The following is a 113,189-nucleotide window of genomic DNA, read 5'->3' on the forward strand; positions in this document are numbered from 1 at the left end:
GTTCGTACACAAGGCAGGCATGGCACTCGTCGCCGCCGCTGGGAAAGTGCGTATCGAGGCGCAGACCGATGGTGTCGACGTGACCGCTAAAAAGGCAATCCAGATCACGAGCACGACCGACAGTATCCATCTGCATGCGGCAGAGGAAATCGTGCTGCACGCAGGCGGTACGGAGGTTCGCATCAGCGATCAAGGTTATGTGGTACGAACCGCCGGCGAGCACACGATCCACGCGGGCAGTCATCAGACCGACGCGGCGCAGGTGCGGCCGATGCGCCTGCCGGTCACGCCCGAATACCCGGGGCAGTATGCCGCGCACTTCGTGCTGCTGGAGCACGACAGCGGGTTTGCCCTGCCGAACCAGCCGTACCGGATCACGCTCGATAACGGTCGCGTGATCGAGGGGGTGAGTAACGAGCTGGGCGAAACAGAAGTGATCACGAGCCATGACATCGCGTTCGGCACAGTGGAGTTGCTGGCGGCGAGCGATCCAGACAAGGTGATTGCGGTGAACCGGGCAGCCGTCGTGCGCGGCAACACGACGCCTTACACCGCCCAGGCGCCCAACGCCGACAAGCGCACCACAACGATCAAGGGCAAGAAGGTCAGCACCCCGGAACAGGGGGCTACGTCCGAGAGTCAGCCGGCCGCGTTCGCGACCTGCGACCCGCTCAACTTCGGGTTGCGCTTCCATCACTTCATCGACGGGGCTAGACAGGGTGATACGCCTCCGGACATGCCGGTGCGCAGGGATGTCGAGTATCCGGTGACGAAGACCTATACGGCGGCGGTCAAGAAGGCACTCACTGGGATTGAGTGGGGCAAGTTCAATACGTTGAGCGGCGAGATATCGGACGAGGCAAAGGAAAGTATCGCGCTTGCGGTTGGCAATGTATTGAATACCGCCCTTGCGGCGGGGCCGTTTGGATTGCCAGGAGGGTCTTCAGGTGACCGGATGAGGTCAAATGGGGCGACTCCCGAGATCGATATTGTTAATGCGAGTGAAGGTCAGTTTAGATACAACATGCGCCCGGATGTAAGTGCATCGTTCTCCACATTAAAGTGGACGATGGTTATTCAAGAAATGGAAATCTTGAAGATCATTGCATCGTCGAATAATGCGACTGCCTTGGATGGCGCCCTGAAGGCATTCGCAGACTTGCTTTATCACGAGGCGCGACACTGCCAGCAGGCATTCTGGATGATGGCTTTAATCCATCAGCATAGTGAAGATTACGTTGTGTTCCAGGAAATTCAGACTATTTACAAACAATACATCCACGAAGATATTTTTACCGTTTCTAAAAAAGCTCAAATTCCTAACGATGCACGGGTTGCCACGGGACTTCATCGCATGTTGATTTTCCACTATTACTGGATGATTTCGTATCTGCAAAATCAGACGGGCGGAGCCTATGTGAAGCCAGACGTGCCGATTGCACAGGCCGAGGTGTGCAAGCTGTTGAGAGTGTCGCCAGAAACGGCGGCCAAGATGGTGAGTTTCGAAGAAGGTTACCGGAGCCAGTTACATGAAGAAGATGCTTATGCGTGTGCGGATGTGGTGCAAGCCTATTGGGACCGTCCTGATCGTGCTTTCGTGCGTAACCCCGGTACATGCACAGGAGGATACGATGATTCACTTCAAGTCATTGGGGGAGGGATTTGAAATGCAGACGACCGACGAAGAGCAGCGCGTCATGCTGCGCGCCATCCTTAAAACAGCAATGGCGATCCTACGCGATGATGCGCCATACGATCCTGAATACATTGTCTTTGGAACAAATTACACAACGTGGACGCACCCTCCCGCAAAAGGGTTTCTTTATAAATACAAAAATCGTGCACTGCGGGGTACGAAGATTGAGTTTTCCACTGGCGACGATCCGGAGGACTACAGCGATACTCGCGATAAGGTGAAAATTGTTCCGGCTGGGGTAAGAATTGTCCTTGACGCAAGGGTTGCTAGCTTGCCGGACACGGAAATCAAATCGCTTCTCCAGTTAGAGGACTATTGGGTTGACGGGGAAGGAAATCGTGAATACGGTAACGAGATAATGGTGCGCGATCCGAAGATGCCGAATTTGCAATCTTTTCGCTACCGATCAAAAGATATTTCGGGAAGCAAGTTTCCCGTGAACATCAATCTATTTTACGCGAATCCACTGGACAGTTCATTTCCGCCCATGCTCGATGAAGTTAGAATAAGCCGAGCATACAAAATCTTGACGCCGGAGGAGCGCGAACAGCACCGCTTGAAAGAGCAACAAGCGAAGCGCCACAAATATGGGTTGATGAATCTGTGTACGGGCATGCTGTGCCCAGAAACAGGGATATGGCAGGGATACACCAAGACTTCCAGTTCGGATATTCATCTGATCTGGAAGGGACAAAAATTTCCCGATGTCCGCAAGCTCACCCCTTGGGAGCAATCGGAACAGAACCAGTACACGAACCTGTTTGAGCCGGGCCAGTGGATGTGGGTAGAGGAGTACGTGGAGCCGGAGTGGATGAAGGAAGGCTGACCTAGAAATTGGGGCATGGGCACGGGGCTTCCGAGAAAAATCTCGCGTTGCCGGACACCCCCGCCCGCCCTCCTTTTCTTTGCGAATATCGACTTTTCGGCTGAAAATTTCGGGTGGATTGCCCGGCTACCGGAGGGACATCGATATGCAAAAAGGTAAAATCCGACACCGACCCGACCGGCTCGCCGATGCACGTGTAGGTAGCACGTGGCGACGAAGCCAAGAAGGCAATCCAAATTACGAGCACGGCCGACAGTATCCACCTGCACGCGGCAGAGGCGGCGGGTCAATGAGCATGTCGCGGGTCAGTGGACGTGGTTGCGAGAACCACACGACCATCCTGTATGGTGGATGCAAGACGACCCGGAATCTGATGAGGTGTGAGCCGCAGATATGGCAGGGATACACCGCACCTTCTGATTCGGATCTGAAATTGGTCAGGGCAGTCATGAGCGGGCTGCTGATTGATTGCACCCCTACAACTCCAAGCGGGCGGACTGACCTCAAACCCACGCGCCAATTGCACTAGCCGAAGTGACCAAGTTGTTGAAGTCTCGCTCGAAGTCACCCCCCTTCGTTCATCGGCCAGGAACACGCCGAACAAGCCGATCCACCAAACGGCGAAGCAACGCAGGCTGACCAAACGCGGCCGCCCGTCGGGCAGCCGCGTCAACCTCAACCGCACACTGAATACGTCAGTGCGACCGGCCCGTTTCCGTCCCCGGCGCGAACTCGATACCCCGCAGCACTTCCGCGAACTTCGCCGTCCGCAGCACGGCAAACTTCTCGGCCGCGGCCGTCGTCGCGCTCGTGTTGCGCAGCACGTCGCGCACCGCGACCAGCCGGTTCGGATCCGCGCCGACATCGCCGTTGCCGCTGACCGTCGACGTGATCGCCCAGATCGTCACCGTGCCGTCGCGCTCGACGCGGCCCGTCAGGTTGCGCAGGCCGGCCGTCGCCGGCGCCCACGGCAAGCCCGTCGCCGAATTGTTGCCCAGCGGATAGCCGGCGACCGAATACGGCTTGCCGAGGTCGAGCCCGTTCTGCAGCGTGTACGCGAGCTTCCACTGCTTCGCGTTCGCGTCGTACACCCACTTCTGCAGGCCGGCGCCCGTCTGCGCGGCCGCATGCGTGTACAGGTCCGGGCCGCCCGTGTAGCCGTCGCCTTCGTCCGCGACATACAGCGTGTTCGCATCGGCGAACCACATCCCGAACGGGTAGGACAGCGTCGTCGCGGTCTTGTTCGGCGTGGTCGGGAAGCCGGCCAGCACGCACATGTTGTTCGGCAGGCCGGTCGTCTGCAGCGTCGCCGCGTTATACGCGAGCGGCGCCGTCGGCAGCACGGCCTTCGGCGACGGCACGCCGACGCCCGACGGGCATGCGGCACCGGTCGTATCGACGAAGTACACGGTATTCACGCCGTTGCCGCCGCTGCCCTTCGTGTAGTACACGACGTTGTCGTGCACCGCGATGCCGCGGAAGTTGTCGTCCTTGCCGATCTTGTCGGCCTTCGCGCCGAGTTCCGTGACCGAGAAGCTCGCGAGCGGCGTCGGCGTGCCCGGGTCCTGCTGCGCTTCGTGATGCTTCGCGCCGTCGATGAGTTGCGCGCCCGCGCCGAGGATCACGTTGTCCGGCTGCGGGTTCGCGCCGTTGCCGGCGTTGCCCGACGTGTAGTAGATCTCGCGGCCGTCGCGGTTGTTCAGGATCGCGGCGCGGCCGTTGTTGCCGCTGTATGCATTCGTCTCGGTGAAACGGAAATGCCCGTGACGATCGACGCGCGCGATCGCACGGTAGAAATTCTGCCCGTCCGGGTTGGTCGTATCGATCGCGAGCGGCGTGTTCGAGTTCGACACGTCGATCATGTTGACGGGCGCGACATAACCCATGAACGTCAGGTAGTTGCCGTCGGTGGACAGGTGCAGGCCGAGTTCGGACTTCGAGCCGAAGCTCGTCACGAGCTGGTCGTGCGCGAAGCCCTTCTGCAGGCTGTTCGGCACTTCGAGCGTGCTGACGACGCCACCCGCCGGCGTGATCTGGTCGAGGAAGATGCGCGACGTGATGCCGAAGCTGCCGTCGTAGCGGTCGTTGTTCCACACGGTCGGGTAGGTGCCGTCGCTCGGCGCGCCCGAAGCCGCGCCGCAACCGCCGGTGGTCTTCGCGCAGTTCGGCGGCAGGATCGCGCCGGGCTGAACGTTACCCGACACGTTGTCGTACACGCTGCGGCTGAGCACCAGGAAGCCCGGCACGAAACCCGGCTCAAAACGGCTTTCGCCGCTGTCATTCCGGGCGGCCTGCGCGCCGAGGCTAGCGGCAATCAGCGTGAGTGCGACGACGGGAACGGTTCGATCGCGCAGCGCGCGGCGGCGCTTCGCGGACAAGGCGGATTTCAGCATGGACAAGGCTCCGTACGACATCGAGTGGGGATGTTGTTGTGGACAGACTGACGACGTGAAGCCCCGCCACCTTAGCCATGCGTGATGACGAATTGATTGCACGCGATGCCGCCGAAACCCGCATGCGAGTGCGGGCCGCCCAGCGCGGCTTGCTGTTATTTATTTGTAATGCGAAAGAAATGAATCAGACAGCCGGTTACGCGGACTACCCCGCATGAGGCTGCACCAGCTTGCCGTCGCCGTATTCGCGGAGCACCTGCGAAATCACGACGCGATAGCCGTCCAGCCAGCGCGCCTGCTTCGCCTTCGCTTCGAGATGTGCCGGATGCCGCATCAACTGCTGCAGCGCCGCCTCCGATTCCCAGTAGTAGACGTTCTGGATCAGCCCCTCGTCGGCGTTCTCCCACGTCTCCTCGCCGAGATAGCCGGGCGTCGCGCGCGCCATGTCGGCGATCTGCCGGTCGAGCCGGTGGAATTCGTCGTCGTATTGCCCGGCACGGAAAATGAAGGTCGACGCGTACATGCACGCTCCATCGAAGGCGGTTGAAAGAGCGCCAAGTGTAAGGCACGCGCGGCGTGCCGCGATCGTTATGCGGCGAGCGAATCTGCGTCGGGCCGATCGTCGAGCCACGCGTCGATGCGCGGCGCATCTTCACGCGTTCCGGCCGCGGGCGCCGGCATTGCCGCAAGCGCCTGCCGCGCACGTTCGAGCGCCTGCGCGAAGCCGCGCAACTCGCGCGTCGCGGGACGGTCGTCGACTCGCCGGCGTGCGAGCGCCGCGTCGATATTCGCGCCGATCAACGCAAGCTGGGCGTCGATGAAGTCGATGCACAGCGCATGGCAATGCGCGGAAACCGGTGCGACGGCCAGCACGACAGGCACGATCGACACGGTCAGGTAGCCGCCCGGCGCGAGCCGCGACAACGCGTGACGCAGTTCCTGCCGGCCATGGTTCAACGATGCGAACACGGCATCGCGCCATACCGCACGCTCGAACGCGAGCGCGTCACGATGCGCATCGAGCGCCGCGCGGTCGGCAACCTGCCCGGCCGTCACCAGCGGGATCGGGAATGACGATTCAACGGAAGATCGTGCGGCCCCCGCTTCGACAATGCAGTTCGCGCCAAGCCATGCCGCATCGTCGCGCCGTGCAGCGAGCACGCGGGACTGCAACCTGTCCGGCAGCATCGGATCGAGAGGCACCGCGCGACAGATCGACGGCTTCTCCACATGCACGTTGCAGCGGCCGTCGTCGGCCAGCGCCGCGCAACGGCCGAGCGACGGATAGTCGTAGCCCTGCAGTGTCAGCGCAATCCATTCGCCACCCGCGCCGCCGGTGCGATGGAACAACCGCGCGGCCAGCGCATCGGAAGCCGCTACGTCGTCCGCATCGAGCTCATGCTCGCGCCCGCCCGCACGCCATCTCTCGCCGATCCGCCGCTTCGGCACGCGACGGATCGTCAGCGCGCCGACGAAGCGATGCCGATGCCGGAACAGTTCGCGCAACGACAGCGTCGGCGCGCTGTTGCAGCAGCGGCCGCATGCGTTGCACGCAAGCAGGACCGTGTCTACCACGGCCGCCGCACCGAATCCTGGTAGCGCGTGAGGATGAAGCGTGCGACGTCGTCCGAGTGATACGCGGCGACGAGCTGCGCGACCCACGGCTTCGCGCGATCGGCGTCGCGCACCGTGAGCACGTTCGCATACGGCGAGCGCGCGTCCTCGAGGCTGATGCTGTCGCGCGCGGGCTGCAGCCCGGCGCGGGCGGCATCGTCGCTGTCGATCGCGACGAACGCGGCCGTATCGAGCGCCGCGTAAAGACGGTCACGGCGCAGCGCGACGAACTTCAGCCCGAGCCGGTTGCCGGTCACGTCGCGCAGCGTCGCATGCAGGCCGGCCTTCTCGCGCAGCGTCACCAGCGTGTCGTTCTGCAAGAGCACGAGCGCGCGCGCCATTCCGCGCGGATCGGCGGGAATCGCGACCGTCGCGCCGGGCTGCAGTTCGTTCAGGTTCTTCAGCTTGCGCGAATAGAGCGCCATCGGCAGCGTGACGGTCGGCGCGACTTCGGCCAGCGCGTAGCGTTTCCGCGCGCGCGTCGCGGCAAGCTGTTGCGCATCCTCGAAGCTGGCCGCATCGATCCGGCCGTCGGCAAGTGCCGTGTCGATGCGCGACGCATCGTCGAATTCGACGACGTCGACCCCCAACCCGCGCGATGCGGCGACCCGCTTCACTTCGTCCAGGATCTGCGCATGCACGCCGCGCGTCACGCCGACGCGCACGGCCGGTGCTGCGGTTTCGGCAGCAACCGCCGATCCCTGATGCGCGACACCGCACGCGGCCAGCAGCCACACGGACACGCATCGCACGAGGCCCTTCCTCATGACGCATCCCTCAGAATCGTGCGAAACCCGATGTGCGACGCACCGAGATCGGCCTCCTGCTGTTCCCGCGACGACGCGCGATAGCGCACGCAGTAATCGCGCGAGCACAGGAACGAGCCGCCCTTGATGACCATCGGCGTATCGTGCCGGCGCGTCGGCGGCGCGACGGCCGCCGTGTCGCCGTTCGTGTGCGACTGATGCGGGCCCGTGTACGCGTCCTTCGTCCACTCCCATGCGTTGCCGATCATGTCGTAGAGGCGGAAGCCGTTCGCCGCATAGCAGCCGACGGGTGCGAGCCCCGCATGACCGTCCTCGGCCGTGTCGAGCACCGGAAACGCGCCCTGCCAGTAGTTCGCGGCCGGCTTGCCCTGCGCGTCGCGCGGCGCCGCATCGAGCGATGCGTCGTCGCGGCCGGCCTTGCCCGCGTATTCCCATTCGGCCTCGGTCGGCAGGTCGCGGCCAAGCCAATGCGCATACGCGAGCGCATCGCGCTGCGTGACGAGCGTCACCGGCAGGTTGCCGAGCCCGTCGACGCCGCTGCCGGGCCCGCGCGGATGGCGCCACGACGCCCCCTTCACCCATGACCACCACGCGAGGTCGCGCGCATTCATCTCGTCGCGCGTCGGCACACGGAACACTGCCGCGCCGCCCTGCCGCTCGGCCTCGGTCACGTAGCCGGTCGCCTGCACGAACGCGGCGAACTGCGCGATCGTCACGTCGGTCTGGTCGATCCAGAACCCGCCGACGCGCGTGCGGCCGTCGCCGACCGGTCGCTCGTCCGCATAGCCGCGCGTGCTGCCCAACACGAACGCGCCGCCGTGCAGGTGCACCATCCCGGCCTGCGGATCGTCGCGCCACTTGGCCGGCAACCCCGAATAACGCTCGCACTGCCGCTCCGAGCCGAGCGGCGCGAGCGCGCGGCCGCGATTCGCGTCGTCGAATGCGCCGCCCGCCGGCACGACAGGATTCGCATAGCCGGCCGCGAACGCGGCGGCGAACAGCGTGGCGGCGAGCGCCGCACCGATCGTCCAGAACCGGAACCGCATCGTGTCGTCCCCGGTATCAGTAGTAGCCGCGCGGCCGCAGCGGCTCGACGCCGCCGACGTTGCTCATGTAGGTCTTCCACTGGTCGACGAGCGTGCCGATCACCGACGGGTTCTGCGCGGACACGTCGGTCGTCTCGCCGCGATCCGACGCAAGGTCGTACAGCTGCCAGTGCCCGTCGAGCGGCCCGAGCGGCGGCTCGGTCCACAGCGCCTTCCAGCGGCCGTCGGCGCTGCGCAGGTACGCGCGGCCATACGCTTCGTCGCCGAACGGCGCCGTATGCACTTCGCCTGTCGCCGAACCCGTGAGCACCGGCAGCAGCGACTGGCCCGTGACCGGATACACGTAGCGGTTGTTGTAGATCACCTTGCCCTTGTTCTGATCGACGCCCGTCAGCGTGTTGACGAGCGGCGGCGCCGGCTGCGACGGCGGCGTGACGCCCGCGACCGCGAGGAACGTCGCCGTGTTGTCGGTCACGTGCGTGAACGCGCGCAGCGCCGGCAACGGCTGCGACTGGCCGGCCAAGTGCACGATCGTCGGCGTCGACACGCCGCCTTCGGCCGAATAGCCCTTCGTGAGCCGGAACGGCGACGCACTCACTTCGGCCCAGCGCAGCCCGTACTGCAGGCGCTGCGCGTTCTGCTTGCCGTTGTCGGTGCCGAGCGTCGAGTAGACCGGCTCCTGCCCGTTCGCGGTGTCGGTCGCCGTCGGGTCCGCGCCGCCGTCGATCGGCCAGCCTTCCGCGCCGTTGTCCGACTGGAACATGATGAACGTATTGTCGTATTCGCCGATGTCCTTCAGGTGCTGGATCAGCAGGCCGATGTTGTAGTCGAGGTTCTCGACCATCCCCGCGTAGATCTCCATGTAGCGCGCCTGCGCCTTTCGTTCGGCCGGCGACAGGCTCGACCACAGCTTGTCGACCTTGCCGGAGCCGTAGTCGCTGTAGCCGTCCGTGGCCGAATGCACCGCGCTGATGTATTTCGCGTTGGCCGCGCCGTTGTTCGCGGTCGCGGGCGACGCCGCCGTCGTTTCGGGCAGGCCGTCGAACGGCTTGAAGTCGGCGGGAATCAGTCCGAGCGCCTTCTGTCGCGCGATCCGCGCGTTGCGGATCGCGTCGTAGCCGGCGTCATACACGCCCGCGTACTTGTGCAGCCAGGGCTCAGGCACCTGCAGCGGCCAGTGCGGCGACGTGTACGCCGCGTACGCAAAGAACGGCTTGCCGTCGCGCTGGTTCGAATCGATGTACGAGATCAGCTTCTGCGTATAGAAATCGGTCGAATAGAACACGGCCGGGCTGCCGCCCGCACCGCCCGGCTGTCCGGGCTGGCCTGGCTGCACGTAGCGGCCGTCCTCCGTGTAGTTCGACGAGCCGGCCGGCTCGTGCGCGAAGTGGTTCGTCGCCGCGCCGCCGAGCAGCACGTAGCTGCGCTCGAAGCCCCACTGGTCGGGCGTCTGTCCGCTGCCCGTCGCGCTGCCGACGATCCCCGAGCCGATGTGCCACTTGCCCGCGATATACGTGTGATAACCGGCGTCCTTCAGCAGTTGCGCGAACGACAGCGCGCGATCGTTCAGGTAGCCTTCGTAGCCTGGCAGCCCGCGCCGCTCGTCGGTCGGCACGCCCATCGTGCCTTCGCCGACGAGATGGTGATCGGTGCCGGACACCAGCATCGCGCGCGTGATCGCGCAGACGGTGCCCGTGTGATGGTTCGACAGGATGCGGCCCGATGCGACGAGCGCGTCGAGGTTCGGCGTGTTGATCTCGCCGCCGAATGCATGGATGTCGGAATAGCCGAGATCGTCGGCCATGATGTACAGGATGTTCGGGCGCTTGGCGGCCTGCGCCGGGGTGCCTGGCGGCGTTGCGCCGGCCTGCGAAGGCGGCGGATCGCTGTCGACGCCGCCGCACGACGCGAGCGCCAGCGCGCCGGCGATCGCGGCGCAGACGACACGGAAACGGAAAGCATGCAACGGCGCAGCGGACTTTTTCATTGTTGTCGAACGCTCGATCTACGGGATCGGCGATCTTAGCGTCGCCCGCGCGGCGCCCAAAGTCGGATTCGTCACATGCTAACGGGGTGCGGGAATATGTAGCGCGGGCCGTCTGGCGCGGCCCGCGCCGCCGTGCGTCAGCTCCGCCCGCCGAGACTGCCGCCGCCGTCCACGGCCAGCACCTGCCCCGTGACGAAGCCGGCTTCGTCGGACAGGAAGAACGCGATCGCAGCCGCGACGTCGCCGGGCGTGCCGAGCCGGCGCGCGGGTATCGTCGCGAGCACCTTGCGTTCGGCTTCGCTGCCGACGGGCCGCGTCTGGCGAAACAGTTCGGTCTCGATCGGGCCCGGCGCAACCGCGTTGACGGTCACGCCATGTTCGGCCAGTTCGAGCGCCCACGTGCGCGTGCAGCCGACGAGCGCGCTCTTCGCGGCGGAATACGCGGTGCGATCGAGGCTGCCGAAAATCGCGCGGCTGCAGATGTTGACGATGCGCCCGTGACCGCGCGCCTTCATCGCGCCTGCAAAGTGCTGCGTGACCTGGATCGCGGCCCGCACGTTGAGATCGAACACGGCCTGCAGCGACTGGAAATCGATCTGCCCGAGCGGTTGCGGCAACGCGATGCCCGCGTTGTTGACGATGCCGTCGATGTCGTGCCGCTCACCGATGCGTGCAAGGGTCGCCGCAGTCTGTTCGATGTCGGCGAGATCGCACGCGAGCAATTCGCCGGGGAAGTCGATGCCCTGAGCATGCCGCGCGAGGCCGACGACGCGATGGCCGCGTTGTGCGAGCGTGGTGCTGATCGCGAGGCCGATGCCGCGCGACGCGCCGGTGACGAGATAAGTGCGAGATGACATAGCGTGCCCTTGACGAGGAGTCCGGAAACGGCGCGACGCGCCTGTTGCCGCCCGGCGCACGCGTGCTCCGCCCGATTGTGCCGCAGCGTCGATAAACGCGTACGGTCGTCACCTGCTGTCGATCGCCAACACGCGCGTCGGTCAGTTGGTCAGCCGGCCCGCCCCGTCGTCGCCGGCATCGCGCGCCGGGACGCGATCCGCAACGCCAGCACGCCGCGTGCCAGGAACGCGACCGTGACCAGCAGCAGCGCGAGATCGTACGAATGCGTGACATCCTTGATCCGCCCCATCACCGGCGGCAGCGCGATCGACGCGGTCGCCATGAGGCCCGACACATACTCGGTCGTTACGGCCCAGAACACCGGCGTCGCGGCCCAGTTGAAGCCGACCGCGAGCGCGACGGCGCCGGCCGACATGCCGAGCTTCAGGCTCAGGTACGTGAACGCGAAATAGCCGGCCTGCAGCAACAGGCCGACCACGACGAGATCGCGCGATGCGCGCCGCGATGCCGATGACAATCATGATCACGACCTGCAGCTTCCTGTTCACGACGGCGTGCTTTCACCTGTTCGTTATGCGAATGATCACACGCTGCGCCAACCGTTCATGCGTCGTGGCTACGAAGCCCGATCAATGCGCGCCGGCACGTGCTCTCCGTCCGCGTCATCGGACGCCAGCATGCGCGGAATCTCGTCGACCAGCGCATCGACGACGACGCGCACCTTCGACGGCACATGGCGCGACGCCAGCCGCACCGCGTACACCTCGGCGCCCGACACGCTGTCGCTGTCCATCACGAGCGCGAGGCGGCCATCGCGCACGTAAGGCGCCATCAGCCAGCACGGCAGCCACGCGAGGCCCGCGCCGGCGGCAGCCGCGTCGGCGATCGCCTGCAGGTCGTCGAACCGCAGGCGGCCGGCCGTGCGATGGTCGTGCACCGCGCCGTCCGCGCCGATGATCCGCCACGGCGTCGGCTGTCCGCCGCGCGAATACGCGATGCCGACGTGCGACCCGAGTGCGTCGAGCCCCGACGGCCGGCCATGACGGTCGAGATACGCGGGCGATGCGCAGATGCCCATGCGCTGCACACCCAGCTTCCGGCCGACGAGCGCGCTCGTATCGGCCAGCTCGCCGATGCGCACCGCGATGTCGAAGCCGTCGTTCACCAGGTCGGCCACGCGATCGCTGAACGACATGTCGATTTCAAGCCGCGGATAACGCTCGACGAGGCGCCGCACGACGGGCGCCACGCACTGCCGCCCGAACAGCACGGGCACGCTGATCCGCACGCGCCCGGCCGGCTCGCGGCGGCCCGCGTCGAGCGCGGCCTCCGTGTCGCCGAGTTCGGCCAGCAGCCGCCGGCACTGCTCGTAATAGACGAACCCTTCGTCGGTCAGGCCGAGCTGGCGCGTCGTGCGCTGCAGCAGGCGCGCGCCGAGACGGTGTTCGAGCCGCGCGACGATCTTCGCGACGGCCGAGCGCGTCATGCCGAGACGCAGCGCCGCCGCCGCGAAGCTGCCCGCTTCCACCACGTCGACAAATTCGGCGACGCCTCTCAACCGCTCGTCCATGCAATTCCGCTCCAGTGGGATGACAGGTTTGTGTCCGTACCGGCGACAATCATTGGCCGAATTGTCGCCAATGCGTCCCATCGCGCAACACTATGATAGCCCTACCTATCTCGAAAAGGAGTCGACATGCATGCATGGCAAGTCAAACCGGGCGACGGCGTGGCCGGACTCCGGCGCACCGACGCGGCGCACCGCCCGGTCGGGCCGACCGACGTCGTCGTGAAGATCCACTCGGCCGCGCTCAACTATCGCGACCTGATGTTCGCGCGCGGCGACTATCTCGGCATCGGCACCGACGCGCTGATCCCCGTCGCCGACGGCGCCGGCGAAGTCGTCGAAACCGGCCGTGACGTCACGCGGTTCAAGCCGGGCGACCGCGTGATCAATACGTATTTCCCGCACTGGATCGACGGGCCGCCGACGCCGCAGAAGGTCTCGGGTTCACCCGGCGCGCAATTCGACGGCGTGCTGGCCGAACGCTTCGTCTCCGACGAAGCCGCGCTGGTCGCGATTCCCGCGCATCTCGACTACGACGAAGCGGCGACGCTGTCGTGCGCGGGCATCACCGCATGGAACGCGCTGTTCGTCGACGGCGGACTCGGGCCGGGCGCGACCGTCGTTCTGCTCGGCACGGGCGGCGTCTCGATCATCGCGCTGCAGCTCGCGCATGCAGCCGGGCTACGCACGATCGTCACGTCGTCGAGCGATGCGAAGCTCGAACGCGCCCGCGCACTCGGTGCGGACGCAACGATCAACTATCGTGCGACGCCGGAATGGCAGCATGAGGTGCTGCGGCTCACCGGCGGTGCAGGCGCGGATCTGGTCGTCGAAGTGGGCGGCCGCGATACGCTGCCGCGCTCGGTCGACGCGACGAAGATGGGCGGCATCGTATCGATCATCGGCGGCCTCAGCAGCTTTGGCGGCCCGGAACTCGGGTTGCTGTCGCTGATCGGCGGCATCCGGCAACTGCACGGCCTCATGGTCGGCAGCCGCACGATGCTCGACGACCTCGTGCGGCTCGTCGACGCGAAACGGATCAAGCCGGTGGTCGATCGCGTGTTCGGCTTCGACGAGGCGCCGCAGGCGTATGCGTACCTGCAGTCGGGGCAGCATTTCGGCAAGGTCGTGATCCGCGTCGCGCAGTAAATGGATCGAGGCGGCGGGCTACCGGCGGCGGACGCCGGACGGCCCCGCACCACGCCCGCCGCCTCGCCGCCGCTTCCCGCATGGCCTCGTCAGAACTTGTGACGAATCCCCGCGTGCACCATCAGCTGCTTCGACGTCGACGACAGGTCCGCCGCGCCGGGAACATAGGCCTGGTCGAGCGACGAGCCTGTCGCATCGCCCGCGATCCGCTGGTACGCACCCATCACGTACACGTCCGTGCGCTTCGACAGGTTGTAGTCGGCCATCAGCCCGATCGAATGGATCTTCGGCTTCGCGGCGCCCGTCGTCGCGTCGTAGCGCACCGTCGTGTACACGTACTGCGCGCCGACGAACAACGCGGGCGTGAACTGGTATTTGCCGTTCACCTCGAAGTTCTGGTACTTGATCGACGTCACCGTGCCGCCCGCGAGCGGGCCCGTCACCGGCTGAATCGTTTCATCGCCGAACAGGTAGCCGACGTTCGCGGTCGGCCGCGTGACGTTGCTGTTCGTGTACGCGAATCCGACCGTCGCGGGCCCCGCCGTGTAGTTGATGCCCGCACCGAAGATCCGCAGCCGCGCCGACGCGAAGTTGGCATCGGCGCCGACCGACCCGGAGCCTGCGATCGCACCGCCCGACGTCGCGCCCGGGTTGTCCGCGTTCAGGAAGGCCGCGCCGACGAGCAAACCGCCCTGCTCGTACTGCGCGCCGACGCTCCATTGCCGGTTGTTCGCGAAGCCCGTGTCGTTGCTGAAGCTGTACGTGCCGCCGAACGAGAAACCGGAGAAATCCGGGCTCGCGTACTTGACCGTATTGTTCACGCGGAACGTGTTGCCGGTGTTGTCGTTGTCGAGCGGATGCGAGAACGGATAGACGCCCCAGCTGCCGTTCGCGGTCGTCGGCGCGAGATAGTCGACCACCGCGTCGTATTGCCGGCCGAGCGTCAGCGTGCCGAAACGCGTGCTGCCGAGCCCGACATACGCCTGCCGCCCGAACATGCGGCCGCCCTGCGCGAGCGTGCCGCTGTTCACGTTGAAGCCGTTCTCGATCTGGAACAGCGCGCTGTAGCCGCCGCCGAGATCCTCGGTGCCCTTCAGCCCCCAGCGGCTGCCCTGCGCGAAGCCGCTCGCCATCTGCCACGCGCTGTGACCGCCGACGTTGTTCGTGTAGTCGATGCCCGCATCGACGAGGCCGTAAAGCGTGACGCTGCCTTGCGCAAACGCGGGCGCTGCGCACAGCGCCGGAATCGCGACGAAAAACAATCTCCAGTTCATTATTTTGTGATCCTTATCGATATGATTACGCGTGCGCGGCGTGCGGTTCATCGACCGCCGGTCACGCAAGCGTGATTCCTCTTCCGTTTTTTTGGTGCGCGGCTCGCCGCGCACCGCTCCCTCGTGCCGGACGCGTCGATTTACTTCGCGCCGTAGATGTCGAAGTCGAAGTACTTCCGGTTGATCCGCTGGTACGTGCCGTTCGCGAGAATCGCCGCGAGCGCGCGGTTGAACGCGTCACGCAAGTCGTCGTCCTGCTTGCGCAGCCCGAGGCCATCGCCCTGCCCGAAATATTTCACGTCGTCGATCGCGCCGCCGACGAACGCGAAATCCTTGCCCTGCGGCTTCTTCAGGAAGCCGTCGCTGGCCGCGATCGATGCCTGGAACGCCGCATCGAGCCGGCCCGTCACGAGGTCGGCATACACCTGATCCTGGTTCTGGTACGACACGATCTGCACGCCGGCCGGCTGCCAGTTCGCGATCGCGTAGTCGGCCTGCGCGGAACCCTGCTCGACGCCCACGCGCTTGCCCTTCAGCGCCCCGGCCGTCGGCAGCAGCGGCGAACCCTTGCGCGCGACGAGGCGTGCCGGCGCGTTCGAGATCCGGTTCGTGAACGCGATCTGCTGCTGCCGCTTCGGCGTGATCGTCATCGACGACGCGATCACGTCGAACTTGCGCGCGAGCAGCCCCGGAATCATCCCGTCGAAACTCGACTCGACCCACACGCAGCGCGCATGCAGCTCCGCGCACAACGCGTTCGTGATGTCGATCCCGAAGCCCGTCAGCGTGCCGTCGGGCAGCTTGTATTCGAGCGGCGGGTAAGTCGGATCGACCGCCAGGCGAATTTCCTTGCCGGTCCAGTCGCCGGCATGCGCCGCCCCCGCCGCCAGCGCCACCGCGAGCGCCGCCATCCGTTTCCACTGCTTCATTGCCAGTCTCCTTCGTGTGTGAATCGTAAAGCGAAAGCGTGCGGACGCGTCACGCGAGGTAGCGCTCCGCCAGTGCAATCCAGTAACCCGCGCCCGTCGCGAGGCACGCGTCGTTGAAGTCGTAACCCGGGTTGTGCAGCCCGCATCCGCCCACGCCGTCGCCATTGCCGATCGACAGGTAGCTGCCGGGGCACGCTTCGAGCATGAACGCGAAATCCTCGCTCGCCGCGATCGGCCGCAGATGCGGAATCAGCGCAGCGTCGCCGCCCCATTCGCGCGCTACGTCCCGTGCAAACGCGGTTTCCGCCGCGTGATTGACCAGCACCGGGTAGTCGTGCCGGTAGTCGATCTCGGCCGTCGCGCCATAGCTCGCCGCCTGCCCGTGCACGATCTCGCGGATGCGCCGCTCGAGCAGCGCGCGTACGTCCGGCGACAGCGCGCGCACGCTGAGTTCGAGGTCCGCATGTGGCGGGATCACGTTCGACGCCGTGCCCGCATGGATCGAGCCGGCCGTGACGATCGCCAGCTCCTGCGGATTGACGTTACGCGACACGACGCTCTGCAGCGCCATCACGATCGATGCGCACACGACCACCGGATCGATCGTCGTATGCGGCGCCGCGCCATGCCCGCCGCGCCCGGCGATGCGTACGCGCACCTCGTCGGCCGACGCCATCGCCGGGCCGTCGCAGAAGCCGAGCACGCCGGCCGGCAGGCCCGGCACGTTGTGCATCGCGAACACGGCGTCGCACGGAAACCGCGTGAACAGCCCGTCGTCGATCATCCGCTTCGCGCCGCCGAGCCCTTCCTCGGCCGGCTGGAAGATCAGGTTCAGCGTGCCGGTGAAGCGCGCGCGCTCGGCCAGGCAGCGCGCGGCCGCGAGCAACATCGCCGTATGGCCGTCGTGACCGCACGCATGCATCACGCCGTCGCACCGGCTCGCGTGCGGCAACCCGGTCGTCTCGCGGATCGGCAGCGCGTCCATGTCCGCGCGCAGCCCGAGCCGTTTCCCGGCGCCGCGCACGAGCGTGCCGACCACGCCCGTGCCGCCGAGCCCGCGCGTTACCCGATAACCCCATGTTGTCAGGAAATCGGCGACGAGATCGCTGGTCGCGTGCTCCTCGAACCCCAGCTCCGGATGCGCGTGCAGCCGGTGGCGCAGCGCGATCATCTCCGTCTCGATGGCAGCCATTTCAGGCGGAATGCGTTTTCGTTCCAACCCCGATACTCCTCGATGCAGTGCGGTTGCCGATCGCCGGATTGGCTGATCGTGACCGGATCGTATGCAGCGAAAATCCCGGCGACCAGCCGCGGTTTCGTTATGATGACAACCTTTCGTTGTCGGGTATCCCACCATGAGCACGATCAAGCTGCATCAGTTGCAGGCGCTCGTCGCGAGCGCGGAGGCCGGGAGCATTCGCGGCGCGGCGCGCTCGCTCGGGCTGTCGCAGGCGGCCATCACGCGCGCGCTGCGCGAACTCGAGGCAAGCGAGCGCCTGCCGCTGCTCGTCCGTGCGCCGGAAGGCATCGGCTTCACCGAATACGGAAAGACACTGCTCACGCACGCGAAGCTCGTGCTGAAGCAGCTCGAACACGCGCAGAGCGATCTCGAACGCATGCGCGGCCGCGTCGAGGGCCGGCTGAGCATCGGCGTGACGCCATGGCTCACGATGACCTTCCTCGCGGAAACGGTGCTGCGTTTTCGCGAGCGGATGCCCGACGTGCGGCTCGAACTCTTCGAAGCGCTGATGGCCGTCGCGCAGCCGCTGTTGCGCGACGGCAGCATGGATTTCGCGCTCGGGCACGTGCAGCCGGGCAGCGCGCAGGAATTCGCGTTCGAGCCGATGCTGCGTTACGACACGTCGGTGATGGTGCGCGCGGGCCATCCGCGCGAACGGGCACGGTCGATCCACGACCTGCTCGACGACGACTGGGTGCTGAATTCCACGGCCGACGGTCAGGCCGCGCTCGTCGACTACCTGTTCACGCGCCACGGCGCACGGATCGACGAGCGGCGCATCGTGCGCGCGCAGTCGGTATCGATGCTGCAGACGATGCTCGAACAGGCCGACATGTGCACGTGGTGCCCGACGATCCTCGCCGCCGTGCCGCCGTACGGCGAGCGGATGCGCGCGCTGCAGTTGAAGGAGACCTTCGAGCCGCGCGAACTCGGGATCGTCACGCGGCGCAGCAGCACGCTGAGCGACGCGGCGCGCTGCTTCATCGACTGCCTGCTGCAGGTGATCCGGCGGCATGCGCGATCGGCGCGCAAGGAGGATCTCGCGCTGTTCGGGACGCTGTCGCTGCTGATCTGACGGCTGCCCCGCCCGCCTTTCGTCCATAGCGCATCCGCGCAAATGCTTTTCCGAATCCGTTATTGGATCGCGCCGTCGAGCGTTTTTATACTCGTCAGCACGCTCTGTTAAAGAGTGCCAGCCAATTCCGGCAGAACAGCACAGGACGAACAAATGAGCCTACGCCCCCTGCACGATCGCGTGATCGTGAAGCGACTCGACCAGGAAACCACTACCGCGTCGGGCATCGTGATCCCCGACAGCGCCGCCGAAAAGCCCGACCAGGGCGAAGTGATCGCGGTCGGCCCCGGCCGCAAGGACCCGGACGGCCAGCGCATCGTGCTCGACCTGCAGGTCGGCGAGCGCGTGCTGTTCGGCAAGTACGCGGGCCAGGCCGTCAAGGTGGACGGCAACGAGTTTCTCGTGCTGCGCGAGGAAGACATCGTCGCGGTCGTCAATCAATAACGGAGCGCAATCATGGCAGCCAAGGAAATCATTTTCAGCGACGTCGCCCGGGCGAAGCTGACCGAAGGCGTGAACATCCTCGCGAACGCGGTGAAGGTCACGCTCGGGCCGAAAGGCCGCAACGTCGTGCTCGAGCGCAGCTTCGGCGCGCCCGTCGTCACGAAGGACGGCGTATCGGTCGCGAAGGAAATCGAACTCGCGGACAAGCTGCAGAACATCGGCGCGCAGCTCGTGAAGGAAGTCGCGTCGCGCACCAGCGACGCAGCCGGCGACGGCACGACGACGGCCACCGTGCTCGCGCAGGCGATCGTGCGCGAAGGCCAGAAATACGTCGCGGCCGGGCTCAACCCGCTCGACCTGAAGCGCGGCATCGACAAGGCCGTCGCGTCGGCCGTCGACGAGCTGAAGAAGATCAGCAGGCCGACCACCACGAGCAAGGAAATCGCGCAGGTCGCGACGATCTCCGCGAACGGCGAGGAATCGATCGGCCAGCGCATCGCGGAAGCGATCGACCGCGTCGGCAAGGAAGGCGTGATCACCGTCGAGGACGGCAAGTCGCTCGCCGACGAGCTCGACGTCGTCGAAGGGCTGCAGTTCGATCGCGGCTACCTGTCGCCGTACTTCATCAACAATCCCGACAAGCAGGTCGCCGAGATCGAAAGCCCGTACATCCTGCTGCACGACAAGAAGATCTCGAACATCCGCGAGCTGCTGCCGGTGCTCGAACAGGTCGCGAAGTCGGGCCGGCCGCTTCTGATCATCGCGGAAGATGTCGAAGGAGAAGCGCTCGCGACGCTCGTCGTGAACAACATCCGCGGGATCCTGAAGACGGTCGCGGTCAAGGCGCCGGGCTTCGGCGATCGCCGCAAGGCGCTGCTCGAGGACATCGCGATCCTCACCGGCGGCCAGGTGATCGCCGAGGAAACGGGCCTGACGCTCGAGAAGGCGACGCTCGCCGAGCTCGGCCAGGCGAAGCGCATCGAGGTCGGCAAGGAGAACACAACCGTGATCGACGGCGCGGGCGATGCGAAGAACATCGAAGCGCGCGTGAAGCAGATCCGCGTGCAGATCGACGAAGCGACGTCGGACTACGACCGCGAAAAACTGCAGGAACGCGTCGCGAAGCTCGCGGGCGGCGTTGCGGTGATCAAGGTCGGCGGCGCAACCGAGATCGAGGTGAAGGAGAAGAAGGATCGCGTCGACGACGCGCTGCACGCGACGCGCGCGGCCGTCGAGGAAGGCATCGTGCCGGGTGGCGGGGTCGCGCTGATCCGCGTGCGGCAGGCGATCCGCGAACTGAAGGGCGTGAACGCCGACCAGGACGCGGGCATCAAGATCGTGCTGCGCGCGCTCGAGGAACCGCTGCGCCAGATCGTCGCGAACGCCGGCGAGGAAGCGAGCGTCGTCGTCGCGAAGGTCGCCGAAGGCTCGGGCAACTTCGGGTACAACGCGCAGACGGGCGAGTACGGCGACCTCGTCGAATCGGGCGTGCTCGATCCGACCAAGGTCACGCGCACCGCGCTGCAGAACGCGGCGTCGGTCGCCGGGCTGCTGCTGACGACCGATGCGACCGTGTTCGAAGCGCCGAAGGATGCGGCGCCGGCCGCAGCGCCGGGCGGCCCGGGTGCGGGCGGGCCGGGGTTCGATTTCTGACGATCGCCGCGCGTGCCGGTTCGCCGGCATGCGCGCGGCCTGGTGGAATCACGCAACGCGTGGCGACGAAAGTCGTCACGCGTTTTTCGTTCCGGATCGACGAAACAGCGCGGCGCACCGGCCCGCCGCCGTGCTCCGGTAAGATGAAGGCCCGTTCCGCCACGCTGCCACCCACGCCATGTCGACCACCGTCAACACCTTGCTGCCGCTCGCCGGCGTCCTGCTGCTGAGCGTCGCCAGCCCGGGCCCGAACTTCGTGATCGTCACGTCGACCGCCGTCGTGTCGCGCCGTGCCGGCGTGATGACGGGGCTCGGCCTCGCCGCCGCGTCCGGCACCTGGGCGGCAATCGCGATCGCCGGGCTGAGCCTGCTCGTCACGCACGTCGCGTGGGTACACACCGCGCTGAGGCTCGCGGGCGCCGCGTACCTGATCTGGCTCGGCCTGAAAATGATCGTGACCGCGCGCAAGCCGCTGCCCGTTTCCGCGCCGGCCGCTGCGTCCGACTGGAACGCGGCAAGGAAGGGCTACGTCGTCAGCATGACGAACCCGAAATCCGTCGCGTTCTACGGCAGTATCTTCGCGCTGATGGTGCCGGCCCATGTGCCGGCGTGGCTCGATCTCGCGGTCGTCGCGCTGTCGGTCGCGATCTCGGCCGCGTGGTATTGCACGATGGCGCTGCTCGCGTCGCATCCGTCGGTGCGCCGGCTGCTGGTTCGGCGCAAGGCCGTGCTCGATACGGCGGCCGGCCTGCTGCTGATGGGTGTCGGCGGGCGGATGCTCGCCGGGCGCTGATCCGTCGGTTCGCGCGGCTCCCGCAACCTTTACGACCTTTTTACTTGCGGCCGCGCGTGCGCTCACTAGAATAGGTTCGCCATCCACCACCGCACACGCGACATGCGCATCCGAAGTCCTCGCCCCCCGAGTTGCTTTTCTGCCTGACAGGCAGGACGCCCGCGCCCCTCTTTCCCGAGCCGCCGTCCTGCCGACAGGCGGACGGCGCGCGCCGTAGTCATTTCCTCGCACGCTTGAACACGACGTCGATGCGGTCATCACGCATCGTGCGCTCAAGCGTAGGCGCGGCAAATCCCGTGCAACGACGCGCCATCGATCCGCCGTACCGGCAATGACCGATCGCATGCCTGCATCCGGCATGCCGACCGGATTGCATTAATTCGCATACCTTAGTTCATACACCGAAGTTTCCGATACTGGAGCCCGGCCATGTTCGAGATCGACAAGCAGTACACCCGCGAATTCATCCACACCGCCTGCGGCGGGAGCAAACAGGCGTTCCTGCCGGCGAAGAACGGCAAGATCGTCGCCGCCTGCCTGCGTATGGACCTCAACCCGCACGCGCCCGACGTGATCCTCTGCGACGGCAGCGCTTCCGCGCGCTCGGCCGGCAGGACGCTCGCCGCGCAACGCGAAGCGATTCCGGTGTTCATCAAGGTGGCAACGGACGCATACCGCTTCGTCGGCCGGTACGTCGTCGGTGAATCGCTTACGGCGCCGCTCGACTGCGCGCCTTACGCACGCAACAGCGGCTTCACGTCCGCGCAGATCTCGCGCGTGCTCAAGCTCAAGCGGAGCTGACGCGCTTGCACGGCACGTCGCACACCCCGTCTCGATCGTCTTTCATACAAGGAGCAATCATGCTTGGCCTGACGTTCTGGAAACACGTGATCGGCGCGCGGACCGATGCAATCCGCGAGGACCGGACGACCGCGCACGGCCGGCACCGCCGGGTGTCGAGAACGCTCGTGCTGACCGGCGCCGCGGCGGCGTTCGCGGCGATCGCGTTCGGCGCGCCGGTCGTCGGCATTTCGGTCTTTCTGCTGACGACGCTGCCGTTCGTGCTGTCCGGCACGTGAAGAGGTTCGCACCGCACCGCAACCGATACGAAATTTTAATGCCCGGCCCCCGCGTATCTGACACCGTCTTTACGCGGTTTTGCCTAGGATTTCCCTGTCATCCCGACACGGAGAGATCCGCATGCAAACGCAGCAGGCCGCCGTCGGCGGCCAACCCGACTTTCCCCACCAACGCGGCGGCACGCCGTTCGCGCCCCGGCTGGCCGACGCCTGTCCGCCGGACAACATCCTGCTCGACGTGCCGGTCGAAAGCGCGATCCAGTTGTTCGATCTCGCCGCGCGGTATATCGCGCGCAGCAGCGGGGTTTCCGTCGAACGGATCAGGACCGAACTGATGAAGCGCGAACAGCTCGGCTCGACCGGCCTCGGCCAGGGCGTCGCGATTCCGCATGCGCTTGTCGACGGGCTCGGCCCGGCCGTCGCGCTGTTCGTCCGCGCGCTGTATCCGTTCGCGTTCAACGCGCCGGACCGCAAGCCGGTGCGCGAATTCATCGTGCTGGTCCTGCCGCAAGAGGACAACCGCGCACACCTCGAACTGCTCGCCGACGCGGCGCGGTGTTTCAGCGAACGCACGTTCCGGCAGGCGTCGCGCGACGCGCTGACGCCCGGCGAGATTCACCGGCTCATGCAACGCACGCCCTGATGCCGCACCGTGCGGCACCAGGCACTCCCTTCATCCCTTCGGATTCCCATGTTCCCAGACCCTGATAGTTCCACGCTCACGTCACGGCGCGTGACCGGCCTGGCTCGCTCGTTGCCGTTCATGCAGGCCCTGCACGGGCAGACCGTCGTCATCGTCGATGGCGGCGCCGCGAGCGACACGCGCACTCGCCAGGCCTTCGCGCAGGATGTCGCGCTGCTCGCGCTCACCGGCATTCGTCCGGTCGTCGTCCAGAGCGTACCGACCACGCCCGGTACGCAATCGGTCCACACCGTGCACGCAGCAATGGCCGGCATCAATCACGAACTGGTGCGCCTGATCGGCAGCCACGGCGCCAAGGCGATCGGCATCGACGGTCATGACGGCGGCCTGCTGGTCGCCAGCGCGGAATCCGACCGCGCGAACACGAGCGCGATCGCGCGGTTCGACGGCGCCGCATTGAATGCGTTTCTCGAAAACGGACTGGTGCCCGTCGTGATGCCGGTCGCACCGGACGACGCAGGCCATGACCGCCTGCTGCAGCCGGAACGGCTCGGCAGCCTCCTCGCGCAGCGCACCAGCGCCGTCACGCTGGCGATGATGGTCGACAGCGCATTGCTGCATGAACTCGGCGAGCTCGCCGGGCTGTACGGCATCACCGAACTCGAGCAATGGCTCGCCGAGCATCCGGCCGCCGATGCCGCGCGCTGCGTGCGGGAAGCGCTCGACGCGCTCGCGCACGGCGTGCAGAACGTGCATCTCGCCGATATCGGCCAACCCGAATCGCTGATCGACGAACTGCTGACGGAGGAAGGGTCGGGCGTGGTGTTCTGCCGTCGCGGCAATGCCGACCTGCTGTCGGAAACACGCCGCTACTTCGCCGATTTCGCGTGCGTGCTGCGCGACGGCTTCAGCGTCGAGCAAAAGCCGGTCGTGCGTTTCTGACCGGATGACGGAAAATCGCTTGCAGCGGGCCTGCCACGGCCGCCGCAAGCGAACGACGTCAGCGCCGCGACGCGAGACGCCGCACGACACGGACGAGCGCATCGACCTCGTCACATGTGTTGTAGAACGCGAGCGACGGCCGCACCGTCGCCTCGAGCCCGAAACGCCGCAGGATCGGCTGCGCGCAGTGATGCCCCGAGCGCACCGCGATGCCCTCTTCGTTCAGCGCCTGCCCCACTTCCTCGGTCTCATAGCCCTTCAGCACGAACGACAGCACGCTGGCCTTGTCGCGCGCGGTGCCGACGAGCCGCACGCCCGGCACCGGCGCGAGCACGCTCGTCGCATACGTGAGCAGGTCGTGCTCGTAGCGCGCGATGTTCTCGATGCCGACGCGGCTCACGTAGTCGAGCGCAGCGCCTAGCCCCACCGCATCCGCGATGTTGCCGGTGCCGGCCTCGAAGCGGTTCGGCGGCGGCTGGAACACCGTGCGCTCGAACGTCACGTCTGCGATCATGTTGCCGCCGCCCTGCCACGGCGGCATGTCGTCGAGGATCGCGCGCTTGCCGTACACGACGCCGATCCCCGTCGGCCCGTAGATCTTGTGCCCGGAGAACACGAAGAAATCCGCATCGAGCGCCTGCACGTCGACGCGCATGTGCGAGATCGACTGCGCGCCGTCGACGAGCGCCTTCGCGCCCGCGCGATGCGCGAGCTCGACGATCTCCTTCACCGGCACGACCGTGCCGAGCGCGTTCGACACCTGCGTGACGGACACGATCTTCGTGCGGTCGTTGAGCAGCTTCCGGTATTCGTCGAGCAGCACCTGCCCCGAATCGTCGACCGGAATCACGCGCAGCTTCGCCCCCTTCTGCGCGGCAAGCTGCTGCCACGGCACGATGTTCGCGTGATGCTCGAGATGCGACACGACGATCTCGTCGCCTTCGCCGACGTTCTGCACGCCCCACGTCTTCGCGATCAGGTTGATCGCCTCGGTCGTGCCGCGCACGAATACGATCTCGTCGGGCGACGCGGCGCCGATGAAGCGCTGCACCGTTTCCCGCGCATGCTCGTATGCATCCGTCGCGCGGCCGGCCAGTGCGTGCGCGGCCCGGTGGATATTCGAGTTCTCGTGCGCATAGAAATACGCGAGGCGGTCGATCACGGCCTGCGGCTTGTGCGTCGTCGCCGCGTTGTCGAACCAGACCAGCTGCTTGCCGTTCACGCGCTCCCGCAGGATCGGGAAATCGCGGCGGATCGCGTTCACATCGAACGGCGGGTGCGCACTGCGATACGGCTGGTCTTGCGGCTCGGCTGCGTGCGCATCGTCGATGAAATAGCGCGGCACGTCGGCTCCCGATTCGCGCGACACCGGCACGTCGCGATGCAAGGCGAGCAACTCGCGCAGCGCGTCGTCGCCCGGCAGCCCGAACGCTTCCGGCGACGCAAGGCCGTTCGACGGCACGACGATGTCCTGCGGCGTCGCCTGCCAACGCTGCAGCGACCCGTCGGTGAAGTAATACGGCGACGCCTTCGCCGCGCCTTCCGGTGCCGCCGCATTCACCTGCGGCACGCCGAGCGCCGCGCCGCCGATCCGCGGTTCGAGCGCGGGCGCGATCGACACGGCGTTGTCGGGCAGCCCGTTCTGCGCGGCCGCATGCGGCGCGAGCGCGGGTGCGCGGTTGCCGAGCGACAGCACGTGCGTCGGCGCGGCCGGCGCGAGGTTCGTGCCGGCCGCCTTCCCTTGCGGGAGCGCGAGACCGGGCACGCCGGTACCGGCACCGCCCGGGCCCGCAAGCGGCGAGCCGCCCGGCACCGGGTTGCCGATCGATGCGAGGATCGGCGCGGCAGCCGGCAGTGCCGACGGCACACCGCCGGCCGCGCCGCTGCCCGCCGACAGCCCGGGCGCGGTGGCCTGCCCGGGCGGCGTCGAGAAGAACTCGGACGCGAGCCGTGCGAGCGTCGCGGGGTCGGGCAAGCCTGCCGGCAGCGGCGCGTGCGGCAGCGCGTGTGCGTCGCCGCCGGCTGCGCCGGGATTAACGGTAGGTGTCGGGATAGTCATGGAACTTGGCGATTTCGACGTCATCGAGGACAGCCAGCGCATCCGGCGAATGGACCGCGAGCGAGCAATACAGCGAGATCAGGTACGACGCGATCGCCTGGTTGTTGATCCCCATGAAGCGCACCGACAGGCCCGGCCCCTGCTCGCCCGCGACGCCCGGCTGATACAGGCCGACGACGCCCTGCCGCTTGTCGCCGACGCGCAGCAGCAGGATCTTGGTCTTGCCGTCCGCGACCGGCACCTTGTCCGACGGGATCAGCGGAATGCCGCGCCACGTGAGGAACTGCGAGCCGAACAGGCTGACCGTCGGCGGCGGCACGCCGCGCCGCGTGCATTCGCGGCCGAACGCGGCGATCGCGAGCGGGTGCGTGAGGAAGAACGCGGGTTCCTTCCACACCTTGGTCAGCAGCTCGTCGAGATCGTCCGGCGTCGGTGCGCCCGTCAGCGGGAAGATCCGCTGTTCGTCGGTCACGTTCGCCAGCAGCCCGTAGTCGGGGTTGTTGATCAGCTGGCTTTCCTGCAGTTCCTTGATCGTCTCGATCGTCAGGCGCAGCTGTTCCTTGATCTGGTCGTGAGGACTGCTGTAAAGATCGGAGATGCGCGTATGCACGTCGAGCACCGTGCTCACCGCGTTCAGGAAGTATTCGCGCGGCTGTTCCTCGTACGGCACGAAGGTCTGCGGCAGCACGCTCTCGTCCTCGAGCTGCGTGCATGCGGCGCGCACCGCTTCCGGGTTCTTCACCTGGTTCAGGCGATAGATGCCGGCCTCGACCGGCACCCATTGCAGCAGATGGGTCAGCCAGCGCGGCGTGATCGTGGAAAGCTGGGGGACGGTCTTGGTAGCGTTCGCTAGTTGGCGGGCGGCGTGATCGCTCAGCGCGGCCGTGCCGCTTGCAACGGTCGACATGTGTGGCTCCGGGTTCTTAAGAAGAAAAACGGGATTGCTTATGACGCTCGGTGATTATCGGAAGCACCCACCTGCCGGCTCAACATGCTATAGCCGTCATGCCATGCAACCGAAGGGGAAAGAATGCGAGGCGGCCTCAGGTGGCGTACACACCCGGCAGCAACATCGAGATCGACACGTCGAACGCGCGCGCGATCTTGTCGGCCGTGACGATCGACGCGATCGCCTCGCCGCGCTCGATCTCGCCGACATACGAGCGGTTCAGCCCCGCATGCTCGGCAAGCTGCTCCTGCGACCACGTGCGCGCTTCGCGCAGCTTGCGCACGTTGGCGCCGAAGTGATGGATGAGGTCGCTCATCGCGCCTCCTAGGCGACCGGCGCCGCCGCGCGCGGCGCGGCGTTCGCTTCGCTGCGCAGCACGGCCTGCGTGACGTTCGCGCCGGCCGGCACGTCCTGCGTGAGCCACACGTTGCCGCCGATCACCGCGCCGTGCCCGATCGTCACGCGGCCGAGGATCGTTGCGCCCGCATAGATCACCACATCGTCCTCGACGACCGGATGGCGCGCGAGCCCTTTCTCCAGGTGGCCGGCCGCATCGCGCGGGAAGCGCTTCGCGCCGAGCGTGACGGCCTGGTACACGCGCACGCGCTCGCCGATGATCGCCGTCTCGCCGATCACGACACCCGTGCCGTGATCGATGAAGAAACCCGCGCCGATGCGCGCGCCCGGATGAATGTCGATGCCCGTCTCCGCATGCGCCTGCTCGGCGATGATCCGCGCGAGCAGCGGCAGGCCGAGCCCGTACAGTTCGTGCGCGAGCCGGTGGTGGATCATCGCGAGGATGCCCGGGTAGCACAGCAGCACTTCGTCGACGCTGCCGGCCGCCGGATCGCCGTGAAAGGCGGCCAGCACGTCGCTGTCGAGCAGCCGGCGAATCTCCGGCAATCGCGCGGCGAACGCCTGCACGGCCGTCGACGCGACTGCGTCGACGGTCTCGATCGGCCCGTCGGGGTGACGCTGGCGCGCGGTGTAGCGCAACTCGAGCATCACCTGCGCGAGCAGCGCATTCAGCGCCGCGTCGAGCGCATGGGCCACGTGGAAGTTCTCGCTCTCCTGCCGCAAATCGGGTGGCCCGAGCCTCATCGGGAACAGCACGCCCTTCAGCGCGCCGACGATCTGCGCGAGCGCCTCGCGCGCCGGCAGGTCGCGCCCGCCCGGTTCGAGCGAGCGACGCTGCTTCTCGCGCCATGCGCGGCGCACGGTCTGCAGCGATTGAACGATGTCGTCGATATCGAATGCGGCCATGATGCTTTCTCCCCGTATCGGCCGTGTATCAGTCCTGCGCCCACGGCAGGCCGCGAAGGCGCCAACCGTTGCGACTGCCGCGATGCTGCCGTTCGTCGAGGTCGCCCTCGAAGCCTTCGAGCACGTTGAATACCTGCGTGAAACCGCCCTTCGCCGCGGCTTCGGCCGCCAGCGCCGACCGGTTGCCGCTGCGGCACAACAGCAACACGACGGCCTCCTTGCCGGTCTTCGCTTCCAGTTCGCGCACGAAGCGCGGGTTGCGCGTCAGGCTCGTGCCGGTCGCCCACGGCACATGCAGCGACTCCGGCACGTGGCCGACGAATTTCCGTTCCTCGGCGGTGCGTACGTCCACCAGCAACGCATCGCCGGCCGAGAACAGCGCCCACGCAGCTTCCGGCGCGACGCCGCCCGCGTAGGGCTTGCCGGCCGCCGCGGCTGCCGCGCGCGCGTCTTCGAGCGCCTGCTGCGCAGCGGTTCGTTCTTCCAGTCCAACCGTCATGACACTTCCTTGTTTTCGCAGATTCGTATGAACAAAAACACCGGGAATGCGGCCGTTGCAGCTTGCGTGCTGTCTATAGCCGTCAGCGCCACTATGCGAGTGCAGCCGGGCCAGCAGAACCAATAAAAATTCATTTCCTAATCAGCGGCGCGGGGAATGCAATAGCAGACGCGCGCTATCGATGCGCGGTCGTTGGCGGGCAGGAAATACGGGACGATGACCGTTCGATGTCATGCATCGAAGGGTTCGTTCTGGAAGGAAAGGCGGGAGACGATCAACGCGGCGTACCGCGCGTTGTCATGGAATCCGAAATGGAATGGATGGCGCGATGCATCGGCGCTGCCCTGCGGCAACGCCGATGCATGCGCCCGTCAGCACATCAAGCCACCGGATCGACCGGCGCCACCGGCACGCCGCGCGCTTCGATATCGCGCCCCGCGCGCAAACACAGATCCTCGCGGTGATGCGCGGCCACTACCTGCACGCCCACCGGCACGCCGTTCACGAGCGAAGTCGTCACGGCCAGCCCCGGCAGCCCCATCGCGGGCAGCGCGCGCAACGTGAGCTGCGCTTCCCACACGCGCTCGAAGCCGCCCGGCTCCTGCCGGTCGAGATCGTCGGGAAACGGCAATTCCGACGACACGGGCAGCAGCAAGACCGGATATTCGTCGAGAAACAGCCGCCACTGTCGCGTCAGCGTCGTGCGCCGGACAAGCGCGCGGCTGATCACGTCAGCCGGCAGATCGCGCACCTTGCCGCGCACGGCGGCGATCACCGCAGCCGCACCCGGATCGCCATCGCTGGCCACCGCATTCGCCAATGCATCGAAACCGTCGCCCAGCCAAAGCTGTTCCTGCAGCAGCGCGGCTTCGCGCATCGGCGGCGTATCGTCGATCTCGTCGACGGTCCAGCCCGCATCGACGAGCCGGCGTGCGGCATCGCGCAACGCGGCCTCGACTTCGGGCACGACCTGCAATCCGCCCGGACGCACGCACAGCGCCACGCGCTTCAGCACGTCGCGCCCGTCGAACGGCACTGCAACGTGCCACGGATCGCGCGGGTCAGGCGCGGCGAACGCACGCAGCGCGAGCGAAAGATCGTCGATCGTGCGTGCGATCGGCCCCGCCGTCGACATCAGTTGCGCGCCGATCGCACGCTCGGGCGACGATGCGTTGAACGCCGGCACACGCCCAAGCGACGGCCGAATCCCATGCACGCCGCACGCGTAGGCCGGGTAACGCACCGAGCCGCCGATGTCGGTGCCGACCGCGAGCGGGCCGATCCCGGCGGCCACGGCAGCCGCCGCGCCGCCGCTCGATCCGCCCGGCGTCAGCGACCGATTACGCGGATTGTACGTATGGCCGTGCACGAGATTCGACGTGAACCAGCGCAGCGCGAACGTCGGCGAATTGGTGCGACCAAGCAGGATTCCGCCGGCTTTTCGGATGTTGCCGACCACCGGGCTGTCGGCGCTCGCGATCAGGTTCTCCTGCAGGCGCGTACCGTTGGTCGTCGCAAAGCCGGCCTGATCGACGTTGATCTTCACGGTCACCGGCACGCCCGCGAGCGGGCCCGGATCGTCGCCGCGCGCGATCGCGCGGTCGACTTCGTCGGCCTGCCGCCGCACGTCGTCGGGGCGGTGTTCGATCACCGCGTTGATCGCCGGATTCACCGCGTCGAGACGATCGAGCACGGCGTCAGCCACTTCGCGCGCCGACACTTCACGTTGACGCACGCGCTTCGCGAGTTCGGTTGCCGACAGTTGCCAGAGTTCCGTCATGACTTCTCCTTGTGGAAGGACATCACAATCACTCACGGCGCCGCGCGTCATCGGCGACGCGAAGACGCGGCGCCGCGTTCGCTCACTGCGTATCCTGCTTCGCGCGCTCCGCGGCCGCGATGATCGCGTCGGCCACGGCCTTCGGCTGGCTCAGCATCGAGACGTGGCTGCCGTTCACGCGCGTGACCGTCGCGCCGATCCGCTTCGCCATCGCTTCCTGCAGCTTCGGATCGATCATCCGGTCCTGCGTCGCGACGACGAACGTCGACGGCTTCGCATGCCAGGCGGCCTGCGTGACCTTCTCCGAGATGCAACCGCTATACCACGGCCCCTGGGTCGCGGCAACGATGCGCTGCTGCGCGGGCGGCAGGTCCGGCGCGAAATCCTGCGCGATCGCCTTGTCCGACAGCCGTGCGAAACCGCCCGCGTCCTTGCGCAGCTCGCCGGCCCATGACGGTGCCGGCAGCCCCTGCGTGACATCGGCGATCGACTGGCCGTTGTCGGGCGCGAACGCCGCGACGTACACGAGCGACTTCACCTTGTCGTCGTTGCCCGCATCGCTGATCACGACGCCGGCCCACGAATGGCCCACCAGCACGACGGGCCCCTTCTGCTCGTCGATCGTGCGCTTCGTCGCGGCCGCATCGTCGGCGAGCGAGCTCAGCGGATTCTGTACCGACACCACGTGCAGCCCGCGCGCCTCGAGCAGCGGAATCACGCGGTTCCAGCTCGACCCGTCGGCGAACGCGCCGTGCACGAGCACGACATTCGTGCCCTTCAGGTCGTCCTTCGGCGCGGCCTGCGCCGCGACCGCGCCGAACAGCCCGCCGATCACCGCGGCGGATACCAGAACCCGTTTCATCAAACCGGCCATCGTCATGCTCCTTACTCTGTCGTGTTGTTCAAATAAAGTGCTGTAGTGGCAGCCGCGCCCGCATGCGGCAGGCGCGGCACCGGATCACGAATGGGCGTACAGGTCATCGGCGGCGTTCCGTGCGACACGCGACTGCGCCGCATCGCGATGGCCGGCAGGCGCCGACGCGTCGGCCACGTTGTCGCCTTGCGACTTCGACGGGCCGTTCTGGTCGGAACGCGCGACCTGCTGCGCGGCGACGGCGTTCTCTGCGGCAGCGATATCGTCCGGGTAATTGGCTTCGCTGCTGGCCGGGCTGTAGCCGGCCTTCTCGAGCCGGACGAGGTCGGCACGCACGTCGGCACGCGTGAGGCCGTGGCCGGTATCGGCGAACGACAATGCGGGGATCGAAGCGAGGACGGCAACGGCGAGGATTCGAGCGGCTTTCATGAGTGTTCTCCTTGAAGGAAGTGGGTCTGTCGATCATTCGGTATCCGATCCAGATGTCTGGCATCGAACGTTTCCTGCATGTCGACAGTAGAACCCGCTCACGTATCCGGCATGTTTCCGGAACCGGTGCTTTCTGCATGCCAGTTTTTCCGGAACCGCCGCAGATACAGTGCGATACAAACCCGCGTGCCGATGCGTTAGCCGCCGCAAAAAACACTACAAAAAAGGCGTGCCTCGCACGGCACGCCTTTCGTTTCACCCATCACGCGATGTCACATCACGTCACGGCGCCAACCGCGTGAACACAAAGTCGTGGTTCTTCACCCGCGCCTGGTGACACGCAAAGCAGGTCTGATGCTGGCCGATATCGGCCGGCACGCCGTTGATGAAGCGCCCGAAGCCCCAGCCGCCCGTCGACGCATAGCGACGCGAATCCTTCACCATCACCTGCACGGTGGTCGCCTGGCCCGGCACGGTCGCCGACGGGAACTCGTCCGACTGCTTGCGCTTGTACGCGAGCTTCACGAGGATCGTGCCGTCCGGAAACGGCAGCGTCGACTTTTCGAGCGCACGCATCGCGACGGGATTGCCGAGCACCACGCGCAATTCGTCGAGCGGCGCCGCTTCCTCGGCCGGCGCGACCATTTCCCATTTCCGGTAGCCGGGCGGGATCGTCACGCCGTAGATCGGCGACGCGGCCGGCTTCGGCTGCTCCGCGAACGCGGCCGGGCCGCTGGCCGACAGCGCGCCGGCCAGCAACACGCCCGCGACGAGCGCACGGCGCGCGCCGTGACGCACAACACCGATATCCGCCCGCATCACAGATGCTCCACTTGCAGGATCGCATCTGCGAACGCCTGCGGCGCTTCCTGCGGCAGGTTGTGGCCGATGCCGCCGGTGATCGTCCGGTGCTGGTACTTGCCGGTAAACTTCTTCGCGTACGCGGCCGGTGCCGGATGCGGCGCGCCGTTCGCATCGCCTTCCATCGTGATCGTCGGGACGGTGATGGCCGGGCCGGCCGCGAGCCGCCGCTCGATGTCGTCGTATTTCGCTTCGCCCTTCGCGAGACCGAGGCGCCAGCGATAGTTGTGGATCACGACGGCCACGTGGTCGGGATTCTGGAACGCCGCGGCGCTGCGCGTATAGGTCTCGTCGGAGAACTGCCACTTCGGCGACGCGAGCTGCCAGATCAGCTTGTTGAACGCATCGCGGTTCTCCGCGTAGCCGAGCGCGCCGCGCTCGGTCGAGAAGTAGAACTGATACCACCACTGGAGTTCGGCCTGCGGCGGCAGCGGCTTGCTATTCGCCTGCTGGCTGCCGATCAGGTAGCCGCTCACCGACACCAGCGCCTTCACGCGCTGCGGCCACAGCGCCGCGATGACGTCGGCCGTGCGTGCGCCCCAGTCGTAGCCGCCGAACACCGCACTGTCGATCTTCAGCGCATCCATCAGCGCGACGATGTCGACAGCCGTCACCGCCTGCTGGCCGTTGCGCAGCGTGTCGGCCGAGCGGAACGTCGTCGAGCCGTAGCCGCGCAGGTACGGCACGATCACGCGATAACCGGCCGCCGTGAGCAGCGGCGCGACGTCCGCGTAGCTGTAGATGTCGTACGGCCAGCCGTGCAGCAGGAACACGACGGGGCCGTTCTTCGGCCCGAGGTCGGCATACCCGACGTTGAGCACGCCCGCGTCGATCTGGTGGATCGTGCCCAGCGACGCGACGCCGGCCGCGCGCGTCGCAGTCGATGTATCGGGCGCCGGCTGCGCTTGCGCCAGGGTGCTGAACCCGAGGTCGGCAAGACTCAGGCTCGCCAGCGTCGTGCCCAGGATCAGGCGGCGGCGGGTGTTCACGGTATCAGGCATGACTCGTTCTCCATTGTCGATCGCTAAGGAAGGGCCCGCGGCACGTGCGGCCATTCGGGTGTCGCCGTTCGCAGCGGCAGCGCATGGCACTGCGCCGCCGTGTGAATCGCTTCACCGGTTTTATATCCGAACCATCCGGAGGCTTTGTATCTCAACGTATCGGTGTGCGAACACGACACACAGCGATTCAAAAATCAGGCGGGAAACGATGCTTTCGAGCAGCCGCGCGGCACACGCACCCCGCGCGCCGGTGCATCAGAACAGCGTGACGATCGCGCGCACGCCGAGCACTGCGACGTAGCAGCCCGCGAGCTGCACGCCCGGCGCGATGTTTGCACCGCGGGCCGATCGTCCGTCCAGGTATTGCCGGTTCAATGTCGCGTATCCGGCGGACCAGCGGTTCGCGCAGGCGTTGAGCGCGGTCACGTCGAAACGAACACGCGCCGCGCACCACGCCGGCCCGTGTTCCCCGTCATTCCCCGCTTACGCGCGACGCAACGGCCGGAACCCGGCACGCACTTCACGAGCAAACAGTTCCGGCACTTCCCATGCCGCGAAATGGCCGCCCTTGTCGACTTCGTTGAAGTAGATCAGGTTGTGATAACTGCGCTCGGCCCAGCTGCGCGGCGCCTGGTAGATCTCGCCCGGAAACACCGTGATCGCGGCCGGCAACGAGATATCCACCGCGTTGAAGTTGTTCGAGTGATCTTCCCAGTAGATCTGCGCGGACGACGTCGCGGTGTTCGTCAGCCAGTACAGCGAGATGTCGTCGAGAATCTCGTCGCGCGGAATCGAGCGTTCGGGCACGCCGCCGCTATACGTCCACTGCGAGATCTTGTCGTACATCCATGCGGCCTGCCCGGACGGCGAATCGGCGAGCGCATAGCCGACCGTCTGCGGACGCGTGACCATCATCGCCGAGTAGCCGCAGTTGTCGCGATAGAACGTCGCGAGCTTCTCGTATGCGGCCTTCTCCTTCGGCGACAGCGAAGCCGGCGCGGGCGCATCGATCTGGAGCAGCGTCGCGATATCCGGCGGCACCGTCGCCGGCATGTTCACGTGAATCCCGGCCAGACCCTGCACGCGCTGAATCGCCATCCGGTGCGAGATCACCGAGCCGCAGTCGCCGCCTTGGGACACGAAGCGCGTGTAGCCGAGCCGCGCCATCAGCTCGCCCCATGCGCGTGCGATGTGGTCGGAACCCCAGCCGGTCTTCGTCGGCCGGCCCGAGAAACCGAAGCCCGGCAACGACGGCACGACGACATGGAACGCATCGTCCGCGCTCGCGCCGTGCGCGGTCGGGTCGGTCAGCGGGCCGATCGCCTTCAGCAGCTCGAAGATCGAACCGGGCCAGCCGTGCGTCATGATCATCGGCATCGCGTTCGCGTGCCGCGAGCGCACGTGGATGAAGTGAATGTCGAGCCCGTCGATTTCGGTGATGAACATCGGGAAACCGTTCAGGCGCGCCTCGCCCTTGCGCCAGTCGTAGTCGGTGCCCCAGTAGCCCAGCAGCGCCTGCATGCGCGCGAGCCGCACGCCCTGCGATTCGTCGGCGACGGTCTCGCGGCCCGGCCAGCGCGTGGCCGCGATGCGGCGGCGCAGGTCGGCGACGGCTTCATCGGGAATATGCGCGGTGAACGGGCGTATGCCGCTGGCACCGGTCGCGGCATGCAGCGCGGTGGGCAGCATCGCCGAGACCCCGGCGGCCACGGAAGTGGCCAGCAGGTGGCGACGCATCGGGGAAAACGGTGTGGAAGACATCGTTCGGCATCTCCTTTCGTGAAGTGGAAAGTGAACATGCCGCGCGCGGGACCGCGCCGTGGCTTTCAATCGGGCGCGCCCGGGTCACGCGGCGTCGCCCATTTGAAAGGTCTGATGTATCCGGAATTTGTCTGATTTGTACGCGTTTGTAGCCGATGGACGGCGAGCACGGTGCAACGACACCAGCATCGGCCGCTCGAGTGCATCCGCCGCGAAACTAGATCTCGGGACCGAAAAGGTCTTCGAATCCGTTCCGGCACAGCCTGAGCATAGCTGCGGGTTCGATGTGTCGATCGGATCGCGGAATATCCGCTGCTGGCGCCACGGTATGTCGCCTGAGAGCGGATCCATTTCGGCCTCACGGGGCCAAGCGATATCACATGGCCGGAATAATTAACACGGGCGGGTGATATCACCCGCCCGTGGTACGGCCATCACGGCATCGCTACAAGCGGCGGTTGATCAGCCTGCCGGGAAGCCAGGGCCGTGGGCGCGCACGGTTACGACACGAAACCCGGAAGACGAGATTCGAAAAGATCGACGCAGACTTCGGGACAAGCATCTGGCGAAGAAGGAAACCACGCGCCTGCGGTGGTGCGCGAACGGACATTCCACCGCTAGGCGGCCCGCGCCGCCGCCCGCCGGTATGACGCTCAGAGCGCCTTGACGATCGCGCCGTCGACGCGAATGTTCTGCCCGGTGATATAGCCCGCGCCGTCCGACAGCAGGAACGCGACCGTTTTCGCGATCTCGCCGGTCTTGCCGAAGCGGCCGGCCGGAATGCGCGCGACGATCTCCGGCGTTTCCGGCCAGCTGTCGATGAAGCCCGGCAGCACCGCGTTCATCCGGATGTTCTCGGTCGCATAGCGTTCCGCGTACAGGCGCGTCCACGCGCTCAGCGCCGCACGCAGCGCCGACGACACGGGCATCGGCTGCTCGGGCGCGTCCGCCGCGAAGCTCGAGATGTTGACCACCGCGCCGCCGCCCTGCTGCTGGAAAATCGGCGTCACGCGCCGCATCACGCGCACCACGTTCAGCAGGATCAGGTCGAGCCCCGCGTGCCAGTTGTCGTCGGTGATCGCCAGCAGCTCGCCCTTCGGCGGATGCCCGGTGTTGTTCACGACCGCGTCGATCCGGCCGTAGCGCGCGACCGTTTCCTGCACGAGCCGGTCGATATCGGCTTCTTCCGTCACCGAGCCCTGGATGCCGAACCCGCCGAGCTCCTCGCCGAGCGCCACCGCGCTGCCCGACGGCGACATCAGCGCGACGCGATAGCCCGTCGTCGCCAGTTCGCGCGCGATCGCCGCGCCCATGCCCTTGCCCGCCGCCGTGATCAACGCCACTTTTTCTACAGTCACGATCTGCTCCTCGTTCGAATCCTGCCGCCGCGCAGCCGCCATTCGGCGCGCCATGGTGGTAATGTAGGCGCATCAATCCCGACTGTCGAACCAGTATTTCTGCCTTCAGCCGATAGTTTTTCTACAGCCAGACGATGCCGCCTCGCCCTTCCCGCCTGCCGCCGCTGAATGCGCTTCGTGCGTTCGAAGTGTCCGCGCGGCACCTCAATTTCCGCGCCGCGGCCGACGAGATCGGCGTCACGCAGGGCGCCGTCGCGCAGCAGGTGCGCCATCTCGAGGACGTGCTCGGGCTGAAGCTGTTCGAGCGCCTGCCGCGCGGTCTCGCGCTGACGCACGACGGCGCCGCGTATTTCTCCGACGTGCAGCGCGCGCTGCACGCGATCGCCGATGCGACCGACAAGCTCGTGAAGCGGCGCGCCGCGCTGACGATCAGCACGACGCCATCGTTCGCGTCGAAGTGGCTGATCCCGCGGCTCGCGCAGTTCACCGACGCGCATCCCGACTACGACGTGCGCGTGATCGCCGACCCGCAGCTCGCGACGTTCCGCCACGACGGCGTCGATCTCGCGATCCGCTACGGCAAGCCGCCGTTCGGCAAGCATCTCGCCGCACATGCGCTGTTCCCGCTCGACGTGTGCGCCGTGTGCAGCCCCGCCGTGCTGGCCGCGCCCGCGTCGCCGCGCGCGCTCGCCGGCCAGGTGCTGCTGCACGATGCGCACGACCTGTGGCCCGAGTTCCTCGCCGCGATGCCCGAGCCCGTCGACATCGATCCGCACAAGGGGCTGCGCTTCAACCAGACGTCGCTCGCGATCGATGCGGCCGTCGCCGGCCAGGGTATCGCGCTCGCGACCGATCCGCTCGTCGAGCGCGACATCGCGGCCGGCCGGCTGTGCAAGCCGTTCGATTTTGCGTTTCCGCTGTCGGTGGGGTTCTATCTCGTGTATCCGGCCGAGCGGCGCGACGACGATGCGATCGCCGTGATGCGCGACTGGATGATCGGGCAGGCGGTGGCGGACAGGCGGGCTTGAGCCGCCTTCGTCGGCGTCAGGGCGCGACCCAGCGAGCTGCGTAGCCGCTTTCGTGCAGCTCGAACACCGCTCGGCGATGGCCGGCACGTGCCAGTTCGAGCCAGTCGATGCGCGTCACGGTCACGTGCAACAGGCAGAAGTTTTCGTAGCCGTCTCCGGCAGGCTGTGCCCCTTGGCTCGCCGCGACATGCGCGTCTTCAGGCGATTCGACCGGCGTGCCGGGCGGCAACGGCGCGCGATACAGCAGCAGCGTATGCGGACGGCTCGATTGCCAGATCGCGCGCCGTTGCGCTTCGTCGTCGCAGATCGCTGCAACGCCTTCCGCGCGAATCTGCACGAGCGCATCGAGATCGTTCGCGACGAGCGCGATGCGCGGATCGCGGCGCAGCTCCGCAACCTTCTCCGAACGCGCATCGGTATGAAATGACAGCACGCGATCGGCGCGGCTCACCTGACGCAAAACGATCGTACGCACCTTCGGCGCGCCGTCGACGCCGAGCGTCGCGGCCTGCAGCATCGTGAACGGCGAGCGCTGCGCGCCGACGCCGGATTCCAGGCAGGACCAGAGGCGGTCGTACGTTTCCGTGAGCGAGTCGGAGGATGAGTCGGACATGAGGCGGCGGCGATCGCATGTGTTTCGATCGCGCCAGCTTAACCGTTTGCTCCGGCCGCGGCTCGCGTGTGACGCGGCGGCCGCCTTCGCGCCGTTCAGTTGTAGCCGAGCACGACCGATGCGGCATCGCCGGTATCGGTCGTCGGCTCCGCGCCGAACCGGCCGAGCACATCGGCGACATACTGCGGCCCCGCGTTGATCTGCGACGAGCGATGTGCGGCCGGCCGGTTATCGCCGGCGCCTGGCGCGGCGCCCATCGATGCAGTGTCGTTGACGGTGATATTCATGTTCGAGTCTCCTCACGCGGCCAGCGCCGCACCATACGCGCGCACGAGGCGCGCGACGCCTTCCCGGATCGCGTCGACGTCCGGCGCGGCGAACGACAGGCGCAGCGAGGCTGCGTCGACGTTGTCCGCGAAGAACGCCTTGCCGGGCACGAACACGATCTTGTTCGCGATCGCCTGTTGCAGCAGCACGTCCGACGATACCGCGCCGATCCGCGCCCATACGAACATCCCGCCTTCAGGACGATGGAATGCGATCGCATCGCCGAAGCCGTCGCGCAGCGCGTCGCACATCGCGTCGCATTTGCGCTGGTACGCGGCCGTGATGCGCGGCAGATGGCTTTCCAGCGCGCCGTCGGCCAGGTATTCGGCGGCGGCCGCCTGCGTCCACGGCGTGCTGCACAGATCGACCGTCTGTTTCGCGATCACGCAGCGCCGCGCGATCTCGGCCGGCGCGATCGTCCAGCCCACGCGCAGCCCAGGAGCTACGATCTTCGACAGGCTCGCGAAATGCACGATCCAGTCACGCGCGCCATCCACTTCATCGGCCAGCGCGAGCATCGACGGCACGGCTTCGCCCGCGAAACGCAGGTCGCCGTACGGATCGTCCTCGACGATCAGGAAACGGTATTGCACGGCGAGACGCAGCAGCGTCAGCCGGCGCTCGCGCGTGAGCGTCGCGCCCGTCGGGTTCGCGAAGGTCGGGACCGTGTAGAGGAGCTTCGGCTGGGCGATCGCGCCGGACGCGAGTTGTGCGCCGAGACGATCGACGTCGAGGCCCTCGCCGTCGACGGGGATCGTCACGATGCGCGCCTGCTGCAGGCGCATCGCCTGCAGCGTCGCCGGATAGGCCGGCTGTTCGGTCAGCACGACGTCGCCGGGCGACACCATCACGCGCAGCAGCAGGTCGAGACCCTGCTGCGAACCGGTCGTCACGAGCAGTTCGGCCGGCGTGCACGCGACGCCGCGACGCGCCATCAGCGCGATCAGTTGCTGCTTCAGTTCGGCGAGGCCGTCGGTCGGGCCGTATTGCAGGCAGCGCACGGGCTGCGCGTACGCGCGTCCGGCAGCAGCGTTCAGGCCGTCGACGTCGAACAGGTCGCTGGCCGGATAGCCGCCCGCGAAGGAAATCATGCCCGGTTCGGACAGGTACTTGAACAGTTCGCGGATCGGCGAGCCGGCGGGATTCTGGAATGAGGGAGTGAACGCGTACATGTCGTCGTGAGCTGGATGGCGCGGACGGCCGGGATAGCCGCCAGGTGCCTGCCACCGGGGCGCTTCTGGCGCCACGGCGGCGAATTCGAGCCACGATTGTCGATAGTCATTAAGGCCGGGGCAAACGATATCTATGCACTAGGTCTTGCGGTTTGGTCATCAAATGGGGGGTGGAATGACGCATGCGCCGGCGTTTCGACGCCGGGCTCCGGACACGTGCCGTCGACGAATATCCAATCGGCCCGATTGTTTCGCCATGCGCCCACCCTGGCGCAGGAGCGGCTTCAGTGCCCCGTCCCCGCGGGTTCGACCGGATGCGGCCTGGTTGCCCAGGTTGCGAGCGCGCGCGTGAGGTCGTCCGACACATAGTGCGGACCATCGAACAGATAGACCGGATAGCCGCGATACGCCAATAGCTGCTTGCCCAATTCCTCGGCACCGGCTGAACGGAATCCCCCATGCTCGGCGGGCCGGAAGGCCTCGGCGATGACCCGCACGCGCCGTTTGCCCAGGCGTGACGCCAGCTCGTCGAGGTAGGTGCGCGCGACGTAGGGCTCGCGGGCATAGACGCCGCAGCCGTCCTGGAAGAACACCCCGACGTCCGAAGGCAGCCACGCTGCGAGCCAGTCCGCCAGCGCCTTTCCGCCGATATTGGTCTGGTCGTACACGCTCACCCAAAGCGGACGAGGCAGCCGCTGCAGGATCTCGGCGAGCTTGGGCGCATCCTGCCAGGTCGGATCGATTTCGACCGGGAAGTAGTAGCCGGTGACATGCAGCGGGAAAGGTGCGCGCGCCACTTCCAAAGACTGGTCGGCGAGCGTCGACAAATGGGTGCGCGCACGTTTTTCGTCCTGGTAGCCGGCCAGGCCCAGGATGACGTTTCTGGCCCACGGCTCACGCCCGATGCGTTCCCAGTCGGGAAGACGCGCCGCGGGTCGGATGCCGGTGTGGGCAACGTACGCGGTATCGTCGACGACGGTCCACTGGATCAACAGATCGCGTACGCCGAGCATCTGCCAGTTTCCGACGGGATGGGTCGTCGTGTTGTCCACCTGCCAGACGATGCCGTCAGCGTGAACGTCGTGCGCTGTCCAGCTGCATGCGGCCATGACGAGCGATGCTCCGATTGCCGTGAGCGTCGTCGCCCGCGACGAACGCGACGCATGAGCAGGCCGGCGCGGCCGGCCTGCCAGTCGAAACCGGCCCATACGCTGTCGAATCCTGCGCAAGGCCGGCATGGCGTACGTGATCATCGCTGCCTCCCCGGAAGCATTCTTGCGCGTCATCGTAGCCGATCAAACGCAAACGTGCGACCCGCGTTGCCAAGGCGGGTCGCACGGGCTGCCATCACGTTCGCATCACTTGGCCGTCGTGCCGTCCACCCACGTATAGCCGAGATTCGTGATGCCGGTCACGAGACTCTGGAAGTCCTGATAGGCCGGCAAGCCGAGATCGGGTTCAAGCCAGTACGGATGGAAGAAGAAGGACGCGAAACCGTCCCGCACCGCCAGACCATATTGCGCATTGGTGACGAGTTGCTGCCACGTGTACGAGATACACGAGAATTTGTCGATATTGCAGATGTTGTACTGCATACTGCCCAGGTTCTCCGGGATGATCCGCTCCCCGTAGTAATCGGAGTTGATGATGTACGGGAAGAACTGCCCGGCCGAAAAGTCCTGGTTGGCTGCTCCCGTCCCGAGTTGCGGCTTGGTCGCCGTGTAGTAGACGGCCCGCTGGAACGTCGTCGGAAACGTGAGGGCCGTGGCCGCCGCTGCCGCCGGCGACACCTGGTACTGCGGCGCGGCCCAGCCGACAACCCTGTAGCCGTTGGTCGTGAACTCGAGCAGGCCATCGGCCATTCTGCCTTCCGCCCATTGAACGGAGTCCTCATCGACCGGGCGATTCTGCACCGCAAACCAGAACTCGTAGTCGCTGCCGGTGACCGCGTTCAGCAGATTCGGCGTCGAATCGTACTGGTGCGTATAGCCGTGCATCACGATCGAGCCGCCGTGCGCTACCGCGTAGCTCAGCGCACTCTTGAGGCCTGTTGCCTGCGCCAGATGGATCGTCTCCGGCACGCCGCCGTTGTAATAGCCGTTCGGATCCGTATACAACGGAATGGTCGCCATCGTGAACGGGATCCTCTTCGAATACAGGTAATTCGTCAGCAGTTGCATCGAACTCTTCGTCGTATACGCGTCGAGGTCCTCCAGACGGACGAGCGCACGGTGATTCACCGGTGCATTGGTCTGCAGGATGTCGTGCAGGATGTCGCATATCACCAGGTAGCGATCCGTCGGGCCGATGTAGGAAAACGGCATATCCGCGAAGTACCAGAAGTTGCCCGAGCGCACGACGTAGGGCGTGGTTGCGCCGCTCTTGCTGTTCTTGATCGTGACGAGCGCCTGTGCCTTGGTGGCATCGACGACCTGGGTCAGCCCGACATCCGGGTCCGCGCTGATGGCGCCGGTTGACGCGTTATAGGCGTAGTACTTGACCATCGACAGGTTCTTGTACGTGACCGTATCGTAGAAGCCGGGATTCGGATTGCTTGCCGAAGGCGTCGCATTCATCCCGGCAAGGCCCTGAAAGCTGAACCCGAAGGTCTGGTTGAAGGTGTAGGCCGTGTTCCATGCCAGCTGCCACAAGTTGTACTTGAACCAGACCACCGTCTTCTTCGTGGTCATCACGTCACTCATGAACGCCGTCGGAATCGGGTTGTTGTAGTAGTCGCCGATATAGAACGTGACGTCGTGGTTCCCGACCATGCCGGACGTGTAGTTCTGTATCGGAACCAGATCGATCGTCGCATTGAAATGGCCAAGCAGGTTCCTCAACATGATGCTGTACATCAGGCCGAGCTTCGAATACGGGTCGTTGGCCGGATTGTCGTACAGCACGAGCGTATGGGCGGTGGTGGCCTGCGCGCGCGCGGTACCCGGCAAGGTCATTTGCGCGAGTCCGGCAAGCAGGGCGATGACGAGCAAGATCTTTTTCATGGCCGTTTCTCCCTAGTCACGTTCCACATTGCCGTTGACTTTCTTGACGGTCTTCTTGCTGAACTTCGGTCGTCCCGTTTCCTTGTATGCGTTGCCCCAATCCTCGTCGGACATGCCTGCTTTCACGTTGACCTGAGCGGAGCCGTTCGGTAATGGAGGCGGCTTGATCTTCATGACAGATGAATTGCTTGCCTCCTGCGCATGCGCATCCTGAACGCCGACGGCGAAAACGAGCGTAGAGATTAATGTGATGAGTGATCCGGCGGTGCTCAACCCGTTCCTGAAAGATCGATCGCGATGAGAATGCATGATTTTCATCCTTTGATATACAAAATAAGTTCATCTCGTTAACGAAACGAGCAAGGCGAATCGCCCTTCATAATCAGGTCGCTATGTCGTGATTTTTTAATGCGCGCTTGAAAACCAGACAAAAATCCGGGAGGGGATGGCTTTAATTTCAAGCTAGAACCGTACCATCGGTCTGGAATGGGCACGGACCAAGGCAGCGAAATTGACGTGCTCCGAAAGGCGAAGAGGTTTCGATAAAACGTTTCAGGCGCGCAACGTGACCGGCATCGCGAGTTCAATCGGATAAACGACCAAATCCTGTTCGTACGATTCAGGGAAAACCAATTCTTCCCCGAATTCCACAGATAGCCGCACGCAATGGCTTCGTGCGATTCACGCGTGCAACGGCAACGGAAGAGCCGGATTTTTCGGGTTCGGCGCAAGTCTGTCCTGCCCGTGACCGCCGGAATCGCGTGACGATTTCCCGACGGCGACGGCCGGGGTCCGACGGAGGACCTGAAAATGACTTCTCATCAGACCGGTCGGCCGCGTGTTTCAGCACTGAAACATTTGGCCCGGATTCGATGGGTCGATCCTGCGCGGCACACGCGGACGCCCGGAAGCTCAAGGGTGGCGCCGCGATGGCGCACGACTTGCTTGATGAGCAGTGGATCGAGAAGACGGTGCGCTGGGAGCACCGCGAGGCGCTGGATCGGGAACGCCTGCAAACGTTGAGGAATGTAGAGACGAAAACAAGCAGGCGGGGGAAACCGGCTTTCAAAAGTCATCCACTGAACACGTTGCATTCTTGATGATGTTGCGTGGTCGCATCGAAAAAGCGCGAGGCCTGGCAGCGTCTTGTGCGAGCGACGAAAGTCTGTACGGCGCAAGCCGCAAAGTGGAAGTGACGGGGTCGACGAAGACGGGGAACGTTTCGTCTTACGTTGGTACGGCGGAAATAATCAAATACAAGATAACAGCGCGGGATGAATGATGGATAATATGATATGGAGTGCGTATTTATATGCACTCGACATCGTCACCATTGTGACCGCAATCGTCATCCTCGTCAGCACACTGGACGACCTTACGCTTGACGCCTGTTACTGGTTGTTCGAAATCGGGCGCATTCTGCGTCGCGAAAAATCGCCGACGATCGATATCGGCATGCTGCGCGCCCAGGAAGAGCGGCATCTGGCGCTCATGGTGCCGGCCTGGAAAGAGTATGACGTGATCGCCAAGATGATCGAAAACACGTTGGCGACCATCGAGTACGAGCGATATGTCATCTTCGTCGGCACCTATCACAACGACGCCGAAACCACGGCCGAGGTCGAACGGATGGTCCGCCGCTATCCGGGCAGGGTGACGCGCGCAACGGTCATGAACGACGGGCCGACCTGCAAGGCAGACTGCCTGAACTGGATCATCGAAGCCATCCTGCACTACGAAGGGGTCCATCATATTCAGTTCGCGGGCGTCGTCATGCACGACTGCGAAGATGTCATTCATCCGGTCGAACTCAAGTACCTCAACCATGCGGTTGCGGATAGCGACCTGATCCAGCTTCCTGTGCTGTCGTTGCCCCGGAAATGGAACGAGTTCGTCGCCGGATGCTATCTGGACGACTTCAGCGAAACCCACCAGAAGGACGTGCCGGTGCGGGCCCGCCTGACCGGCATCGTCCCGGGCGCAGGCGTTGCGTCGTGCTATAGCCGGCGCTCGATCGAAGCGGCGATGAAGGAGCGCGACGGTTGTCCGTTCAACACCAGCTCGCTGACCGAGGACTACGACTTCAGCTTCCGGCTGAGGGACCTGGGCATGAAGGAAACCTTTGCCCGCTTTCCGCTTTCGGATATCGCGCGTGATGCAGGGGCCGGGCGCTCAAAGGGCGGCGGCGTCAATCGAAACCTGTTGGCCACGCGCGAGTATTTTCCAAAAACATTTCGCACCGCTTACCGGCAGCGTGCACGCTGGATCCTCGGCATTGCGTTTCAGGGCTGGGAGCAACTCGGCTGGAAGGGCAGCCCCCTCACCCGCTACATGTTCTTCCACGATCGCAAGGGCATCGTGACATCGCTGTTTTCGGTGATTGCCTATGGCGTGCTGGTCAACTTCCTGTTGCTGGCCGCGCTTCAGAAAGCCGGTCATGTCATCCCAGTCAGCGCCCCTCTCGTCACGATCAGCACATGGATCACTCCGCTGCTATGGGTGAACACGGTCATGCTGTTTGCCCGCGCCGGGCAGCGCTACCACTTTGTCAGCAAGCTGAACGGCCCGGTCCAGGGGCTGCTCTCGATTCCGAGGATGTTCGTCAACAACCTGATCAATTTCTATGCGGTTTGCCGCGCGTGGCGCATCTATCTCGGCCACCTGGCAAGCGGCAAGCCTATCGCATGGGACAAGACCAGTCATACCTACCTGTCGAACGAAGCGCTCGGGAAGGTGCGCCTCAAGATCGGCGAGATCCTGGTCGGCTGGGGCGTGGTCACGCTGGAGCAACTGCATGCAAGCCTGGAGAAACAGCTGACATGCGGCAAGCGGCTGGGCGAACTGTTGATCGAAGGCAGTGTGGTCTCCACCGAGTCGCTGGCGGATGCGATCGCGGAGCAAGCCGATCTCCCCCGGGTGAGCCTGGGCAATGTGGCGGTGGGCCACTTCGCGGACTCGCTCGCATTCGAGCTGCAGTACGCGTATCGGGCTGTCCCGTTTTCAACCGCGGACGACGGAACGTTGAACGTTGCGGTCGGGCGGCCGCTTACGCAGGACGAACAGGACGTCGTGCGGCGCGGCGCCAGAGCGAAGGTGGCCTATTTCATTGCCTGCGATGCGGAGATTACCGCCGAACTCGCGCGGCACTCGCGCTTCGTCGAACTCGCACGCGTACGCGACGGCGATCAGGCGACGCCGCAGGCATCTCCAATGCAAAAACCATCGGGAGAACAGGCATGAAACGCGCGAGACTCCCGATCGCGGCCAGCCTCAAGCGCTGCGCCCGGCTGAGCGCATTGGCGATCGCCGTGTCGCTCGCCTGGCAGGCGCCGGCATCCGCCGCCCAGCCACTGACGCCCAAAGCCTATCGGCTCGCCGATGGCGCCTACAAGGCGATCAATGCCGGCGACCTGCCCCGCGCGGAAGACTACGCGTCGCGCGCCCTCAAGGTTCAGCCTGGCAGCGAACAGCTCGGCCTGCTGTTCGTGGATGTACTCAGGCGGGAAGGAAAAGTCGACGAAGCGGACGCGATGGTGGAATCGCTGCGCGTTCGTTTTCCGAAAAGCGCCGCGGTACTGGCGCAGCATGGCTACCTGGCGCAGCGGCAGATGCATTACGACGTCGCGTGCAGCGATTTCTCGGCCGCCGTCGCGATCGGGAAATGGAGCAAGGAACAGCAGCGCAACCTGCGTCTCGCGTGGTCGGACAGTGCGCTCGCGGCCAATCGTCCGCATGAAGCCGGCATTGCACTGGCGCCGCTGGCCGATGAAAAATCAGCCTTGATTCAGTTGCGTATCGCGCAATTGAGCTTGCAGGCAGGCGACCGAGAAAGCGCGATCCGCATGGCGGACCTGGCCGCCGGCGACGCGTCGACCGATGCCGAGCGGAACATGGCCGCGTCGATCGCGGCGCAGGCGCGGCAAACCGATCAGTCCCCTCAGGCGCCGGTGGACGATACCGCGCAACAGAAGTTGCAGCAGGCCTACGACCTCCTGCGCGAACACAAGGATCGCGAGGCGCTCGACGCATTTCAGGAGGGTTTCGACGGTGGCGCCGGCAACGCGATGAACTACGCGGACGCGGGCTATGCCGCCAAGCGCATCGGCTTGAACGAGCAGTCCGTCCAGTTGTTCGAACACAGTCTCGACGCCGATCAAAACGAACACGCATTCGATGCGCAACACAAGTTCGGCTATCGGCGGGAAGTCGAGCAGCTTCAGCGCACCTGGGGTTTCGTGCTGAGCGCGCCCTACCAGTCGGCCGCGTTCGGCCCGCAAGGCACCATCAGCGTGTTGCAGCCGGGTATCGAGGCGTATTGGCAGCCGCCGAAGATCGGCTATCGGAACGGACGCATCCTGCAGTTTTTCGTGCGCGGATACGGCACGGCCTACGACGGCGAGGGCAACGTGACCGGCATGCCGACCGTACAGGGTTCGGTGGGCGCACGCTACAAGCCGCTGCCCGATCAGAACGTCGTGTTGACCGCCGAGCGGCTTTTCCACGTCGGCAGCCTGTCGATGACGGACTGGCTGATGCGTCTCGGCTATTCATCGGAAGCCGGCACCGACCTGAGGGTCACCGAGCCGAGCTGGCGCAGCTGGCAGGCTTATGTCGAAGGTGCGTACTTCATCAAGGCTGGCCGGTACATCATTTATTCGGAGTTGCGTTACGGGCACACGTGGCGTTTGCCGATGCTCAGCGACCGGCTGACCGTCTACCCGCACGTCGCGGTGGCCGGCGATCACGACAATCGTCAGCAGGACAAGACGGCAATCGGCGCGGGGCCCGGCATCCAGTTGCGGTACTGGTTTCGCGAAGGGCCGTATAGCGCACCGGCGAGCTATCTGGATGTCACGGTGCAATATCGATTCCCGTTGACGTCAGCGGCACGCGCACGTGGTCTCGTGGTACGCGCGACATTGTGGTTCTGAGCAACTGCGCTGACGCTTGGGTTACACACGGATGGGGCGATCAGTTCGGCGACTTGAGCGTGATGATCGTTTGACGCAGCAACTGGAAGTACGAGCTCGTCGAGTACGGGAGCATTTGCTCGGCATAGTTCCACCAGAAGAACCCGCCGATGAAACGCGGATCGGCCATGCTGTTGACCATCGGGTAATAGGTTTTGATCAGGTTCTGCTGCACCGAAGCCGGCGCGGCGGTGTCCGACGTGCCGATTTCCCCGAAGCCGACCTTCGCGTTCGGGAAGATGCTTTCCAGCGCCGCAAAATCGTTTTTCCACGACGGACTCAGCCCCGGGCAATCCTGATACGGGTAGTAGCTGAACAGTGCATAGTCGGCCTGCTGGCGAACCGTCGACGACAGGAAAGCCGTCGGCCACGTCTTCCAGTAATCCTGGGGCTTCTCCCAGCAGTTGTTGCCCTTGCTGTCGTCGTTGTAGTACAGCGTGATGGCCGTCTTGCCGCCGTTCGATTTGACGATCGTGTTGGCCGCGGCGACCATCTGGCCGATCTGCTGCTCTTCCGAATTGACCACGGTGTTCGTACCGCTCGGGTCGTTACGCAGCCATTCGCCGTTGATTTCGTTGGCGATCTCCCACACGTCGACCGTGTTCTTCAACTGCGACACCAGCTCCTGCGTCCTCGCTTTATACGTGGCGAGATCCGTCGGGAAATAGTAAGAATCGTAGACTTCGCCCATCACATACGCGACCGCGTGCAGGCGCAGCAAAGGGGCATAGTAGTCGGCGGCAGACGTACCCGGATCGAACACGACACGCACGGTGGGCTTGTACGGCAGGTTCTGCAGCGACGCGACGATCGCATCGAGCTTCGTCAGGTCGTCGAGCGTCACGCCGTAGACCGGATTCTTCAGAGGTTCGACCTGGGCTTCAGCGGACCGGGATAAAGGCATCAGCCCGGCATAAGCGACGCATGCGGCAATGGCCGTGCGCGAGAGGTTTTTTGTCAGTCTATTCAAAACACTTTCCGTCTTAAAGTAAGAAGAAGCGAGATTTTAGACGAAAATAAAAGATAATTATCGGACGATACCGGAAGTAGCGGACCCCGAAAACATCATGCGGCCGACACCGATGGCGGGCGCCCGGGCATCGCACCAGCGACGTTGTTATGCGATGCTGATCAAATGCGCGATGCGATCCGGTCGAGCGGCGCAACGATGCGACCGCCGTGATGCGCGACCGGATGATCGGGCATGCGCCATCGCGTGGGAATCAAATCGCGGCGATTGTTTCGTCACGTGCGTTGCGCCCTCACGGCCCTTGCGGTCGTGACCGTTGTTAAAGTGACTGCCGGCGTGCATCGCAATATTCGAAGCGATGGCCGGGTCTTCCCTCCGACGGATACACGCTGAATCGTCGATAAATCGGGTATTCCCAAATCCGCACAAATCGGTAATCTACGAGGCTTCAGTGAACGAAAAAGCCTCGCTGCCTGCTGAATGCAACCATTCGGATCGCTCCATGACTGAGCCTCGCCTGACATTCCTTGACCAGAATGAATGGGAAAACTGGTTGACTCAAAACGGCAGTACCTCGACCGGGATATGGCTGCGCCTTGCCAAAAAGGGCGCCGGGCAGCCGACCTTCACTTACGAACAGGCGCTGGAAAGTGCCCTTTGTCATGGCTGGATCGACGGCCAAAAACAGACTGAAAGCGAAGAATACTGGTTGCAACGCTTCACTCGACGTTCCGCAAAAAGCATCTGGTCCAGGCTCAACAAAGAGCGGGCCGAAGCGCTGATCGCCGCAGGCAGAATGCTTCCTTCGGGTATGCGGGAAATCGAGAAAGCCAAAGAGGATGGCCGCTGGGAGGCCGCCTATACGTCCGCCAGCAACTCGATCGTGCCGGACGACCTGCAGGCCGCACTGGATGCGAATCCCAAGGCCAGCGCATTCTTCGCGACGCTGAGCGGCCGAAACCGCTACGCCATCCTGTTTCGGATACAGAACGCCAAAATGCCCGCAACGCGGGTGCGCAAGATCGAGGAGTTCATCGGCATGCTGAATCGCGGCGAAACCATTCATCCCTAGACCAGGAAGCTCGACAGCCGGCGACCGACTGAATCAAACACGGGCATCCTCTGCGCAATACCGGTAAGCAGCACCTACGCCGGTTCGTCAATTGCAGTACTTCGGGTCAGCGTCTCCCAGGCATCAAAATCCCTGACCATAGCGGCAAGCTGTTTGCGCGCGAGGTCAAGTGCGTCGGCCCCAGCAGCAGGTGGAACGGCGGGTGCTTCGCCTTCAGCGCCTCGATGATCGCAAGCGCGCCTTTCGTCGGATCGTTCTGCTGCTTCCCGTCCGAGGCGAGCAGCGCATCGCGTTGCTTGCCCAGGGTGGAAGCGAACTGGGGAAGACCCAAGCGGATCAGCAGGCCAGAGGTGTTGCATTGACCGGTTGAATCCCCCCCACAAGTTCCAATCAATCAGGCAGACGCATTGCGATTGGCCTCAATCACCGTCAACGCCGCCATGTTCACGATCCGCCGCACCGTCGAACTCGACGTGAGGATGTTCACCGGCGCGTTGACACCCAGCAGGAACGGCCCGACCGCCACATTGCTGCCCGCCTCGGTCTTGAGCAGGTTGTACGCGATGTTCCCCGCGTCCACGTTCGGGCAGACGAGCAGATTGGCCGCCCCCTTGAGCGGCGACATCGGCAGAAGACGCAACCGCAAGCCTTCGTCGAGCGCACAGTCGCCGTGCATCTCGCCGTCCGCCTGGATGTCGGGGGCCTGCTCCCGGACGATCTCCAGCGCCCGGCGCATCTTCACGCCCGAAGCGGCGCTGCCCGAACCGAAGTTCGACCGCGACAGCAACGCAGCCTTCGGCGTGAGGTTCAGCCACTCCATCTGCCGGGCCGCGGCAATCGTGAATTCCGCGATCTGCTCCGCATCGGGATCGTCATTGATGTGCGTATCCACCAACGCCACCGTCCGTTGATCGAGCAACAGAATGTTCATCGCCGCGTAGGTCGAAGCCCCCGGCTTCTTGCCGATCACTTCGTCGACGAACCGCAGGTGGTTGTGATACTCGCCCACCGTCCCGCAAATCATCCCGTCCGCATCGCCGAGCCGCACCATCATCGCGCCGATCAGGGTCAGGCGGCGGCGCATTTCAACGCGCGCCATTTCCTTCGAAATACCGTCCCGGCACCGCAGTTCCCAATACGTCGTCCAGTATTGCGGGAAGCGCTCGTCGTATTCCGGATTGGTCACTTCGACATCCTGACCGAGTCGCAGGCGCAAGCCGAACCGCTCGATGCGCGCCAGCAGCACCTCCGGGCGCCCGACCAGGATCGGACGCGCGAGCTTCTCGTCGACGATCACCTGCACCGCGCGGAGTACGCGCTCGTCCTCGCCTTCGGTGAAGACGATACGTGCCTTGCCGCCGTCACGCACCAGCTGGCGCGCCGTCGCGAACAACGGCTTCATGAACGCGCCGGAGTGATAGACGAATTGCTGCAGTTGCTCGACATACGCGTCGAGATCCGTCAGCGGGCGCGTCGCCACGCCGCCTTCCATCGCCGCCTTGGCCACGGCCGGTGCGATACGCACGATCAGGCGCGGATCGAACGGCTTCGGGATCAGGTATTGCGCGCCGAACGCCACGTCGTATGCGCCATAGGCCGCCGCGACGACTTCGTTCTGCTCTTCCTCGGCCAGCCCCGCGATCGCGTGAACCGCGGCGATCTCCATTTCGCGGGTGATCGTCGTCGCGCCCACGTCCAGCGCGCCGCGGAAAATGTACGGGAAGCAGAGGACGTTGTTGACCTGGTTCGGGTAGTCCGAGCGGCCCGTCGCGATGACGACGTCGTCGCGCGTCGCATGCGCCAGCTCCGGAAAGATTTCCGGCGTCGGATTCGCCAGCGCGAGAATCAGCGGACGCGGCGCCATCTCCTTCAGCATCTCCGCGCTCAGGATGCCGCCGACCGACAGGCCCAGGAACACATCCGCGCCGCCGATCACCTCCGACAGCCTGCGCGCATCGGTTTCCTGCGCAAAGCGCGACTTGGCCGGGTCCATCAGCACGGTACGGCCGCGATAGACGACGCCTTCGATATCGGTCACCCAGATGTTTTCAACCGGCAGCCCGAGGTCGACCAGCAAGTCCAGGCAGGCCAGCGCGGCCGCCCCGGCCCCCGACGTCACGACCTTCACCTCCGAGATCGACTTCCCGACGACCTTCAGCCCGTTGATGAACGCAGCGGAGACGGTAATGGCGGTGCCGTGCTGGTCGTCGTGGAAGACGGGAATCTTCATGCGTTCGCGCAGCTTCTGCTCGACCGTGAAGCATTCCGGCGCCTTGATGTCCTCGAGGTTGATGCCGCCGAACGTGGGTTCGAGGCCGGCGATGATGTCGACCAGCTTGTCCGGGTCGGTCTCGTTGATCTCGATGTCGAACACGTCGATCCCCGCGAACTTCTTGAACAGGACGGCCTTGCCTTCCATGACCGGCTTGGATGCGAGCGGGCCGATGTTGCCCAGACCGAGCACCGCGGTGCCGTTCGTGATCACGCCCACCAGGTTGCCGCGGCTCGTGAAGCGATGCGCCTGCAGCGGATCGGCTGCGATCGACTCGCACACGCTCGCCACGCCGGGCGTATAGGCCAGTGCCAGATCGCGCTGGGTCACGAGCGGCTTGCTCGCGACGACCGAGATCTTTCCGGGGGTCGGAAACTCGTGATAGTCGAACGCTGCCTGCTGCTGTGTCTCTGTCTGCTTCATGTTTTGGGTCCCGGCGTGGGCGCCAGGCCAGTCCCGGCGCGATCCATGAAGAGGATTCTAGGGATCCGCCATAACGTGATGATTCTGTTTTAATATCGGCCCATCACTTTTTCATGATGAATACATGACCAGTCAATGAATTTCGACGCAAACGACGTGGTCAGGCGGCTGGGCGCGCGTCTGAAGATCCGGCATCTCGTGCTGTTGCTGCAGATCCAGCAGCACGGGTCGCTGACGCGCGTCGCCGAGCACATGGCCAGCAGCCAGCCGGCCGTGACGAACGCGCTGTCCGAGCTGGAGAGCATGTTCGGCACGCCGCTCTTCGAGCGCTCGTCGCGCGGCATGCGGCCCACCGCGCTCGGCGCGGTCGTGCTCGAGCGGGCGAAGGCGATGATCAAGGATCTCGACCACCTCGCCCGCGAGATGGAGGCCGTCGCCGCCGGGCATGCGGCCCACCTGCACATCGGCGTGATTCCGTTCATCTCCGGCCAGATGCTGTCGGCGGCGCTCAAGCGGCTGCAATCGCGCATGGAGCGGCGCCTGACCGTGACGATCCACGAAGGCACCAGCGATCAGCTCCTGCTGCAACTCAAGGATCACAGCGTCGACATCGTGATCGGGCGCGCGTCGTCGGCGATCGATCTGGGCCAGGTTTCCTTCGAGGTGCTGTATCAGCAGCAGCCGCGCATGATCGCGAGCCGGCGTCTTGCCGCGAAGCTGGCCCGCACGCCGCTGGACTGGCACAAGCTGCACGCGCTCGACTGGATTCTCGGCGCGCCGCATACGCCGATGCGGGAACAGGTGACCGACCTGTTCCTGTCGGCGGGCATCCCGTCACCCGTTCCGATCATCGAAAGCTACTCGTCGAAGCTGATCGGCGAAATGATTGCGTCGAGCGACGAGGCCGTATCGATCGTGCCGGCCGATATCGCGGAGGAGCTGGTGCGGATTGCCGGCGTGGCGATCGTGCCTTACTCGCTGGTCTGGACGCTCCCGCCGATCGCGCTGTTTACCCGCGCCGCCAATTCGCGCTCGCCGGCGCGGGACCTGCTCGTCGACGCGCTCCGCGAGGTGTGCAAGGAGACGTACGGGGAAGCGCAGCGATAAGGCTTCGGGCGCCGGTCTTGAACGGGCGTTCGCGCCCGCCGAGAACAATCGATCGTCCCGACCGATACCCTGTTGCCCCTGCGTACAGCCTATTTGCCGGCAGTGAGGCGTCGCAGTATTTCCCCGCGCTCGGCGCTCAGCACATGATCCGAACCCTCACCCCTGTCGTAGCGCCGGGTGGTCCGGTAGGAAAACCGCTTCTCGTACTGGCTGGTGGCGGGATCGAACACCCACGCGTCGACATCGAAAAAGTGCGCTTCGAAATGACTCTCGCCCTTGCCCCAGACATAATCCGCCCGAACGAACAGCGGATAGGGCGATACTTCCGGCACCTTCCACATCGCGCGGTCGGCCATCTCCGTTGCGGTGACTTTCGGCATCAGGTTCTCGATCTTGCCGTTCGCGCCATAACGCAATACCGCCACGCGCTCCAGCATCCCGCTGCCACCGCCCGAGAACATCCCCGAGAAGAAAACCCAGGAGCCGCCCGACGCAATCGGCAGCCGTTCGGATCGTGGATTCAGTCCGAACTGGTACAGCGCCTTCGAGGAATCGGGAAGCGGCGCGGGCGGCATCTCGAAGCACGGTGCATGGTCGGGAAGCACGCAGAGTTTCACGCCGGATAGCGGGAGCCCGTCGGCATCGTGCTTGCCCTCCGCCTGCATGAAACGCGGGAAAGCAGATTCGCCGGATGCCGCCTGAACACCGGTGAGCCCGACGACGGAAATGCCCAGGATGACTCCGAGCGTCTTATAGAACCCGCGCATGCACCTGCCCCCTCTCTCATCCTTTGAATTCCGCAGATTGTCGATGATCTGGCCGGCTTCTGCCGACGATCATGATTGATGCGTTTCGCAGGCGCTCATCGCTTGTTTTCCCGTTGGTTGAATACGCGGCGCGTCACCCCTGCGCCCGCTGACAAACCACCTCGATATTGTGCCCGTCCGGCCCGATGACAAACGCCGCGTAGTAGTTCGCGTGATAACGCGGCCGCAGCCCCGGCGCGCCGTTGTCTTTCCCGCCCGCGTCCAGCGCCGCGCGATAGAACGCATCGACTTGCTGCCGGCTCTCCGCCGTGAATGCGATGTGAAGATGCGCCGGCTTCTCCGCAGTCTGGAACAGACACAACGAAGGCTCGCCGGGCCGGCAAAGCTCGACCCCGTACGACGGCTCGCCCTCCCCCACAACCACTACGCCAAGGGGTTCAAGTGCGTTGAGGAAAAACGCTTTGCTGGCTGCATAGTCGCTGACGCCGAATTTGACGTGGTCAAACATGAGTCCCCCTCGGATGGATGGGTCTGCCGACACCCTGATGTGATGTGGAAATCACCGCGATGTTGCCACATGCAGCCATCGACGGCACACCCGTTCGCTCACCGAAAAAATTGGCCCGCGCCGGAAAGCGCGAGCCAAGCCGAGAACACACAACACCTTGGGGGGATCAAGGCGAGGCCAGTCTAGCCCGAGTCATCGAAAAGAAGATTTCAGGCCAAATTACAGCGATTACTCGATATGACAAAGCACCGACCGCCGTCGTTTGCGCCGGGTAGTGACGCAGCGCTCGCCTGCTTCGCTTTGGGCCAACGGATGGACATCGTCGCGCATTCCGTTTTCGCCTGACCGGGCCGGGTCAACGCGTACCGGACAGATGCTGCGTGAACCATTTCGCCGCCGCCTGGCTGGTTGCGTCGAAGTGTTCGACATACGGCGTGAAATGCCCGCCCTTGATCTGGAGCAACCGCTTCGGTTCCAGCGCGTTTTCCCATGCCTTGAGGCAAAGGTCGGTCGGCGTCAGTACATCCTGGTCGGCGACGATCATCAGCAGCGGGGTCGGCGAGATGCGCTCGACATACTGGCCCGGCTCGTTCTCGCGCGACATCTCGGCACTGCGCAACGTCACTTCATTTCTCCAGCTCGGCGCAAACTGCGCCGCCGATTCGGTGAAGAACCGGTACGCATCCGCGCCGGCCATCGCACAGGCGGCCATGGGATCGGCACTGACTGCCGGCAACATGGCCGGCGTGCCGCCCGCGAATCGCTGCCGGCGGTCTTCATCGAAGCGCGCCAGCATCGCGGGCACCAGATCGGAACGCGTGCGGCGCAAGCCCGACTGATACCCGCTGATCGTCGGCACCTGCGACACCACGCATTTGACGCGCCGGTCGATGGCGGCGACTTCGAGCACATGGCCGCCGCTGTAGCTGGTTCCCCAGATACCGATGCGCTCGGCGTCGACATCCGGGCGTGTCAGCAGATAGCTGATCGCATCGCGATAGCCGCGCTTCTGTTGCACGGGGTCGATCTCCTGACGCGGATGCCCGTCGCTTGCGCCGAAGTTCCGGTGATCGTAGAGCAGCACCGCAAAGCCGCTGTCGGCGAACACCTCCGCATAGCGGTCCAGGTACTGTTCCTTCACTGCCGAGTAACCGTGCGCCATCACGATGGCAGGATACGTTTCGCTATCGGCGATGCGTTGCGCCGGCTCGTAAAACCAGCCTCGCAGCGTGGCGGATTCGGACGGAAATTCGATGTCGTATCGCGTCATGTCGGCTTGCCTCATTCGGTCGGTGGTATCGATGACCGACACGATAAGCGCACATGCCGCGCCCCGCGTGCTCTGGAAAGACGTTTGCTACGCGGAATCGGACAGTTTCGCGTAAGCGCTCGGCGTCATGCCGGTGAACCGGCGAAACACGGTCGAGAATGCGCTCGTCGTTTCGTAGCCCAGTTCGGCCGCGACAGCGATCACGGAGCGCCCCGATGCGAGCAACGGGCGCGCGGCCGAAATCCGGGCCTGCTGTCGCCACTGGCTGAACGACAATCCGGTTTCGGCATTGAACAGCCGCGCCAACGTCCTGCTAGACGCACCGACTTCATCGGCCCATGCCGTCAGCGCTCGTTGATCGGCCGGATTCGACAGAATCGCATCGCAGACCCGCGCAAGGCGCCGATCCTGGCCGGACGGAAGCGGCAATGGCTGCTCGGGAGACCACTCGATTTCAGCCAGCATGAGCTGGATGACGAGATCGTCGCGTCCGGCGGGACGGGCATTGATCGGGAGAGACGCCGCGCGCACGATCAGTTCACGCAGCAGCGGCGAAACGTCTACCAGCCTCGGCTGATTCGGGTATGCCGACGGGTACGCGCGCGGGTCGACGTACGCGGTCCGCATTTCGAGCTGCCCGTGTGCACGCATCGCATGCGGAAGGTCGGGAGGGACCCAGAGTGCGCGATGAGGCGGGATCATCCAGAGCGACTGGCGTGCGATGACTTCGGCGATGCCCGTCGTGGTGTAGACGAGTTGCGCGCGCGGATGCCGATGTTCTGCGACGACGAAGCCGTCGGGAAACGCTTTCGGCATGACTGCCGCGATACCCGGCGCGTTCTGGTAGTCGCGCGGGTCGGTGCTCTTCGGGACAGGTGCGATGCCGGCACGCTTCGGGTTGGCTGTCGCGTTGTGCTCGATCGCGCCACCGTGGCCGCGCCCTTCGACCTTCATCGCTCGTCCTCTCATTTGTGCGGGATGTGGCCAGGTCATGCGATCCCGGCGAACCGGACGGATGATACGGGAATGGCTGCTTCGGGGAATTCCGGTCGGCAGAAATGAGTCGATAACGGAAGCTGGTCGCGAATACCACGGCGCAAACACGATGCCCTGCGACGAAGTTCCGATATCGGTCATCTACAGTCGTGGGCAATCGCTGTCAAGCAGCCATTCGAACGTCGGCTGTACCTTGCCAAGGGACACACGCGTGCCAATCATATCCGTCGCGGCACGCCACGCCACGCCACGCCACGCCACGCCACGCACCGTACGCGAAGGCGCGCGAATGTGGGCCTGTCCGATCGTCTTGGGACACGCGCACCGAGCATCGATCGACGCCGTGACGCTTAACCCGGAGCGCGGCTCAGTCGTCGCTCGCCGCTGCCGATAAACTGCCCGTGGCTGCATTAGCGGGGCGACAACTAAATTGACGCGTGCCGAATCATGCGCCTGGCCAACTGTGCGTTACGCCACGAGCAGACAAACGGCAGCGTGTACCTTAGACTCTTGCCGCAATGACCATCAAGTGGCCGGAGGCTTCGTCAACGAGAGCATCCAGGAAATGCATCCGGCTCAGGGACGACATCGCCTTTGTCCATCTGATCAGCATCCGAGCGAGCCTCGAAAGGTTGGGCAACTGCACGGAAGCGTTGCTGCGGCAAAGCCGCTCGGCCGTCGCGGTGAAGCCTGTGAACGATAGAAGTATCTGAGGATGCTGTATGGCGACCAAGCTGTCATTTGAAGTTCTCGAAGTTCTGGATGCAATTGACCGGACCGGTACATTCGCCGAGGCGGCCGAGTTGTTGCATAGAGTTCCGTCGACGCTCACCTACCTTGTGCAAAAGCTGGAAAGCGACATGGATGTCGAGCTGTTCGATCGCAGCGGCAGACGGGCGAGACTCACGGAAGCAGGTCGTGCTGTTGTGGAAGATGGGCGTCGACTTTTAAACGCGGCTCGACACCTGGAGGTCAAAGCAAAAGGTATTCGAGACAGTTGGGAATCGGAGCTTCGACTATGCGTCGATGCAATCTTGCCATTCCAGTCCTTGTGGCCGTATGTCCATGCCTTCTACGACCTGGAGATGAAGACCCAGCTAAGTCTTTCCACCGAGGTGCTCGGGGGCGTGTGGGATGCCCTGATTACGCGACGTGCCGATCTTGCGATAGGGGCGTTCGGCGAGCCGCCGCACGCCGCCAATATTGCGGCCCGGCCAATCGGAACCCTCCGGCACGTTTTTGTCGTGGCACCGGACCATCCACTCGCCCGAATGCCCGAGCCGTTGGAGAGCGAAACGATCGCAAGATATCGAGGTGTTGTCATCAGTGACACTTCTCGCGAACTGCAACCGCAATCTGTGGCCACCCGTGACGGACAGCCGCGGATCATCGTGCCGACGCTCGCGGCTAAACTGCAAGCACTGTGCGAAGGTATCGCTGTCGGGATGCTCCCCGATCTCGTAGCGAAAGAACCGATACACGAAGGCAGGCTGGTCGCGCGTCGCATTGTGGGTGTGCGCGAATTCACGAATGGCTACCTCGCTTGGCGCGAGGACAAGGTAGGGAACGCTTTGAACTGGTGGATTGCGCAGCTAGACAGCGCCGATCTGCTTGAACGGCTCCTGACGCCGCGTCAAGAGAGTAAAGGCCAGCCCGGGGCGGCCGCTTGCGCAGTCCGTTACCAAAGCGCGGAGTAGCGGCCCATCAGTGCTGCTGTCTGAGGACCTTCGCCGGTGCATGCAGTTGGACATTCGAAGGTCCGCTTGGCACTGAACCTTGCCGTTGAGTTGCCGAGGCATCCAACGGCTGCAGCGGGTCGACTGCCGCCGACTGCATCATGCAAAGGTCGGCCAATTTGAGACATCCGGCGGGCGCGCACCAATCGTTGACAATCACAAGCTCGATACATCGCGCATCGGCTCTTGACCGCCGTTCGTTCGCTCGTGCTACGATCGGCGGTGCCTGACTGACCAAACGCAAGCAGGCGTTGATCAACTCGTAGTTGACTGCAAAAAAGCCCCTCGAACAATGTACGCAGCTGCCTGGCCTCCCTCGAAAACGTACTGAACGCCTACGTCGATGCAGTGATTGCATCCGCCTTGGCATTCGTCCCGGACCTGTTGTGAATAGCAGTCCGGCGATGTCGCTCGAATCGACTGATCGCATCCAGATTCGTGCGCGTGCATTTTCAAGAGACCACAACATGCGTATTTTCAATACGATGGCGGCTCGCGCCATCCCGCTCGTTCCCCGTTCGCTGATCCGCAAGATCTCTCGCCGCTATATTGCCGGCGAAACGCTCAGCGATGCCTGTACGCGCATTCAAGCGCTCCACGCAGCAGGCTTTCGAACAACCGTCGATGTGCTGGGCGAGACTGCATCGTCAACCGGTCAGGCGGAATCGATGACTCGCGATTATCTCGATCTCGTCCAGACGCTCGGTGCGAAAAATGAACCCGCCGAACTCTCGATCAAATTGACCGCACTAGGGCTGCATCTTGACGAAGACGCATGCATCGCGCGAATCTCAACGATTCTGCGAGCGGCAGCAGCCCGCGGAATCAGCTCGTGCATCGACATGGAAGATGTCAGTTGCACCCAGAAAACTCTCGACGCGTTCCGGAAGCTCGAAGCCGACGGGTATGCAGTCGGAATCGCGCTGCAAGCGTATTTGACGCGCACGAACAATGACATCGTTCCACTACAGGCTCGCAAGAGCCGCATGCGTATTTGCAAGGGAATTTATGCAGAGGGAAGCGAGCATCTCGTCGACGGTGCATCAACGGATCGTGCGGCGATCAATGCGCACTTCGTCCGACATGTTTCGAGCGCAATACTGGCCGGATCATTCGTGGGTATTGCAACCCACGATGCACAATTGATCGACACGCTGACCAATTGGCTGCAACGCGAGCGGATTGACATGTCACGGTTCGAGTTCCAGATGCTGCTGGGAGTGTGCGAACCAGTACGTGACGCCCTGCTTGCGCAAGGATTCAACGTGCGCGTCTATGTGCCATATGGGCATGACTGGTACGGCTACAGCACTCGGAGAATCAAGGAGAATCCTCGAATCGCCGGATATATCCTGGCGGCGATGATACGTAACGATCGAGCACGCTAGCAAAGCACGATCGGCGGAGCGGGACCAACCAGATCGCTGGTCCCGCTTTTATGTTTATCGTGGACGACAGCGAAGCGATTCGCCCACACCGCGTGTCCGTCAAGCGCAACGGGCGATCTCAAGCAAACCGAATCTCGCCATGTCTCGCACCGATTTGAACCTCGGTCTGCAACATCAAGCAAAAGTCACCGCTCAACGAACGAGCGGTGGCCGCAGGGACAAAAAGTAGCGTGCGCACCTTGTCGGCAGCGATTCCGGTGCGCACATTCTCCGCTAAATCGGCCTAAAGAATCCGATCCAGCGCGTCCGAAAACCGCGCAACCGCACCATCGACATCGTGCAGCTTGTCCAGGCCGAACAACCCGAGGCGGAACGTCTTGAAGTCTTCCGGCTCATCGCATTGCAGCGGAACACCGGCCGCGATCTGCAAGCCGACATCGGCGAACTTCTTCCCGGACCGCATACCGTCATCGTCCGTATAACTGACCACGACACCCGGCGCCTCGAACCCTTCAGCCGCCACGTTCCTGAAACCCTTCTCCGCCAGCAGCGCACGAATACGCGTGCCGAGTTCAAGCTGCTCCGCTTTCACCTTGTCGAAGCCGTATGCCTCGGTTTCCTTCATCACGTCGCGCAGCGTCGTAAGACTGTCCGTGGGCATCGTCGCGTGGTACGCGAACCCGCCGCCCTCGTAGGCTTCCATGATCTGCAGCCACTTGCGCAGATCGCACGCGAAGCTGGTGCTGGTCGTCGAATCGATGCGCTCGCGCGCGAGCGTGCTGAGCATCACCATCGCGCAGCACGGCGACGCGCTCCAGCCTTTTTGCGGCGCGCTGATCAGGATATCGACGCCGCTCGCCTGCATGTCGACCCAGACCGTGCCGGACGCGATGCAATCCAGCACGAACATGCCGCCGACCGCACGCACGGCGTCGGCCACCGCGCGCAAGTAGGCATCGGGCAGCATCATCCCGGACGCGGTTTCGACATGCGGCGCAAAGACCAGATCGGGCTTGTTTGCCTTGATCGCGGCGACCACTTCCTCGATCGGGGCCGGCGCATAGGCAGCCTGCCTTCCCGCTTCGACCGGACGCGCCTTCAGCACCGTCGTTTCGAACGGAATGCTGCCCATGTCGAAAATCTGCGACCAGCGGAAACTGAACCAGCCATTGCGGATGACGAGGCACTTCTTGTTCGTCGCGAACTGCCGCGCCACGGCTTCCATGCCGAACGTCCCGCTGCCCGGGACGATCACGGCCGACTTCGCGTTGTAGACTTTTTTCAGCGTGGCGGAAATGTCGCGCATGACGCCCTGAAAGCGCTGCGACATATGGTTGACCGAGCGATCGGTGTACACCACCGAATATTCGAGGAGCCCCTCGCGGTCAACATCGGGAAGTAAACCTGGCATGCTCGCCTCCGGTGAAAGATGAACGATGGAATCAGGGCGCGCAGCGCCTGCGACTCGATACTGCTCTGCACCAATGCAATGACGTCATTTCCTCGACGAAAGCAGATTCTAACGAACGCCGCCCGCCGCTTGGGGCATATTTTGTCTGCGATCCGGCGCGGTGTTCGTCAATGCCGGTCCGTGCCGCGCACGTAGCCCTGTTCCGTGTAAGGGTTAACGGCGCTTGCGGCGAGCGCCGCCTAACATGGCGCCTGACCCATCACGACGGAGCCATTGATGATCCCCTCTCCCGCATCGTCACTGCTGTCGCCCACCGATCCGGCGCTCGCCGAGCGCATCGATGCAGTACTGTCCCGCCAGCTCGACACGCAGCGCCTCGTCGGCGCAGTCGTCCTCGTGGCACGCAACGGCGAACTCGTCTATCGCCGCGCGGCCGGGTTCGCGGACCGCGAATCGCGCACGCCGATGCGCGAGGACACGCTGTTCCGGCTCGCATCGGTGACGAAGCCGATCGTCTCTGCCGCGGCGATGGTGCTCGTCGCACAACACAAGCTGTCGCTCGACGACGACGTCACGCGCTGGCTGCCCGAGTTCCGTCCGGCGCTGCCTGACGGCCGCGTGCCGACGATCTCGGTGCAGCAGTTGCTCACGCATACCGCCGGCCTCGATTATCGCTTCAACGAAGTCGACGCGCAGGGTCCCTACGCACGTGCAGGCGTCTCCGACGGGCTGGATGGCGCGTCGATCACGCTCGGCGAAAACCTGCGCAGGATCGCGAGCGTGCCGTTGCTGTTTGCGCCCGGCACCCACTGGAACTATTCGCTGTCGATCGATGTCGTCGGCGCGCTGATCGAAGCCGTCTGCGGGGTGCCGCTCGCCGACGCGATCGATGCGCTCGTGCTTCGTCCGCTCGGCGCTCGGGACACGGCCTTCGTCGCGCGCGATCCCGCCCGGCTCGCTACGCCCTATGTCAACGACACGCCGCAGCCGCATCGGCTCGCCGAGAACGAGACCGTGCCCATCGTCGAAGGATTCGTCGGCGTGACGTACTCGCCGTCGCGCGCGCTCGATGCGCATGCGTTCGCGTCGGGCGGTGCCGGGATGGTCGGTACCGCCGGAGACGTGCTGACGGTGCTGGACACGCTGCGTGCAGGCGGCGGCACCATCCTGCCGGCCGACCTGGTCGACGAGATGGGCCGCGTACAGACCGGCGATCTCGAATTGCCGGACCGGCCCGGCGCGGGATTCGGAATCGGTTTTTCGGTGTTGCGCGACCCGCGCGCGGCTGCGTCGCCGGAGTCCGTCGGCACGTGGCGCTGGGGTGGCGTGTATGGTCATTCGTGGTTCGTCGATCGCGCACGCGGGCTCACTGTCGTGTCGCTGTCGAACACGCTCTACGAAGGGATGAACGGCCAATACACGATCGATCTGCGCGACGCCGTCTACGGCGCCGGGTAACACGCCCGACAAAATAGGGGCCCACGCCGGAAGGCATGGGTCCAATCGAGACAACACAACCGCCAGGGGACAAAGCGAAACCCGTCTGGCCCGAGTCACCGGAAATAATCTTTCATCGCGGACGACAGCGACTCATTCGCATGACGAATCACTGGCCGATGCCGTTCGATCCTGTGGCGACGCCTCGTTTGCGGCCATTCGGAGAAGCTCGAAGGGACGAGCGGCCGCTACGGTGACGATTTCGCGCTGGTTGCATTCGGCAAGACGAACTCGACACGCCGGTTCAGTTTTCGTCCGTCCGGATTGTCCGCACCGTTTTTCAGCGTGTTGAGCGCGACCGGCCGGCTGCCGCCGAAGCCCTTGACCGACAGCCGCGATTTTTCCGCGCCGTGCGCGATGAGCCAGTCGGCCACGGCATTTGCCCGTCGAAACGACAGGTCCCGGTTATAGGAGGCGGAACCTTTGGAATCGGTGTGTCCTTCGATAACGACAGTGCCGACGCGAATGGACGTGATGAGCCGCAGAATGTCCTGGAGTGTCGGCTCGGCGGACGGCTGGATGCTCGCCTTGTCGAAATCGAACAAGACATCGCCCATCATCGACACCCTGACGGCCGTTTTGTCTTGCCGCACGGACAGACCACTGTGCTGTGCGGCAAGCCCGGCAACCCGGGCGGACAGATCCAGGCTGGCGCTGTTCGTATCGGACGACAGCCCTTTCAGGTCCAGAATCGTCGGCTTGAGATCGCGGATGTCGCGATTGTAGGGCGGCTCCTGCGCGAGAACCCCACTCGCAGTCGTCATCGACATCAGTACCGCGAGAGTAGATTTGATCGCTCGATTCATCGCTATCGATCGGTGATCTTGATGCCGTCGAGGGTCTCGACATTGGGGATCGTCAGCGACACCTTGGTGATGTTCTTCGGCGGTGCGGGAAATTTTCCATACCAGGTGCCGGCAACGGGAGAATCCTTCGATATGCTGAGGATGACGCGAGGATTGGTCAGCGGCTGATTATGGCTATCCGTCAGCAACAGGTGTTTCTTGTTGCCGGCAAGGACATAGAAACTGTTTTCGTAATCGCTTTTGCTAATCGAGCCATAGAGCGCTTCTGTCTTGTGATCGACGAGGGGCTTGAACCGCACCTTGATGGTCAAAATATCGCCGTCCCGAACCGCCTCGATCACCTGAGCCTCGGCCGCGCCGCTCGACGTGACACCGGCAGCCAGTGGCGTGACGGTCGTGCCCGCCGTCTGAGCCTGGGCCGACGCGATGCCAGCCAACCCCATGGTCGCCAGCAGTGCACCCACCACGGTGCAGACGCTCACTGCGGTTCTAATCGGAGTCACGATAGCCATCCTCTTTTGATCAAGGTTATTGGTAACGCGCATTAATTACCGAATAAATTCTTGTACGGCGCCTATTCGGAAACATTTGCCCGCATTTCGCAATTCAGCATTTAGTAAGGAAAATATCAGACTATTGGAAGGGAAGGCAACCCGTGAAATTCATACCTGCTTCGGATGCAGCGCACAACAATGACGGGCATGCGCATTCCACCTTCATCCATTGCGTTGATACCTCGATGCCAATTTTTATTAATTTGCATTGCGAATCAGTTTCGGGTGGCCAGGCGGAAGGCCTGCTCAGGCTCGGTAAACGACATGCCGCGAACAACAAAAAAAGGCCCGACAGCGTCGGGCCAATGGGTTTGAGACACAAGGAGAATCCCGCCCACTCCATACCGGGCGGTTACGCCGCGCTACACGACGTTCTTTTCGACGATCGGCCGGTTTTCCAGCACACGCTCCCAGCCGAGCGACGACAGGTCGAGCGTTTCATAACGCCCGCCCAGAATGAGTTCACCGACCCCGCGCCCGGTCGCCGGCCCTTGCTGCAGCCCGTGGCCGCTATAGCCGTTCGCGAACACGACGTTATCGAGTTCCGGGTGATAGCCGATGATCGCGTTGTGGTCGAACACGTTGTACTCGTAGTACCCCGACCAGCAATTCTCGACGCGCAGCGCCTCGAACTCCGGCACGCGATTCGCGAGCGTCGGCCAGATCACGTCGTCGAACAGGTCGTGGTCGACTTCGTCGAGCGGCAGGTCGTCCGGGTCGCGATCCGGGCTCGGCGACGTGCCGCAGATATACGTGCGCCCTTCCGGCCGGAAATACACGCCGGTCGGGTCGATCAGCAGCGGGCAATCGGTGAGCTTCGCCGGCGACGACACGTTGAAGATGCTGCGGCGCCGCGCATACACGGGGATGTCGATGCCCATCATCGACGACAGCGTGCGCGTCCATGCCCCGGCTGCGTTGACGAGCGTGTCGCACGCGTAACGTTCGCCGTCGCCGGTCACGACATGCGTAATCTTGCGGCCGTCGCGCACGACCTCCTTCACATCGGCCGGCACATAGCGCGCCCCGAGCGCCTGCGCTTTCTTGCGCAGCGCCTGCACGAGCCCGTAGCCGTCGAACCAGCCTTCGCCGCTCACGCCATACGCACCCGACACGAGATCGTCGACGTTCAGCCACGGAAACTTCGCGCGCAGCGCATCGCGATCCATCAGCCGGATATCGGCGCCGAGGCGGGTCTGCAGCGCATGATTCTCGCGCAGCGTCGCGTCGCCGGCCGGCGTCGCGAGGAACAGGTAGCCGCCTTCGTGCAGATCGATCGACGGCCGGTTGCCGTCCACTTCGAGCCGTTCGCCGATCGAGCGCAGGAAGTCGATGCCGAACAGCGACATCTCGATCGACAGCGGCGTCGAGAACTGCTGGCGAATCGACGCGGCCGACAGCGCCGACGACGATCGCGCATAGGTGGGGTCGCGTTCGATGACGGTCACGGCGACCGTGGGATCGGTGGCGCGCAGGAAATAGGCGATCGAGCTGCCGATCACACCACCGCCGACGATGACGACTTGAGAACTCACGACTGACTCCAGTTGCACGTAAAAGGCGCGGCCAGCCGGCCGCGCCCGATGGTTGTTCGTGCCGCGTCGCGCGCGGCGCCGCGCGGGCAGGCTTGTGCGGCTATTGCTCCGGCGTGCGCCGCGATCGCAACCGATCGCTCACGGTATTTCAGCACGTCCGGCATCGCCGCGAAAGCCCGCGCGATTGTTGCGTTCAGTCCGCCGATTTCGTCGTGACGGGCTGCCATGCGACGTTCTTCACTTCATACAGCGTCGAACTCGGGTTCTTCAGGTCGCCCGTGTTCGTGAACGCGATCGTGCCCGTGATGCCGTCGTAGCGCGTACCCTTCAGCGCGCCGTTGAAATCGGCCGGCTTCGTCGAGTTCGACTTCTGCATCGCGTTGATCGCGATCCACGTCGCGTCGTACGCGAACGGCGCATACGCGAGCATGTCGACGCCGTACTTCTGCTTGAATTTCGTTTCGAACTGCTTGCCTTTCGCGAGACGCGACAGCGGCTGCCCGTACTCCCACACGGATGCGCCTTCCGCCGCATTGCCGGCCAGCTTGATGAAGTTCGCGTTCATCACGCCGCCGCCCGCGAGGAACTGCGCGCGGATGCCAAGCTGGCGCATGCGCTTGACCAGCATCGCGGCCTGCGCGTCGAGGCCGCCGAAGAACACGAGGTCGGCGTTGGTGCTCTTGATCTTCGTGAGCTGCGCGCTGAAATCGACCGCCTTGTCGTTCGTGAATTCGCGCGCGACGATCGTGCCACCGTTCGCCTTCACGGCCTTCTCGAATTCGTCGGCCTCGCCCTGGCCGAACGCGGTGCGGTCGTCGATGATCGCGATGCGCTTCGCCTTGGTCACGCTCGCCGCATAGGCGCCCGCGTTGCCGGCGTTCTGCGTGTCGGTCGCGATCACGCGGTACACGGTGTCGAGCCCGGCGCGCGTGATGTCGGGATTGGTTGCCGACGGCGTGATCATCGGGATGCCGGCTTTTGCGTAGATCTTCGAGGCGGGCAGCGTGGTGCCTGAATTGAAATGGCCGATCACGACGGCCACCTGCACGTCGGTGAGCTGCTGCGCGGCCTGCACGCCGGTGCGCGGATCGCTCTGGTCGTCCTGCGACGCGACGACGAATTTCACGGGCTTGCCGCCCACCGTCGTATGCGCGGCATTCGCTTCGTCGACGGCCATGCGCACGCCGTTCTCGATGTCCTTGCCGTACGCGGCGCCGCCGCCCGTGAGCGGGCCGGCCACGCCGACCTTGACGACCGTTTCCTGCGCATGGGCCGCGCCCGTCTGGAGCGCGAGGATCGCGGCGGTCAGTGCGATGCCGGAAAGCGAACGAATGCGGAACGTCATGACTGCCCTTCTTCTGTGGGTCGGGATGCAACGCGCGACTGCCGCGCGTCGGCGGCCTCTCGCATGCCGGTGATTCCGTCCGCCGCGGGGGCGCCATTCAATGCGCCCGACCCGCCGGCCGGTCACCGCGGTTCCGTCTCCGTGGAACCTTTCATCGCGAAAGAGGTGAATGGATTGTGGGTAGCCAATACCCGTGCAGCAAACGAAATATCGGAACTATGTTGTGAGGATTTGTCATCAAGTTCCGCGTTGGCGGCCGGCCCACGGCCCGCGCAGCGGTGAGCCGTGGGTGGAAAACGTCGGTGGGGATATGCGCCGGCATCCGTAGATAAAGGCCGGCCGTGGTGATGCCGATGGCGCATCATCGCGGCGCCTGCCGCGCCGCGCTATCGGTCAGTGCCGATCGGTGCCCGTATGCTTGCGCACCGCATCGGCCGCCTCGCCGGCCTTTTCCTGGATCTTGCCGGCCTGCTGCTCGGCGAGGCCTTCCGCTTCCGTCTTGCGGTCGCCCGTCACCTTGCCGAGCGCTTCCTTGACCGAACCCTTCACCTGTTTCAGCTTGCCTTCGATGCGATTCCTGTCCATGGTCGTCTCCTGCGATGGGTGGGGAGAGCCGGCGATGTAGCGGCCTGCGCCGCACCGCCGAGTGGACAGGATCGCAGGCGGACGCCGCGCGCGGCAGATGCGGATGCACCAGCGCGCATGGTGCATTCGTACCGGCGGCGTCAGTCCTTGCCCTTCGCTCCCCCCTTCTCGCCGCGCGTGCCGTTCGCTTCCGCCGCGCCGACGATCCCGCGCTCGCGCGCCCACACGATCGCCTCGCCGCGGCTGTGCACGTCGAGCTTTGCGTAGATCGTCGCGACGTGATTGCGCACGGTGTTCGGCGCGAGCCCGAGGCGGCCGGCGATCTCCTTGTCGGCAAGACCGCGACACAGCAGGTCGAACACATCGCGCTCGCGCGTGGTCAGGTCCGCCAGTTGCGCGCCCGCGTCCGGCGCATTCGCGCGCCGCACGTTCGCGAGCTTCTCGATCAGCGTGCGGCTGAACCACGACGCGTCCTGCATCGCGGTCTCGATCGCGTAGACGAGCTCCATCTCGGTGCGCTTGCGATCGCTGATGTCGAGCAGCGCGACGAGCACGCAGTCCCGCCCGTGAATCGCGACCGGTTCGGCCGACACGACGCAATCGCGCACGTCGCCGTCGCGCGTACGGATCTGCACGTCCGCGTCGCGCACGCTGCCGTCGCGCGCGAGCCGGCCCTGGATACGCTGCCACGCGCCCCGTTCGGCCCACAGCCCGAGCTCGTCCGCGGACTTGCCGAGCAGGTCGTCCTGCGCATGTCCCGTCATCGCGGCGAACGCGCCGTTCACGTCGAGCAGCTCGAAACGGTCGGCCGTGACGATCGCGGTCGCGACCGGCGCCATCCGGAACGCGGTCGCGAAACGCTCCTCGCTCTGCCGCAGCGCGCGCTCGGCCTGCTTGCGCGGCTCGAGATCCATGAACGTGAACAGCATGCACGCTTCGTCGTTCATGTCGATCGGCTGCCCGGCAACGACCACCGCCTTCGTGCTGCCGTCCGCGAGTTTCAGCACGGCCTCCATCTGCGGAATCGTCGCGCCTTCGCCGAGCCGCTCGATCGCAAGCTCGCGCTGCTCGGCGTGTTCGAGCACGTCGATCTCGTACACCGAGCGGCCGAGCACGTCGTCGCGTGCGTGGCCGGTCATGTCGAGAAAGCCCTGGTTGACCTTCACGTAGCGCAGATCGTCGAGCCGGCAGATCACGGCCGGCGCCGGGTTCGCGTTGAAGGTGCGCTCGAAGCGCTCCTCGGCGCTCGCCCATTCGGTCGCGTCGTGCAGCACCAGCGCGAGGCAGTCGGGTTCGCCGGCCGCGTTCGTCAGCACGAGACTGCGGATGCGGTGAACCCAGCTCACGGTCTCGTCGGCGGCCGATTCGACTTCGACCGTCACGTCGCTGAACTCCTCGCCGGCGATCACGCGATCCATCGGGTAGTGACCGTCGCGCACCGGGTGGTTGTTGCGGTAACGCAGCCGGAAGCGCTCGCGGTATTCGGTGACGTCCGCACCCAGCGCCTTCAGCTCGGTCACGCCGTGCATCGCGAGCGCGGCCTCGTTCGCCCAGACGATCCGCTGGTCGGGCTCGACCAGGATCACGCCCTCGGTCAGCCCCGCGATGATCTGGTGCAGCTGGCGCCGGTCGGTATGCGACTTGAGCGCCTGTTCGTTTACGGGTTCGTTCATTGAATGGGGGTCCACGTCGTCAACATGGTTGCCGGTCCGGCCGCATCCCGCGACGGCCGCCGCGTGTGGCGATGATCGCTTGCCGCCGATGCGGGCGACAGGCGCGGATGCACTATGCGCAATAGTACATTCGCACGCCGCGCCGCCATCGTGCGATACCCCGCCCACCGGGGCGGCATCGGCCCTGCCTCGCTGGTTCCCGCGTGGCGCATGGATGCACGCATCTGCCGTTCCCGCCCGCCGTTCCGTCCCCGGTGCAAACGCACTAGCCGACCCGGTGAATTTGCGCGATGTCCGCGTGCGTTCGCGCCGGTACGCTGGTACTGCATCGGCGCTCATGCGCTGCCCTTCCATACCGCCGAGGAGAACACCTGATGAAGCTGCATCAGACACCCGATCCGACGCGGCCCGAGCCGGCCCCGGACGATCCGCCCGAACCGCCGCCCGAACCGCCGCCCGGCACCGATCCGCCGGTGCCGGTGCCGCCCGACGTGCCGCGCCCCGACATGCCGCCGCACGAGCCCGGCTACGACACGCCGATCGCGCGGTAACGAGCACCGCGCATCGCCGTCACCCATTCCTCACGCCAATCGAAGGAGAACACCCATGGACAAGACCCCGCACCTTTCGACGCTGCTCGCCGTCAGCGCGGCTTTCCTGCTGAGTGCCGCACCGCTCACGAACGCGATTGCGCAGGACGCGTCGGCCGGCAACGGCATGAAGACCGAATCGAACCAGCCTGTCACCGACACGTGGATCACCACCAAGGTGAAGAGCGAACTCGCGACCACCGACGGCTTGAAGAGCGTCGACATCAGCGTGAAGACGGTCGACGGCGTCGTCACGCTGACGGGCGTGCTGCCGACGAAGATCGCCGTGAAGAAGGCCGTCGCCGTGACGCGCGCGATCAAGGGCGTGAAGCACGTCAACGCATCCGGCCTGAAGGCGAAGGCCTGACCTCCCGGCGCGGCGAGCTGCCGCGCCTTTTATCCCTGCACGACAAGGAGTACATGATGAACGAGGACAAGATCAAGGGCCAATGGAAGCAGCTCGCCGGCAAGCTGAAGGCCAAGTGGGGCAAGCTGACCGACGACGATCTGAAGGTGGTCGACGGCAATCGCGAGTATCTGGCCGGGAAGATCCAGGAGCGTTACGGGATCGCCCGCGACGAAGCCGAGAAGCAGTTGAAGGAATTCGATCGCGAGCTGTAACGCAACCGGCAACACCAACCCGCCGCGGCGCCGCCGGCGTCGCGGCTACCAGGACATCGACATGGGCAAATACCTGATCGCCTGGCTGCTCGGCGTGCCGGTCGGACTGCTGGTGCTGTTCTACCTGATCACGCACATCCTGTGACGGCGCGGCGCCCCCCGGCGCGCGCCTGCCGCCTCCGCGGCACACTCATCCTCCCGACCATGCAATCGACGACGACGACGCGCTGCTCCGCCGCGCGCACGGCCGTGCACGTTCAGTTGCATCGCGGGCCGCCAAACGCAAATCGGGCAGGACGCCTGCGCGCCCTGCCCGATCGGCTCGTCACTTCCGTCGCGGCGCGTTTCGCGCGCCGCCTTCCGTTCGTTACTTCGCCGCGTTCGCCGTCATCTTGAAGATGCCCTGCGCGTTGCCCGCGTCGAAACGCAGGTCGGTCACCCAGCGGCGCGCCGCCTGGTCGAACGTGCGCTTGCGCGTGATGAACTCGTAGAACGAACCCGGCACGTTGCGCTTCACCGTGCCGCCGTCGCGCGTGCGGAACTCGCGCTCGACGGTATCCGCGCGATACGCGGTCTGGAACACGCGGCCCGAGCGCGAACGCTCGACTTCCGGCTTCATCGGGCGGCCCTTCGCCTTCTCTTCGTCGGACAGCCTGAACACGTCGACAACACGGTCGGTCGCGTGGTTGAACGCATTGCCTTCGGTCGAGATCCACGCCATTTCCGCCGATTCCATCAGCAGCGTTTCGTAGTCGAGTTCGTTCGGCAGGTCGTGCTGACGCGCGAACGCGCCGACGATCTCCGGCAGCAGCGCACGCGCGGCGTCGAGCGACAGCCAGCCTTCGCGCTCGACTTCCCACAGCAGCGCGACGGCCGCCGGCGACAGCGGATCGCGCGACGAGCTCACGACGTTCGTCACGGCCTGTTGGAATTCCTTCGAGAAACGCTCCGGATGCAGTTCGCTGACGAAGAACTGCGCGATTTCGTCCGGCGCGTCTTCATGCGCATACGCGCGGCCGGTCATGCCGAGCTTGTCGAGCGGGTAGCGGCCGTTCAGGCGGAAGCCGAGCGGACGCAGGATGCGCGTGAACGCGGCCTCGCCCGGCGGCAGCGCGCCCGTGTGCGGCCAGCGCACCGTGCGCAGCGCGCCGTGGTCGAAGTAGACCGAGCCGCCGCTTTCGATCGCGTCGGCCGTGTACGCGCGGCCGTTCGCCGAACGTTCGAGCAGCCCTTCGAACAGCGCCATGTTCATCGCCTGCGCGATTTCCGCGCGCGTCACGACGCCGTCTTCCCATTCTTCGAGGATGGCCGGCATGTTCAGGGTCGAGAACAGGGCGTCGGTCTTCGCCTGTCCCAGCAGCTTCGTCAGCAAGCTCTCGATATTCGGATTGCGCATCAGGATTCTCGTCTCCGGGGACCGCCGGCAAACGTGCCGGCAACTCGTCGGCCGGCTGCCCAGCGGGCGCCTTGCCTTGCGTGGGGAGCATTATTCAAAGGGTTGCAGCCGGGCGTAAAGCGAGATTAAATTGACACGTGATGAGTTTTTGGAATTATTGCCCGTCCCTTGCCTGGTTCGCCGGCCCACGCCGGGCGGGCCCGTTCGTCAGACGAATAGAAGATCATGCGTAAATTCAAGATTCCCAACATGGGCGCGCTCGTGGCTTTCGAAGCCGCCGCGCGCCACGAGAGCTTCACGCACGCGGCCAAGGAGCTGTTCCTGACCGAAAGCGCGGTATCGCGGCAGATCGCGACGCTCGAGGCCAGCCTCGGCGTGCGGCTGTTCGCGCGCGTGAAGCAGCGCGTCGTGCTGACGCGCGCCGGCAAGCTGTACGGCACGCAGGTGCGGCGCGCGCTCGAGACGCTCGACCGCGACACGCTGTCGATCATCGCGCACGGCAGCGGCGGCGGCTACCTGGAGCTTGCGGTGCTGCCGACGTTCGCGTCGCACTGGCTGATCCCGCGCATCAAGAGCTTCTACGACCGCACGCCCGACGTGCGCGTGAACATGGGTAGCCGCACCGACCTGTTCTCGTTCGAGGACACGCACTTCGAAGCCGCGATCCACTACGGCAAGCCGACCTGGCCCGGCACGTCGTCCGACTACCTGTTCGGCGAGGAAGTCGTGCCGATCTGCTCGCCCACGCTGCTCGACGGGCCCGTCGAGCGCAACGAGGATCTGCTCGCGTATCCGCTGCTGCACTCGACGACGCGCCCCGGTGCTTGGGCGCAGTGGTTCGAGACGCACGGCGTCGAGGACATCCGCACGATGCAGGGCGTGCGCTACGAGCTGCACACGATGCTGATCAGCGCGGCCGCGGCCGGGCTCGGGATCGCGCTCGTGCCGAAGTTCTTCGTCGAGGAACAGTTGCAGCAGCTCGGTCTGGTCGTGCCGTGCGACGCGGCGGCGGTCGGCGATTCGGCGTACTACCTCGTGTATCCGACGGAGTTCAGCCACAGCAAGCCGCTGGAGCTGTTTCGCGGCTGGCTGCTCGAGCAGGCGAGCGCGTATGCGGCGCCGGAGCGTGCAGCGGACGACGCCGATATGGAGGATGACGAGGACGTCGAGTAACGGCGCCGGCGCGCCAGCGTCATGGTGCGGCGGCGTCGCATGCGTGCCGCGTCGGCAAGCCGGCACAAATCTGTGGTCAGCCCGATTTTTGCAAGCACGGCGACGCAAGCAAAACGAAAGGAATCGGTGAACCGCAACAAGTGCATCGTGCGGAGACGGTCAGGTAGCAGGCGGGGTTCGGGATACGGCGACAAAGAGACTGGAGAGGATCACAAAGGATCTTGTAAAGCAGGCGGGACGCATTCAAGGTCCGGTGCGCGCCGGACCGGGCAACCCCGACCCGGCGCTCCGGGCAGCCGACCTCGCATCGGCAATGCGGCGGACCTTCTTCTGTTCTTCACTACGTCTGCTCTCAGGTTCACTTCATTTTTTTTCTTCGCCGCGCCGCGCCATTATCCGCCCAAACCGGGCGAAGTAAAACGTTTGCGGTAGCACTCAACCAGTTATATCGGCGATTCGGAAACAATCTTTCGGAATATTTACAGTGAACGTGACGCGATTCGGCAATTCTTGCATTCGCGGCGGCGTTCCTTTTTAATGGAACTGGTTCCATTCGCTGAATCGGCCAGGTTCCCGCGTGACGCGCCGCCGTGTGCGCGTCATGATGCCGATTCAGCATCGAGGATCATTCAGCTCAGGATTCGCATCGCCCGTCCTTCCCGGACACCCCGTCAACCGAGACCGTCATGCCCGATTCCGCCTCCCTGCAGCAGTTGTTTCCCGCCTTTCAGGACATCCCCGCCGAATTCCGGCTGACTGCGCCGATCCACCAGCGCGTGTCTCTCGTCGACGGCGCGTTGCGGCCGTGGGACGGCGCGACCAAGACCGTGCTGTCGCCCGTGTGCGTGCGGCAGGCGGACGGCAGCGTCGAGCAGGTCGAGATCGGCAGCTACCCCGTGATGGGCGAGCCGGAAAGCGACGCGGCGCTCGACGCCGCGGTGCGCGCGTACGACGCGGGCCGCGGCGAGTGGCCGACGATGAAGGTCGAGCAGCGCATCGCGTGCATGCAGGACTTCATCAAGCGGATGGTCGCGCAGCGCGAGCTGGTCGTGAACCTGATCATGTGGGAGATCGGCAAGAGCCTCGCCGATTCGCAGAAGGAGTTCGACCGCACCGTCACGTACATGACGCAGACGATCGACGCGCTGAAGGAGCTCGACAATGCAAACTCGCGCTTCGTGATCGCGGAAGGCACGATCGGCCAGATCCGCCGCACGCCGCTCGGCGTCGTGCTGTGCATGGGCCCGTACAACTATCCGCTGAACGAGACCTTCGCGACGCTGATCCCCGCGCTGCTGATGGGCAACACCGTGGTGTTCAAGCCGCCGCAGTACGGCACACTGCTGTTCGAGCCGCTGCTCGAAGCGTTCCGCGACGCGTTCCCGAAGGGCGTGATCAACACGATCTATGCGCCGGGCGCGGTGGTCGTGCCGCACATGCTCGCGTCGGGCAAGATCAACGTGCTCGCGCTGATCGGGTCGAGCAAGGTGGCCGATCACCTGAAGAAGCAGCACCCGAAGTCGCACCGGCTGCGTGCGATCCTCGGCCTCGACGCGAAGAACGCGGCGATCGTGCTGCCCGACGCCGATCTCGACCTCACCGTGAAGGAATGCCTGCTCGGCGCGCTGTCGTTCAACGGCCAGCGCTGCACCGCGCTGAAAATGCTGCTCGTGCACCGCTCGATCGTCGACGAATTCCTGAAGCGCTTCACCGCCGCGCTCGAGCAGCTGAAGATCGGCATGCCGTGGGAGAAAGGCGTCAGCATCACGCCGCTGCCCGGCATGCATCGCACGGCCTACATGACGGACGCGATCGACGACGCGAGGGCAAAGGGCGCGCAGGTCGTCAACCACTCGGGCGGCGAATTCAGCAAGACGCTGTTCTATCCGGCCGTCGTGTATCCGGTGTCGGAAGGGATGAAGCTGTACCGCGAGGAACAGTTCGGGCCGATCATTCCGGTTACACCGTTCGACGATGTCGACACCGCGCTCGACTACGTGACGACGTCGGATCACGGCCAGCAGGTCAGCATCTTCGGTTCCGATCCGGCGCAGATCGGCGCGCTCGTCGATCCGCTCGTGAACCAGGTGTGCCGTGTCAACATCAACTGCCAGTGCCAGCGCGGGCCCGACGTGTTCCCGTTCGCGGGTCGCAAGGATTCGGCCGAAGGCACGCTATCGGTGAGCGACGCGCTGCGCGCGTTCTCGATCCGCTCGATGGTCGCGGCGAAGCAGACTGAAGACAGCAAGCAGTTGCTCGATTCGATCGTGTCGGACCACTACTCGAAGTTCATCAATACGGGGTTTATTTTCTGAAGCAGGACGTTCGGAGAAAGCCGCTGCATACGCCTGTGCAGCGGCTTTTTTGCGCCTGAGCGTTACGCCGGAACCGGGAACGTCAACACGTCGAGATCGAGCGGATCACTGGTCGGCGGGATCGGGCCTTCGTCGCCGATCAGCACGGTATCGGAATGACGAAAGCCGCCGATGCCCTCGATGTAGATGCCCGGCTGTCAATGTCGAATCCATATTCACCCATGCCGGCCACCCCCTCCTTCTATCCGCGTCTGCGCCGCGTCGGTGATCCTGTGACGCTCAGGACCACGACACGGTGGTTGAGCGACTGACCAGCGTGCAGCCGCATGTCGCACGATGCCCGTGCAACGCAACCGGAGCGCCACCGATCATGCCGTTCGCGTCACCTTCAACGATCGTCTGCGTTCCGTGCTCGTTGCATTCAACCGTATCGCCTTTGCGGGCGATCGCCTTGCCGTCTACCACGTCGGCATTCGACCCTGTCGTAACGGTGCCGCCATGCGGCGCGAGCGTATCGCCCACCACAATGACCTGACGAACCATTTGTTTCTTCCTCTTTGCGTACAGCTGCGTAGCGGACCCGTCCGTTTACAAACCAATCATATAGATGCCGGGCATACCAGTTTCCGCATTCGGACTGCCCAGGTACGTCCATCGCACATCCGACATAGCGACATCAATGAAATGGTCTCCGGCAGGCGGAAACGCTTGCCCTTTCTCGACGAACGCTTGACGATCCCAGCGGTTGTACAACGCGGCAAACGGATGTTCATCGGCCACGCGACTTTCCCATATCCCGGTCTGCGGGCAACGCTGTTGACCGTTACACCCGACTGGCGAAGCGGGTTCGGGGACTTCACGCAGCAGCCCGGCATCGATCATGTGCTTCAGGAAATCGTATCGTTGCGGGGGCATGGCATAGGCCTCACCAAGGTAATGCCACTGTACCCGCTCAGCGGCTAGCCAGCCGAATGACGATGCCTCGAAGCGCTCACCAGTCCGATAGCGCTCCGGCATGTTCCGGCGGGCGGGGAGCAGATCGGCCTTGGAGGCCGATGGGGGGCCGTACAGCGCGAGCCAATAGCCATCATGCGGCACTTGTTCGTTGCCCGAGACCACCATCGTGCTTTGCTCGCGTGCGGCCACGGCATACCCGCTCGGAATGAATTCGCGGCCTTGCAGCGCTGCACTCTTCTGCGGTTTGGGTGGTGGCGTCACGGCCTTTGCGCCGTCGATCAACGTCTGTACTTTACCGTCCCATTTGGGCAACGATGCAGGCGGCAACGGAAGCACCTTGTCGAGATTAGGCAGCTTCAGGCGGCCCTGATAGAACTCGAGCGCATCCCCGAGCTTGCTGTACCGCTCAGCGCGCGCTTTGTCGATATGGCCGACTAGATTGGTACCATCGGTGAGGTCGAGGCCCCGAAACTCTGGTGCCAGACTATGCGCGCATTTAGCACTTCCGAGCTTTACACCCTCGTGCAAAACCTTTAGGGCGCGTGCCTTACCTTCCGGGGTATTGCTTCGTGCGTAGATAAGTCCTAGCTCGTCCGCCGCGTCTCCATATCCTTGAGATAAGGCACATTCCAGCATTTGTGTCGCAATCGGTAGATTGCCCCAGAATTCACCGCCTGGATCGTCATGTGCGGCGTCTGTTTTTGTTCCGATAAAGGTTTGTGCGGACGGACTACCCATATCCGCAGCGCGCTGGAAGAAGGCGTAGGCACTGGTAGCGTCTGCACCTTTAACCAGTCCATTTTGATGGTAGATACCCATCATGTCGTAGGCGTCGGGTACACCCAGTTTCATCGCCTTTTCCACCCAGCGGATAGCAGTCTCAGGATCATGGGTCGGCACCCCTGAATGATCGCTCAGTATCAGCGAGGCAATATTTAGCATGGCCTTCCAGTGATTGCGTTCGGCTGCTTGCGTATAGAGTTGGTAGATCTTCGGGTAATCGCGCTTGTCGTAGTCAATGTTTGGGTCATCGAGCGCCAGCGCCTGTTGGAACCACAATTCCGCCTGGGGATCGATGGGCGGTACATGTTGGTCCTGATACACGCAGGTGAAGGTCTTGCGATGCGGACTGAACAACGGCAGTTTCTCGTAACGTGGCAGGTCGGACATGGATGCACTCAGCTTGCTGGTCAGGGCTGTAAAGGGGCTAGCCTGCGAGTCGGCGGCCAGCAGGCAGAGGCTGGCGAATAGAAGTCGCAGAACGAGGCCGATGAGTTTCGCGTTGAATCGATTCATCTCAGGCAAGGGCTGAAGTGTCTGACGTCGATGGAACGGTCACTTGGGCGTGCATCGTGCCTGTAGCGCGGTGATCTTCAAACGGAAGTAGAAAGCCCTTGAGAGCCGCTTTCCCACCCTTCCAGACATTACGATTTTTGGCCATGCGCCTGTTCCAATCTTCAAATACGTTAGGAATTTCTTTAAAGTCACCGCTGCCCGTGATATCGCCGCCAGAATGGAGCTTGAATATCCGTTCCCGCAATGGAGCAGCATAGTCCAATCCGGTCGCGCCAATGTTGATCTCACTATCCGCTGTCATGCTGCGCTGGTTCATGTTCGCGCTTCCCACCGTGATAAATACATCGTCAATGATCATCAGCTTCGAGTGGATGTAGATTTCACGGTAGGCCATATCTTGACCGGGGATCGGCCCGCTTGCACGCAGTCGGGCAACACTGACCTTGATTCCATAGGTGGATGCCAGTTCCTGCACACTGGGATGATCGAGAACCTTGGTCTGCGACAAGACCGGACCTATCCCCGTATCCCGTTTGTACGAAACAGTTTTCGCGTCGGGATAGTCTTGATCCCGATGATTGTCTTTATCGTAGGCCCCCTGATTGGACATTGCCGGGTTGTTCGCTGTCGGATCGCTCGCACCAAACTCGGTGAGCATGTCGTAGGTGCGGGGAATCATCCCGTCATCCTCAGGATGCGGGATGACGATGAACATGTACAGGACTCCCATCTCGCTACTGGGTCTTCCGGACTTTTCCGCCCACGCCTTCCAGTGATCTTTTCGTGTCTCTTTCAGTTGTTGAGCGAAGGTCGGATAGAAGAAATACTGATTCTCCATATAGATGTAGTTGCGCGCCCAGGAACTCGCATGGAAGTAAAGTTCCTTGATCGTTTTATCCTTATCCCTAGGATGTGTACGAACGATCTGCACAGCGTGATTTGGATTGCCAGGCACTTTCTGAATATTGCTCGGTATCGCCGCAAGTTCCGGCATCCGGTGTGTATCAGGGGCGTAGTGGTTCCAGTCGCGTGCAAAGTTGTCATACACTCGCTTGAGCGCAGGACCGAACAGGCGGCACGCATAGTCCTGATAGGGGCGGACATGCTGATAGCCCTTTGTCGGTGCTTGATCCAGCGTTGCCTGCTCGTGAGCCTGTTCTGCCTCTAGTGTTTTGCTTGTCAGGAATTCCCGCAGAGGATCATCGATAGCGTGCTTCGTCGTGTCCCAGTAGTCGGTCACGGAATTCAGACCCATTACATAGCCGACTGCTTTGTAACCGTTCTCGTAGTCGTAGTCGATCACGATTGGTTTCTGATGATGAGTCGGATAGTCCGTCATCAACGGGCGTTCGTTGGTCGGTAACATCCCCCCTTGCGGCTTGAACTCTTCATCGGCCAGTGCGTGCGTGGCATCCGCCGAATCAACCGAGCGGAATGTCACCAGCAGGTTCTTGTTTTTGCCACTGCAATTTCCCTTCGGGTGGTGGGTCTTCCACCATTCGATGCAGGTCTTCTGGCGATCCTTGCTGTCGTAAGGCGACTTCGAAGTGCCCACGACAAAAGCGGGCAGATGGGTAAACGGGTTGTGCCCGGTGTCGGAGTAGCCTGGGACATTGTTCTGTTTGGCTGAGCCTGTTTCGTCGTACCAGACCATCAACCGCACAGTGACGCCTTTGTTCGCGACCTCTTCAAGCAGTTCACCGTACGTCTGGCCGCGTGGCCATTTCGGTTTGCTTTTGTCGCGGATGAGTTCCATGCTGGGGTCGAAGCCCCAGCAGCAGAGGTTGACCGAACCCTTCGCAAGCTTCAGGTCATTTGCGATGTTCGCGAACCCTTCTTCCCCACAGACCAGGAATTCAAGGTGGTTTTCATAGGTAATCGGCGCAATGTCCTTGCGCTTTTCCAGCAGCCATTGTGCCGATGACTTAGCCTCTCGCGACTGCTCGTCAATCGAGACCGCTGCTGGATTTTGGGATTTCAAGATACAGTCGACCACGTTCAGGTCCTCTTTGTCAGTGGGTCAGGATGCAGTTATCCGTCCAGCCGTTCGCCTCGGTTGGTTCGCTGGTCGTGGTGATCGGGATCACCTTGCAGCGCGTCCTTGACCTTCAGATCAAACTGTCCGCCATTGGCAAGTTTGACCTGATAGGCCGGCGTACCAGGCTCATGATCATTCACGACGACACGTCCGAATTCGTCCGTCACGCCTTGTCCGATTTTTGCGCCACCCTTGTACAGATCGAACGGTTCGCTAACATACTGGTGCGCCTCGCCGGGCAGCGCCCCTAACGCGAAATGCAGTTGCTCCTTCTCCGGAGGCAATGCCGGAATATTCGGTGTGCTGACGCTATCTGGTCCGGTAAGGGTGCGGCTCGCCGAGTGCACTTCGAAGCCGCCCGATGTGCCGCTCTTGATCAGTCCTGCCGTCCAGCGTGTATAACTGCCGCCGCCGTTGATCTCGACTTCCTGCTGGGCGCTGATGGTGATTTTGTTAGCGGTCACCGTCACGTTCAGTTTTGCGAGCAGATTGATGCTGTCCTTCAGCGCCTTCACATCGATGTCGCCTGCCGCTGCAACGAGCCGCATGCCCGCTTCGGCGACGAACAGACGCAACGCCCGGCGCGCGCTCGCGAAGAAGCCGCCGCCGGTGCTCACGGAGACGTGCTCACCGGTCGTGACTGCCGTGCTCTTGCCGCTGCTCAGGTGAATTTGTTCCGGCGTGCTGGCGGCGACACCCGCGGGACTCGCCAACACCAGATGCGGCTGCTCGAACTGCTTCAATGTCCCACCGCCCTGGATGCCTTTCGCCTGTGCCTTCAGGGTGCCGGCAACCGTTTTTTGCTCGCCGTCCTGCGCGCCCGCCGATTGCGCGGACTGTGCGAGGCTCGCTGCGGTGTCCTGGGCGTTTGCCAATTGGAGGTTGACCTCATCGACGCTGAACGCGTCGCCGGTCGCGCCGGGGCGGGGATGGGTCGTCAGCAGCAGCCCGCGCGCACCACGTACGGCTGCATTGCCGTCAGTGCGAAGCTCGACCCCTTCGCCACGCTTCTCGCCGCGACCGGCCGGTTCGCTCACGCGCGTGATATAGCCTGCGTGGAAGCCCGATTCGAGGTGGTCACTGCGTATCTGCGTCTGCACTTGCCCCTGGGTGTCGTCCTTCAGCCAGACGTTGTTCTGTACACCGCCGATTTCCTTGCTGACGAATCCCGATAGCGGGTGCTGGTCGGGCAGGTTCCACTGCGGCCGATTCGTGCCGTTCCCGACTCGCGCCGTGATGATCGGCCGGTCCGCATCGCCATCGAGGAACGAGACGACCGCTTCATCGCCGATTCTGGGAAGTTGGATACCTCCGAAGCCGCCGCTTGCCCACGGCTGCGCGACACGCACCCAGCACGAGCTGCGCTCATTGCGCTCGCCGATCCGGTCCCAATGGAACTGGACCTTCACACGACCGAACTCGTCGGTATAGATTTCCTGGCCCTGCGGCCCGACGACAGTTGCCGTCTGCATCTGCATGACGGGCTTGCGGTGTTCGAATGGGCTTCGAAATGGAACAGACTTGCGTTGCGTTTCGATCTCGACGGAATAAAAACCCGTGGAGCCGTCGGGATGGGTGACGCCAGCCGCCCCCGTCGCGTTTTCCAGCCTGCCTTGCAGGCTGCCGGGTAAATTCGCATGGTGGCTGGATCCCGGAAGATTGTTTTCAATCAGCCAGGCGGCTTCGATGACCACGAACTCGCGTCGGGCAGCGGAATCCTGGTCATGCTGCGGGTGTCCGGTTAGTTCGAACCATCGTCCTGCATCCACTCCACGCAGGCCGCCCGTGCCATAGAAGCGTTTTGCGCGTGACTCCCATTCCTCCATGCGGATTTTGGTCAGGTGCTCGCCGCGATCGTCCTTCAGGTACGTATAGGGGCCGGTGTATTCGTAGACTTCCAGTTCCTCCGGCAACTCGTGCGACACCGTAGGCACATGGGTGCCTTTCGGATTGGCGAGCGACGATGGGCTCTTATAATCAAACGTACGCGTTGCCAAAACTGCGCTATGCAGGTTTCGCATGCCCGACCAGTGCAGCAGCGCGTCAACCTCGCTGTTCATGCCGTCGTGCGAGAACGGCACCGTCTGCGGGGCGAGCGGTTCACATGTATCCAAGCGGTCGGTGATCGTCAGCGTGTGCGCCTTGCCGTCCTCGGCCTGTGTCCAGATAGCGAACAGTCCTTCCGATTCCATCAGCCGGTGGACAAAGGTCCAGTCGTCCTCATATTGCGTGCAGTACGAACGCGGTTCGAGCGGTTTCGAAAGCGCGAATCTGAACTGGCCTTTCGCCTGGGCATGCGCATTGAAAACGTCGGTCAGGATTTCATCGACCGGCTTGTCCTGCCAGATGCGCTGGTCGCGGCGGAACTTAAGGAAATTCATCCACGACGCAAAACGGATCTGGTAACTGGTCAATCCGCCTTCTGATCCCAGTCGCCGGACCGAATAAACATAACCGTGGCGGGGGAGATAGGATTGATTAGCCTGCTGGAGCCAGAGGGTGACAGACTGACCGATTAACTGTTTCAGCTTGATATTGCTGCTGGTCGACTGGACATCGAGAGTGAACTCAAAATGCCGACCAATGCGCGACCATCCCGCGACACGTTGCGGTAACAGCACGTTGGGGCCAAGCGGTGTATCGAGCTTGACCAGTCTCTCACTCTGGATCAGGCCGCCCTGAATCGCCCTCAGAATATCCTGCGCGCTCATGTTCCGTCCCTTTATTATATTTGCCCACTTATCGTCATTAATTTGACATGCTGGACCGGCCGATTCTACTGCCTATTGACCTGACGATTGCTAAAAATAGCAAGGTGTAGAACGTCAACGCTTGTGACGCGTCACGAGGTTGTTTCTCGACGCGGGAAGTCTGGCCATCGGCGCAACATCGCCGAGCCCGGCTACCACGCTACTGCGTCGCGCAAGAACTGCACGGCACTGCGCTTCGTCTCGTCGGAGTACATCGCCGTAAAGGCAATCCGGGTGTGATCGTCCACGGCGACGAACAGCTACTTCCGGCCAACGCCATCCGCCGTATCGTGCCGATGGCCAGGACGCACGATACGACCGAGCTTCTTGATGTCGATGTGCAGCAAGTCGCCCCGCGCCTCGTGTTCGTAGCGCTAAATTGGTTCACGCGGTTGCGGATCGCTCAACCGGGACAGTCCGGCAAGCGCCAGCAGGCGGCTGACGGTGGAAGCAGGCACGCCCATCTGTCGGGCGGATTGATGCGGGAATCTCCGCCGCGCGTCGGTGCGGTGGAGTCATTCGATTCAGCACGCGCCCCCGCCTCGCCCGCCTCCGGTCAGACCGCGCCCGGTCGCGCGCGTAGGCTGTTCACCAGCGTGTCCCACGTCTGCAGCGCCGCCGCCTCATCGACCGGCGCGGTGGACCGGTCCGGCGGCAGATCGCTGCGCGCCGGCGCACCCAGCAGCAGTTCGACCGAGGTATGCGGCTGCGCCACCGTCGCGGGATTCCCCGGCGCGAGCAGGTAGAAGCGGTACACCGTGACGTCGCCGTCCTTCAGCGCGAACAGCACTTCCTCGGCGTCCATGCCGGCCACCGTCCGTTTGCCCTGCCGCAGGATACGATAGCTGCCGGGCATGCGATCGAGTTTCGCACGCAACGCGGACAGATTGCTGGTGAGCGGCTGGGCTTGATCCCCATCCACCGCGTCGCGCAACTTGATCACCAGCAGCGCCGGCCGGCCCGGCATCAGCGCGAACGACTGGCTCACTTCTTCCGTGTAGGTCGACGGTCCGGTAACAATCCCGCCGTCGAAGCAGAAACCCGATTCCGTCGGCACGGTCCAGTTATCGCGCACCTTGATGCGGCGGTAGGTGTCGTTATAGATGCTTTCGGCTCGGTCCAGCACATCCGCGCCGATCATGCCCGTCGTATGGACGAGCGTGCGGTTCGCGAACAGATAGCCCTCGGTATCGAACGGCAATGTTGCCGCCTTCGCCACCGCATCGTTGAAGACGAAAATCCGCGAATGCAGCACCGGAGAAAACGCCTTTTCCAGCCACGCATGCCCCGTCATCTCCTTCAGATTGACGGGATTCACGCGTTGCTTGGTGCGAAGTTCCGTCTCGCGCGCCGTGACCTTGGCGTCGTAGGTCTCCACCGGCACGTTGTGCGTCGTGACGAGTTTTTCTCCGCGGTAGTTGTAACTCTCATTCGAGATCTCGCTCGAAACGGGCCGATCGAACACGAGGCGACCGATGCACCACGGACGTACTTTGGACAGCAGAGGATTATTTGTCGCCGGTTCAACGGAAAACGCCAGGGAGCAAGTACACAGACCCGCCAGCAACAAGAACAAGCGAACGAAACGAACCATCACGATCTCCCGGCCCCTCGTGCATTCTTCACGATCTGCACCACACTGTATGCGGACTTGCACGGTGTTCGCCCTTGCCCAGGTCGGGCAGCAGCCTGGCCGCGCAATGCCCTGACTCCGGCACATCGGCCGACACGTCGCCCCCCATGGTATCGCCGGCCCTGCATGACTCGGCCACCGACATGACGATCGCCCGGCTGACCGGCCCTCGCGGCAAACGCGGTAGCGACGCGTGTCGCCTCAAACGTTCGACACCAGCAGCCTGATCCCCGCCACGCCGAACACGACGGCCAGACACGCTTCCATCGCGCGCCGGCCGCGCACGTACAGCCGGCGCGCACCGTCCATCGAGAACACGAGCGCATAGCCGCCGAACACCACGCACCCGATCACGAGGCAGCCCGGCACGACGGCGCCGTGCGACGCACCCGCGCCGTTCGACGACAGCGCGACGATCGACACCCACACGAGGATGGCTTTCGGATTGGTCAGATGCAGCATCGCGCCGCGCGCATAGAAACGCGACAACCGCTGCTCGCCCGCCGCGTTCGGCGACGTCGCCGCCTTGCCCGACAGCGCCGTGCGCCCCGACTTGAACGCGAGCCACAGCAGATACAGCCCGCCGAAGAGCTTGATCGCGACCAGCAGTTTCGACCACGCGAGCAGCGCGGCCGACACGCCGAGCGCCGCCACCGTCGCCCAGAACATCGACCCCGACATGACGCCGAGCGCGAACGCCAGCGCTGCCTTGCGGCCCTGGTTCGCGGCGACCGACATGATCGCGAGATTGCTCGGCCCGGGGCTGGCCGTACCGATGAAATAAGCCGTGTAGGCCAGCAGCAGGTTGGCCGAGAAAAAGGCGTGGACGCTCATGTCGAACCTCGCAGGGATGATCCGGAGATTGTTGGCAAAGGCACACCGTCTGCCCATGGACAGTTGGCCCGCAATTCGCTGGGCCAGTTGGACGGTCACGCACCGGATCACCGCTCGCGAATCCGTCTCGGTTTTGAAACACCCGGCGTATCCGCCACGGTTTCCGCTGACCAATGATGGCCGTCCCGTACCGCCGCGCCCGGCCGACCGAACGCATTGCAGGCGCGGCGGCGCGCGCGAACCGGTACGTCGGGCCGTCCGCCGGCGGAAACGCGCAATGCGTTTTATGCCCGCGTTACGTTACATCCTTGAAGCATTTCGCCTCGCCGAGCCGCTCCGTGCACCGGACGTCCACCGCGCCCCGCGTAGGGATGCACGCCTCGTCCGCCTCCGCAACCCAGTACCGGCGGGACTCGCGCCCCCCGCCGTATCACGGCTCAACATGGTTCGACGATCGTCTTGCGGCGCTGGTACGGAACCTGCATTCCGTTCGGATGAAAGCCGCGCCATCGCCGCGCGGACATGAACCCATCTTCGGGCGCGTCCACGGATACGCCCGAACGATCTGCCCAAGCAACGAGGCCCGTCATGGATGCGCTGCCCAACTCGTCCGATACGTCGTTCCAGCTCTTTCTCGCGAAGGTGCTCGAACAGCCGCTGCCCGACTGGACCGAAAAACAGCAGATGGAACTCGAGATGGCGCGCACGCTGTCCACCGAAATGGTTCAGCTCGCCGAAGACATGCGCAGCCGCACGCCCGATCTCGCGCGCTGCCTCGTGCTGCTGCGCTACGCGAAGGTGCTCGACTTCATGCTGACGTCGCTCGCCGCGCACCGCGACATTCATCCGCAGACGCTGCGCACGCTGTTCCGGCTCGCGAACCTGAAAGTCGACGATGCGTATCCGGTTTGAGCCGGCACAACGCATCGATTGCCGCACACGACGATCGCAGCCACGCCGGCCATTCACGCTTGGCCCGCATGCACGATAACCTCGCCGCATGAGCGTCAGGAATCGAAAGTCCCGGCTGGCCGGCGAACCCGGCGTGTTCGTGAAGCGATACGGGCGCGCGGCGCAGAAGCATTCCGATCCGAACGATCGCCGCTACGATCACGACATCGAGCGAACGATGACGCGGTTGCCGCCGGCCGACCTTTCCGATCTGCTGGCCGACGGTGACGACAGCGAAAGCGAAGTGGGCGCCGCACCCGGTTCCGTCCATGCAAGGCGCACCCCGTGAACGTTGCCCGCTTCGACCGGATCTGACCGGCCATCCCCATCGGCGCTGCGCGCCGGCCCCTCCCCGCAAACGGATGTACAATCGCGCGCCATGAACGCACTTCGCCGCTTCCTGCTCCGGCAAGGCGTCGCGCGACAGCTTCTGTGGGGTTTCCTCCTCGTGACGCTGCTGTCCCGCGCGCTGATGTCGGGCGCCGTGATGCTCGATCCGGACGGTCCGGGCGCGGGCTCGGTGGTGCTGTGTTCGGGCCGCGGCCCGCTGATCGTCGACGTGGCGGCATTGACTGCCCGTTTCGATGCCGGCGCGCCGATCACGCCGGCCAACGATGCGCTGGCGCTCGTCGATGCGCTCAAACACGACGCGCATGCCGACAAAACAGCGTCCTCCGGGAACGGCGACAGCTTCTGCGCATTTGGCGCCGCGCTGTTCACGGCACTCGCGTCGTTCGTGCTGCTGGTGCTGCTGTTTCCCGCCGCCGCGCCGCGGCGGTTCCGGGTTCACTTCGACTGCCTTCCCTTCGTGCGATCGATCTTCGACGATCGCCCGCCCTCCCGCGCCCCTCCTCTGTTCTGCTGAACGTTCCGCCCCGCGGCTCATGCACGTCGACGTGCACGAGCCTTCACGCCGTTCGTTTCATACGACCTGATTCAAGCGTTCACCCGAATGCCCGCGCCGCGCGGGCGACGTCGCCCTGCGCACCGCTTGCGCATGACGCCGCGTCGCCCGTTCCGTCGACGCGCGCAGGCGGGTGTGCCGCACGTTGACGACAGCCGGCCCGCGCCGGTCGCGCCGATCAACGAACCTGAGGAGCTGACACCATGTCGACCACCGTCGAGCGGGCAATCTCGCCCGCCCGTTCCACCAGCGCCGGTTACCGGACGCTCTGGCGCTGGCACTTCTATGCCGGCCTGTTCGTGATGCCGTTCCTCGTGATCCTCGCGATCACGGGAACGCTCTACTGCTTCCAGCCGCAGATCGAGCCGCTGCTATATCCGCACCGGCTGGTCGTCGAGCCGCGCGCCACGCCGCGGCTCGACCCGGACGCGCTGCTCGCCGACGCGCGCACCGCGATGCCGGCCGATGCAACGCCGGTTTCCGTGCAGGTCTCCACCGCGCCGGATCGCAGCGCCGAATATGGTTTCCGGCTCCGTGACGGCAGCCGCGAGAGCGTGTACGTGAATCCGTACGACGGCAGCATGCTCGGCACGCTGAGCGTCGAGCGCCGCTTCATGCAGGTCGACCGGATGCTGCATCGCAAGCTGCTGCTCGGCAAGACGGGCGAACTGCTGATGGAGCTCGCCGCGTGCTGGACGTTCGTGATGATCGGCACCGGCATCGCGCTGTGGTGGCCGCGTGGCGCAGCGCGCGTCGGGCGCGCGCTGCGGCCCGACCTGTCGCTGCGCGGCCGGCCGCTATGGAAAAGCATCCACGCGACGGCCGGCATCTGGCTCGCCGCCGGCACGGTGGCGTTCATCCTGACGGGGCTGCCGTGGTCGGGCTCGTGGGGCAAGAACTTCAAGGCGCTGGCCGCGACCGTGAACCTCGGCGCGCCGGAGGGCGCATGGGGCGACGCGTCGGTGCGCTCGACGCGCCCGGGCGCTGCCGCGGGGCCCGCGTCTGCACCGGCCGCCGCGCCGGCCGGCCATCACCACGAATCCGGCGAGTCGATGCCGGGGATGGTGATGGACGACCTGCCGTTGCCGCAAACGCCGTGGGCAGTCGGCAACGTGCCGGTTCCGCATTCGCCGTCGGCGCCGACGCCGGCACCGCTGCCGCTGGCACGCGCGATCGCGATCGTCGCCGGGCTCGGCGTGACGAGCGGCTACACGCTCGCGCTGCCGTCCGGCCCGGACGGCGTGTTCACCGCGTCGTACTTCCCGGCCGACCCGAAGGCGGAGCGGACGATCCATATCGACCAGTACAGCGGTGCGGTGCTGAAGGACATCCGCTACGACGACTACGGCGCGGTATCGCAGGCCGTGTCGTACGGCACGTCGCTGCACATGGGCCGTTACTTCGGGCTCGCGAACCAGATCGTCTGCGCGGTGCTGTCGCTCGGGCTGGCCGCAATGGCCGTCACGGGCATCGTGATGTGGTGGAAACGCCGCCCGGCCGGGAAGCTGGGCGCGCCGTCGCGCGAACGCGGCACGCCGCCGATGCGCGGCTGGATCGCGGGGCTCGTGCTGCTCGGGATCGTATTCCCGTTGATGGGGCTGACGATCGTCGCGGTCTGGTTGGTCGACCGCCTGCTGTTCGGCCGCACGGCGCGCGCGGCAGCGTGATCGCCAGACGCTTCCACCGATTCGAAGGATACCGAAACATGAAGCTCAGATCGATGCCGCTGGCCGGCGCTCGCATACAACGCGTTCAACCGCCGCTACGTGCAGTCCGCGTATACAACGAGACGCAGTATCTGCCCGGCAACGACCGGCGGCGCGAGGTGCTGGCGAACTACAGGTTCTGATGCCGCGCGCCGCCGCGCAACGCGCTCGCCGGCACATGCGCATGCGCGGCGGCGGGCCGCCGGTCAATCTCCAGCATCGCCGCCGCCCGCCCGCACCTGCGCATCACGCAAGCGGGCCTGCCGCGCGCCCCGCCATCCACTTCCGATAGCGCCGTGTCTGGCACTGCGCGGCCAGTTGCTGCCCGACCAGCGCGCGCAGCGGCGACACCTGCGGGTGCGTGCGCCGCCCTTCGCTGAGCCGCGCGAGCTGGAACTTGACGACGGCCATGTTGGCCAGTGCGCCCAGCGCCTTGTTCTTCCAACGGATCGGCTCCAGCAGCGGCGCGCTGTCCTTGCCGGCGCGCCAGTCGCGCGGCAGGTTCGGGTCGATCGACAGCGCGGTCGCGATGCCGACCATCGCCACGCCGCTGTCGACCACCTGCTCGGCGACCGCGCGGCGCCGGATGCCGCCCGTGACCATCAGCGGCATCCGCGCGACGGCCGTGATGTCGCGCGCGAATTCGAGGAAATACGCTTCGCGGGCGAGCGTGCGCCCGTCGCGCGCCTCGCCCTGCATCGCCGGCACCTCATAGCTGCCGCCCGACAGTTCGACGAGATCCACGCCGAGCGGATTCAGCAGTTCGACCACGCGCTTCGCATCGTCCGCACTGAAGCCGCCGCGCTGGAAATCGGCCGAGTTCAGCTTGACCGCGACGACAAACGCCGGCGACACCGTCGCGCGCACGGCCCGCACGATCTCGAGCAGCAGGCGCGCGCGATTTTCGATGCTGCCGCCCCACTGGTCCTGCCGGCGGTTCGTCAGCGGCGACAGGAACTGGCTCAGCAGATAGCCGTGCGCCGCGTGAATCTCCACGCCGGTGAAACCGCTTTGCTCCGCGAGCTGCGCGGCGCGCACGAAGCGCTGCCGCACGTCGGCGATATCGGCGTCCGTCATCTCCTTCGGCACCGGGAACTGCTTCGACAGCGCGCCGAGCGCGAGCGGCACGGCCGACGGCGCGAGCGTCGTCTGGCCGAGCGCGGCCTGCATCTGGCGGCCCGGATGGTTGATCTGCATCCACACGTGCGCGCCGCCCGAGCGCGCGACCTGCGCCCAGCGACGGAAGCGGCCGAGATGCGCGTCGCTCTCGAGCACGACGCCGCCGGGCCCCGTCATCGCGCGGCCGTCCACCATCACGTTGCCGGTCAGGATCAGGCCGACCTGGCCGTCGGCCCACGCCTGGTACAGGCGCAGCAACGCGTCGGACGGCGCGTGGTCCGCATCGGCCATGTTCTCTTCCATCGCGGCCTTGGCCAGACGGTTCGGGATCACCGCCCCGTTGGGCAGTGTCAGGGGCGTAAACAGGTTCATGGAGCGCATCCTCGATTGACGATGCCCAACGATAACTTTAAAGTCAACTTTAAGGTCAAGCCCCTTTGGAGCCAACATGAAAATCGGCGAACTGGCGCGGGCCAGCGGCATCGCGGCGTCGCGCATCCGTTTCTACGAAGCGAGCGGCCTGCTCGAACCGGCCCGCCGGCAGGCGAACGGCTATCGGGAATACGGGCCGGAAGCGCTGACGCGGCTCGCGATCATCGACCGTGCGCAGCAAGCGGGTTTCGCGCTCGACGAAATCCGCGCGGTGCTGCCGCCCGATCTCGGCGCGTGGCCGCGCGAGGAACTGTTGGTCTCGCTGCGGCACAAGGTCGACGAAATCGCGCTGCTCGAACAGCGTCTCGCGCAGAACCGGCAACATCTGCAAGTGCTGATCGAGGCGATCGAGAACAAGCCGGAGGGCGAGGATTGCGCGGGCGCCGCGCAACGCATGTTCGACCAGCTGTGCAAGAAGGCCAGCGAACCGCTGGAGCCCGTGCCCGTCGCGCGGCCGACGCGCAAGCGCGCGTGACTGATTGCGCTGCGGCGAGACAAGTCGACGCGTGCGCGTCGGCTTCCGCAGCGCAACCTCGTGACCTTATCCGCATGACACCCTCCCGCATCAGAGGATTCCTCATTGTCGCGCTGCTGGCCTTCGGCATCGGCAGTGCCTTCGCCTCGCACGGCGCACGGCCGGAGGGTCGCGAAGGCGTGTGACGCGGCGACCTGATCGCGATCGCGTTTCCCGATCTCGACACGGCGCGCATAAGGTACGAATCGGAGGCGAACCGGCAGATCCAGCCGCTGCGCGCACGGTACGCGAGCGGCTCGCTGATCCTGATCGACGGCGTCGACGCACGGCACAGGGCGACCGGCATCCTGCGTTGAATCGTGGCGGCAGCGACGCCGGCGACGCTTACGACGCGTTGCGCTCCATCGGCTCGCCGACGACAAAGCCGCCGCCCTGGAACCGCTGCGCGGGATCGTCGTAGTCGGCGGTCGGCGCCGTCACCGGGAACAGCCCGGCGAACTGCTCGGAACTGTCGCGCGGGCGGAAGCCGAGGAAGCCGGCCTTCGTGTTGTCCCACCACTTCACCGGATTGTCCGACGCGCCGTAGACGATCGCGTGCCCGACGCGGTTCGTCAGCAGCGAGCAGCGCACGAGTTCGATGAAGTCGCGATAGCTGAGGAACGTCACGAGCATGCGCGGATTCTTCGGCACCTCGAACGACGAACCGATCCGCAGGCACACGGTCTCGATCCCGAAGCGGTCGAAGTAGTAGCGCGACAGCGATTCGCCGAAGCACTTCGTCACGCCGTACAGGCTGTCGGGGCGCAGCGGCGAATCGGCGTCGAGCACTTCGGTGACCGGATGGAAACCGATCGCATGGTTCGAGCTCGCGAACACGACGCGCTTCACGCCGTGCTTGCGCGCGGCTTCGTACAGGTTGTACGTGCCGGTGATGTTCGCGCCGACCAGATCGTCGAACGGCGCGTCGACCGAAATGCCGCCGAGGTGGACGATCGCGTCCACGCCGTCGACGAGCTGCATCACGGCCGGCCGGTCGGCCAGATCGACGACGCGGGTTTCTTCATGCGCGGCCGCGTCGTCCAGCGTCGCGATGTCGCTGACGCGCACGACGTCGGCCCAGTCGGCGAGCGCGCCGCGCAACTGGCGGCCGAGGTTGCCGGCCGCGCCCGTCAGCAGCAGGCGCCCGAACGGTTTGCGCGCGCCGGTGGATGAAGCGTTCATCGAATCTCCTTGAATCTGACCTGAAGCGGAAAACGTTTTCCAACTATACGCGGGAGCGCAGCCGAACGTCAATGGTCGAACCCGTGCGCAGCCATCCGCACTTTCCCGATATCGGCCCGTGGCTGCACGCCGGCTTTTTCTGCCACAATCCGGCGTTATCGAACGAAAACGTTACCCTTCCAATGAAAAAAGTTTCCCCGACGATCCGCGACGTGGCCGCGGAAGCCGGCGTGTCGGTCGCGACGGTATCGAAGTACGTGAACGGCACGCAGCGCTTCTCGCCGACCGTCGAGGCGCGGCTCAAGGAGTCGATCGAGCGGCTCGGCTACCGTTCGAACCCGCTCGCGCGTTCGATGATCACCGGGCGCACGCGCACGATCGGCGTCGTGATCCTCGACATCAGCAACCCGCACTTCACGAACGTGGTGAAAGGCGCGAACCGCATTGCGCTCCAGCACGACTACACGCTGCTGCTCGTCGATACCGAAGAGAACCAGGCGCGTGAACGTTCGCTGATCGAGGCGCTCGCGCAGCGCGTCGACGGGCTGATCGTCAGCACGCGGATGCCCGACGAGGAAGCCGGGTGGATGCTCGATCTCAACAAGCCGCTCGTGCTGCTGCGCCGCAGCCCCGGCCTGCCGATTCCGAGCGTCGGCATCGACAACCGGCTGTCGACCTACATGCTCGCGCGTCACCTGCTCAATCTCGGCCATACGCGCATCGCGTATCTCGGCTTCGGCACGGCGCGCGTGAACGACGAGCGGATCCAGGGCGCGCGCGACTGCCTCGCCGAAGCCGGGCTCACGCTCGACGTGCACGATGCGCATGCGCCGACCGCCGAGGCCGGCGAGCGCGCCTGCTCGCGCGTGATGCTCGGGCCGCAGCGCCCGCAGGCCGTGATCTGCTACAACGATCTGATCGCGCTCGGCTTCATGAAGGAAGCCGCATCGCTCGGTTTCCGGCTGCCGCAGGATGTGTCGGTCGCGGGCATCGACAACGTGCCGTACGGCGCATACGCGGCGCCCGCGCTGACGACCGTCGACATCCAGAGCGAGAACATGGGCGAACTCGCGATGCAGAAACTGATCGACGCGCTCGCCGGGCGCACCGATGCGAGCTATTCGACGTTCGAGCCACGGCTGATCATGCGCGCGTCGACGGCCGCCGCCGGCTGACGCGTTCGCGACACGTCACTTCCCCGAGCGCAAAAAAAGCGCCGCCACAAGGGCGGCGCGTTCGTTTGCCGACACGCGATCACGCGTCGAGTTTCGCGGGCTTCATCTTCGGCGTGAGCATGTGCATCACGGCCAGCGCGATCAGGTAGGCCGACGCGCCGATCGCGAACAGCACCCAGTAGTGGCCCGTGCGCTGCAGCACCTGGCCGATCACTTCCGAGAACAGCACGCCGCCGATCGAACCGGCCATCCCGCCGATGCCGACCACCGATGCAACCGCGCGGCGCGGGAACAGGTCGGACGCCGTCGTGAACAGGTTCGCCGACCAGCCCTGGTGCGCGGCGGCCGCGAGGCCGACGATCAGCACCGCGACCCACAGGCTCTGCACCTGCGACACGAACGCGATCGGCAGCACGCAGCACGCGCAGATCAGCATCGTCGTCTTGCGCGCGCCGTTCACGCTCCAGCCCGCGCGCAGCAGCCGCGACGACAGCCAGCCGCCGCCGATGCTGCCGACCGTCGTCAGCGCATAGATGCACACGAGCGGCAGGCCGATGTGCTGCATGTCCATCCCGCGCGACTCGTTGAGCCACTTCGGCAGCCAGAACAGGTAGAACCACCACACTGGATCGGTCAGGAACTTGCCGATCAGGAACGCCCACGTCTCGCGCTTGCGGATCAGTTCGCCCCAGCGCGGCGCGCCGGCGTTCGCGTTCGCCGCGTCGAGCGCTTCGGCTTCGTCGCGCGGCTCGTTGTACTCCGCGGCGAGCGCGCGCGTATCGGCCTGGCGATAGAACACGAGCCACACCGCGAGCCACACGAGACCGATCGCGCCGATGATCACAAACGCCGCGCGCCAGCCGTAGGCCACCGCGATCGCCGGGATGATCGCCGGCGCGAACACCGCGCCGATGTTCGCGCCCGAGTTGAAGATGCCGGTGGCGAGCGCGCGTTCGCGGCGCGGGAACCATTCGGCCGTCGTCTTGATCGCGGCCGGGAAGTTGCCGCCCTCGCCGATCCCGAGCAGCGCGCGCACGAACGCGAAGCCCGTCACCGAGCCGACCGCCGCATGCAGCATCGCGGCAATGCTCCACACCAGCATCGCCACCGCATACGACACGCGCGTGCCGAGCCAGTCGACGATGCGCCCGAAGCCGAGCAGGCCGAGCGCATAGAACGCGGAAAACGCCATCACGATGCGGCCGTACTGCACCTGGCTCCAGCCGATGTCGTGCTGGAGCATCGGCGCGAGCAGGCCGAGGATCTGCCGATCCATGTAGTTGATGACGGTCGCGAAAAACAGCAGCGCACAGACGGTCCAGCGGTAGCGGCTGGCGGCAGCGCGCACGGCACCGACGACGGCAGATTGCATGAATGTCTCCGATGCGCGGTCGCGCCCGTCGCGCCGCACGATGTTCGTTGACCGGCGACCGGCGCCGGGGCGGGCGGCGGCGCGCTGTCGCGCACGGCCAATCCCGCCGATCAATCTGGAAAACGTTTTTCAAAGGATAGGACGTCTGCCGGCAGCCTGTCAGTCGGGGATTTCGATGAGTCATCTCAAATTTGTCGCGGGCAAAAGAGACGACTGTTTCGCAGATTGGCATTAATCGTTTTTCCCGGATTTTCCAGACGCGCGCGAGGGCGCGTGGCCGCCGATACACATGTCCGATTCCAGCCAGAATCGACGGCGGGGATGGTTTACAGTCGTCGCATGCACCTCGATCCCGACACCTGCTACGACGCCCTGCTTTCGCGGAACCGCCGCTTCGACGGCTGGTTCTTCGTCGGAGTGGCGACGACCGGTGTGTATTGCCGCCCGGTCTGCCCGGTGAAGCCGCCGAAAGCACAGAACTGCAGCTATTACCCCACCGCCGCGGCCGCCGAGAAAGCGGGCTTCCGGCCCTGCATGCGATGCCGCCCCGAGCTCGCGCCCGGCCACGGGCTGCTCGACCTGTCCGGCAACCTCGCCGACGCGGCCGCCATGCTGATCGAGGACGGTTTCCTGAACGCGCATTCCGTCGACGCGCTCGCGCAGCGCGTCGGCGTGACCGAACGCCATCTGCGCCGGATCTTCGGTGCGCAGTTCGGCGTGTCGCCGGTCGAGTTCGCGCAGACGCACCGGCTGCTGATGGCCAAGCGGCTGCTGACCGATACCGCGCTGCCGGTCGCCGTCGTCGCGTCGACGGCCGGGTTCGGCAGCGTGCGGCGCTTCAACGACCTGTTCCGTCAACGCTACGGGCTCAATCCGCTGCGGCTGCGCAAAGGGGCCGGCGCGTCGGCCGATGGCGACATGACGTTCCCGCTGCCGTACCGGCCGCCGTTCGCGTGGGCCGACCTGATGCGCTTTCTCGCGCAGCGGCAGATCGACGGCGTCGAGCGGATCGACGCTTGCGGCTATGCGCGTGTTGTCGAACTGCCAAACCGCAACGGCGACGGCAACGGCCGCGTCACCGGCTGGCTGTCCGTCGCGCACGTGCCGCAGCGGTTCGCGCTGGCCGTCACCGTGTCGCCGGCGCTCACGCCGGTCGTGCCGGCCGTGCTCGCCCGCGTGCGGCGGCTGTTCGATCTCGACAGCCGCCCCGACGTGATCGACGCGCATCTCGGCGAACTCGCGAGCGGCTCGCCCGGCCTGCGCGTGCCCGGTGCATTCGACGGCCTCGAGATCGCGATCCGCGCGATCGCGGGCGAACGGCTCGCGGCAGCGCAGGCGGGTACGCCTTTGCCCGCACGCATTGCGGCGCGTTTCGGCACCTCGGTGGAAGACGCGCCGCCGGGCCTCGCGCGCGCACTGCCTTCCGCTGCGACGCTGGCCGCCCTGCCGCTCGCCGCGCTGGAAGTACTCGGCATCGCGCGCGAAACCGCGCAAGCGATCGTGTCGCTCGCACGCGCGGTCGACGACGGCACGCTCGCGCTCGAACCGACGGCGCCGCTCGACGCGACACTCGCCGCGCTGCGCGCGATGCCCGGCTTCGACGAGCGCGCGGTGCAGTACGTCGCGATGCGTGCGATGGCCTGGCCGAATGCGTTCCCCGCCGACGACGCGTTGCTTCCCGCACGCACCGAACGCGCGCGCATGCCATCATCTGCGCCGCATGCGGCGCGCTGGGCGCCGTGGCGCGCGTATGCCGCACTGCATGTGTGGCGCCTTCATGGAGATGTGTTGCGATGACTCCCGCTCACCTGATTCCGAGCCCGCTGGGCGACATCGCCGTGCGCATCGAGGACGATGCGCTGACGGGTCTGTTCTTCGTTGGCCAGAAATATTTCCCGTCGCTTGCGATCGCGCACGAAGCGGACGCACGCGCCCTTTCGCCGATCGCGCGCAAGGTCGCGGAAGAAATCGCCGAGTACTTCACCGGCACACGCGAAACGTTCTCGGTGCCGATCCACCTGCGCGGCACCGCGTTTCAGCGACGTGTATGGAAGGAACTGCTCGCGATTCCGTTCGGCGAGCTCGTGTCGTACGGCGACATCACCGAACGCGTCGGGCTGCCGATGAGCGCGGCGCGCGCCGTGGGCGGTGCGGTCGGCCGGAACCCGGTGTCGATCATCGTGCCGTGCCATCGCGTGGTCGGCGCGTCGGGCAGCCTGACGGGTTATGCGGGCGGCATCGACCGGAAGCGCGCGCTGCTGTCGCTCGAAGGCGCCGGGTTCCAGCGTGGCGCACACCAGCCGGTGCAGCAGGCGCTCGCGTTCTGAGTGACGGTGTGCGGCACGCGCGGCCGCGTCACGCGCTCAGCACGGGCCGGCGCGCCTCACGTTTCGCATACGCGCCGGGTGTCACGTGGAATTTCGCCTGGAACAGCGCGATGAACGACGACGTCGAGTCGTAGCCCAGTTGCGCGGCCACCGTGCCGATCGGCTCGCCCGCATCGAGCAGCGGCAGCGACGCGAGCAGCCGCACGGCCTGCCGCCATTCAGTGAAGGACAGCCCCGTGTCCCGCCGGAACAGCCGCGACAACGTCCGCCGCGTCGCGCCGACCTGATGGCCCCATTCGTCGAGACTGCGCGCATCGCCCGGATACGCATGCAATGCGCGCGCGATTTTCAGCAGGCGCGGATCGCGTGGCAGCGGCACCGTCAGCGGCGCCGGACGCATCCGCGCGATCCGGTCGGCGATCAGGCACACGAGCGCGCCGTCCGGCCCCGCCTCGTCGTAGTTCACCGGCAATTCGGCAGTGGCAATCACCAGCTCGCGCAGCAGCGGCGTCATGCAGAGGATCGTGCAATCGTCGTTCGCATCGCTGCGCGCGATCGCTTCGTCGAGATACAGGCTGTGGAACGCGACGCACTCGCGCGTCATCACCGCATGCGGCACGTGCGGCGGAATCCACATCGCATAGTGCGGCGGCAGCAGGTGCCGGCCCGACGGCGTCGACACCTCGAGCACGCCGCTCGTCGCATACATCAACTGGGCCCACGGATGACTGTGCGCGTCGACGCTCGCGTTGCCGGGAATCCCGAACGCACGCACGTACAGCGGCCTCGGCAGGCGCGCCATCGGCGGCACTGCGTAGGGGTCACCCGATTGTCCCGCCAGCAACATAAGACGTCCTCCGAAGGTCATTGCACGAACGAGCGCGATGCTACCGTGGCGGCTCTTCTTCCACACGGCTTCCGTTCATGAGCGCTCATACCCGCACCACCCGCAAGACCGTCACCGCGATCCGTTCGACCAAGGGCATCGGCAGCCTCGTGTCGCTGACCGCGTATTCCGCGCCGATGGCGAAGCTGGTCGACGACGTGGCCGACGTGATCATCGTCGGCGACTCCGTCGGCATGGTGCTGTACGGGATGCCCGATACGCTGCGCGTCACGCTCGACATGATGATTGCACACGGTGCGGCCGTCGTGCGCGGCGCCGCGCAGGCTTGCGTCGTTGTCGACCTGCCGTTCTCGACGTACCAGGAATCGCCCGCGCAGGCCTATCGCTCGGCCGCGCGCCTGCTCGCCGAAACCGGCGCGCAGGCCGTGAAGCTCGAAGGCGGTAGCGAAATGGCCGGCACGATCCGCTTCCTGACCGAGCGCGGCATACCCGTGATGGCACACGTCGGCCTGATGCCGCAGCAGGCCAATGCGACGGGCGGCTTCCGCGCGCAAGGCATGGACCCGCGCTCGGCCGCGCAGGTGTTCGACGCCGCGTGCGCGGCCGAGCGGGCCGGCGCGTTCGGCGTCGTCATCGAAGGCACCGCCGAAGCGCTCGCGCGCCATCTGACCGAAACGCTGACGATCCCGACGATCGGCATCGGCGCATCGCCCGCGTGCGACGGGCAAGTGCTCGTGACCGAGGACATGATCGGCGCCTTCGATGCGTACACGCCGCGCTTCGTGAAGCGTTACGCCGATGCGAATGCGGTGATGCGCGACGCGATCCGCCAGTACGCGCACGACGTGCGGCAGCGTGTGTTTCCGGAGCCCGCGCATTGCTTCGGGTACGGCAAGCCGCTGCAACTGGCGGACGCGAGCGCCACCGCCGTGTGACGACATCGCGAAGGCATGGCGAACGACACGATCACGCGCGCTTGCGCATCGCATGCGCGACCCGCGCGTTGGCCTCGAATTTCGCGCGATGCGTCGAGAAGAACGTCCGCACGTTGCGGACGTTCGATGCGCCGGTGAACAGCCGCCGCGCGAATTCGTCGTATTCGGCGACGTCGGCCAGATCGGCCACCACGACGAAATCGGGGCCCGGCGACACGCGGTAGCACTGCGTGACGGCCGGCTCCGCGCACACATACGCTTCGAACGCGTCGTAGTCTTCGGCCGTCTGCCGGTCGAGGCTGATCTCGATCAGCGCCGTGACCGCCGTGCCGATCGCCGCCGGGTCGAGCACCGCGACCTGCCGGCGGATCACGCCGGCCTCCGTCAGCCGGCGCACGCGGCGCATGCAGGTGGGCGGCGACGACAGCGCGCGCTCGGCCAGTTGCAGGTTCGACACCGATGCGTCGTCCTGCAGGATCGCGAGGATGCGCAGGTCGAGATCGTCGAGGGTGATGCCGGCCATCCGCGGCTCCTTCCGGTCAGGATGTGAAATTTAATTTCAACATGATAGACGATCCACCATTCGTTTCATTTGTTCTTATATTTTGAAATTTAATTCCATTTAGGTGGCTCTACCATCGCTCTCACTGATCCAGACAGGACATTTACGGAGCGCGATATGTGTGGAATTGTCGGGGCGGTCGCCCAGCGGGACATCCTGCCGAACCTGGTCGACGGCCTGAAGCGGCTCGAATACCGCGGCTACGATTCGTGCGGCGTCGTGGTCTACCGCGACCGTGCGCTGGCGCGCGCCCGCAGCGTCGATCGTGTGGCCAACCTGCAGCGCGAGATCGCCGAACATGCGCTGTCGGGTTACACCGGCATCGCGCATACGCGCTGGGCCACGCATGGCGCGCCCGTCACGCTCAACGCGCATCCGCACTTCTCGCCGAGCGACGCCAACGCGCGCATCGCGCTGTCGCATAACGGGATCATCGAGAACTGCGATCAACTGCGCGCGGAATTGCAGGCGCACGGCTATGTGTTCGCGAGCCAGACCGACAGCGAGGCGATCGCGCACCTGATCGACCACCTGTACGACGGCGACCTGTTCGACGCGGTCCGGCGCGCGGTCGCGCGACTGCGCGGCAGCTATGCGATCGCGGTGATGTGCCGCGACGAGCCGCACCGGATCGTCGGCGCGCGCGACGGGATGCCGCTCGTGGTCGGCGTCGGCGAAGGCGAGAATTTCCTCGCGTCCGACGCGATTGCGCTGTCGGGCATCACCGATCGCATCGCCTACCTGGAGAACGGCGACGTCGCCGATATTCAACTGCATCGCTACTGGATCGTCGATGCGGCCGGCCAGCGCGTCGAGCGCACGGTGCAGCGGGTCGCCGCGCATAGCGGCGCGGCCGATCTCGGGTCGTACCGCTACTACATGCAGAAGGAGATTTTCGAGCAGCCGCAGGCCGTGGCCGATACGCTGCTCGACGTTTCGTCGATCATGCCCGAGCTATTCGGCGACGGTGCGTGGCGTGTTTTCAACGACGTCGATTCGGTGCTGTTGCTCGCATGCGGCGGCAGTTATCACGCGGCACTGACCGCGAAGTACTGGATCGAGAGCATCGCGAAGCTGCCGGCGAGTGTGGAAATCGCCAGCGAGTTTCGCTATCGCGACAGCGTGCCGAATCCGCGCACGCTCGTCGTCGCGGTGTCGCAAAGCGGCGAGACGGCGGACGTGCTCGGTGCGGTGCATGTCGCGAAGCAAAGCGGGATGATGCGGACGCTCGCGATCTGCAACGTCGCGACGAGTGCGTTGATGCGCGAATGCGCGCTGCAGTTTGTCACGCGTGCGGGGATCGAGATCGGGGTGGCTTCGACGAAGGCGTTCACGACGCAGCTCGTTGCGTTGTTCCTGCTGACTTTGTCACTTGCGCAGGTGCGCGGGCGGTTGAGTGATGATGAGGAGAAGGAGCATCTGCGGGCGCTTCGGCATCTGCCTGATGCAATGTCGAAGGTGCTCGCGCTGGAGCCGCAAATCATGGCGTGGTCGGAACTGCTCGCAAGACGCGACAACATGCTGTTTCTCGGGCGCGGGATGCATTATCCGATCGCGCTTGAGGGCGCGCTGAAGATGAAGGAGATTTCGTATATTCATGCGGAGGCTTATCCGGCGGGTGAGTTGAAGCATGGGCCGCTGGCGCTCGTTAGCAACGAGATGCCGGTGATTGCGGTCGCGCCGAATGACACGCTGCTCGAAAAGCTCAGGTCGAACATGCATGAGGTCAGTGCGCGGAATGGAAAGCTGTTTGTGTTTGCGGATGTGGACTGTGGGTTGGTGTCTGGCGATGGCATTGAGGTGATTCGGCTCAACGAGTACTACGGGCCGTTGTCGCCGATTTTGCATACGGTGCCGATGCAGTTACTCGCGTATCACGCGGCGCTGGCGCGGGGGACGGATATTGATAAGCCGCGGAATCTGGCGAAGTCGGTGACGGTGGAGTGAGGCGTGTGGGGCAACGTCGTTCCTGTGCCCTGGTGCATTAATTTCGGTTACAAAGCCTCGATTCAGTTTTGGTTACGCAGCTCTTTCCGGCCGCTGAGCCGCACCTGGCAAGCGGTAACCAAAACTAATGCCTCACGGGGCGATGGAGCATTTTCTAGCGCCCTTCGTTTGCGCACGGCATCCCGGATTTCGCCTTCACGACGCATCAGCCCAAGGAAGCCGCGGTCGAGCCAAGAGGACTCCACGCGAGCCGTGCGGCGAGCGACGCCGACCGAGCATATGTCTTCAGCAGCTGCGCCCATGGAGGAAGATTTGAAGCATGGGCGCGCGATAGATGATGCCGTTTAGACGCTTAGGCAGCGACGGACCAGAGCGCATGCCATCACATGACCCGAACGCTCTCCGGCCGTCAATGTTCCACCTTGAGGTGACATCCTGCGGCTTCACCATTGCGGTGAACATTCGTCCGCTATTCTGTTCTACTTTCGCTAGGCACGTCGGCAGTTTCCCCACGCAGTTCGCCACGTCGGCCCGCTCCGACCCACAGCACGTTGCGAGTACCAAGAATCAGAAACATCATGGACTCGCTTTTTTTCGCGCAAATCTTTCGCCATTCCCCGGTGTCGATTGACGACGGTGTAGGGACAGCTTCCGGATGGGTATGCCACTCACCGAGGTAGTCCATTGTCTCGCGCTCGGCTTTCCAGAGGTCAAGGGCTATTTTCTGATGCCCATGTGCCTGTCGTCGAAAACCGTAACGGTGTTGGGTGTCACCTGGTTGTGGAGTCGTCACCATCGACACGTGAAGATGCAAGCCCCGTCGATAGCCCAGCAAGATGCCACCGGACTCTGGCGCTGTAGGGTCCGTTTGCCGAAAGCCCATCAACGTCGACAGTACGAACGGTTCAATCAGAATTCGCGCGTCTTCGTGGAACGGGTGTCGAAGAATCAGAGCTGCTGGCATGCGGGACATCCGTTCGTCGGGGCGATATCCTGGTTCTTGATGCGTTGGGCATCAGCCGTTTCCAGATAACGGGTACGAAATCTTGGGCTGACTGCACCCTTCAGCCAATCACTGACCATATCGGCAGCTAATGCCGCAGCGGACATGGGAGCAGAAACCGCATAGGGAGTAAACGAGCTACACCCCCGGAATTTCGTTCGAGGCGGATTCGTCAGGACCGGGACGAGTGCTTGGCGTTGTGCAAAGAGCCCGGCCACAATACCGACTCTGTTATTGCCAGTCCTGATAGGCTTCGAAATCCTGCGGTTTGCGCAAAGCGTCGGTGTTGCAGACAAGCTTCGGCGATTCGTCTTTCCTGGTGAGCGCGTGAAGTTCGAGATAGTAGTGCTTGGCGAACCTGTCGTCGGCCGTCCAGACATCAGACTTTTCGCCCGTCCCCGAGTGAACGCCTGCCCATGTAAACAACGTTGTTTCTGAGATGCGATATGGCTTGAGCCGGATAGCGGGTCCGCGATAGCGCTCGACGGCAATCTCGATTTGCTTGTCCGCAGCAATCGCGCCGATGCTGCGCATGTCTTTCGCTGTCTGCGCCGTACCCCTAGGCGTGTATTTCAGTTCCACGACGCAGATCACTTCCTCCGAATTGCAGACGACAATATCGGGACGCACTACGCGATTCTCGGAACCGAGTCTGACCAATGGCTCGATGAATATTTTCCGACTTGGCTCGCCATCTGCACGCATCCGCTGACGCAGTTCTGCGAACAGGTGACCTTGCAAGCTACGCTCGGAGTTTATATGGCCATGACGGTATTCCGATTCAATGACCTCCCGCCAAGCATCCACCAAGTGATGTCCGACTCTCGACCGCTTACCCATAATGCCCCTCCCATCCATAAAACCATTTTAACGGCATCTCTGGCAAGATCTTTTGCTCAAAGCAGGAGGAGTGTATAGACACGATCTACGATCGCATATAAGTGTTACCCGACTGCGCTCTTTCATTGTTAGTGATTATCAGCAGATGCAGCGACGACGCAAAATGCATCGCCTAACAGCCGCTATCCGGTGCATTTCTGGACACTGCCGACCCAGCCCGAACGAAATGATGCTCCACCCTCGTGCGGAGCACACCATCGAGCGCGGCAAGCTGTTCGCGCAGCCGAACCGCTTGCCCTTCCGTCATTTCGCCGAGAACGATCTTTTGCTCGAGAACGTCACCATGGCGGGCGATGGCCCAACGGTCGACCGTCGCCGTTTCACCTTCGAGTACGGCCGCCGCGGTCGAGACGATACCCGGGTTCAATCTCGAAACGAGATGAACCGTATGCGTCAACGTGAAACCGGGAAGGAAGTGCGACCAGTCTTCACAGACTGTCGGGAGGGAAGCAGCGGAATCTTGGCGCATGGTAGCTCCGGATGAGTGATTACCGAACCGGTGCCAGCCATGCTGCTCCCGTTTCGTTGCCGTCAATCGGCCGCATCGCCTCAAAGGCGTCCACCTTGCCCGGGAGGGCAGGTTGGCGTCGGATAGTCCGACTCTGGATGCTTGATTTCTCACGTTCGACATTCCGAACGTTGGTTCATTATACCGAAAACTCGACATCGGGCAAGGAACCCTGGGGAAAACCGCACTTCGACCGGATGACTCCTCCGATCCGGCCCTTGTACCGAGGGGAATCCGGCCCCACACGATGGCCGTGCGCACTAAAACCACACACCGAACCGCGTCCCCGTTGCCAGCACATCGACCGTGAGCCTCCATTGGTGCGCCACGGCAATCTCCTTGCAGATCGATAGTCCGAGACCCGCACCGTCGTACCGCGAATCCGGCGCCCGCCAGTAGCGATCGAAGAGCAGCGGGATGTGCTCCCGCCGAATGCCCGGCCCTTCATCCTCGATATGAATCGCGGTCTCGACGACGGTCAGCACCACCACGCCGGCCGTTGGCGATGCGTTGATCGCATTCTCGAGAATGTTCTTGAGAAGGATGAAAAGCGCCCCGCCGTCCGCCCGTACCGATGGCAGGGAGTCGCGCGCTTCGATATGGAGTTTCACCTGCTTCGCATCGGCTTTGTCGGCCAGCAAGCCAACGACGTCTCGTGCGACTTCGACGCTGCTCACGTCGCCGAAACTGAAATTCTGCGCTTCGCTGACTTCAGCCAGGTGCAGCAGTTGCTTGACCTGCCGGGCCATCAAATCGATCTCGCGAAGCAGAAGCGCCTTGTGCCTGATTTCCGGCTGCAGCTCGATTTGACCTCTGACCAGCGTGAGCGGTGTTTGCAACTCATGCGCAGCAGCGGCCAAAAACTGTTGCTGAACCACGAAACCGTTCTCGAGTCGGGCCAGCGCATCGTTGAAAGCGTCGATCAGCGGCTTGATCTCGCTGGGGATTCCCTTCGAAGAAAGTCGCGTCGTCAGGTTGCGGGGCTCGATATCCCTCGCGGCATTCGATACCTCTCGCAACGGCTTCAGCACGTGGCTGATCGTCAGCGGAAGCGTCAGCCCGAAAATGACGGTCGCGAAAAGCAGCACATATCCGACGGTCTTCGGTATCGGGTCGATCTTCGACATGACAAGCGCATCGACCAGCTGCTTGCTTTGTGCAACCTGCACGTAATAAACGACGCTGCCTTTCGACACGCGCTGTGTGGCGACGGCGTACTCGTTGCCGTCGATCGTGGCGGGCAGCACCGTGCCGGCCGCCTTCGCGAGATCTTCCGTCAGCCACGGCCGATCCCCGTTCGACGGCACCGACACCAGCAACGGCCGCCCCGTCGCATCGAGCACGCGATACTTCACCTCGACCGACAAGATCCGGAACATCAGCGCGGGACGCCCGCTCAATTGCACGGATACCGGACGCCCGGCGTCGTCGAAGCTCAATCCGTCCACGACATGGCTGATGATCTCCATCTGCTGCCGCCGCCCCAGAAACTCCGGATATCGATCGATGACATACACGGCAAGCGCAGACAGCAGCGCCAGACTGATTGCGAACGCAACGACGTTGGTCACCCACAGACGCGTCGACAGACGCAGGATCCAATGACGGAACATGATGCCTTTTACCCGGTGAGGGCAGCTTGCGCGGCGCGGCGAATCATCGTCATGCGTCCCGCAGGGCGAAGCCGGCGCCGCGAATATTGGTCAGCCGCATCGTTGCACCGATAGCAGCCAGCTTCTTGCGCAAGCGGTGCACGGTCACCTCGAGCGCGTTCGGCGTGACCGCCTCCCCGAGCCCCCACGCGGCATGCTCGAGTATCGAATGCCGGACGGTCCGGCCCGCGGCTTCGATCAGGCAAAGCATGACCTGCAACTCGGCCGGTGCAAGCAGGATCGTCCGGTCGCCACAGCGCATCGCGCGCTGTGGCGGGTCCACGGTCACATCCGCGAACGATGCGACGAGCGTCGTCAGCAGCGCCGGACGCCGCATCAGCGTACGCACGCGGGCAACGAGTTCGCTCATTTCGAACGGCTTTGTCACATAGTCGTCTGCACCGCTTTCGAGTCCGTCGATGCGATCATGCAACGCGTCACGTGCCGTCAGCATCAGGCAAGGCATCATGCGCCCCGCCGCGCGCAGCGTCCGCAAGAACGCCAGGCCATCCCCGTCAGGCAATCCGCGATCGATGATCAGCAGCGCGTAGTCGGCCCGGTCGACACCGTAGGCGGCTTCACGGACATTGCCGAACAGATCGGATTCGATTCCCGCTGCGGCCAAAGCCTGGCACAACATGTCGGCGAGGCGCTCATGATCCTCGACAATCGCAACTCGCGGCATCCTCGCTCTCTCACTTGAATCGATACATATAGCCGATCCGGGCCTCGGGAACGAACCGCCGCCCGACGAGCGGACTGTCGGTGATGCCGTCACCGAGGCGCGACACGCCCACGTCCAGAAAAATCGTCTGATGCTCCGTCGGCCGGTAGTCGATGCGGCTGCCGGCCGACACGTTCACTGCGGAACCCGCGCTGTATGCGGCGCGTCCCGCACGCGCCTCGGATGGTCGCACACCGTAATAGTAGTCGACGTATTTGTTGCCCAGCCATTCCACGCCGACATGCGGCGTGATCGAGAATTGTCCGAAAGCAAACGCCTTCTCGAAGCCGATTTTCGCACGCTCGCCCTTGTTTCCTCCGAGCAGGAAGGTGCCCGACAACGTGCCGAACCCGGTGTCCCATGAAAGCGCAGGCCCGTACCATAACGCGCCCTTGCGATTTTCCATGCCGTTCAGGATCGGTGCGTCCGAGCCCTTGTATCCGTCGAAGACCGAGAACTGGCCACGAAGCGCGACGCTGACACCGCTCCAGTTGCCGATTTTCAGATCGACCGTGGTGCCGAAGGCCTGTACCCATTTATTGTCGAAGTAGATCAGCGGGAGCGGCAACACGCGGCTGCCATCTCCCTTGTAGGCCGACGGTTCGATGCCGACTCCTGCCCCCAATCCCCAATGCGTCACGTTCGTTGCATGGTTGAGTATGGTCAGCCCCGAATTATCGGCATCGGGTGGGATCGTGCCCTCGTCCGCCCACGCGGAAGCGGAAGAAAGTGCGAATGAAGCGGCAAGCAGCAATAACGGGCGTTCGCGGCGGGAAGCATTTTTCACAATCATTTTCCTGGAGTCGACGATCGAAACGGGGGCTACTGTAGGACCAGTCGACTTACCGCTCACTTACCGGGAAAAATATCGCTGCGCTGCGTGCCTGGCGGGGAATGTCGGTCGTGGGAAATATCGGCGCAGGGTGGGCATGCACCGCCCTGCGCGCGTCAGGAATGTGGCGCCACGCAGCGCCACGACTCCGTCAGAACACCGTATGCAACCCCACCCGCGCCACCGCCTGACTCGCAGAACTCGAAGCCCCGTTCGGGTCCAGCACGCCATTGACCTGCGCATTCGCACCGCTGTTCGCGCGCTGATAATCCGCCGAAACATAAACCATCGTCCGCTTCGACAACAGATACTGAAGCGCCATGCTGACCTGATGAGCATGGTTGTTGTTCAGCGCTTCATTGCCCTTCATGTACATGTACTTCGCGCCTAGCACGACATCCGGCCTGATCCGCCACAGACCTCCGGCTTCAGCCATCCACACGCCGGCATCGTTGAACGAATTGCGCACGGTGGTCATCAGCGCCTTCGCCGCAACGACACCGAAGTCGTAGTGCATCCCGACGCCCCAGTTGCGCACGCTGGTCGACGGCACGCCCGGCGCCGGGCCGTACTTCTCGTTCGTATAGGCCGCGCCCACGCCGAACGGCCCCAGCTCGTAGTTCACCCCAGCGCTGACGGCATTATCCGCGCCGACCGAACCGGCCACGCCACCAAACGCATACATCACGCCCCCAGAAAAGCCCGCGACCGTCGGCGAACTGTATTTGACGGAATTCGCGATCGGCTTGCTGCCTGCCGTGCGGTCCCAGTCGAACGCGCCGGTCGGGTTGTCCGGGAGCGCGAGCCGCTGGAATGGGCCGTTCCGAAAGCCGTACAGCCCGGAAATGTCCCGTGAAATCGCATTGCCCTTCGAAAAGAGGGAATCCACCATGAAGTCGTACTGATTGCCCAGCGTGACGCTGCCGAACCGGTCGCTTTCGAGGCCCACGTATGCGTTGCGTCCGAAAATCCCGGTCCCGATGATCGCGCCGTTCGCCATCGAGAACTGGTTCACGAGCGCGAACGTGGCGCGATACCCGCCACCGAGGTCTTCCGTGCCGCGCAAGCCGAAGAGGTTGGGCGCGAATATGCCGTCGTCGAACTTGACGTTCTTTCCGCCGCCCTCGTTGCTGACATACGTGATGCCGGAATCGATCAGACCGAACATCGTCACACTGCTCTGCGCCCATGCGCCCTGCGCGACGGCAAGAACCGCGAATACGCCAAACCTGAGTTTCATGTTGTCTCCGTCTTTTTTATGAAAATGCGAGCCCGCTACCCGCTACGTGGCGGATGCTCGCTCATTGCTTCGTAGAAAATCGCCTTGATTCAGGCAGTCACGTCAACACCGGAAATATGATTAGTTTTACTGATTTATTAATACAAAAAATCGTCACGCGAACCGACATCGATCCGCACGGTTCAGAACCCGCGAATCAAGCGCCTCGAAAGATGACCCACGCCGTGGAATCCACCTCGACCGCCACGGCCTCCAGCGCCGCACCCGAGCAGGGCCCGTCGATACACACACCGTCATCGAACCGGAACAGCGCGCTGTGATGGGCACACATCAATACCTGCGACCGGTAGCAGGAAACGGTGCCCGGTACGAAATCGAGCGGAACCGAAAAGTGCGGGCAACGATTCACGTACGCCCACACCTGCTCGCCCCGCCGCACCACGATTACGGAACGTCCGATGCAGGCTTCATCGACGACCCGCGCGCCGCCGTCGGGCACATCGGACACGCGGCAGAGTTGTCTTGCTTCCATCGCTCACACTCTCTGCTCGGGGTTTCCGAGGCTCCAGTCCCACGGACGTACCTCCACGTGCGAGAACAGCCCCTCCTTCACATACGGGTCGTTCCCGACGAATTGCATCACCGCCTGGATGTCGTCCGCCTCCACGACGAGCAGCGTTCCGTTCATCGCATCGCCCTGCGGATCCAGCGTCGGGCCGCCGAGCCGCACAAATACGCCGTGATCGGAAGCCGAGCGCAGATAGGTGCGATGAATCGGCCGCACGCGGTCGCGCACGTCGCGCATGCCCGGCTGGTCCGTCGCAAACACCGCGAAAAATCGCGCCATGTCGATCAGCTCCGGTCGAGGACGAAGTCGTACGTCGCTTCGCGGTACGGGCCGTTCAGGCCGATCTGGTCATTCATCGCGTCCGTCTCCCTTTGCGCGTCCAGCCGTTCAATGCGGTGCGCGTCCTTCCCATGCGCGCTGAAGCAACGCGCGAATCGCGTCGCGCTCGATCGGCCGCGGATTCGCATACGGGTTCCGACATGCGATATCGGCCGCTTCGTCGAGGCCCGCCTGCGGCATCCCGATGTCGGCGAGCGCCGGCGCGATGCCGAGCTGCGCGTTCAACCTGAACAGCAGCGGGCCGGCTTCGGCCGCTTCGTTCCCGCCCAGCGCACGCGCAACGCGGCGCAGCGCATCGGGCGCCGCGGCGTGGTTGTAGTGCGCGGTATGCGGCAACATGGCTGCATGCGTCTGCGCATGCGGCAGGTTGAAGGTACCGCCGAGCGTGTGACAAAGCTTGTGGTGCAACGCCATGCCGACCGCGCCCAGGCAGGTTCCCGCGAGCCATGCGCCATACAGAGCGCGGCTGCGCATCGCCCGGTCCTCCGGATCACGCACCACGACGGGCAACGCTTCGCCGAGCGCGCGAATCGATTCTTCGGCCATCAGGCTGATCACCGGGTTTGCGTCTTCCGCATAGAGCGCCTCGACGGCGTGCGCCATCGCATTGATGCCCGACGCCGCCGAAATGCCCGGCGGCAGCGACAACGTCAACGACGGGTCGTAGAGCACGGTACGAGGCAGCACGCGTGAGTCGCGCCCGGTGCGCTTCAGGCGGCCTTCGGTGAGCCCGTAGATCGGCGTCATCTCCGAGCCGGCGTACGTCGTCGGCACGGCCAGGATCGGCAGCGACGATTCGAGCGCAATGGCCTTGCCCAATCCGATCGTCGAGCCGCCGCCGATCGCGATGCAACAGTCCGCGCCCAGTTCGCCGGCCATCTCGCGAGCGGCGCGCGCGACTTCGACCGGAACGTGCATGACAGCCTGCGCGCACACGCCGGCGGCACGCTCGCCCAGTATCTCCTTCACGCGGTCGGCGAGCGGCCGCTGCTCGGGTGTGGTCAGGATCAGCGCCCGGCGGGCGCCGAGTGTCGACAGCTCGTCCGGCAGCCTCGCGAGCGCGCCCCATTCGAACACCACGCGGGAAGGCGTGCCTTGATAGACGAAGCGATCCATGCAAAGCCTCAGCGCTTGAAGTGCGGCGGCACGTTGCCGTCGACGTTGACCCACACCGACCGCGCTTCCGTGTAGTCGTGCATGGCCTCGAAGCCCATCTCGCGGCCGTAGCCCGACTTGCCTACGCCGCCGAACGGGCTGCCCGGGTTGACGCGCTTGTAGCAGTTGATCCAGCACATGCCCGCATTGATTTGCGACGCCATCTTGTGCGCGCGTGAGAGATCCCGGGTCCAGAGGCCGCTGCCCAGCCCGTATTCCGTCGCGTTGGCAATGGCCAGCGCTTCTTCGTCGCTGCCGAAGCGCAGCACGGTGACGAATGGGCCGAACACTTCCTCCTGCGCGACGCGGTCGGCCGCGCTCCTGGCCTCGATGACCGTCGGGCGCACGTAGTAGCCATCGGCAAGCGCCGGATCCTGCGGCGCGCTGCCGCCGGTGAGCACGCGGCCGCCCTGCTCGCGCGCGACGTCGACGAACGACAGCACGCGCTCGAGGTGCTGCTTCGACGTCAGCGGCCCCATCTCGGTGTTGGCGTCGAGCGGGTTGCCGATGCGGATCGACGATGCGAGCGCAACGAATCGCTCGAGGAACGCGTCCGCGATGCGTTCGTGCAGCACGAGACGCGAGCCCGCGATACACGCCTGCCCCTGGTTGTGAAAGATCGCCCATGCTGCGCCGTTGATGGCCGCGTCGAGGTCGGCATCGTCGAAAACGATGTTGGCGCCCTTGCCGCCCAGTTCGAGCTGAACGCGCTTCAGGTTGCCCTGCGACGCTTCTACGATCCGGCGGCCGGTCGCCGTCGAACCCGTGAACGCGATCTTGCCGACGCCCGGATGTTCGGCGAGCCGCTGGCCGGCCGTATGGCCGTAGCCGGGGACGATATTGACGACGCCCGCGGGGAACCCGACCTCGGCCATCAGCTCGACGATGCGCAACGTCGACAGCGGCGTGATTTCCGACGGCTTGAGCACCACGGTGTTGCCGGCGGCCAGCGCCGGGCCCATCTTCCAGCTCGTGAACATCAGCGGAAAATTCCACGGCACGATCTGGCCGACGACGCCGATCGGCGCACGCTGCACGTAGTTCAGGAAGCCGGTTTCGACGGGAATCACCGAGCCTTGCAGCTTGTCGGCCATGCCGCCGAAGTAGCGGAAGCAGGCGGCCGTGCGCGGCACGTCGAGCGAACGCGAATCACGAATCGGGTGGCCGGTGTCCAGCGACTCGAGCTGCGCCAGCTCCTCCGCGTTGGCTTCGATCGCGTCGGCCAGGCGCAGCAGCAGCCGGCCGCGTTCGGCGGCCGGCATGGCCGACCATTTCGGGAACGCGCGGGTGGCCGCGTCGACGGCGAGATCCACGTCCGCCGCGGTGGCCGCCGCGATCTTCGCGATGACGGAACCGTCGTGAGGATTCAGCACGTCGATCGTGCCGCGGTCGACGGCGTCAACGAAGCGCCCGTCGATGAAGAGTTGGGTTTGCATGAATCGTCCTCGGTGTATGGCAGAAGCTGAAGCGGGAACCGGAGCGCGGCTTAGAACGCGATCGGGTACGGCGCCAGCTCGCCGCTCTCGTAGCGTTGCGGCAGGTCCGGCGTCGCGTTTTCCCACACCAGCAGCATCGAGCGCTTCGTCGAGTAGCCCTGGTGCCGGATGTCGGCGGGCATCGCGCAGATGTCGCCCGCGCGCATCGTGACGCGCGCCCTGGGCGCGCCGGTATTCTTGTCGCCGATTTCCCACACGATTTCGTCGGACAGTTGCAGGAACCATTCGACGCGATCGTTGCCGTGGAAAACCGGCAGGATGAATTCCTCGGTGGTCGGGCAGAACAGGCTGCGCCCGCACACCGACGTGACCGACGGATTCCACGTCACGTCCGAGCGCGACAGGTACTTGAACAGGTTGAACGCGTGCAGCTCGCCTTCGAAGCCCGGCTCGACATGCACTTCCGGCTCGTCCTGCGCGACGTCGAGGAACGCACGGTTGACCGGCAGTTCGTCACGCAGCGGCGAGTCGCCTTCGAGGCCCGGCATGCGGCGCGTCGCGATACGCGTGCGCTCGATGGCCGCGCCGTTGTCGCCGTGCTTGCGCCCGAATGCCGTGCCCGTTTCCTCGGGCGCCGCGAACGGGTCGAATCCTTCGTTGGTCCAGTCGTGCAGCATCGCCTTGAAGGTCGCCATGATGGTGGGCGTTTCGAAGGTCTCGGTGTAGTCGACCCCGGCGTCCTTCAGGATGCCGTTGAACGTGCCCGCATACATGTCCACCTTGCCGTAGTGATTGCGCGTGCCGAACACGTGATCGAAATTCACCCAGCCGTAGAAGAAGCCCCATGCCACGTCGCGCATCATCGCGCGCAGGAACGCGTCGGCCGGCATCGCATGCGTGCGCGTGCGGCCTTTCGCGGGCCAGCTGATCGTCACGAAATATTCGTCGCGCTGGAACGCGAATTCGCCGAGCTGGAAGCGGCGGTAGCCGGTGACGGCATCGGCTTCGGTGGATCGCACCAGATCGGCGGCAAAGCCCGCGGATGCGTCGAGGGTTTCGAGGGTGGCCATAACGTGTCTCCTGGGATAGTCGAATGAGGGCGGTCGGAACGGTCAGTGCAGGCAGATCTCGGCCCACTTCTCGACCGACAGCTCGCCGAGCACGGTCTGCACGAGCGCGACGCCCGGCTTGCTTGCGGTGAAGCGGTATGCGCAGCCGGCCGGCAGCAGCGCCTGATGGCCCTTGCGCAGCACGACGTACCCCATGTTGCGGCCGGCCGGCTGCGTGCCGGCGCTCACCGTGCCGCGACCCGATTTCGGCGGGTTATCGAGCTTGATGAATTCGATCCGGACTTCGTTATCCATCTGGATCACGAACTCGTCATGCGCGCATGCGAACCACGGCGACTGGCCGTCGGTCC

General features: G+C 64.6%; 105 protein-coding genes, 4 pseudogenes and 1 riboswitch (1 of these 110 running past the window's edge). Of the genes and pseudogenes, 36 read left to right on the forward strand and 73 right to left on the reverse strand.

The window, feature by feature from the left end:
* Together BFF94_RS28225 and BFF94_RS28230 are read left to right on the forward strand one after the other, a co-directional pair.
* Window positions 1–1,666 (forward strand): DUF2345 domain-containing protein (locus BFF94_RS28225; protein WP_219140102.1); only part of this gene is annotated, 1,666 nt, incomplete at its 5' end.
* On the forward strand, window positions 1,632–2,522 hold the full coding sequence (locus BFF94_RS28230; RefSeq protein WP_246637431.1) for a hypothetical protein: 891 nt from the start codon (window positions 1,632–1,634) through the stop codon (window positions 2,520–2,522). The genes BFF94_RS28225 and BFF94_RS28230, both read left to right, overlap by 35 nt.
* A 695-nt stretch (window positions 2,523–3,217) precedes the next feature.
* Here BFF94_RS28230 and BFF94_RS28235 read toward each other — a convergent pair.
* The 10 genes and pseudogenes from BFF94_RS28235 to BFF94_RS28280 form a co-directional block, all read right to left on the reverse strand.
* Window positions 3,218–4,915, reverse strand: a complete 1,698-nt coding sequence (locus BFF94_RS28235) for a hypothetical protein (RefSeq protein WP_128843581.1) — start codon at window positions 4,913–4,915, stop codon at window positions 3,218–3,220.
* A gap of 205 nt (window positions 4,916–5,120) precedes the next feature.
* Window positions 5,121–5,438 carry an antibiotic biosynthesis monooxygenase family protein gene (locus BFF94_RS28240; protein ID WP_128843580.1) on the reverse strand — a complete coding sequence of 106 codons (318 nt, stop codon included), beginning with the start codon at window positions 5,436–5,438 and terminating at the stop codon, window positions 5,121–5,123.
* Window positions 5,439–5,503: 65 nt separating this feature from the next.
* A complete protein-coding gene (locus BFF94_RS28245; protein ID WP_128843579.1) occupies window positions 5,504–6,490 on the reverse strand; it encodes a YkgJ family cysteine cluster protein in 987 nt (328 codons plus the stop codon).
* Window positions 6,484–7,296 (reverse strand): MetQ/NlpA family lipoprotein, encoded by an 813-nt coding sequence (locus tag BFF94_RS28250; RefSeq protein WP_128843578.1) that lies wholly within the window; start codon window positions 7,294–7,296, stop codon window positions 6,484–6,486. Before BFF94_RS28250 ends, BFF94_RS28245 begins: the two co-directional genes overlap by 7 nt.
* Entirely contained in the window at window positions 7,293–8,342 is a 1,050-nt protein-coding gene (locus BFF94_RS28255) for a formylglycine-generating enzyme family protein (protein WP_128843577.1), read from the reverse strand. Before BFF94_RS28255 ends, BFF94_RS28250 begins: the two co-directional genes overlap by 4 nt.
* Window positions 8,343–8,358: 16 nt before the next feature.
* Window positions 8,359–10,329, reverse strand: coding sequence for an arylsulfatase (locus BFF94_RS28260; RefSeq protein ID WP_128843576.1), 1,971 nt, complete (start codon window positions 10,327–10,329; stop codon window positions 8,359–8,361).
* A 137-nt stretch (window positions 10,330–10,466) separates the two neighbouring features.
* Entirely contained in the window at window positions 10,467–11,186 is a 720-nt protein-coding gene (locus BFF94_RS28265) for an SDR family oxidoreductase (protein WP_128843575.1), read from the reverse strand.
* Between the two features lie 149 nt (window positions 11,187–11,335).
* Window positions 11,336–11,584: pseudogene (locus BFF94_RS28270) on the reverse strand (MFS transporter); the annotation flags it as partial.
* Window positions 11,579–11,692: pseudogene (locus tag BFF94_RS28275) on the reverse strand (EamA family transporter); the annotation flags it as partial. The pseudogenes BFF94_RS28275 and BFF94_RS28270, both read right to left, overlap by 6 nt.
* A gap of 111 nt (window positions 11,693–11,803) precedes the next feature.
* Entirely contained in the window at window positions 11,804–12,757 is a 954-nt protein-coding gene (locus BFF94_RS28280) for a LysR family transcriptional regulator (protein WP_219140103.1), read from the reverse strand.
* Between the two features lie 126 nt (window positions 12,758–12,883).
* Between BFF94_RS28280 and BFF94_RS28285 the strand changes: the two genes are divergently transcribed.
* Window positions 12,884–13,903, forward strand: coding sequence for a zinc-dependent alcohol dehydrogenase family protein (locus tag BFF94_RS28285; RefSeq protein ID WP_128842721.1), 1,020 nt, complete (start codon window positions 12,884–12,886; stop codon window positions 13,901–13,903).
* 89 nt (window positions 13,904–13,992) lie between these two features.
* Here BFF94_RS28285 and BFF94_RS28290 read toward each other — a convergent pair whose 3' ends face one another.
* The 3 genes from BFF94_RS28290 to BFF94_RS28300 all read right to left on the reverse strand — a co-directional run bounded on the left by BFF94_RS28290 (window position 13,993) and on the right by BFF94_RS28300 (window position 17,325).
* Window positions 13,993–15,177, reverse strand: coding sequence for a porin (locus tag BFF94_RS28290; protein WP_128842720.1), 1,185 nt, complete (start codon window positions 15,175–15,177; stop codon window positions 13,993–13,995).
* A 140-nt stretch (window positions 15,178–15,317) separates the two neighbouring features.
* The gene (locus BFF94_RS28295; RefSeq protein WP_128842719.1) at window positions 15,318–16,106 is read right to left on the reverse strand and encodes an ABC transporter substrate-binding protein; all 789 of its coding nucleotides are present in this window, start codon (window positions 16,104–16,106) and stop codon (window positions 15,318–15,320) included.
* Window positions 16,107–16,155: 49 nt separating this feature from the next.
* Window positions 16,156–17,325: a M20 aminoacylase family protein gene (locus BFF94_RS28300; protein WP_128842718.1), complete on the reverse strand. Its 1,170-nt coding sequence runs from the start codon at window positions 17,323–17,325 to the stop codon at window positions 16,156–16,158.
* A 136-nt stretch (window positions 17,326–17,461) separates the two neighbouring features.
* Between BFF94_RS28300 and BFF94_RS28305 the strand changes: the two genes are divergently transcribed.
* The 8 genes from BFF94_RS28305 to BFF94_RS28340 all read left to right on the forward strand — a co-directional run bounded on the left by BFF94_RS28305 (window position 17,462) and on the right by BFF94_RS28340 (window position 23,975).
* On the forward strand, window positions 17,462–18,421 hold the full coding sequence (locus BFF94_RS28305) for a LysR substrate-binding domain-containing protein (RefSeq protein WP_128842717.1): 960 nt from the start codon (window positions 17,462–17,464) through the stop codon (window positions 18,419–18,421).
* Between the two features lie 153 nt (window positions 18,422–18,574).
* Window positions 18,575–18,865 carry a co-chaperone GroES gene (gene groES / locus BFF94_RS28310; protein ID WP_128842716.1) on the forward strand — a complete coding sequence of 97 codons (291 nt, stop codon included), beginning with the start codon at window positions 18,575–18,577 and terminating at the stop codon, window positions 18,863–18,865.
* Between the two features lie 12 nt (window positions 18,866–18,877).
* Entirely contained in the window at window positions 18,878–20,518 is a 1,641-nt protein-coding gene (groL, locus tag BFF94_RS28315) for a chaperonin GroEL (RefSeq protein ID WP_128842715.1), read from the forward strand.
* Window positions 20,519–20,696: 178 nt separating this feature from the next.
* Complete coding sequence (locus BFF94_RS28320; protein ID WP_128842714.1) at window positions 20,697–21,311, forward strand: LysE family translocator; 615 nt, start codon at window positions 20,697–20,699, stop codon at window positions 21,309–21,311.
* 429 nt (window positions 21,312–21,740) lie between these two features.
* Window positions 21,741–22,112: a DUF6697 family protein gene (locus BFF94_RS28325; RefSeq protein WP_128842713.1), complete on the forward strand. Its 372-nt coding sequence runs from the start codon at window positions 21,741–21,743 to the stop codon at window positions 22,110–22,112.
* A gap of 59 nt (window positions 22,113–22,171) precedes the next feature.
* Window positions 22,172–22,390 carry a hypothetical protein gene (locus tag BFF94_RS28330; protein ID WP_246637432.1) on the forward strand — a complete coding sequence of 73 codons (219 nt, stop codon included), beginning with the start codon at window positions 22,172–22,174 and terminating at the stop codon, window positions 22,388–22,390.
* 121 nt (window positions 22,391–22,511) lie between these two features.
* Entirely contained in the window at window positions 22,512–23,033 is a 522-nt protein-coding gene (locus BFF94_RS28335; protein ID WP_128842712.1) for a PTS sugar transporter subunit IIA, read from the forward strand.
* 48 nt (window positions 23,034–23,081) lie between these two features.
* Entirely contained in the window at window positions 23,082–23,975 is an 894-nt protein-coding gene (locus tag BFF94_RS28340) for an amino acid kinase family protein (protein ID WP_128842711.1), read from the forward strand.
* A 58-nt stretch (window positions 23,976–24,033) separates the two neighbouring features.
* Here the strand turns inward: BFF94_RS28340 and BFF94_RS28345 are convergent, their stop codons facing one another.
* From BFF94_RS28345 to BFF94_RS28405, 13 genes are all read right to left on the reverse strand, one after another.
* Entirely contained in the window at window positions 24,034–26,034 is a 2,001-nt protein-coding gene (locus tag BFF94_RS28345) for a family 2A encapsulin nanocompartment cargo protein cysteine desulfurase (protein ID WP_219140104.1), read from the reverse strand.
* Window positions 26,009–26,941 carry a family 2A encapsulin nanocompartment shell protein gene (locus tag BFF94_RS28350; RefSeq protein ID WP_006479760.1) on the reverse strand — a complete coding sequence of 311 codons (933 nt, stop codon included), beginning with the start codon at window positions 26,939–26,941 and terminating at the stop codon, window positions 26,009–26,011. The genes BFF94_RS28345 and BFF94_RS28350 overlap by 26 nt, the downstream gene beginning before the upstream one ends.
* A gap of 136 nt (window positions 26,942–27,077) precedes the next feature.
* Window positions 27,078–27,299 (reverse strand): helix-turn-helix domain-containing protein, encoded by a 222-nt coding sequence (locus BFF94_RS28355; protein WP_128841732.1) that lies wholly within the window; start codon window positions 27,297–27,299, stop codon window positions 27,078–27,080.
* 8 nt (window positions 27,300–27,307) lie between these two features.
* Window positions 27,308–28,246, reverse strand: a complete 939-nt coding sequence (gene epsC / locus BFF94_RS28360; RefSeq protein ID WP_128841733.1) for a serine O-acetyltransferase EpsC — start codon at window positions 28,244–28,246, stop codon at window positions 27,308–27,310.
* Between the two features lie 28 nt (window positions 28,247–28,274).
* Window positions 28,275–28,745 carry a rhodanese-like domain-containing protein gene (locus BFF94_RS28365; RefSeq protein WP_128841734.1) on the reverse strand — a complete coding sequence of 157 codons (471 nt, stop codon included), beginning with the start codon at window positions 28,743–28,745 and terminating at the stop codon, window positions 28,275–28,277.
* A 379-nt stretch (window positions 28,746–29,124) separates the two neighbouring features.
* Window positions 29,125–30,525 (reverse strand): amidase family protein, encoded by a 1,401-nt coding sequence (locus tag BFF94_RS28370; protein ID WP_128841735.1) that lies wholly within the window; start codon window positions 30,523–30,525, stop codon window positions 29,125–29,127.
* An 82-nt stretch (window positions 30,526–30,607) separates the two neighbouring features.
* The gene (locus BFF94_RS28375) at window positions 30,608–31,399 is read right to left on the reverse strand and encodes an alpha/beta fold hydrolase (RefSeq protein ID WP_128841736.1); all 792 of its coding nucleotides are present in this window, start codon (window positions 31,397–31,399) and stop codon (window positions 30,608–30,610) included.
* 84 nt (window positions 31,400–31,483) lie between these two features.
* Window positions 31,484–31,828 (reverse strand): DUF4148 domain-containing protein, encoded by a 345-nt coding sequence (locus BFF94_RS28380; RefSeq protein WP_128841737.1) that lies wholly within the window; start codon window positions 31,826–31,828, stop codon window positions 31,484–31,486.
* A 282-nt stretch (window positions 31,829–32,110) separates the two neighbouring features.
* The gene (locus tag BFF94_RS28385; protein ID WP_128841738.1) at window positions 32,111–32,647 is read right to left on the reverse strand and encodes a cytochrome P460 family protein; all 537 of its coding nucleotides are present in this window, start codon (window positions 32,645–32,647) and stop codon (window positions 32,111–32,113) included.
* Window positions 32,647–33,690, reverse strand: coding sequence for an alpha/beta fold hydrolase (locus BFF94_RS28390; RefSeq protein WP_128841739.1), 1,044 nt, complete (start codon window positions 33,688–33,690; stop codon window positions 32,647–32,649). Before BFF94_RS28390 ends, BFF94_RS28385 begins: the two co-directional genes overlap by 1 nt.
* A gap of 255 nt (window positions 33,691–33,945) precedes the next feature.
* Complete coding sequence (locus BFF94_RS28395) at window positions 33,946–34,116, reverse strand: hypothetical protein (protein WP_158061895.1); 171 nt, start codon at window positions 34,114–34,116, stop codon at window positions 33,946–33,948.
* Between the two features lie 57 nt (window positions 34,117–34,173).
* Window positions 34,174–35,451 carry an epoxide hydrolase family protein gene (locus BFF94_RS28400; RefSeq protein WP_128841741.1) on the reverse strand — a complete coding sequence of 426 codons (1,278 nt, stop codon included), beginning with the start codon at window positions 35,449–35,451 and terminating at the stop codon, window positions 34,174–34,176.
* 653 nt (window positions 35,452–36,104) lie between these two features.
* Window positions 36,105–36,809, reverse strand: a complete 705-nt coding sequence (locus tag BFF94_RS28405; RefSeq protein ID WP_128841742.1) for an SDR family oxidoreductase — start codon at window positions 36,807–36,809, stop codon at window positions 36,105–36,107.
* 134 nt (window positions 36,810–36,943) lie between these two features.
* Between BFF94_RS28405 and gcvA the strand changes: the two genes are divergently transcribed.
* Window positions 36,944–37,837, forward strand: coding sequence for a transcriptional regulator GcvA (gcvA, locus tag BFF94_RS28410; RefSeq protein ID WP_219140105.1), 894 nt, complete (start codon window positions 36,944–36,946; stop codon window positions 37,835–37,837).
* Between the two features lie 16 nt (window positions 37,838–37,853).
* On the opposite strand, the gene BFF94_RS28415 is transcribed toward gcvA, so the two are convergent.
* The 6 genes from BFF94_RS28415 to BFF94_RS28440 form a co-directional block, all read right to left on the reverse strand.
* On the reverse strand, window positions 37,854–38,450 hold the full coding sequence (locus BFF94_RS28415; RefSeq protein ID WP_128841743.1) for a pyridoxamine 5'-phosphate oxidase family protein: 597 nt from the start codon (window positions 38,448–38,450) through the stop codon (window positions 37,854–37,856).
* A gap of 95 nt (window positions 38,451–38,545) precedes the next feature.
* Window positions 38,546–38,737: a hypothetical protein gene (locus tag BFF94_RS28420; protein ID WP_128841744.1), complete on the reverse strand. Its 192-nt coding sequence runs from the start codon at window positions 38,735–38,737 to the stop codon at window positions 38,546–38,548.
* Between the two features lie 12 nt (window positions 38,738–38,749).
* Window positions 38,750–39,949 carry an aminotransferase-like domain-containing protein gene (locus BFF94_RS28425; protein ID WP_128841745.1) on the reverse strand — a complete coding sequence of 400 codons (1,200 nt, stop codon included), beginning with the start codon at window positions 39,947–39,949 and terminating at the stop codon, window positions 38,750–38,752.
* A 284-nt stretch (window positions 39,950–40,233) separates the two neighbouring features.
* Complete coding sequence (locus tag BFF94_RS28430) at window positions 40,234–41,202, reverse strand: alpha-amylase family protein (protein ID WP_128841746.1); 969 nt, start codon at window positions 41,200–41,202, stop codon at window positions 40,234–40,236.
* Window positions 41,203–41,307: 105 nt separating this feature from the next.
* Complete coding sequence (locus tag BFF94_RS28435; protein ID WP_128841747.1) at window positions 41,308–42,951, reverse strand: DUF2334 domain-containing protein; 1,644 nt, start codon at window positions 42,949–42,951, stop codon at window positions 41,308–41,310.
* A gap of 12 nt (window positions 42,952–42,963) precedes the next feature.
* Entirely contained in the window at window positions 42,964–43,260 is a 297-nt protein-coding gene (locus tag BFF94_RS28440) for a hypothetical protein (protein WP_164497716.1), read from the reverse strand.
* Between the two features lie 972 nt (window positions 43,261–44,232).
* On the opposite strand from BFF94_RS28440, the gene BFF94_RS28445 reads away from it, so the two are divergent.
* Together BFF94_RS28445 and BFF94_RS28450 are read left to right on the forward strand one after the other, a co-directional pair.
* A complete protein-coding gene (locus tag BFF94_RS28445) occupies window positions 44,233–46,191 on the forward strand; it encodes a glycosyl transferase family protein (protein ID WP_443627116.1) in 1,959 nt (652 codons plus the stop codon).
* Entirely contained in the window at window positions 46,188–47,882 is a 1,695-nt protein-coding gene (locus BFF94_RS28450) for an NfrA family protein (protein WP_128841750.1), read from the forward strand. The genes BFF94_RS28445 and BFF94_RS28450 overlap by 4 nt, the downstream gene beginning before the upstream one ends.
* 40 nt (window positions 47,883–47,922) lie before the next feature.
* Here BFF94_RS28450 and BFF94_RS28455 read toward each other — a convergent pair whose 3' ends face one another.
* Window positions 47,923–48,825 (reverse strand): hypothetical protein, encoded by a 903-nt coding sequence (locus BFF94_RS28455; RefSeq protein WP_246637434.1) that lies wholly within the window; start codon window positions 48,823–48,825, stop codon window positions 47,923–47,925.
* A 568-nt stretch (window positions 48,826–49,393) separates the two neighbouring features.
* Between BFF94_RS28455 and BFF94_RS28460 the strand changes: the two genes are divergently transcribed.
* On the forward strand, window positions 49,394–49,963 hold the full coding sequence (locus tag BFF94_RS28460; RefSeq protein ID WP_128841779.1) for a YdeI/OmpD-associated family protein: 570 nt from the start codon (window positions 49,394–49,396) through the stop codon (window positions 49,961–49,963).
* A gap of 106 nt (window positions 49,964–50,069) precedes the next feature.
* Here the strand turns inward: BFF94_RS28460 and BFF94_RS28465 are convergent, their stop codons facing one another.
* Together BFF94_RS28465 and BFF94_RS28470 are read right to left on the reverse strand one after the other, a co-directional pair.
* Window positions 50,070–50,294, reverse strand: a complete 225-nt coding sequence (locus BFF94_RS28465; RefSeq protein ID WP_128841752.1) for a hypothetical protein — start codon at window positions 50,292–50,294, stop codon at window positions 50,070–50,072.
* A gap of 63 nt (window positions 50,295–50,357) precedes the next feature.
* Window positions 50,358–52,658, reverse strand: coding sequence for an NADP-dependent malic enzyme (locus BFF94_RS28470; RefSeq protein WP_128841753.1), 2,301 nt, complete (start codon window positions 52,656–52,658; stop codon window positions 50,358–50,360).
* Window positions 52,659–52,793: 135 nt separating this feature from the next.
* On the opposite strand from BFF94_RS28470, the gene BFF94_RS28475 reads away from it, so the two are divergent.
* Entirely contained in the window at window positions 52,794–53,765 is a 972-nt protein-coding gene (locus tag BFF94_RS28475) for a LysR substrate-binding domain-containing protein (RefSeq protein WP_128841754.1), read from the forward strand.
* Between the two features lie 89 nt (window positions 53,766–53,854).
* On the opposite strand, the gene BFF94_RS28480 is transcribed toward BFF94_RS28475, so the two are convergent.
* The 4 genes from BFF94_RS28480 to BFF94_RS28495 all read right to left on the reverse strand — a co-directional run bounded on the left by BFF94_RS28480 (window position 53,855) and on the right by BFF94_RS28495 (window position 57,414).
* Window positions 53,855–54,532 (reverse strand): hypothetical protein, encoded by a 678-nt coding sequence (locus tag BFF94_RS28480; RefSeq protein WP_128841755.1) that lies wholly within the window; start codon window positions 54,530–54,532, stop codon window positions 53,855–53,857.
* 133 nt (window positions 54,533–54,665) lie between these two features.
* Window positions 54,666–55,040 carry a VOC family protein gene (locus BFF94_RS28485; protein WP_128841756.1) on the reverse strand — a complete coding sequence of 125 codons (375 nt, stop codon included), beginning with the start codon at window positions 55,038–55,040 and terminating at the stop codon, window positions 54,666–54,668.
* A 355-nt stretch (window positions 55,041–55,395) separates the two neighbouring features.
* The gene (locus BFF94_RS28490) at window positions 55,396–56,310 is read right to left on the reverse strand and encodes an alpha/beta hydrolase (protein WP_128841757.1); all 915 of its coding nucleotides are present in this window, start codon (window positions 56,308–56,310) and stop codon (window positions 55,396–55,398) included.
* 87 nt (window positions 56,311–56,397) lie between these two features.
* A complete protein-coding gene (locus tag BFF94_RS28495; protein WP_246637435.1) occupies window positions 56,398–57,414 on the reverse strand; it encodes an AraC family transcriptional regulator in 1,017 nt (338 codons plus the stop codon).
* A 614-nt stretch (window positions 57,415–58,028) separates the two neighbouring features.
* On the opposite strand from BFF94_RS28495, the gene BFF94_RS28500 reads away from it, so the two are divergent.
* Window positions 58,029–59,003 (forward strand): LysR family transcriptional regulator, encoded by a 975-nt coding sequence (locus tag BFF94_RS28500; RefSeq protein ID WP_128841759.1) that lies wholly within the window; start codon window positions 58,029–58,031, stop codon window positions 59,001–59,003.
* A 443-nt stretch (window positions 59,004–59,446) separates the two neighbouring features.
* On the forward strand, window positions 59,447–60,430 hold the full coding sequence (locus tag BFF94_RS28505; RefSeq protein WP_308286063.1) for a proline dehydrogenase family protein: 984 nt from the start codon (window positions 59,447–59,449) through the stop codon (window positions 60,428–60,430).
* 283 nt (window positions 60,431–60,713) lie between these two features.
* Here BFF94_RS28505 and BFF94_RS28510 read toward each other — a convergent pair whose 3' ends face one another.
* A complete protein-coding gene (locus BFF94_RS28510) occupies window positions 60,714–61,841 on the reverse strand; it encodes an aminotransferase class V-fold PLP-dependent enzyme (protein WP_128841760.1) in 1,128 nt (375 codons plus the stop codon).
* A gap of 276 nt (window positions 61,842–62,117) precedes the next feature.
* On the opposite strand from BFF94_RS28510, the gene BFF94_RS28515 reads away from it, so the two are divergent.
* Window positions 62,118–63,299, forward strand: a complete 1,182-nt coding sequence (locus BFF94_RS28515) for a serine hydrolase domain-containing protein (protein ID WP_128841761.1) — start codon at window positions 62,118–62,120, stop codon at window positions 63,297–63,299.
* Window positions 63,300–63,526: 227 nt separating this feature from the next.
* Here the strand turns inward: BFF94_RS28515 and BFF94_RS28520 are convergent, their stop codons facing one another.
* From BFF94_RS28520 to BFF94_RS28550, 7 genes are all read right to left on the reverse strand, one after another.
* Window positions 63,527–64,150: an OmpA family protein gene (locus tag BFF94_RS28520; RefSeq protein WP_372454349.1), complete on the reverse strand. Its 624-nt coding sequence runs from the start codon at window positions 64,148–64,150 to the stop codon at window positions 63,527–63,529.
* Entirely contained in the window at window positions 64,147–64,626 is a 480-nt protein-coding gene (locus tag BFF94_RS28525) for a hypothetical protein (RefSeq protein WP_246637436.1), read from the reverse strand. The genes BFF94_RS28520 and BFF94_RS28525 overlap by 4 nt, the downstream gene beginning before the upstream one ends.
* Window positions 64,627–65,060: 434 nt before the next feature.
* Entirely contained in the window at window positions 65,061–66,233 is a 1,173-nt protein-coding gene (locus BFF94_RS28530; protein WP_128841763.1) for an NAD(P)/FAD-dependent oxidoreductase, read from the reverse strand.
* Complete coding sequence (locus tag BFF94_RS28535) at window positions 66,230–66,460, reverse strand: hypothetical protein (RefSeq protein WP_128841764.1); 231 nt, start codon at window positions 66,458–66,460, stop codon at window positions 66,230–66,232. The genes BFF94_RS28530 and BFF94_RS28535 overlap by 4 nt, the downstream gene beginning before the upstream one ends.
* Window positions 66,427–67,578: a branched-chain amino acid ABC transporter substrate-binding protein gene (locus BFF94_RS28540; RefSeq protein ID WP_128841765.1), complete on the reverse strand. Its 1,152-nt coding sequence runs from the start codon at window positions 67,576–67,578 to the stop codon at window positions 66,427–66,429. The genes BFF94_RS28535 and BFF94_RS28540 overlap by 34 nt, the downstream gene beginning before the upstream one ends.
* Window positions 67,579–67,971: 393 nt before the next feature.
* Window positions 67,972–68,163, reverse strand: a complete 192-nt coding sequence (locus tag BFF94_RS28545) for a CsbD family protein (RefSeq protein ID WP_128841766.1) — start codon at window positions 68,161–68,163, stop codon at window positions 67,972–67,974.
* 140 nt (window positions 68,164–68,303) lie between these two features.
* The gene (locus BFF94_RS28550; RefSeq protein WP_128841767.1) at window positions 68,304–69,836 is read right to left on the reverse strand and encodes a helix-turn-helix transcriptional regulator; all 1,533 of its coding nucleotides are present in this window, start codon (window positions 69,834–69,836) and stop codon (window positions 68,304–68,306) included.
* A gap of 374 nt (window positions 69,837–70,210) precedes the next feature.
* On the opposite strand from BFF94_RS28550, the gene BFF94_RS28555 reads away from it, so the two are divergent.
* Genes BFF94_RS28555 through BFF94_RS28565 form a run of 3 tightly spaced genes read left to right on the forward strand, consistent with a single transcriptional unit; the run spans window position 70,211 to window position 71,047 of the window.
* Window positions 70,211–70,387 carry a hypothetical protein gene (locus BFF94_RS28555; protein ID WP_164497717.1) on the forward strand — a complete coding sequence of 59 codons (177 nt, stop codon included), beginning with the start codon at window positions 70,211–70,213 and terminating at the stop codon, window positions 70,385–70,387.
* A gap of 55 nt (window positions 70,388–70,442) precedes the next feature.
* Window positions 70,443–70,793, forward strand: a complete 351-nt coding sequence (locus BFF94_RS28560) for a BON domain-containing protein (RefSeq protein WP_128841768.1) — start codon at window positions 70,443–70,445, stop codon at window positions 70,791–70,793.
* A gap of 56 nt (window positions 70,794–70,849) precedes the next feature.
* Window positions 70,850–71,047: a CsbD family protein gene (locus tag BFF94_RS28565; RefSeq protein WP_128841769.1), complete on the forward strand. Its 198-nt coding sequence runs from the start codon at window positions 70,850–70,852 to the stop codon at window positions 71,045–71,047.
* A gap of 367 nt (window positions 71,048–71,414) precedes the next feature.
* Here BFF94_RS28565 and BFF94_RS28570 read toward each other — a convergent pair whose 3' ends face one another.
* Window positions 71,415–72,443: a DUF1338 domain-containing protein gene (locus tag BFF94_RS28570; protein WP_128841770.1), complete on the reverse strand. Its 1,029-nt coding sequence runs from the start codon at window positions 72,441–72,443 to the stop codon at window positions 71,415–71,417.
* A 225-nt stretch (window positions 72,444–72,668) separates the two neighbouring features.
* On the opposite strand from BFF94_RS28570, the gene BFF94_RS28575 reads away from it, so the two are divergent.
* Both BFF94_RS28575 and BFF94_RS28580 read left to right on the forward strand, forming a co-directional pair.
* Window positions 72,669–73,616 carry a LysR family transcriptional regulator gene (locus BFF94_RS28575; RefSeq protein ID WP_128841771.1) on the forward strand — a complete coding sequence of 316 codons (948 nt, stop codon included), beginning with the start codon at window positions 72,669–72,671 and terminating at the stop codon, window positions 73,614–73,616.
* 686 nt (window positions 73,617–74,302) lie between these two features.
* Complete coding sequence (locus tag BFF94_RS28580) at window positions 74,303–75,931, forward strand: NADP-dependent glyceraldehyde-3-phosphate dehydrogenase (protein ID WP_128841772.1); 1,629 nt, start codon at window positions 74,303–74,305, stop codon at window positions 75,929–75,931.
* A gap of 279 nt (window positions 75,932–76,210) precedes the next feature.
* Here the strand turns inward: BFF94_RS28580 and BFF94_RS28585 are convergent, their stop codons facing one another.
* The 7 genes and pseudogenes from BFF94_RS28585 to BFF94_RS28615 form a co-directional block, all read right to left on the reverse strand.
* Window positions 76,211–76,474, reverse strand: a complete 264-nt coding sequence (locus BFF94_RS28585; protein ID WP_128841773.1) for a PAAR domain-containing protein — start codon at window positions 76,472–76,474, stop codon at window positions 76,211–76,213.
* A 45-nt stretch (window positions 76,475–76,519) separates the two neighbouring features.
* The gene (locus BFF94_RS28590) at window positions 76,520–78,058 is read right to left on the reverse strand and encodes an SEL1-like repeat protein (protein ID WP_128841782.1); all 1,539 of its coding nucleotides are present in this window, start codon (window positions 78,056–78,058) and stop codon (window positions 76,520–76,522) included.
* Between the two features lie 127 nt (window positions 78,059–78,185).
* Entirely contained in the window at window positions 78,186–80,165 is a 1,980-nt protein-coding gene (locus BFF94_RS28595) for a phospholipase D-like domain-containing protein (RefSeq protein WP_246637437.1), read from the reverse strand.
* Between the two features lie 50 nt (window positions 80,166–80,215).
* A complete protein-coding gene (locus tag BFF94_RS28600) occupies window positions 80,216–82,933 on the reverse strand; it encodes a type VI secretion system Vgr family protein (protein ID WP_128841774.1) in 2,718 nt (905 codons plus the stop codon).
* Window positions 82,934–83,127: 194 nt separating this feature from the next.
* Window positions 83,128–83,451, reverse strand: a pseudogene (locus BFF94_RS28605) (IS481 family transposase); the annotation flags it as partial.
* A gap of 77 nt (window positions 83,452–83,528) precedes the next feature.
* Window positions 83,529–84,566 carry a T6SS immunity protein Tli4 family protein gene (locus BFF94_RS28610; RefSeq protein ID WP_128841775.1) on the reverse strand — a complete coding sequence of 346 codons (1,038 nt, stop codon included), beginning with the start codon at window positions 84,564–84,566 and terminating at the stop codon, window positions 83,529–83,531.
* Window positions 84,567–84,806: 240 nt separating this feature from the next.
* Window positions 84,807–85,439 carry a LysE family translocator gene (locus BFF94_RS28615; protein ID WP_128841776.1) on the reverse strand — a complete coding sequence of 211 codons (633 nt, stop codon included), beginning with the start codon at window positions 85,437–85,439 and terminating at the stop codon, window positions 84,807–84,809.
* Window positions 85,440–86,027: 588 nt separating this feature from the next.
* Between BFF94_RS28615 and BFF94_RS28620 the strand changes: the two genes are divergently transcribed.
* The 5 genes from BFF94_RS28620 to BFF94_RS28640 all read left to right on the forward strand — a co-directional run bounded on the left by BFF94_RS28620 (window position 86,028) and on the right by BFF94_RS28640 (window position 89,143).
* Complete coding sequence (locus BFF94_RS28620) at window positions 86,028–86,351, forward strand: DNA-binding protein (protein WP_128841777.1); 324 nt, start codon at window positions 86,028–86,030, stop codon at window positions 86,349–86,351.
* An 88-nt stretch (window positions 86,352–86,439) separates the two neighbouring features.
* Window positions 86,440–86,679, forward strand: coding sequence for a hypothetical protein (locus BFF94_RS28625; RefSeq protein ID WP_128841778.1), 240 nt, complete (start codon window positions 86,440–86,442; stop codon window positions 86,677–86,679).
* Window positions 86,680–86,769: 90 nt separating this feature from the next.
* Window positions 86,770–87,255, forward strand: coding sequence for a hypothetical protein (locus BFF94_RS28630; RefSeq protein WP_128841783.1), 486 nt, complete (start codon window positions 86,770–86,772; stop codon window positions 87,253–87,255).
* A gap of 242 nt (window positions 87,256–87,497) precedes the next feature.
* Entirely contained in the window at window positions 87,498–88,961 is a 1,464-nt protein-coding gene (locus BFF94_RS28635; RefSeq protein WP_219140107.1) for a PepSY-associated TM helix domain-containing protein, read from the forward strand.
* A gap of 38 nt (window positions 88,962–88,999) precedes the next feature.
* Entirely contained in the window at window positions 89,000–89,143 is a 144-nt protein-coding gene (locus BFF94_RS28640; protein WP_162285582.1) for a hypothetical protein, read from the forward strand.
* 103 nt (window positions 89,144–89,246) lie between these two features.
* Here BFF94_RS28640 and BFF94_RS28645 read toward each other — a convergent pair whose 3' ends face one another.
* Entirely contained in the window at window positions 89,247–90,491 is a 1,245-nt protein-coding gene (locus tag BFF94_RS28645; protein ID WP_128849019.1) for an NADH:flavin oxidoreductase/NADH oxidase family protein, read from the reverse strand.
* 76 nt (window positions 90,492–90,567) lie between these two features.
* On the opposite strand from BFF94_RS28645, the gene BFF94_RS28650 reads away from it, so the two are divergent.
* Window positions 90,568–91,026, forward strand: coding sequence for a MerR family transcriptional regulator (locus tag BFF94_RS28650; protein ID WP_128849017.1), 459 nt, complete (start codon window positions 90,568–90,570; stop codon window positions 91,024–91,026).
* Between the two features lie 140 nt (window positions 91,027–91,166).
* Window positions 91,167–91,382: pseudogene (locus tag BFF94_RS38015) on the forward strand (DUF1330 domain-containing protein); the annotation flags it as partial.
* Between the two features lie 28 nt (window positions 91,383–91,410).
* Here BFF94_RS38015 and BFF94_RS28660 read toward each other — a convergent pair.
* The gene (locus BFF94_RS28660; protein WP_219140108.1) at window positions 91,411–92,247 is read right to left on the reverse strand and encodes an NAD-dependent epimerase/dehydratase family protein; all 837 of its coding nucleotides are present in this window, start codon (window positions 92,245–92,247) and stop codon (window positions 91,411–91,413) included.
* A 71-nt stretch (window positions 92,248–92,318) separates the two neighbouring features.
* Here BFF94_RS28660 and BFF94_RS28665 point away from each other — a divergent pair, with 71 nt between their 5' ends.
* On the forward strand, window positions 92,319–93,422 hold the full coding sequence (locus BFF94_RS28665) for a LacI family DNA-binding transcriptional regulator (RefSeq protein WP_128849014.1): 1,104 nt from the start codon (window positions 92,319–92,321) through the stop codon (window positions 93,420–93,422).
* A 79-nt stretch (window positions 93,423–93,501) separates the two neighbouring features.
* Here BFF94_RS28665 and BFF94_RS28670 read toward each other — a convergent pair whose 3' ends face one another.
* Window positions 93,502–94,794: an MFS transporter gene (locus BFF94_RS28670; protein WP_128849012.1), complete on the reverse strand. Its 1,293-nt coding sequence runs from the start codon at window positions 94,792–94,794 to the stop codon at window positions 93,502–93,504.
* 321 nt (window positions 94,795–95,115) lie between these two features.
* Here BFF94_RS28670 and BFF94_RS28675 point away from each other — a divergent pair, with 321 nt between their 5' ends.
* Complete coding sequence (locus tag BFF94_RS28675; protein WP_128849009.1) at window positions 95,116–96,591, forward strand: DNA-3-methyladenine glycosylase 2 family protein; 1,476 nt, start codon at window positions 95,116–95,118, stop codon at window positions 96,589–96,591.
* Entirely contained in the window at window positions 96,588–97,121 is a 534-nt protein-coding gene (locus BFF94_RS28680; protein WP_128849006.1) for a methylated-DNA--[protein]-cysteine S-methyltransferase, read from the forward strand. The genes BFF94_RS28675 and BFF94_RS28680 overlap by 4 nt, the downstream gene beginning before the upstream one ends.
* 28 nt (window positions 97,122–97,149) lie before the next feature.
* Here the strand turns inward: BFF94_RS28680 and BFF94_RS28685 are convergent, their stop codons facing one another.
* Entirely contained in the window at window positions 97,150–97,968 is an 819-nt protein-coding gene (locus BFF94_RS28685) for an AraC family transcriptional regulator (protein WP_128849003.1), read from the reverse strand.
* A gap of 77 nt (window positions 97,969–98,045) precedes the next feature.
* Between BFF94_RS28685 and panB the strand changes: the two genes are divergently transcribed.
* Window positions 98,046–98,903, forward strand: coding sequence for a 3-methyl-2-oxobutanoate hydroxymethyltransferase (gene panB / locus BFF94_RS28690; protein WP_128849001.1), 858 nt, complete (start codon window positions 98,046–98,048; stop codon window positions 98,901–98,903).
* 31 nt (window positions 98,904–98,934) lie between these two features.
* Here panB and BFF94_RS28695 read toward each other — a convergent pair whose 3' ends face one another.
* Window positions 98,935–99,426: an Lrp/AsnC family transcriptional regulator gene (locus BFF94_RS28695; protein WP_043178594.1), complete on the reverse strand. Its 492-nt coding sequence runs from the start codon at window positions 99,424–99,426 to the stop codon at window positions 98,935–98,937.
* A 156-nt stretch (window positions 99,427–99,582) separates the two neighbouring features.
* Here BFF94_RS28695 and glmS point away from each other — a divergent pair, with 156 nt between their 5' ends.
* Window positions 99,583–101,412: a glutamine--fructose-6-phosphate transaminase (isomerizing) gene (glmS, locus tag BFF94_RS28700; RefSeq protein ID WP_128848998.1), complete on the forward strand. Its 1,830-nt coding sequence runs from the start codon at window positions 99,583–99,585 to the stop codon at window positions 101,410–101,412.
* 469 nt (window positions 101,413–101,881) lie between these two features.
* On the opposite strand, the gene BFF94_RS28705 is transcribed toward glmS, so the two are convergent.
* The 13 genes from BFF94_RS28705 to BFF94_RS28765 all read right to left on the reverse strand — a co-directional run.
* Window positions 101,882–102,376, reverse strand: a complete 495-nt coding sequence (locus BFF94_RS28705) for a Mov34/MPN/PAD-1 family protein (RefSeq protein ID WP_124613845.1) — start codon at window positions 102,374–102,376, stop codon at window positions 101,882–101,884.
* Window positions 102,377–102,646: 270 nt separating this feature from the next.
* The gene (locus tag BFF94_RS28710) at window positions 102,647–103,156 is read right to left on the reverse strand and encodes a hypothetical protein (protein WP_128848993.1); all 510 of its coding nucleotides are present in this window, start codon (window positions 103,154–103,156) and stop codon (window positions 102,647–102,649) included.
* Window positions 103,157–103,427: 271 nt separating this feature from the next.
* Window positions 103,428–103,784, reverse strand: coding sequence for a hypothetical protein (locus tag BFF94_RS28715; protein ID WP_158062107.1), 357 nt, complete (start codon window positions 103,782–103,784; stop codon window positions 103,428–103,430).
* 42 nt (window positions 103,785–103,826) lie between these two features.
* A riboswitch (SAM-I-IV-variant riboswitch) is annotated at window positions 103,827–103,930 on the reverse strand.
* A 153-nt stretch (window positions 103,931–104,083) separates the two neighbouring features.
* Window positions 104,084–105,436 (reverse strand): sensor histidine kinase, encoded by a 1,353-nt coding sequence (locus BFF94_RS28720; protein ID WP_128848990.1) that lies wholly within the window; start codon window positions 105,434–105,436, stop codon window positions 104,084–104,086.
* Window positions 105,437–105,485: 49 nt separating this feature from the next.
* Window positions 105,486–106,160, reverse strand: a complete 675-nt coding sequence (locus BFF94_RS28725; RefSeq protein ID WP_128848988.1) for a response regulator transcription factor — start codon at window positions 106,158–106,160, stop codon at window positions 105,486–105,488.
* 10 nt (window positions 106,161–106,170) lie between these two features.
* Entirely contained in the window at window positions 106,171–106,986 is an 816-nt protein-coding gene (locus BFF94_RS28730; RefSeq protein WP_128848985.1) for a MipA/OmpV family protein, read from the reverse strand.
* Window positions 106,987–107,182: 196 nt separating this feature from the next.
* Entirely contained in the window at window positions 107,183–108,271 is a 1,089-nt protein-coding gene (locus tag BFF94_RS28735; RefSeq protein WP_128848982.1) for a porin, read from the reverse strand.
* A gap of 196 nt (window positions 108,272–108,467) precedes the next feature.
* Window positions 108,468–108,803, reverse strand: coding sequence for a Rieske (2Fe-2S) protein (locus BFF94_RS28740; RefSeq protein WP_128848980.1), 336 nt, complete (start codon window positions 108,801–108,803; stop codon window positions 108,468–108,470).
* Window positions 108,804–108,806: 3 nt separating this feature from the next.
* Window positions 108,807–109,118, reverse strand: coding sequence for a YciI family protein (locus tag BFF94_RS28745; protein ID WP_128848977.1), 312 nt, complete (start codon window positions 109,116–109,118; stop codon window positions 108,807–108,809).
* A gap of 108 nt (window positions 109,119–109,226) precedes the next feature.
* A complete protein-coding gene (locus tag BFF94_RS28750; protein WP_128848975.1) occupies window positions 109,227–110,294 on the reverse strand; it encodes a maleylacetate reductase in 1,068 nt (355 codons plus the stop codon).
* 8 nt (window positions 110,295–110,302) lie between these two features.
* Window positions 110,303–111,769, reverse strand: coding sequence for an aldehyde dehydrogenase family protein (locus tag BFF94_RS28755; protein ID WP_128848972.1), 1,467 nt, complete (start codon window positions 111,767–111,769; stop codon window positions 110,303–110,305).
* A 50-nt stretch (window positions 111,770–111,819) separates the two neighbouring features.
* Window positions 111,820–112,839 carry a hydroxyquinol 1,2-dioxygenase gene (locus BFF94_RS28760; RefSeq protein ID WP_128848970.1) on the reverse strand — a complete coding sequence of 340 codons (1,020 nt, stop codon included), beginning with the start codon at window positions 112,837–112,839 and terminating at the stop codon, window positions 111,820–111,822.
* A gap of 42 nt (window positions 112,840–112,881) precedes the next feature.
* A protein-coding gene (locus BFF94_RS28765; RefSeq protein WP_128848967.1) for a cupin domain-containing protein crosses the window boundary here: on the reverse strand, window positions 112,882–113,189 show its 3' portion. Its footprint extends 187 nt past the window's final position; 308 of the gene's 495 nt are visible here — the last part of the coding sequence; its start codon lies off the right edge, out of view; it ends in the stop codon at window positions 112,882–112,884.

Source organism: Burkholderia catarinensis (assembly GCF_001883705.2).
Classification (GTDB): Bacteria; Pseudomonadota; Gammaproteobacteria; order Burkholderiales; family Burkholderiaceae; genus Burkholderia; species Burkholderia catarinensis.

What these genes read in the sequence shown, in the direction of transcription:
- BFF94_RS28230 (WP_246637431.1), top strand. Translation starts at nt 1,632, where the DNA reads ATGATTCACTTCAAGTCATTGGGGGAGGGATTTGAAATGCAGACGACC.
- BFF94_RS28235 (WP_128843581.1), bottom strand. Translation starts at nt 4,915, where the DNA reads ATGCTGAAATCCGCCTTGTCCGCGAAGCGCCGCCGCGCGCTGCGCGAT.
- BFF94_RS28240 (WP_128843580.1), bottom strand. Translation starts at nt 5,438, where the DNA reads ATGTACGCGTCGACCTTCATTTTCCGTGCCGGGCAATACGACGACGAA.
- BFF94_RS28250 (WP_128843578.1), bottom strand. Translation starts at nt 7,296, where the DNA reads ATGAGGAAGGGCCTCGTGCGATGCGTGTCCGTGTGGCTGCTGGCCGCG.
- BFF94_RS28255 (WP_128843577.1), bottom strand. Translation starts at nt 8,342, where the DNA reads ATGCGGTTCCGGTTCTGGACGATCGGTGCGGCGCTCGCCGCCACGCTG.
- BFF94_RS28260 (WP_128843576.1), bottom strand. Translation starts at nt 10,329, where the DNA reads ATGAAAAAGTCCGCTGCGCCGTTGCATGCTTTCCGTTTCCGTGTCGTC.
- BFF94_RS28265 (WP_128843575.1), bottom strand. Translation starts at nt 11,186, where the DNA reads ATGTCATCTCGCACTTATCTCGTCACCGGCGCGTCGCGCGGCATCGGC.
- BFF94_RS28280 (WP_219140103.1), bottom strand. Translation starts at nt 12,757, where the DNA reads ATGGACGAGCGGTTGAGAGGCGTCGCCGAATTTGTCGACGTGGTGGAA.
- BFF94_RS28285 (WP_128842721.1), top strand. Translation starts at nt 12,884, where the DNA reads ATGCATGCATGGCAAGTCAAACCGGGCGACGGCGTGGCCGGACTCCGG.
- BFF94_RS28290 (WP_128842720.1), bottom strand. Translation starts at nt 15,177, where the DNA reads ATGAACTGGAGATTGTTTTTCGTCGCGATTCCGGCGCTGTGCGCAGCG.
- BFF94_RS28295 (WP_128842719.1), bottom strand. Translation starts at nt 16,106, where the DNA reads ATGAAGCAGTGGAAACGGATGGCGGCGCTCGCGGTGGCGCTGGCGGCG.
- BFF94_RS28305 (WP_128842717.1), top strand. Translation starts at nt 17,462, where the DNA reads ATGAGCACGATCAAGCTGCATCAGTTGCAGGCGCTCGTCGCGAGCGCG.
- groES (WP_128842716.1), top strand. Translation starts at nt 18,575, where the DNA reads ATGAGCCTACGCCCCCTGCACGATCGCGTGATCGTGAAGCGACTCGAC.
- groL (WP_128842715.1), top strand. Translation starts at nt 18,878, where the DNA reads ATGGCAGCCAAGGAAATCATTTTCAGCGACGTCGCCCGGGCGAAGCTG.
- BFF94_RS28320 (WP_128842714.1), top strand. Translation starts at nt 20,697, where the DNA reads ATGTCGACCACCGTCAACACCTTGCTGCCGCTCGCCGGCGTCCTGCTG.
- BFF94_RS28325 (WP_128842713.1), top strand. Translation starts at nt 21,741, where the DNA reads ATGTTCGAGATCGACAAGCAGTACACCCGCGAATTCATCCACACCGCC.
- BFF94_RS28330 (WP_246637432.1), top strand. Translation starts at nt 22,172, where the DNA reads ATGCTTGGCCTGACGTTCTGGAAACACGTGATCGGCGCGCGGACCGAT.
- BFF94_RS28335 (WP_128842712.1), top strand. Translation starts at nt 22,512, where the DNA reads ATGCAAACGCAGCAGGCCGCCGTCGGCGGCCAACCCGACTTTCCCCAC.
- BFF94_RS28340 (WP_128842711.1), top strand. Translation starts at nt 23,082, where the DNA reads ATGTTCCCAGACCCTGATAGTTCCACGCTCACGTCACGGCGCGTGACC.
- BFF94_RS28345 (WP_219140104.1), bottom strand. Translation starts at nt 26,034, where the DNA reads ATGACTATCCCGACACCTACCGTTAATCCCGGCGCAGCCGGCGGCGAC.
- BFF94_RS28350 (WP_006479760.1), bottom strand. Translation starts at nt 26,941, where the DNA reads ATGTCGACCGTTGCAAGCGGCACGGCCGCGCTGAGCGATCACGCCGCC.
- BFF94_RS28355 (WP_128841732.1), bottom strand. Translation starts at nt 27,299, where the DNA reads ATGAGCGACCTCATCCATCACTTCGGCGCCAACGTGCGCAAGCTGCGC.
- epsC (WP_128841733.1), bottom strand. Translation starts at nt 28,246, where the DNA reads ATGGCCGCATTCGATATCGACGACATCGTTCAATCGCTGCAGACCGTG.
- BFF94_RS28365 (WP_128841734.1), bottom strand. Translation starts at nt 28,745, where the DNA reads ATGACGGTTGGACTGGAAGAACGAACCGCTGCGCAGCAGGCGCTCGAA.
- BFF94_RS28370 (WP_128841735.1), bottom strand. Translation starts at nt 30,525, where the DNA reads ATGACGGAACTCTGGCAACTGTCGGCAACCGAACTCGCGAAGCGCGTG.
- BFF94_RS28375 (WP_128841736.1), bottom strand. Translation starts at nt 31,399, where the DNA reads ATGGCCGGTTTGATGAAACGGGTTCTGGTATCCGCCGCGGTGATCGGC.
- BFF94_RS28380 (WP_128841737.1), bottom strand. Translation starts at nt 31,828, where the DNA reads ATGAAAGCCGCTCGAATCCTCGCCGTTGCCGTCCTCGCTTCGATCCCC.
- BFF94_RS28385 (WP_128841738.1), bottom strand. Translation starts at nt 32,647, where the DNA reads ATGCGGGCGGATATCGGTGTTGTGCGTCACGGCGCGCGCCGTGCGCTC.
- BFF94_RS28390 (WP_128841739.1), bottom strand. Translation starts at nt 33,690, where the DNA reads ATGCCTGATACCGTGAACACCCGCCGCCGCCTGATCCTGGGCACGACG.
- BFF94_RS28400 (WP_128841741.1), bottom strand. Translation starts at nt 35,451, where the DNA reads ATGTCTTCCACACCGTTTTCCCCGATGCGTCGCCACCTGCTGGCCACT.
- gcvA (WP_219140105.1), top strand. Translation starts at nt 36,944, where the DNA reads ATGCCGCCTCGCCCTTCCCGCCTGCCGCCGCTGAATGCGCTTCGTGCG.
- BFF94_RS28415 (WP_128841743.1), bottom strand. Translation starts at nt 38,450, where the DNA reads ATGTCCGACTCATCCTCCGACTCGCTCACGGAAACGTACGACCGCCTC.
- BFF94_RS28420 (WP_128841744.1), bottom strand. Translation starts at nt 38,737, where the DNA reads ATGAATATCACCGTCAACGACACTGCATCGATGGGCGCCGCGCCAGGC.
- BFF94_RS28425 (WP_128841745.1), bottom strand. Translation starts at nt 39,949, where the DNA reads ATGTACGCGTTCACTCCCTCATTCCAGAATCCCGCCGGCTCGCCGATC.
- BFF94_RS28430 (WP_128841746.1), bottom strand. Translation starts at nt 41,202, where the DNA reads ATGATCACGTACGCCATGCCGGCCTTGCGCAGGATTCGACAGCGTATG.
- BFF94_RS28435 (WP_128841747.1), bottom strand. Translation starts at nt 42,951, where the DNA reads ATGAAAAAGATCTTGCTCGTCATCGCCCTGCTTGCCGGACTCGCGCAA.
- BFF94_RS28440 (WP_164497716.1), bottom strand. Translation starts at nt 43,260, where the DNA reads ATGCATTCTCATCGCGATCGATCTTTCAGGAACGGGTTGAGCACCGCC.
- BFF94_RS28445 (WP_443627116.1), top strand. Translation starts at nt 44,233, where the DNA reads ATGGATAATATGATATGGAGTGCGTATTTATATGCACTCGACATCGTC.
- BFF94_RS28450 (WP_128841750.1), top strand. Translation starts at nt 46,188, where the DNA reads ATGAAACGCGCGAGACTCCCGATCGCGGCCAGCCTCAAGCGCTGCGCC.
- BFF94_RS28455 (WP_246637434.1), bottom strand. Translation starts at nt 48,825, where the DNA reads ATGCCTTTATCCCGGTCCGCTGAAGCCCAGGTCGAACCTCTGAAGAAT.
- BFF94_RS28460 (WP_128841779.1), top strand. Translation starts at nt 49,394, where the DNA reads ATGACTGAGCCTCGCCTGACATTCCTTGACCAGAATGAATGGGAAAAC.
- BFF94_RS28470 (WP_128841753.1), bottom strand. Translation starts at nt 52,658, where the DNA reads ATGAAGCAGACAGAGACACAGCAGCAGGCAGCGTTCGACTATCACGAG.
- BFF94_RS28475 (WP_128841754.1), top strand. Translation starts at nt 52,794, where the DNA reads ATGAATTTCGACGCAAACGACGTGGTCAGGCGGCTGGGCGCGCGTCTG.
- BFF94_RS28480 (WP_128841755.1), bottom strand. Translation starts at nt 54,532, where the DNA reads ATGCGCGGGTTCTATAAGACGCTCGGAGTCATCCTGGGCATTTCCGTC.
- BFF94_RS28485 (WP_128841756.1), bottom strand. Translation starts at nt 55,040, where the DNA reads ATGTTTGACCACGTCAAATTCGGCGTCAGCGACTATGCAGCCAGCAAA.
- BFF94_RS28490 (WP_128841757.1), bottom strand. Translation starts at nt 56,310, where the DNA reads ATGACGCGATACGACATCGAATTTCCGTCCGAATCCGCCACGCTGCGA.
- BFF94_RS28500 (WP_128841759.1), top strand. Translation starts at nt 58,029, where the DNA reads ATGGCGACCAAGCTGTCATTTGAAGTTCTCGAAGTTCTGGATGCAATT.
- BFF94_RS28505 (WP_308286063.1), top strand. Translation starts at nt 59,447, where the DNA reads ATGTCGCTCGAATCGACTGATCGCATCCAGATTCGTGCGCGTGCATTT.
- BFF94_RS28510 (WP_128841760.1), bottom strand. Translation starts at nt 61,841, where the DNA reads ATGCCAGGTTTACTTCCCGATGTTGACCGCGAGGGGCTCCTCGAATAT.
- BFF94_RS28515 (WP_128841761.1), top strand. Translation starts at nt 62,118, where the DNA reads ATGATCCCCTCTCCCGCATCGTCACTGCTGTCGCCCACCGATCCGGCG.
- BFF94_RS28535 (WP_128841764.1), bottom strand. Translation starts at nt 66,460, where the DNA reads ATGGCAGCCCGTCACGACGAAATCGGCGGACTGAACGCAACAATCGCG.
- BFF94_RS28540 (WP_128841765.1), bottom strand. Translation starts at nt 67,578, where the DNA reads ATGACGTTCCGCATTCGTTCGCTTTCCGGCATCGCACTGACCGCCGCG.
- BFF94_RS28545 (WP_128841766.1), bottom strand. Translation starts at nt 68,163, where the DNA reads ATGGACAGGAATCGCATCGAAGGCAAGCTGAAACAGGTGAAGGGTTCG.
- BFF94_RS28550 (WP_128841767.1), bottom strand. Translation starts at nt 69,836, where the DNA reads ATGAACGAACCCGTAAACGAACAGGCGCTCAAGTCGCATACCGACCGG.
- BFF94_RS28555 (WP_164497717.1), top strand. Translation starts at nt 70,211, where the DNA reads ATGAAGCTGCATCAGACACCCGATCCGACGCGGCCCGAGCCGGCCCCG.
- BFF94_RS28560 (WP_128841768.1), top strand. Translation starts at nt 70,443, where the DNA reads ATGGACAAGACCCCGCACCTTTCGACGCTGCTCGCCGTCAGCGCGGCT.
- BFF94_RS28565 (WP_128841769.1), top strand. Translation starts at nt 70,850, where the DNA reads ATGAACGAGGACAAGATCAAGGGCCAATGGAAGCAGCTCGCCGGCAAG.
- BFF94_RS28570 (WP_128841770.1), bottom strand. Translation starts at nt 72,443, where the DNA reads ATGCGCAATCCGAATATCGAGAGCTTGCTGACGAAGCTGCTGGGACAG.
- BFF94_RS28575 (WP_128841771.1), top strand. Translation starts at nt 72,669, where the DNA reads ATGCGTAAATTCAAGATTCCCAACATGGGCGCGCTCGTGGCTTTCGAA.
- BFF94_RS28580 (WP_128841772.1), top strand. Translation starts at nt 74,303, where the DNA reads ATGCCCGATTCCGCCTCCCTGCAGCAGTTGTTTCCCGCCTTTCAGGAC.
- BFF94_RS28585 (WP_128841773.1), bottom strand. Translation starts at nt 76,474, where the DNA reads ATGGTTCGTCAGGTCATTGTGGTGGGCGATACGCTCGCGCCGCATGGC.
- BFF94_RS28590 (WP_128841782.1), bottom strand. Translation starts at nt 78,058, where the DNA reads ATGTCCGACCTGCCACGTTACGAGAAACTGCCGTTGTTCAGTCCGCAT.
- BFF94_RS28600 (WP_128841774.1), bottom strand. Translation starts at nt 82,933, where the DNA reads ATGAGCGCGCAGGATATTCTGAGGGCGATTCAGGGCGGCCTGATCCAG.
- BFF94_RS28610 (WP_128841775.1), bottom strand. Translation starts at nt 84,566, where the DNA reads ATGGTTCGTTTCGTTCGCTTGTTCTTGTTGCTGGCGGGTCTGTGTACT.
- BFF94_RS28615 (WP_128841776.1), bottom strand. Translation starts at nt 85,439, where the DNA reads ATGAGCGTCCACGCCTTTTTCTCGGCCAACCTGCTGCTGGCCTACACG.
- BFF94_RS28620 (WP_128841777.1), top strand. Translation starts at nt 86,028, where the DNA reads ATGGATGCGCTGCCCAACTCGTCCGATACGTCGTTCCAGCTCTTTCTC.
- BFF94_RS28625 (WP_128841778.1), top strand. Translation starts at nt 86,440, where the DNA reads ATGAGCGTCAGGAATCGAAAGTCCCGGCTGGCCGGCGAACCCGGCGTG.
- BFF94_RS28630 (WP_128841783.1), top strand. Translation starts at nt 86,770, where the DNA reads ATGAACGCACTTCGCCGCTTCCTGCTCCGGCAAGGCGTCGCGCGACAG.
- BFF94_RS28635 (WP_219140107.1), top strand. Translation starts at nt 87,498, where the DNA reads ATGTCGACCACCGTCGAGCGGGCAATCTCGCCCGCCCGTTCCACCAGC.
- BFF94_RS28640 (WP_162285582.1), top strand. Translation starts at nt 89,000, where the DNA reads ATGAAGCTCAGATCGATGCCGCTGGCCGGCGCTCGCATACAACGCGTT.
- BFF94_RS28645 (WP_128849019.1), bottom strand. Translation starts at nt 90,491, where the DNA reads ATGAACCTGTTTACGCCCCTGACACTGCCCAACGGGGCGGTGATCCCG.
- BFF94_RS28650 (WP_128849017.1), top strand. Translation starts at nt 90,568, where the DNA reads ATGAAAATCGGCGAACTGGCGCGGGCCAGCGGCATCGCGGCGTCGCGC.
- BFF94_RS28660 (WP_219140108.1), bottom strand. Translation starts at nt 92,247, where the DNA reads ATGAACGCTTCATCCACCGGCGCGCGCAAACCGTTCGGGCGCCTGCTG.
- BFF94_RS28665 (WP_128849014.1), top strand. Translation starts at nt 92,319, where the DNA reads ATGGTCGAACCCGTGCGCAGCCATCCGCACTTTCCCGATATCGGCCCG.
- BFF94_RS28670 (WP_128849012.1), bottom strand. Translation starts at nt 94,794, where the DNA reads ATGCAATCTGCCGTCGTCGGTGCCGTGCGCGCTGCCGCCAGCCGCTAC.
- BFF94_RS28675 (WP_128849009.1), top strand. Translation starts at nt 95,116, where the DNA reads ATGGTTTACAGTCGTCGCATGCACCTCGATCCCGACACCTGCTACGAC.
- BFF94_RS28680 (WP_128849006.1), top strand. Translation starts at nt 96,588, where the DNA reads ATGACTCCCGCTCACCTGATTCCGAGCCCGCTGGGCGACATCGCCGTG.
- BFF94_RS28685 (WP_128849003.1), bottom strand. Translation starts at nt 97,968, where the DNA reads ATGTTGCTGGCGGGACAATCGGGTGACCCCTACGCAGTGCCGCCGATG.
- panB (WP_128849001.1), top strand. Translation starts at nt 98,046, where the DNA reads ATGAGCGCTCATACCCGCACCACCCGCAAGACCGTCACCGCGATCCGT.
- BFF94_RS28695 (WP_043178594.1), bottom strand. Translation starts at nt 99,426, where the DNA reads ATGGCCGGCATCACCCTCGACGATCTCGACCTGCGCATCCTCGCGATC.
- glmS (WP_128848998.1), top strand. Translation starts at nt 99,583, where the DNA reads ATGTGTGGAATTGTCGGGGCGGTCGCCCAGCGGGACATCCTGCCGAAC.
- BFF94_RS28705 (WP_124613845.1), bottom strand. Translation starts at nt 102,376, where the DNA reads ATGCCAGCAGCTCTGATTCTTCGACACCCGTTCCACGAAGACGCGCGA.
- BFF94_RS28715 (WP_158062107.1), bottom strand. Translation starts at nt 103,784, where the DNA reads ATGCGCCAAGATTCCGCTGCTTCCCTCCCGACAGTCTGTGAAGACTGG.
- BFF94_RS28720 (WP_128848990.1), bottom strand. Translation starts at nt 105,436, where the DNA reads ATGTTCCGTCATTGGATCCTGCGTCTGTCGACGCGTCTGTGGGTGACC.
- BFF94_RS28725 (WP_128848988.1), bottom strand. Translation starts at nt 106,160, where the DNA reads ATGCCGCGAGTTGCGATTGTCGAGGATCATGAGCGCCTCGCCGACATG.
- BFF94_RS28735 (WP_128848982.1), bottom strand. Translation starts at nt 108,271, where the DNA reads ATGAAACTCAGGTTTGGCGTATTCGCGGTTCTTGCCGTCGCGCAGGGC.
- BFF94_RS28740 (WP_128848980.1), bottom strand. Translation starts at nt 108,803, where the DNA reads ATGGAAGCAAGACAACTCTGCCGCGTGTCCGATGTGCCCGACGGCGGC.
- BFF94_RS28745 (WP_128848977.1), bottom strand. Translation starts at nt 109,118, where the DNA reads ATGGCGCGATTTTTCGCGGTGTTTGCGACGGACCAGCCGGGCATGCGC.
- BFF94_RS28750 (WP_128848975.1), bottom strand. Translation starts at nt 110,294, where the DNA reads ATGGATCGCTTCGTCTATCAAGGCACGCCTTCCCGCGTGGTGTTCGAA.
- BFF94_RS28755 (WP_128848972.1), bottom strand. Translation starts at nt 111,769, where the DNA reads ATGCAAACCCAACTCTTCATCGACGGGCGCTTCGTTGACGCCGTCGAC.
- BFF94_RS28760 (WP_128848970.1), bottom strand. Translation starts at nt 112,839, where the DNA reads ATGGCCACCCTCGAAACCCTCGACGCATCCGCGGGCTTTGCCGCCGAT.